Below are 114756 nucleotides of genomic sequence, written 5' to 3'. Positions count from 1 at the left end.
TACAGCTTTCCTTATGATGCTCATATGCATATCTCCAGTGGGAATCGGATCAAAACCGATACTTATGGATTAAAGACGCACGCTTTAGAATCCGCCAGACACGATTTACATACTTTTTAAGAATGATCGGCTCTAGGCCTTCACCCAGCCGCGCGTTAGTCTTTTCAGCACCGATCGAGGATTATCGATGACCGAGAGCATTTCTTCCCGCACGCCACAGCAAGCACTGGCCGCTCTGCTGGAGCGTTACGCGCCCAGCCGCCTGCTGTTGATAGGCGCCAGCGAACTGCCGGCGCTGGCCGCTTTTCAGGCCGCCCATCCCGATTGCCAGGTCGCACACGCCGCCGCAGGCGCCCTGCCCGCCGAGCTGGCTGCGCAACGATTCGACCTGGCGCTGGTCATCGACTGCCTTGAACATCTGCCCAAGCGCACGGGACTGGAACTGCTCGGCGGCATTCGCAACCTGAACGCCAGCCGCCTGGCGGTGCTGGTCGACCTGCAGGCCTGCGCCTGGCAGGACATCGACTTCTTTGCCCTGGCCCTGCAGGCCAGCGAACGCTTCCAGCGAGGTGAACAGAGCCTGAGCCTGTTCACCTACGACCTGCTTGACTACAAACAGGTACCCGACTGGCTGAATGCCAAGTTCTGGGCCAATCCGGAAAACTTTGGCAAATACTGGTGGTAAACCACATGACGACAGTCGACGCCGAGCCCCAGCCAAGCTGCCCTTGCGGCAGTGGCGACTCACTCGGCGAGTGCTGTGGCCGCTACCATGCCGGGCTGCCGGCGCCCAGCGCGGAAACGCTGATGCGTTCACGCTACAGCGCCTATGCACTGGGGCTGGTCGATTACCTGCTGAGGACCACCCTGGCGGCACAACAGCCTGGGCTGGATCGCGCCGCCATCAGCGCCTGGAGTCTGCAAAGCACCTGGCTTGGCCTGGAAGTCGAAAGTAGCGAAGTGCTGGGCGGCCAGCCGGAACATGCGTTCGTGACCTTTACCGCCCGCTGGCACGATGGCGGCGGCGAACACAGCCACCGCGAACGTTCCGCCTTCGTTCAGCACAAGGGTCATTGGTACTTTATCGACCCAACGGTCGCGCTGCAGGCCGGCCGCAATGACCCCTGCCCTTGCGGCAGCGGGCAGAAATTCAAGAAATGCTGCGCGGGATTTGTCTGAAACGCCATGCACAGGACCTGACGCAAACCCGACCTCGAGCTATTCCTGTAATTTCAGGTGGGAAATATCCGGCGGCGGCGCGGCAGGTGCAGCCTTGATCTCGCCCATGTCGCTGCCAGCGGGAGCCAGACTGAATTGCGATAGATCGAGAACCGGTGCTGGCGGTTCGGGCTTGTCATCCTGCAGGTCCTCCCCCAGCGGGGCGATCGCAAAGTCCGGCGCATCGACGTCCGCAAACGCCGCCATATACTCATCCCGCGGCAGCACGTGCAGGCGCTTGCCGGCCGGCGCCGGCGAGGTTGTCGCAGGCATAGCCTCAGGCACTTCAACGGCAGGCGGCGGTGCCAACTCGATCTCCTCGATTTCCTCCGCCATGTCCCGCACATCGACCAGAGCGCCGGCGCGCAGCAGGGTGCTGCGATATTTTTCCGCGCCGGCCGCATCCAGATTGTTCTTGATCACGATGCGCCGCCCGGAGAACAGCAAGGCAATACGCTGAGCATCCGCCTGGAACAACTTGGCCAGATTGGCCTTGACCGACTCCAGCTGCGCCCCTGGCACTAGCTGGCCGGCAAAGGCGATCTCATAACGAACCATGGTCACACTCCTGTCTTGATCGGCGCCCAGTATGGCGCAGGTTTTTACCCGCGGAGGTTATGAAACGAGCAATCACCGTCGCGGGCCCTCTCCAGGCATTCGCGGCAAGACTCGCCAGACAAACAAAGGGGGAGTTTAGTGACCCACTTTTGCCTGGCGCAATGCCAACAGCGGGCTCTGTAGGCCGGCGTTTTTTCACAATCGCTCACAACACGTTGCAGCCGGGCACGTGCTTGTTACACTGACGCGTCCTTTGGAGTATGAAATGTTTTCCCAGGCGCCAACTATAAGAATTCTCAGCCTATTGATGTTTTTCGGCCTGCTCTGCGGCCTCGGCGGCTGTTCCACCTGGACGACCGGGGAGTTCAAGGATCCGGATGTCCGCCTGGTCAAAGTCGACGTCATCAAGGCCAAGTTATTGGAGCAGCACTTCGTCCTGCGTTTTCGTATCGACAACCCCAATAGCATGAGCTTGCCGGTACGGGGCCTGGATTACCGGGTACACCTCAACGAGGTGAAATTGGCAGAAGGCCAAACCGACACCTGGTTCACGGTCCCAGCCCATGGCCACCATGTGTTCGATGTCCCGGTGCGCACCAATCTCTGGCGGCACCTGCGGCAAATCGTCAAATTGCTTGAGCAACCTGAAGAGCCTATCCGCTATCGCCTCGAAGGCCAGGTAAAAACCGGTTTATTGTTCGGCCGTAACGTGCACATGTCGCGTAATGGCGAGATAATCCCCGGCGATTTCATTCCCGAGTAAGCGCACATGAACCAACAACCCCACGTACACGGCCCCGACTGCAACCATGCCGAGCACGACCACCAGCATGATCATGACCACGGTCACGTGCATGGCCCGGACTGCAACCATGCTCACCAGGAGCCGGTGCGCAACGCCCTGAAAGACGTTGGCCGCAACGATCCCTGCCCATGCGGCAGTCAGAAGAAATTCAAGAAATGCCACGGTGCCTGATGTACCCATGAGCACCTTGAGTCTGCTGCTTCTGCTGGCCGGCGCCCTGGTGGTGACGGCCCTGGCACTGTACGCCCTGCTCCTGTGGCGCCGGGTCTGGGCGCAACGGCGCAACCTGGCGCAGGCAGCAAACCAGCGCCGTGAACGTCTGGCTGGCGACCTGCAGATACTCGCCGGCAGCCTGCTCGATGGCCAGCTGCCGCTGATCGAAGGCGCTATTCGGATCAAGGTGCTGCTGGACAACTACGACACCGCACTGAGCCAGGACACCCGCTGCCAAGTGTTTCACCTGCTGTTTGAAGCCACCGCCCAGGTGCCGACCCATGCAAACTGGAAGGCACTGGACCCGAGCGAGCGGCGCCAGCACGAAAAACACTTCAATGAACTGGAACTGCAGCACAAGGCTGCCGCTCGCACAGCCGCACGCTGGCTGCTCGACGAAGGCCTGAAGCAACCCAGCAACTGACCCTGGCGGCAGGTTGGGCAGCACTTTCATCCACCGATCTTTCCAGTCCTGCGTTCTGCAAGGAGCTCGCTGCATGCTATCGCGCGCATTCCGTCCCATGGCCCACCTGGGCCTCGCCGCCACCCTCACTGCCGGCTTGGCGGTAAGCGGCTGCCAGTCGTTTCTCGACAGCCGTTACCGCGATAGCCTGCACCCGGACCAGGGCAGCGTGCGCGTTCAGGGCCTGGCGCAAAGCGTTGTGGTTCGACGCAATGCCCTGGGCATGCCGCTGATCGAAACCAATACCTTCCACGACGCGCTGTTCGCCTTGGGCTATGTGCATGCCAGCGACCGCCTCAGCCAGATGGTCGGCCTGCGCCTGATGGCCGAAGGCCGATTGGCGGAGATGGCCGGCCCCGGCGTACTGGAAATCGACCGTCTGATGCGCGCGGTCAACCTGAAGAAAAGTGCCGAAGTGCTCTATGCCAACGCCTCACCACGGCTGAAGAAGTTCTTCGCAGTATACGCCCGCGGCGTCAATGCCTACCTGTTCCGCTATCGCGACAAGCTGCCGATGGACCTGGCCCAATCCGGCTATCGTCCGCCCTACTGGAAAGCCGAAGACTCGGTGCTGGTGTTCTGCCTGCTGAACTTCGGCCTGTCGGTCAATCTGCAGGAAGAAATCGCCGCCCTGGTGCTGGCGCAGCAAGTCGGCAGCGAACACCTCGCCTGGCTGCTGCCCACCTACCCGGATGAGCCGCTGCCGTTCGAGGAGGCCGAAAAACTCAAGGGCCTGACCCTGAGCGGACAACTCCCCGGCCTGGCTGCCATCAACAATGCGGCCAGCCAGCTCGCCAGCACCCACATGCTTGGCGTCGCCGCCTCCAACAACTGGGCCATCGCCCCCCAGAACAGCCGCAGCGGCAAGAGCCTGCTGGCCAACGACACCCACCTGCCGCTGTCGATGCCGTCGGCGTGGAACTTCGTGCAGATCCGTTCGCCGAAATTCCAGGCCGCCGGCGTGTCGATTGCCGGCGTACCGGCCATCGTCGCCGGGTTCAACGGCAAACTCGGCTGGGGCATGACCATGGTCATGGGCGACAACCAGGACCTGTTCCTGGAGAAAATCCAACGTCAAGGCAACCGCCTCTATTACCAGGCCGACGGCAAATGGCTGCCCACCCGGGAGCGCCAGGAAACCTTCTTCATCAAAGGCCAGCGGCCGATCCGCGAAACCATCTTCGAGACCCGCCACGGCCCGCTGCTCAACTCGGTGCTGGGCGAGCGCAAACACCCATTGCAGCCCCTGCGACTGAACAGCGGTTACGGCCTGGCCCTGCAAACCACTCAATTCGAGGCGGATCGCTCCCTCGATGCACTGTTCGATCTGTCCCGCGCACAATCGGTGGAGCAAGCCTTCGAGGCCACCCGCGAAGTGCGTGCCATGCCATTGAATATCGTCTTCGCCGACGCCCAGCACATCGGCTGGCAAGTCACCGGACGCTTTCCCAATCGCCGCGAAGGCCTCGGCCTGATGCCCTCGCCTGGCTGGGACGGTCGCTACGACTGGGATGGTTTCGCCGACCCGATGCTGCACCCCTATGACCAGGACCCGCAGCAAGGCTGGCTGGGCACCGCCAACCAGCGTACCGTGCCACGCGGCTACGGCATGCAGCTGTCCAACTCCTGGTACTACCCGGAGCGCTACGAGCGCCTGGCGCAACTGGCTGGCAGCGGCAAGCACGACACCCGCAGCATGATTGCCATGCAGTACGACCAGACCACGCCCTTTGTCGGCAAGCTGCAAAGCATGCTCGAGGCACCCGGCATGGCCGCGCCGCTGCAAAAAGCCATCGATGCCCTGCCCGCACTGGAACGTGCCAAAGCGCGCGAAGCCTACAGCCGGCTGCTGGCGTTCGACGGCAAACTCAGCGAGAGCTCGGCGGATGCCGCACTCTACGGCGCCTTCCTGCATGAAAGCGCACGGCAGATATTCCTCGACGAACTGGGCCCCGAAACCAGCCCGGCCTGGCTGGCCCTGGTGGAAACCGCCAACAAATCCTATTCGGCCCAGGCCGACCATCTGCTGGGCCGTGACGACAGTCCGTTCTGGAACGATATCGGTAGCGCCCAGCAAGAAGACAAGCCGGCCATTCTCGCCCGCAGCCTGGCCGCCGCCGTGACCTTCGCCGAAACCAAGCTCGGCAGTGAGCGCAGCACCTGGCAGTGGGGCAAGCTGCACAGCTACAACTGGGTCACCGAGACCAGCAAACTGGCGCCTTACATGAGCACCAGCCAGCGCGCCGGGATCAACGCACTGAAGGGTTATCTCGACCGCGGCCCCTACCCGGCCGGCGGCGACCACAGCACCCTCAATGTATCGGCCTACAACTGGGGGCAGGACTTCGACACCTGGCTGATTCCGGCCATGCGCATCGTCGTCGATTTCGGCCGCGCAGAACCGCTGATCGGCCTGAACAGCTCCGGCCAATCCGGCAACCCGGCGAGCGAGCATTACGCCGACGGCATCGAGGCCTGGCGCAAAGGCCAGTACATGAGCTTTCCGTTTCAGCCGCAGAACCTCGAGAAGGCCTATGGCACTAAACGGCTGATCCTGACACCCGGAAAATAATCACCGTTGGTCGGCGGTTACTGAACCAATGTGCCAGGCTCCAGCTCTGAATTAACGGACTTACTCCATAGATCATCACTTTAGGGCGCCTTTTGGCGCCCTTTCTTTTGCCCATGATTTACCCTCGCGATCGCCTGCCCGGCAGGCTCTGGGCGTACGACTGACACTGGTCAGTCGCGAGTAATCCCGGTGATGGTGATGCCGTAACGCTCGGCCAGACGCACGGCCGGGGTCTGGATTTCATTGGGAAGGTCTTTCGGCTCTTCACGCTCGTAGACTTTCTCGGCCATTTTGAGCAGCTGCAGTACGGCCTGTTCCATGCTCGGCTTGCTGCTGGACTGAAGCTCGAACACCTCGGTGCTCTCATCTTTGCTGTATGTGATCTTCCACGTCGTCATGACTGATTCCTCCCGCACTAAAATACTCGATCGTCCGTACACTGACGGACACGGTCCTGATGTGACCTACCCTACCAAAGCAATTCGCTCACCGCAGGCCATACCTCGCCGGACAGCCTTTCCAGATGTTTCAGCACCACTAACCCGCCAGACTGCAATGTGTTCATTTAAGCCAAGTGAGCAGATTTTTTGTAGCCGGATGAAATCCCGCGCCAACAAACCACCCCGGAGGTGAAACCACGGGACGGCCGACATCCTTGATGGGAACGGTACAGCGCCGGCTCTATGCGGACCCCAAGGCGCCTGTTGTTCGCTTGAGTTTCAGCCCCTTGCGCGACTTTGCCGATTAACTCGAGGCCAGAGTTGGCTTATGATCCTGCAGCGCCTGCGGCAAGCCATCCCGACTGGAGGCCATGCCACAACCAACAGGCCGTCACTGTCTAACCACCATCATCCGCGTACCGACTTGCCCTAAGGAACCACCATGAGCAGCCGCCAAGCCGAGATCGCCACCGCCCTGAACGTGGTGCCTCCCTTTGCAGACGAAACCGCCCTGCTGGCAGAGATCGAGCGGCGCAAAACCTTTATCAAGGATTGCCTGCGTAACGCGGGCCTGAAAGTCCTGGTGCTGGGCATCAGCGGTGGGGTCGACTCGCTGACCGCCGGGCGTCTCGCGCAACTGAGCGTGGAAGAACTGCGCAACGAGACCGACGACGCTACCTATCGCTTCATTGCCGTGCGCCTGCCTCACGGCACCCAGCACGACGAGCACGACGCCCAGGCGTCGCTGCAATTTATCCGCGCGGACGAAGAAGACACGGTCAATATCGCCGACAGCGTGTACGGACTCGGCGAGCAGGTCAGCCACCTACAGAAGCTCACCGTGGCACGCCGCGACTTTGTCGTCGGCAACATCAAGGCGCGCATGCGCATGGTCGCCCAGTTCGCCATCGCCAACGCCAATAATGGCCTGGTCATCGGCACCGACCATGCGGCCGAGGCGGTAATGGGCTTTTTTACCAAGTTTGGTGACGGCGCTTGCGACTTGGCCCCGCTCAGTGGCCTGGTCAAAGGTCAGGTGCGTGCCATCGCCAAGCAGCTTGGCGCACCGGAAAACCTGGTATTCAAGGTACCCACCGCCGACCTGGAGGAACTGCGCCCCGGCAAGCCGGACGAAGAAGCCCATGGCGTCAGTTACGCCGAGATCGACGCCTTCCTGCATGGCCAGCCGGTTCGCGACGAGGCGTACGCCATCATCACCCGCACCTACGACAACAGCCGGCACAAGCGCGAGCTGCCACTGGCGCCCTGACCGCGACAATGCAGGCAAGAAAAAGCCGGTTTCCACTCAATGCGGAAACCGGCTTTTTCGATCAGGCAGTTCGATCAGGCTTTCGGCAAGGTCACGCCCAGTTGCCCCTGGTATTTGCCGCCGCGATCCTTGTAGGACACCTCACACTCCTCGTCGGATTCGAGAAAGAGCATCTGCGCCACGCCTTCGTTGGCATAGATCTTCGCCGGCAAGGTCGTGGTGTTGGAAAATTCCAGGGTCACATGGCCTTCCCACTCGGGCTCCAGAGGGGTGACGTTGACGATGATGCCGCAACGCGCGTAGGTGCTCTTGCCCAGGCAGATGGTCAGTACATTGCGCGGGATCCGGAAGTACTCGACGGTGCGGGCCAAGGCGAAGGAGTTCGGCGGAATGATGCACACATCGCTCTTGACGTCGACGAAGCTCTTTGCATCGAAGTTCTTCGGATCGACGGTGGCCGAATTGATGTTGGTAAATACCTTGAATTCATCGGCACAACGCACATCGTAGCCATAGCTGGAAACACCGTAGGAGATCAGCGGCTGACTGCCTTCTGCGCGCACCTGACGCTCGACGAAAGGCTCGATCATGCCGTGCTCTTGAGCCATGCGGCGAATCCATTTATCCGATTTGATGCTCATGGCGAGTGTCCTGAATAAGCGGGTGATGAAAAAGTGAGCGCATCTTACCGGGGCCGGCGGCAGGGTTCAAAGACTGTCGACCAACGTCATCGCCCAAGCCTGGCGTTACTTCACCCATCGCTAAATAACAGAAAGCCGTACAGAGCGTTCGCGCTTAGCGTTAAAAGCGCGTACAGTAGCGCCACTGTGCTGCATGTGTCACCGCGAATCGCTACTTGATGCCTAGATTTCGATCCAAACATCGTCCGACTCCTAGTACTCGTTGCACTCAGTCCCGGCCTGGGCTTTTCCAGGGCTGTTATTAAAAATTGTTAGGAGACATAAAATGTCGAATCGTCAGAATGGTACCGTCAAGTGGTTTAACGATGAGAAAGGCTACGGCTTTATCACTCCGCAATCCGGTGACGACCTGTTCGTACACTTCAAAGCTATCCAGAGCGATGGCTTCAAGAGCCTGAAAGAAGGCCAGCAAGTGACTTTCGTGGCCACCCGTGGTCAGAAAGGCATGCAAGCTGAGGAAGTTCAGGTTGTATAACCTGATCTAACCCCGCTTGAGAAAAAGCCCCGCCCTGTGCGGGGCTTTTTTGTGGGCGCAGGCTTGGTGATTGTGCTGTTACAGCAACGGCGCGCAGAGCCTGCGCGCCACGGCTGAATCAGTCTTCGCTGATCACGATGCTCGGCATCGCCTGCTGCCGGTCACCCTGGGCGATACGTGCGCCGACGTTACGGGCGATTTCCTGATAGATCATGGCGATCTGGCTTTCCGGGTCGGCGATGGTGGTCGGCTTGCCGCCGTCGGACTGCATGCGAATGGCCATCGACAGGGGCAAGGACGCCAGCAGGTCGACACCGTACTGCGCCGCCAGCTTCTCGCCGCCACCCTCGCCGAACAGGTGCTCGGCATGGCCGCAGTTCGAGCAGATGTGCACCGCCATGTTTTCCACCACACCGAGCACCGGGATATTCACCTTGCGGAACATCTCCACGCCCTTCTTGGCATCCAGCAGCGCCAGATCCTGCGGCGTGGTGACGATCACCGCGCCGGAGACCGGCACCTTCTGCGCCAGGGTCAGCTGGATGTCACCGGTGCCCGGGGGCATGTCGACCACCAGATAATCCAGGTCGCCCCAGGCGGTCTGGGTGATCAACTGGATCAGCGCACCGGAGACCATGGGCCCGCGCCATACCACCGGGGTGTTTTCGTCGGTCAGAAAAGCCATCGACATGACCTCGACGCCATGGGCCAGGAGCGGCACGAACCATTTCTGCTCCCGGATCTCAGGCCGCGTGCCCTCGGCGATGCCGAACATGATGCCCTGGCTCGGCCCATAGATGTCCGCGTCGAGAATGCCGACCTTGGCGCCTTCGCGCATCAGCGCCAGCGCCAGGTTGGCGGCCGTGGTCGATTTGCCCACCCCGCCCTTGCCCGAGGCCACCGCGATCACGTTCTTCACGTTGGCCAGGGCCGGCACCTGGTCCTGCGCCTTGTGCGCCTCGATCACGCAATCGATCTGGACCTGCGCGCTGTCGACGCCGTCGAGGTTTTCCAGGGCCATTTGCAGCATCTGCGCCCAGCCGCTCTTGAACAGGCCGGCGGCGTAACCCAGTTGCAGGCGCACGCTGACCTTGCCGCCCTGAATATCCACCTCGCGCAGGCAGCCGGCGCTGACCGGGTCCTGATCGAGGTGTGGATCGGTGTATTGCGACAGTGCAGCTTCGATCGCTGCGCGGGTGACGGACATAGAGGACTCCCTGGGAAAGACCGAGCAGAACAGGCGGGCATATTACCCCGTAGGCTGCGCCGCGCGCACCGCCTCTCTGGCTCATCGGCGCCCTGGATCGACGCCGCGCCGCCTGTCCAGACGATCCAGCGGATGAAAAAAATCCGCGCCGCCTATATAGTTGCCGACTTCTTTCGTTATACCAGTGCAGCCGATTCCCATGAGCGAAGCCCGCAAGATTCTCGTTACCAGCGCCCTGCCCTATGCCAACGGTTCGATCCACCTTGGCCATATGCTCGAATACATCCAGACCGATATGTGGGTGCGCTTCCAGAAGCTGCGCGGCAACCAGGCCATCTACGTCTGTGCCGACGACGCTCATGGCTCGGCGATCATGCTGCGCGCCGAGAAAGAAGGCATCACCCCGGAACAGCTGATCGCCGACGTCAAGGCCGAGCACACAGCCGACTTCGCCGACTTTCTGGTGAACTTCGACAACTACCACTCGACCCACTCCGAGGAAAACCGCGAGCTGTCGGCGGCCATCTACCTGAAACTGCGCGACGCCGGGCATATCGCCACCCGCTCGGTGACCCAGTACTTCGACCCGGAAAAGGGCATGTTCCTCGCCGACCGCTTCATCAAGGGCAGCTGCCCGAAGTGCGGCGCCGAGGACCAGTACGGCGACAACTGCGAGAAATGCGGCGCCACCTACGAGCCCACCGAGCTGAAGAACCCGCGCTCGGCCATCTCCGGCGCGGTGCCTGAACTGCGCGACTCCAAGCACTTCTTCTTCAAGCTGCCGGACTTCGAGGCCATGCTGAAAAGCTGGACCCGTGGCGGCGCCCTGCAGGACGCGGTGGCCAACAAGATCGCCGAATGGCTGGATTCCGGCCTGCAGGAATGGGACATCAGCCGCGATGCGCCCTACTTCGGCTTCGAGATCCCCGACGAGCCCGGCAAGTACTTCTACGTCTGGCTGGACGCACCTGTCGGCTACATGGCCAGCTTCAAGAACCTTTGCGCGCGCAATCCCGAGCTGGACTTCGACGCCTTCTGGGGCAAGGACTCGACGGCCGAGCTGTACCACTTCATCGGCAAGGACATCGTCAACTTCCACGCCCTGTTCTGGCCGGCGATGCTCGAAGGCGCCGGCTTGCGCAAGCCGACCGCGGTCGCCGTGCATGGCTACCTGACCGTCAACGGCCAGAAGATGTCCAAGTCGCGCGGCACCTTCATCAAGGCGCGCACCTACCTGGATCACCTCAATCCGGAATACCTGCGCTACTACTACGCGGCCAAGCTCGGCCGCGGCATTGAAGACCTCGACCTCAACCTCGAAGACTTCGTGCAGAAGGTCAACTCGGATCTGGTCGGCAAGGTGGTCAACATCGCCAGCCGCTGCGCCGGCTTTATCCACAAGGGCAATGCCGGTGTACTGGTTGCCGGCAATGCCGCACCCGAACTGACCGACGCCTTCCAGGCCGCCGCGCCGAGCATCGCCGAGGCCTACGAGGCCCGCGACTTTGCCCGCGCCATGCGCGAAATCATGGGCCTGGCCGACCGCGCCAACGCCTGGATCGCCGACAAGGCGCCCTGGGCGCTGGCCAAACAGGACGGCAAGCAGGACGAGGTGCAGGCCATCTGCGCCCTGGGCATCAACCTGTTCCGCCAGTTACTGATCTTCCTCAAGCCGGTGCTGCCGAAACTGGCCGCCGATGCCGAGGCCTTCCTCAATGTCGCGCCGCTGAGCTGGGACGACCACCAGAGCCTGCTGGCCAACCACCAACTGAACCCGTTCAGCGCCCTGCTGACCCGCATCGAGCCTGCGAAAATCGACGCCATGATCGAAGCCTCCAAGGAAGACCTCGCCGCCAGCGAAACCGGCCACGCGCCCCAGGAGAGCGTTCCCCGAGGCAACGGCGAACTGGCAAAAGACCCACTGGCGGCCGAGATCGCCTTCGACGCCTTTGCCGCGGTCGACCTGCGTATCGCCCTGATCGAGAAATGCGAGTTCGTCGAGGGCGCCGACAAGCTGCTGCGCCTGACCCTGGACATCGGCGATGCCAAGCGCAACGTGTTCTCCGGAATCAAGAGCGCCTACCCCGACCCGAGCCAGCTGGAAGGTCGCCTGACCCTGTACGTGGCCAACCTGGCCGCACGCAAGATGAAGTTCGGTATCAGCGAAGGCATGGTCCTGGCCGCCGGCCCGGGTGGCGAGGAAATCTACCTGCTCAGCCCGGACAGCGGCGCCAAACCGGGCCAACGGGTCAAGTAAGCAACTGCGGCAGATTGGCGCAGCGTGCCCCAATACGCTGCGCCAGCCTTATGCCAGCCACTCAGGCACAGTGATCCGGCTTGTGTGGCCGGACCGGCTTCCCGATAATAGACAACCCTTTCCCCACGGCCTTGCCTGTCCACCAACGGAACCCGCAATGACCGAACTCGCCTTGATCATGGTCAGTGCCATCCTGGTCAACAACTTCGTGCTGGTGCAATTCCTCGGCCTGTGCCCGTTCATGGGTGTGTCGAAGAAGATCGAGACGGCCATCGGCCTGTCCCTGGCCACCACCTTCGTGCTGACCCTGGCGGCCATGTGCAGCTACCTGGTCCAGCAATACGTGCTCAAGCCGCTGGATATCGAGTTCCTGCGCACCATCAGCTTTATCCTGGTGATCGCCGTGGTGGTGCAGTTCACCGAAATGGTGGTGAACAAGACCAGCCCGCTGCTGTACCGCGTGCTCGGCATCTTCCTGCCGCTGATCACCACCAACTGCATCGTCCTCGGGGTGGCCCTGCTCAACGCCAACAAGGCCGAGTTCTCTTTCATCACGGCCACCGCCAACGGCTTTGCCGCCGGCCTCGGCTTCTCCCTGGTGCTGGTGCTGTTCGCCGCCATGCGGGAGCGCATCGCCATCGCCGATGTGCCGAAGACCTTCCAGGGCGCCGCCATCGGCATGGTTACGGCCGGCCTGATGTCGCTGGCGTTCATGGGCTTTACCGGGCTGATCAAGCTATGAGCCTGTTGCTCAGCGCGGTTCTCGCCCTGCTGGCGCTGTGCCTGGTGGCCGGCGCCATCCTCGGTTTCGCCGCGGTGCGTTTCAAGGTCGAGGGCAATCCGATCGCCGAGCAGATCAACGCCCTGCTGCCACAAACCCAGTGCGGCCAGTGCGGCTATCCCGGTTGTAAACCCTATGCCGAGGCGATTGCCGGCGGCGACAAGATCAACAAATGCCCACCGGGCGGCGAAGCGACCATCCAGGCACTGGCCGACCTGCTAGATGTCGAGGCCGAACCGCTGGACGCGGTGGAAGGCGAGAAACCGCAGATGGTCGCCTACATCCGCGAGGCCGAGTGCATCGGCTGCACCAAATGCATTCAGGCCTGCCCGGTGGACGCCATTGTCGGCGCGGCCAAGCAGATGCACACAGTGATCGTCGCCGAATGCACCGGCTGCGACCTCTGCGTCGAACCCTGCCCGGTGGACTGCATCGACATGATCCCGCTGGGCAGCAGCGTGCAAAGCTGGAAGTGGAGCAAGCCCCTGCCGCCCGGCCAGTTGATCGCCAGCGATCGGGAGCAGGCAGCATGACAGCGATGCAACCCCTGGTATGGGATATCCCCGGCGGCATTCATCCGCCGGAGCGCAAACACCTCTCCAACCGTACGTCGATCCAGCCGGCGCCGCTGCCCAAGCGCCTGGTGTTGCCACTCAACCAGCACATCGGCGCACCGGCCGAGCCGGTGGTTGCCCTGGGCCAGCGGGTGCTCAAGGGGCAACTGATCGCCGCGGCCAATGGTTTCGTCAGCGTGCCGCTGCATGCGCCGACCTCCGGCACCGTCAGCTTCATCGGCCCGCAGCCTTACCCGCATGTCTCCGGCATGCTCGCCCCGGCCATCGTCATCGACAGCGACGGCCTGGATCAATGGTGCGAACTGACGCCCTGCCCGGACTACCGTCATCTGGAAAACAGCAGCCTACTGGAGATGATCCGTCAGGCCGGGATCAGCGGCCTGGGTGGCGCCGGCTTCCCCACGGCGGTCAAGCTCAACGCCCGGCCGGCCCAGAAGATCCACACCCTGGTGATCAACGGCACCGAGTGCGAGCCCTACATCACCGCCGACGATCTGTTGATGCGTGAACGGACCGAACAACTGATTTCCGGCATCGATATACTCGCCCAACTGATCCAGCCCGATCGGGTACTGATCGGCGTCGAAGACAACAAGCCAGAAGCCATCGCCGCACTGCGCACGGCCTTGAGCGAGCGCAGTTATCAACTGCGGGTGTTCCCGACCAAATATCCCTCGGGCGGCGAGAAGCAGCTGATCCAGATCCTCACCGGCGTCGAAGTCCCCAGCGGCGGCCTGCCGGCGGATATCGGCATCCTCTGCCAGAACGTCGGCACCTGCAAAGCCATCCACGACGCGGTGGTTCTCGGCAAACCGCTGATCTCGCGCATCACCACCCTCACCGGCGAAGCCCTGGCGCGGCCGATGAACGTCGAGGTGCTGCTCGGCACCCCGGTGGGCGAACTGCTGGAGTTTGCCGGCCTCGACCGCAGCAAACTCAACCGCCTGATCATGGGCGGGCCGATGATGGGCTTCACCCTGCCCGACTTCGACGTGCCGCTGATCAAGACCACCAACTGCCTGCTCGCCGCGACCAGCGCCGAATTGCCGCCACCGCCCCCGGCCATGCCCTGCATCCGCTGCGGCGAGTGCGCCGAGGTCTGTCCGGCCAGCCTGCTGCCGCAGCAGCTGCACTTCTTCGCCATCGGCCAGGAGCATGAGCAGCTCAAGGCACACAACCTGTTCGACTGCATCGAATGCGGCGCCTGCGCCTATGTCTGCCCGTCGAGCATTCCCCTGGTGCAGTACTACCGTGCAGCCAAGGGCGAAATTCGTGACTTGGAACAGAAGCAGCTCAAGGCAGAACAGTCCAAGCAGCGCTTCGAGCTGCGCCAGGAACGCCTGCGCCGCGCCGAAGAGCAGAAAGAAGCCGAACGCAAGGCCCGCGCCGAGAAGGCCGCCCGCGCCAAGGCCGCCCAGGCCGAAGCGCCAGCGAACACTGACGACGGCGCAGCAGCCAAACCGGCTGGTCTCGGCGACGAACTGAAGAAACTCAAGATCGAAGCCAGCATGGCCCAGGTCGCGCTGAAGAAGGCCGAGAAGCAGCTGGCGGCCCACGCCACACCCGAGATGCAGGCCCAGGTCGACCAGCTGCAAAGTGCCGCAACAGCCGCCCAACAGGCCCTGGATGCCGCCATGGCGGCCAGCCCACCAGCCGCGGCAGCAACGCCTGCGGCGGATGACGGCGCCCTGAAGAAGGCCAAGATCGACGCCGCCATGCTTCGCGCCCAGTTGCGCAAGCTGGAGCAACTCGAGGCCCCGGACGACGATCAGCAGGCCGAACTGGCCCGCTTGCGCCAGCAGCTCGAAGAGGCGGAAAAGGCCCTGACCGACCTGCAGAGCCAGGCCGCGCTGCCGGCAACGCCGGTCGACGACGGCGCCCTGAAGAAGGCCAAGATCGACGCCGCCATGCTCCGCGCCCAGTTGCGCAAGCTGGAGCAACTCGAGGCCCCGGACGATGACCAGCAGGCCGAACTGGCCCGTTTGCGCCAACAGCTCGAAGCAGCGGAAAAGGCCCTGACCGACCTGCAGAGCCAGGCCACGCCAACGACAACGCAGCCCGCCGACGACAGCGCCCTGAAGAAGGCCAAGATCGACGCCGCCATGCTCCGCGCCCAGCTGCGCAAGCTGGAGAAACTCGAGGCCCCGGACGACGATCAGCAGGCCGAACTGGCCCGCGTGCGCCAGCAGCTCGAAGCAGCCGAAAAGGCCCTGGCCGACCTGCAAAACCAGGCCGCCCCGCCGGCAACGCCAGTCGACGACAGCGCCCTGAAGAAGGCCAAGATCGAACTGGCAATGAAGCGCGCCGAGTTGAAAAAAGCCGAGAAAGCCGGCAGCGATGACGCCGAACTGGGCAGTCTGCGCGATGCCCTGGCCCAGGCAGAACAGGCTCTGCACGCCGCCGAGGCGACGGCCAACAAGCCTGCGCCAACGCTGGTGCGCACGGACAAACAGCCGATTGACGACACCACCCGCACCCTGAAAACCGAGGTGGCCTTCGCCCGCGCCGACCTGCGCAAGCTGGAACGCGATGCGAGCAGTGCCACCGATGCCCTGGCCGCAGCCCGTCAACGCCTGGCGCACGCCGAACAGAAATTACAGGAACACGCAGACTGACCGACACCCCGGAGCCCGGCTGCAATCCGGGAGCGCTGCACCGAGCATGCCCGCTGGAAATGCCCCGGAGTGCAGCCGGGCTACGATTCTGAACAGCTGTTAAGGCCGCGCACCGCGCAGCCGACGCAAGACACCAACCGGAGAGCCAATGGCCCTGCCCCGTATCACATCGCCCCACGCCAAGGGCAGCAATCGCACCCAGCAGGTGATGCTGCAGGTACTGCTGGCCACCGTGCCGGGGATCCTGGCGCTGACCTGGCTGTTCGGCTTCGGCACCCTGATCAACCTGCTCTGGGCCAGCGCCTGCGCCCTGGGTTTCGAGGCGGCGATCCTGGCCCTACGCCAGCGCCCCCTGGGTTTCTTCCTCAAGGACTACAGCGCCCTGGTCACCGCGGTGCTGCTGGCCCTGGCCCTGCCGCCCTATTCGCCCTGGTGGCTGACCCTGATCGCCACCGGTTTCGCCATTGTCTTCGGCAAGCAACTGTACGGCGGCCTCGGGCAGAACCCGTTCAACCCGGCGATGCTCGGTTATGTGGTGGTGCTGATCTCCTTCCCGGTGGAAATGACCAGTTGGCCGGCGCCGCACACGGTCGGCCTGCTCGATGGCCTGCAGCACATTTTCGGCCTGGCCGCCCTGCCCGATGGCTGGACCCAGGCCACCGCACTGGATGCCATCAAGATCAATAAAAGCCTGACCATGGACGAACTCTGGGCACAAAACCCGGCATTTGGCCGCTTTGGCGGTAACGCGGTTGAGGCGGTCAATCTGGCCTTTCTCGCCGGCGGCCTCTATCTGCTCTACAAGCGCCTGTTCACCTGGCACGCACCCGCGGGCATGCTCGCCGCCCTGGCGCTCATGAGCCTGCTGTTCTGGAATGGTTCGGGTTCGGATTCCAACGGCTCGCCGCTGTTTCACCTGCTCACCGGCGCCACCATGCTCGGCGCCTTCTTCATCGTCACCGACCCGGTATCCGGCGCCACCAGCAACCTCGGCCGGCTGATTTTCGGCGCCGGCGTCGGCGTGCTGGTCTATGTGATCCGCGCCTGGGGCGGCTACCCGGATGCCGTGGCCTTCGCCGTGCTGCTGATGAACCTGGCCGCGCCGACCATCGATTACTACACGAGGCCGCGCACCTACGGTCATCGCAAGCCGACTCGCGGCTTCAGGTTGGGAGAATAGAGCATGCTCCCGGAAATCAGCCGTTCGATGCTGAAAAACAGTCTGGTGCTCGGCCTCTTCGCCATCGTCACGGTGGGCCTGGTGACACTGATCCAGCAAGCCACCGCCACGCGGATCGCATCGTCCCAGCACCAGGCGCAGATGCGCACCCTGGCGGAAATCCTCCCGGCGGACAGCTACGACAATCATCTGCTGGACAACCGCATCCAGGTGCACGATCCCCTGCTGCTCGGCAACAAGCTGCCGCAAACCGCCTATATCGGCCTGAAGGACGGCCAGCCTAGCGCGGTGATCCTCCAGGCCACCGCGCCGGACGGGTACAGCGGCGCGATCCGCTTGCTGGTCGGTATTCACGCCGATGGCCGCCTGGCCGGCGTGCGCGTGCTCAACCACCGTGAAACGCCCGGCCTGGGCGACAAGATCGAACTGAGCAAAAGCAACTGGATCCTGGGCTTCATCGGCAAATCACTGAGCGATCCAGGTGAGGCCGGCTGGGCAGTGAAGAAGGATCGCGGCGAATTCGATCAGTTCGCCGGCGCCACCATCACTCCGCGCGCGGTAGTCAAAGCGGTGCATAACGCGCTGTTGTATTTCGATCAGCATCGCGCTGAACTGCTGGTCGCCGGCACTACTGGCGCGGCCAGTCATGCGCCCGCCGACAGTGCCGCTAGCCGCGAGGGCGACAGCAGCGCCCCTGACGATCGAGGAACCGCGCCATGAGCAGCCCCAGCTATCGCGACATCACCCTTAACGGTCTGTGGAAGAACAACCCGGCGCTGGTTCAGCTGCTCGGCCTCTGCCCGCTGCTCGGCGTCAGCAACTCCACGGTCAACGCCCTGGGCCTGGCGCTGGCTAGTGCGGTGGTGCTGGTCTGTTCCAACACCGCAGTGTCACTGGTGCGCGGCGTGGTCAATACCGCCGTGCGTCTGCCGGCCTTCGTGATGATCATCGCCGCCCTGACCACCTGCATCGAGCTATTGATGCAGGCCTTCACCTACGAGCTGTACCAGATCCTCGGCATCTTCATCCCGCTGATCACCACCAACTGCGTGATCCTCGGCCGCGCCGACGGCTTTGCGGCGAAGAACGACCCCGGGCGGGCAGCCTATGACGGCCTGGTGATGGGTATCGGGTTCGGCGCGGTGCTGGTCATGATCGGCGCCGTCCGCGAACTGCTCGGCACCGGCGCGCTGTTCGCCAACATGCACCTGCTGTTCGGCCCGCTCGCAGCCGATTGGCAGCTGACCCTTTTCGCCGACTACAAAGGCTTTCTCCTGGCCATCCTGCCCCCGGGGGCCTTTATCGTGCTGGGCCTGCTGATCGCCGGCAAGAATCGCATCGATGAAGTGCTGGCCGAACGGGCCAAGGCACAACAGGTCGATATGCCAGTGCAAAGCCGTCGGGTGCGGGTCACCGGAGTCATCGAGTGAACGCCGCCAAACGCCGCGAAATCTTTCGTCGCCTGCAAGAAGACAATCCGGAACCCAAGACCGAACTGGCCTACGGCTCGCCCTTCGAACTGCTGATCGCGGTGATCCTCTCGGCCCAAGCCACCGACGTCGGGGTCAACAAGGCCACCGCCAAACTGTTTGCCGTCGCCAATACGCCGGAGGCTATCCATGCCCTGGGCGTCGAGGGCCTGTCCGCGTACATCAAGACCATCGGCCTGTACAACGGCAAGGCGCGGAACATCATCGAGACCTGCCGCATCCTGGTGGAAAAACATGGCAGCCAGGTGCCACAGAGCCGCGAGGAGCTCGAAGCCCTGCCCGGAGTCGGCCGCAAGACCGCCAACGTGGTGCTCAATACGGCCTTTCGCCAGCTGACCATGGCGGTGGACACGCATATTTTCCGGGTCAGCAACCGCACCGGGATTGCCCCCGGCAAGAATGTGCTCGAGGTGGAAAAGAAGCTGCTGAAGTTCGTGCCCAAGGAGTTTCTCCTCGATTCACACCACTGGCTGATCCTCCATGGCCGTTATGTGTGCCAGGCGCGCAAGCCGCGCTGCGGCAGTTGCCGCATCGAAGACCTGTGCGAATACAAGCACAAAACCTCGGACGATTGAGCTTTCAATGGTTTTACATCTGATCGATTGAAAAAATCTTTTTTACCCGCCCCGGTTTTGCCGCTATAAGGTGCGCAAATGGCCCTTGTAGCCGGGAGTGAAAAACATGAGCACTGGTAAAGAAGACCTCGAGCTCGACGAAGACTTTGTCGCAGAAGATGCCGACGATGGCGAAGCACCTGTGGAGGTTGCCAAAACCAACCTGACCAAACGGCGCGTCATCGACAACTTCCTCGAAGAGCGGCGCTTGCACAAACAACTGGCCGAATATGACTTCGACCTGTAAGCCTGAACCGGATAAGAAAAAGCCCTGCTGATCAGCAGGGCTTTTTCGTTCGTAGCCCGGATGAAATCCGGGGAAATACCCGTCCCGGATTACATCCGGGCTACGGGTTTCGGTTGTTTCTTCGTAGGAGCGGGCCATGCCCGCGATGCTTTTTGCAGGCATGCCCTATCGCGGCCATGGGCCTGGGCGTCCCCGCCATTCCTACAAGACAGGAGCCGTACCCTCAGTCCTTGCGCGATGGCGACAGCAACTCGATCTTGTAGCCATCCGGGTCTTCGACGAAGGCCAGGATGCTGCTGCCGTGCTTCATCGGCCCCGGCTCGCGGGTGATCTTGCCGCCACGGGCACGGATGTCGTCACAGGCCTTGTAGACATCCGCCACTTCCAGGGCGATGTGGCCGTAGCCGGTGCCCAGCTCGTAGCTGTCCACGCCCCAGTTATGGGTCAGCTCGATCACGCTGTTATGCGCCTCGTCGCCGTAGCCGACGAAGGCCAGGGTGAACTGGCCGTCCGGGTAATCCTTGCGGCGCAACAGGGTCATGCCCAGCACGTCGGTGTAGAAGGCGATGGATTTATCCAGATCGCCGACTCGCAGCATGGTGTGCAGCAGTCTCATCAGGTTTCTCCTCGTCGTATAAATTAAAACCCCGGCCTATGGCCGGGGTTGCCAAGCTCTTTGTCGGAGCGAGGGGGACGCCGAGTCCTTGCTCGCGATCACTCACGAGCAGAGGCAAGCGCTATCAGAGCAGCTTGCGGCCCTTGCCCGCCGCGATGCGCATGCGCAGCGCGTTGAGCTTGATAAAGCCACCGGCGTCGGCCTGATTGTAAGCGCCGCCGTCTTCTTCGAAGGTGGCGATATTGGCATCGAACAGCGAATCGTCGGACTTGCGCCCGGTGATGATCACGTTGCCCTTGTACAGCTTCATGCGCACCACGCCGTTCACGTTGGCCTGGGAAGCGTCGATCATCTGTTGCAGCATCAGGCGCTCAGGGCTCCACCAGAAGCCGTTGTAGATCAGGCTGGCGTACTTGGGCATCAGCTCGTCTTTCAGGTGCGCGACTTCGCGGTCCAGGGTGATCGACTCGATGGCGCGGTGGCCCTTGAGCATGATGGTGCCGCCCGGGGTTTCGTAGCAGCCGCGCGACTTCATGCCGACAAAGCGGTTTTCGACGATATCCAGACGACCGATGCCGTTCTCGCCGCCGATGCGGTTGAGCTCGGCCAGCACGGTGGCTGGGCTCATGTCCTTGCCGTCGATGGCGACGATGTCACCGGCGCGGTAGGTCAGTTCGATATAGGTCGGAGCGTCCGGAGCGGCCTCGGGGGAGACGGTCCACTTCCACATGTCTTCTTCGTGCTCGGTCCAGGTGTCTTCCAGCACGCCGCCTTCATAGGAGATGTGCAGCAGGTTGGCATCCATGGAGTACGGCGACTTCTTCTTGCCGTGACGCTCGATCGGAATCTCGTGCTTGGCGGCGTAGTCCATCAGCTTCTCGCGCGACAGCAGGTCCCACTCGCGCCACGGGGCGATGACTTTCACGCCGGGCTTGAGCGCGTAGGCACCCAGCTCGAAACGCACCTGGTCGTTGCCCTTGCCGGTGGCGCCGTGGGAGATGGCGTCGGCGCCGGTCTCGTTGGCGATCTCGATCAGGCGCTTGGCGATCAGCGGACGGGCGATGGACGTACCCAGCAGGTACTCGCCTTCGTAGACGGTGTTGGCGCGGAACATCGGGTAGACGAAGTCGCGGACGAACTCTTCGCGCAGGTCGTCGATGTAGATTTCCTTGACGCCCATGGCCTTGGCCTTGGCACGTGCCGGCTCGACTTCTTCGCCCTGGCCGAGGTCGGCGGTGAAGGTCACCACTTCGCAGTTATAGGTGTCTTGCAGCCACTTGAGGATCACGGAGGTGTCCAGGCCACCGGAATATGCCAGGACTACCTTGTTTACGTCGGCCATGCCAATCAACTCCACGGGGTTGTTCGGGAAAACCCGTGATTCTACTGGTCACGCAGGATGATTTACAGCGCTGCGACAGCCTGTGACGACGAAGCGGCAACGCCTGAGCGCCGCCCGCCCCACTCGCCTCGACTCAGGACGCCGCTGCAGGCAGCGCTACAGCGGGGTTTCAGGTGTTCCAGCGGCCTCGGCGACACGCGCCAACGCCACGGTTACCCGGCGGTTCTTGGCGCGATTGGCTTCACTGTTATTCGGCGCCAGCGGGTAACGCTCGCCATGAAAGCGCAGGGTAATCTGCTCGGCCGGCACACCATTGGCTTTCAGATACTCCATCACCGCCAGGGCGCGGCGCCGCGACAGGTCGCGATTGGTCAGGCGATTGCCACTGTTGTCGGCATGCCCGTCGAGTTCGATGCGATTGACGCTGGGGTCGGCCTTGAGATAACTCAGGATGATGTCCAGCTTGGCCTGGGCCAGCGGCGCCAGATCAACGCCACCGCCCGGAAAGCCGACATGGGACTGGCGGATCTGCTCGAAATTGACCGGCAGCAGCTTGGCCGTACACGCCAGATAATCGTTGTACGCCTTGCGGAATCTGACCGGCAGCAAGCGCACTTCGAGGCTGTCGCCAGCCTGCCGGGTGCGATGACGGATCAGCGGGCTACGGCCCTCGAGCAAGCCGACGAGCAGACGACTGGCCTGCTCCTGAGTGCTGCTGAACGGCACCTCGCCGTTGCCGACCCTGACCGCCCCCAGGTTGATATCGCCGCGCCCCGGTTGCCAGGGCGCAGCCGCCGCCAGCAGCGTTGCCGAACCGGCGCCCAGCCAGCGCTCAGGCGCCTGCAAATTGAAGGTCGCCTGCTCGCCGGCCCGCCGCACGAAGATGCCCGCGCCAAAATCGGTGACCGGCTGGCTCAGGCGGCACTCGAACTGGTCACCGGCAACCGCCCACTCGACCTTCTCCAGGCGGGTCTGGAAGGTGATGGCTAGCGCTGGCTGACTGGCCAACAGGCACAAGAGGACGAGTGAGGGCGGACGCACGGAAGACTCCAGAAAATACCACGTACCTTCTGACTATCGGTGCCGCCGGACAAAACTTGAGCCGCCGATGGAGTCGGCGTGCTCAGCGCAACCGGCTCGCCCACCTGGGTTTCCGTTTGAGCGGTTGCTCGGTCTGGCGTTTACCGCGACAGCTCATCGCCCAGGAACCGCTTTCGGCGTGCCCTGACAGGGCTTTTCCGGTAGCATTCCCGGCACGTAATGCCCGCCTGGAAACCTCCATGACCGACCGCCTCACTTTGCTGCGTCCCGACGACTGGCATATTCACCTGCGCGATGGCGCCGTGCTGACCCACACGGTCGCCGACGCCGCCCGGACCTTCGCCCGCGCCATCATCATGCCCAATCTGGTGCCGCCGGTACGCAATGCCAGCGAGGCCGATGCCTACCGCCAGCGGATTCTCGCCGCACGCCCGGCGGGCAGTCGTTTCGAGCCTTTGATGGTGCTCTATCTCACCGACCTGAGCAGCCCGGCCGATGTGCGCGCGGCCAAGGCCTCGGGCTTTGTGCATGCCGCCAAGCTCTACCCGGCCGGCGCCACCACCAATTCCGATTCCGGCGTGACCAGCATCGACAAGATCTTCCCGACCCTCGAGGCCATGGCCGACATCGGCCTGCCGCTGCTGGTGCACGGTGAAGTGACGCGCAGCGAGATCGATGTATTCGACCGCGAAAAATACTTTATCGACGAGCAACTGAGCCGGGTGGTCGAGCGCTTCCCGACCCTCAAGGTGGTGTTCGAGCACATCACCACCAGCGATGCGGTGGAGTTCGTCAACGCGGCCTCGGCCAACGTCGGCGCCACCATCACCGCCCACCACCTGCTGTACAACCGCAACCACATGCTGGTTGGCGGCATTCGCCCGCACTTCTACTGCCTGCCGATTCTCAAGCGCAACCTGCACCAGGAAGCCCTGCTCGACGCCGCCACCAGCGGCAGCACCAAGTTCTTCCTCGGCACCGACTCGGCACCGCATGCCCGACACGCCAAGGAAGCCGCCTGCGGTTGCGCCGGTTGCTACAGCGCCTATGCCGCCATCGAGCTGTATGCCGAGGCGTTCGAGCAGCGCAATGCCCTGGACAAGCTCGAAGCCTTCGCCAGCCAGCATGGCCCCGATTTCTACGGCCTGCCGCGCAACAGCGAGACCATCACCCTGGTTCGTCAAGACTGGGTCGTACCTGGCGAACTGCCGCTGGGCGATCAAACCGTAATCCCGCTGCGCGCTGGTGAAAAACTGCGCTGGCGCCTGCTGGAGAACAACGCGTGAGTGGCGAACATTTCGACACCGAGCTGGATCACCCGAATGCCGGCAGCGGCTCGCGCCATCCGATGGCGGAACGCTTTCGCGGCTACCTGCCGGTCGTCGTGGATGTGGAAACCGGCGGCTTCAATTGCGCCACCGATGCCCTGCTGGAAATCGCCGCCACCACCATCGGCATGGATGAAGGCGGCTTCCTCTACCCCGAGCACACCCTGTTCTTCCGCGTCGAGCCCTTCGCCGGCGCCAATATCGAACAGGCAGCCCTGGACTTCACCGGGATCAAGCTCGATCACCCGCTGCGCATGGCCGTCAGCGAAGAACACGCGCTGACCGAGATCTTCCGCAGCCTGCGCAAGTCGCTGAAAGCCAACGGCTGCAAGCGGGCGATCCTGGTCGGGCATAACAGCAGCTTCGACCTCGGCTTCCTCAATGCCGCCGTGATGCGCTGCGACATCAAGCGCAACCCCTTCCACCCTTTCTCCAGCTTCGACACCGCCACCCTCGCCGGCCTCGCCTACGGTCAGACCGTCCTGGCCAAAGCCTGCCAGACCGCCGGCATCGACTTCGACGGTCGCGAAGCCCATTCGGCGCGCTACGACACCGAAAAAACCGCCGAACTGTTCTGCGGCATCGTCAACCGCTGGAAGGAAATGGGCGGCTGGCAGGATTTCGACGACTGACGCCTGTATTCATTCGCAGGAGTGACGGGGCCGCCTAGGCATGCCCGCGAACGGCTGTACCAGGCAATAAAGCCTCGCGGCCATGGGCCGCTCCTACATCGATGAAGCCCGTCCACAAAAAAACCGGCATATAGCCGGTTTTTTTGTACGTCGCGTAAGCCTTACAGGCTGGCGGCGTACTCGGTCAGGTACTTGGCCACGCCTTCCGGCGAGGCGGTCATGCCTTTGTCGCCTTTCTTCCAGTTGGCCGGGCAGACATCGCCATGCTCCTCGGTGAATTGCAGGGCATCGACCAGACGCAACAGCTCGTCCATGTTGCGGCCCAGCGGCAGGTCATTGACGATCTGCGAACGCACCACACCATTCAAGTCGATCAGGAACGCGCCACGGAAGGCCACGCCGTCTTCGGACTCGACGTCGTAGGCCTTGCAGATGGCGTGATTGATGTCGGCCGCCAGGGTGTACCTGACCGGGCCAATGCCGCCCTGGTCTACCGGGGTGTTGCGCCAGGCATTGTGGGTGAAGTGCGAGTCGATCGACACGCCAATCACTTCGACGTTGCGTTCCTGGAACTCGGGAATGCGGCGATCCAGAGCGATCAGCTCGGACGGGCAAACGAAGGTGAAATCCAGCGGATAGAAGAACACCAGGCCGTATTTGCCCTTGATCGCCGAGGACAGGCTGAAGCTGTCGACGATTTCACCATTGCCGAGGACTGCAGCAACATCAAAATCAGGGGCTTTCTTACCGACGAGTACGCTCATTGAGTATCTCCTTGAGTCATGGGTCAGGTGCGCGCCGGTCTAACCTTGCAGCCGCCTGACGACAGCATGATGACAACGCCCGCACCACCGGGGCCGGCCATCATACACCGCGATTTTCGGTCTCGCCCCTCACCCATCGCTTTATCGACCGTCGAACCAGGTCGGTTAACCCACACCACCCCGACCGTTGGTCTGCTGCACTCGCCTGCAGACGTCAGTCGGAAATAGAGCTTTGACAAGCATTCTCATTAGCATTAGTATCGAGCGCAACCAACCACTGCCCTGCGACGAGTCTTAGTCCATGTACGTCTGCCTCTGCGAAGGTGTCACCGACAACCAGATCCGCGACGCAATCTTTGAAGGTTGCTGCAGCTACCGTGAGGTGCGCACCACCCTCGGTGTCGCCAGCCAATGTGGCAAATGTGCCTGCCTGGCCAAGCAAGTGGTTCGCGACACCCTCAGCGAAGTGCAGAGCAGTCAGGCCGCCCTGGCCTATCCAGCGAATTTCGTCGCGGCCTAGTCAGGCGATGTAAAAAAACCGGACCTCGCGTCCGGTTTTTTATACCCGAAATTCAAGGGTTTAGCTCTGGATACGGAGGCAAATCGTTCTTGCTAGTATTTATTTCCGTTGAAATTTCAACTACTTAGATTTGACAGACGGTATGACCCGACCCAAAATTCCCTGTCTACTTTCCCAGCAAGGCAGCTCAGACCATGAAAGGCGATAAGAAAGTCATCCAGCATCTGAACAAGATCCTCGGTAACGAGTTGGTCGCCATCAACCAGTACTTCCTGCACGCACGGATGTACCAAGACTGGGGCCTGAAGAAACTCGGCGAGCACGAGTACCACGAATCCATCGACGAGATGAAGCATGCGGACAAGCTGATCAAGCGCATCCTCTTTCTCGAAGGCCTGCCGAACGTGCAAGACCTCGGCAAACTGCTGATCGGTGAAAACACCAAGGAAATGCTCGAGTGCGACCTGAAGATCGAGCACAAGGCCCATATCGACCTGAAGGCGGCGATTGCCTACTGCGAGAGCATCGGCGACTACGCCAGCCGCGAACTGCTGGAAGAAATCCTCTGCTCGGAAGAAGACCATATCGACTGGCTGGAAACCCAGCTGAGCCTGCTCGAAGCCGTCGGTTTGCAGAACTACCTGCAGTCGCAGATGGACGACTGACGGCCTATCGCGCTGATTCAGCGGGAGCCGAGAGGCTCCCGTTTTTGTTGACTCGGCAGCAGTTGTCTGGTGTTGCGAGCGCCCCCTCAAGGCACCTGCTTGCCGTGGCCTGGCACCGCAGCGATGCTTGTTTGTTTGCCTCAGCCATAACCATGCGCTCGCGCAGAAAAAACCCCGCCGTAGCGGGGTTTTTCAACAAAAAGCCGACTCAGGCGTCGGTTTTCTGCATGGCGCTCTTGATCAGGGTCTGCAGCTCACCCTTCTCGAACATCTCGGCCACGATGTCGCTGCCGCCAACCAGTTCACCGCCAACCCAGAGCTGCGGGAAGGTCGGCCAGTTGGCGTACTTCGGCAGATTGGCGCGGATTTCCGGGTTCTGCAGGATGTCGACATAGGCGAATTTTTCACCACAGGCCATCACGGCTTGTGCGGCTTTGGAGGAAAAGCCGCACTGCGGGGCATTCGGCGAGCCTTTCATGTACAACAGAACGGTGTTGTTGGCGATCTGTTCTTTGATGGTTTCGATGATATCCATGGGGCACCTCAGGACTTAACTTCCCGACTCACGGGTCGGCACGGTGGCGGCATTGTAGCGAAAAGCCGAGCGTAATGCTCGGCCTTGGCGCGACTTGGTCGCCCCCTGGCCCGAATGCAATCCGGGCAACCGCTCTCAGGCCGCCGCCACCTGAACCGGCACGCCATTGAGCGCGGCATTGCCGGACAAGGCATCGAGCTGACGCTCGTCGGTCAGGTCGTTGGCGCTGGCGCCGGGCTGCGCGCTGGCAATGGTCAATTGTACGCCTGGGCGTGCATGGCCCCAACCGTGGGGCAGACTGACTACACCGGGCATCATCTCGTCGCTGGCGGCGACTTCCACTTCGATGGCGCCGATCCGCGAACGCACGCTGACCAATTGGCCGTCGGCCAAGCCGCGCTGGTCCAGATCAGCCGGATTCATCAGCAGTTGATGGCGCGGCTTGCCCTTCACCAGGCGATGGTAGTTGTGCATCCAGGAGTTGTTGCTGCGTACATGGCGACGACCGATCAGCAGCAGCTCGTCGGCCTTGGCCAGCGGCTGCGCGGCGAAGCGCGGCAGATCGCTCAAGAGCAAGGCCGGAGCGGCCTGGACTTGCTGGTCCGGGGTGCGTAAACGCGCAGCCAGGTTGGGCTTGAGCGCCCCCAGGTCGATGCCATGGGGATGTTCCAACAGTTTGGCCACGGACAACTTATGCTCGGACTTGTCGCCATAGCGACCCATGCGCAGGCCCATGTCGATTATCTCAGCCGGTGCCATGGTCGCTTTCAGCTCGACCCCGAGCTTGCCGGCGAAGGCCTTGGCCAGGCCGACGAAAATTTCCCAGTCGTGCAGGGTGCCGGCCGGCTTTTCCAGCACCGGCAGGTTGAAGCGGGCAACGTTGCGCACGGCGAAGCTGTTGAAGGTCATGTCGTAGTGATCATGCTCCAGCGGCCCGGTGGGCGGCAGGATCAGGTCGGCGTAGCGGGTGGTCTCGTTGATATAGGTATCGATGCTGAGCATGAACTCCAGCCCGTCCAGCGCCTGTTCCAGCTGGCGGCCGTTGGGGGTCGAGAGCACCGGGTTGCCGGCCACGGTAACCAGGGCGCGAATCTGCCCCTCGCCCGGCGTCAGCATCTCTTCGGCCAGGGCCGCGACCGGCAGTTCGCCGCCGTATTCCGGCAGGCCGGAAACGCGGCTGCGCCAGCGGTCGAAGTGAGTGCCGGAACTGCCGGTGGTCAAATCGATGGCCGCCTCGGTGCACAGTGCCCCGCCTTCGCGGTCGAGGTTGCCGGTGACCAGGTTGATCAGCTGGATCAGCCAATGGCAGAGCGTGCCGAAGGCCTGGGTGGACACCCCCATGCGGCCATAGCACACGGCCTTGTCGGCGGCGGCGAAATCGCGGGCCAGCTGGCGTATGGTTGCCGCCGGCACGCCACAGCGTTCGCTCATGGCCTCGGCGGTGAAGCCGGCGATGGCTCGGCGCGTTTCGTCCAGGCCGGCGACCGGCAGGTGGCTGGTGCGCGTCAGACCTTCTTCGAACAGGGTGTTGAGCAGGCCGAACAGCAGCGCGGCGTCCTCACCCGGGCGCACGAACAGGTGCTGATCGGCAATCGCCGCGGTTTCGCTGCGCCGCGGATCGACCACCACCACCTTGCCGTCGCGCGCCTTGATCGCCTTCAGGCGTTTCTCCACGTCCGGCACCGTCATGATGCTGCCATTGGAGGCCAGGGGATTGCCGCCGAGGATCAGCATGAAGTCGGTGTGGTCGATATCGCAGATCGGCAGCAGGAAGCCGTGGCCGTACATCTGCTGGCTGACCAGGTGATGGGGCAGTTGATCCACCGAGGTGGCGGAGAAGCGGCTGCGGGTCTTGAGCAGACCGAGGAAATAGTTGCTGTGGGTCAACAGCCCATAGTTGTGCACGCTGGGGTTGCCTTGGTAGCTGGCCACGGCATTGGCGCCATGCCGCGCCTGAATCTCGGCGAGACGGCTGGCAACCAGTTCGAACGCCTCCGCCCATTCAATTGCCTGCCACTCGCTGCCAACCCGGCGCATCGGCTGGCGCAAACGGTCGGGGTCGCTCTGGATGTCCTGCAAGGCCACCGCCTTGGGACAGATATGGCCACGACTGAAGCTGTCCTGGGCGTCGCCCTTGATCGAGCGGATCTGGGTCGAGCCGTCAGCCTGCAACTCGGTCTCGATGGTCAGGCCACAGATCGCTTCACAGAGGTGGCACGCACGGTGATGGAGGGTTTTGGTCATGGCCGGGCCTCGTTTTCTTGTTCGATTCGACCGCAAAGGGTCGTTAAAGCAAGACTATGGCGCCTGCTGGCAGGCTCCGCCAGTAGCGTTTGTCTCATGAATCGGCGGGCATCAGGCCAGCCGATTGAGCAGGACGGCGATGCCGTGCTGGCAAGCATGAGTGGTTGGACAATTTGCGCCTGCTCGGCATTTCCTTATAAGATCGCGCCTTCCCCGTTTCGTCGCACTGTGCGGCTCCCAGCCGTAGGTTCTGCCGTTTTCCCTGTTAAATCCGGCCCTTGAACCTGCGCCCTGTTGTCAAAAGGTAGTTAACGATGAGCGCAAGACACTTTCTCTCGCTGAAGGACTGCACACCACAAGAACTGGTGAGCCTGATCCGCCGCGGCATGGAGCTGAAGGACTTGCGCAACCGAGGCGTGCTGTTCGAGCCGCTGAAGAACCGCGTGCTGGGGATGATTTTCGAGAAAGCGTCGACCCGTACTCGCCTGTCGTTCGAGGCGGGCATGATCCAACTGGGTGGCCAGGCGATCTTCCTGTCGCCACGCGACACCCAACTCGGCCGCGGCGAACCGATCGGCGATGCCGCCATCGTCATGTCGCGCATGCTCGATGCGGTGATGATCCGCACCTTTGCCCACAGCACCCTGACCGAGTTCGCGGCGAATTCGCGGGTGCCGGTGATCAACGGCCTGTCCGACGACCTGCATCCCTGCCAGCTGTTGGCCGACATGCAGACCTTCCACGAGCAGCGCGGCAGCATCAAAGGCAAGACCGTGACCTGGATCGGCGATGGCAACAACATGTGCAACTCCTATATAGAAGCCGCCGAGCAATTCGACTTCCAACTGCGCATCGCCTGCCCCGAGGGCTACGAGCCGAACGCCGCATTCCTGGCCAATGCCGGTGATCGGGTGCAGATCCTGCGCGACCCGCGCGAGGCGGTGGCGGGCGCGCACCTGGTGAGCACCGATGTCTGGGCCTCGATGGGCCAGGAGGAAGAAATCGCCGAGCGCCTCAAGCTGTTCGCGCCCTATCAGGTCAACCGCGCCCTGCTCGATGCCGCCGCCACCGACGTGCTGTTCCTGCACTGCCTGCCGGCCCACCGTGGCGAGGAAATCAGCGAGGATCTGCTCGACGACCCGCGCTCGGCGGCCTGGGACCAAGCGGAAAACCGCCTGCATGTGCAAAAGGCCCTGCTCGAGTTTCTGGTCGAGCCGGCGTACCACCACGCATGAGCCAACCCCTGCTGCTGAACCTGCGCGACCTGAGCTGTGGTTACAACGAGCACAAGGTGGTGCAGGACCTCAACCTGCACCTGAACGCCGGCGACATCGGCTGCCTGCTCGGGCCGTCCGGCTGCGGCAAGACCACCACCCTGCGCGCCATCGCCGGTTTCGAACCGGTGGTGGCAGGCGAGATCCAGCTGACCGACGAGGTGATCTCCCGCGCCGGCTTTACCCTGGCGCCGGAGAAGCGCCGGATCGGCATGGTGTTCCAGGACTACGCGCTGTTTCCGCACCTGAGCGTGGCGGAAAACGTTGCCTTCGGCATTCGCCAGCAGGCCAACTGCGAACACATCACCGCCGAGTTGCTGGAGTTGGTCAAACTCGGCCACCTGAGCAAGCGCTATCCCCACGAACTGTCCGGCGGCCAGCAACAGCGTGTGGCCCTGGCCCGCGCATTGGCCCCGGAACCGCGCCTGCTGCTGCTTGATGAGCCCTTTTCCAACCTCGATGGCGAGTTGCGGCGACGCTTGAGTCATGAGGTTCGCGACATCCTCAAAGCCCGCGGCACCAGTGCGATTCTGGTGACCCATGACCAGGAAGAAGCCTTCGCCGTCAGCGATCATGTCGGCGTCTTTCATGAGGGTCGGCTGCAGCAATGGGACACCCCGTACAACCTCTACCACGAACCACTGACTCCCTTCGTCGCCAGCTTCATCGGTCAAGGCTACTTCATTCGCGGCCAGTTGCTCAGCCCGGACACGGTGCAGACCGAGCTGGGCCTGATTCGCGGTAATCGCGCCTATACCTGGGCGAGCGGCAGCGCGGTGGATGTGCTGCTGCGCCCGGACGACATCGTCTACGACCCGGACAGCGAGCTGAAAGCGCTGATTGCCGGCAAGACCTTCCTCGGCGCCGCCACCCTGTATCGCCTGCAACTGGCCACCGGCAGCCTGCTGGAATCGCTGTTCCCCAGCCATGTCGACCTCCAGCCCGGGACGAACGTCGGCATCCGCGTGGCGGCCGATCACCTGGTGGTGTTCCCCGCTCCCGGCAGCATCGCCGCCCAGATCAACCTCGGCGATTCCGGCGTGCGCCGCTACAGCAGCGCCAGCTAGCTAGCGCGCCGCTCGTAGGGTGTGCGGGGCCGCCTGGGCCGTGCGCACCAATGCCGCTGGCGTTTAGCCCAGCCCAACATCCTCGCTCAAGTACAACCGGCCGCTGGCCACCAATACCACCTGACCGGCGATCTTGACTCGCTCGCCTTCCAACCGGCAGTGCAACTCGCCGCCGCGGGCCGAGCACTGGTAGGCGCTCAGTTCGGTCTTGCCCAAACGCTCGGCCCAGTAGGGCGTGAGCATGCAATGGGTCGAGCCGGTGACCGGGTCTTCATTGATGCCGATTGCCGGGGCGAAGTAGCGCGAGACGAAATCGTGCCGTTCACCGGGCGCCGTAATCAACACCCCCAAACCCGGCAACTCGGCCAGGGCTGGCAGATTCGCTTGAAACGCACGCACCGCCGCTTCGCTCGGCAATACCGCCAACAGCTCCTGAATTCCCTCCTGACCATATAGCGCCCATACCTCCTGGGGCTGCATGCCCAAAGCACGCGCGACCGCGCCCTGCGAGTCCCAGCGCTCGATCGCACGTACGGGAAAATCCAACACCAGTCTGCCCGCCTCGCGACTCACCCGCAGCGCACCGGACTGGCAGACGAAGTCGATTGTCTCACCCGGCTCGGCATAGCACTCGAACAGCACATGGGCACTGGCCAGGGTGGCATGCCCGCACAACGGCACCTCGGCGAGCGGGGTAAACCAGCGGATATGCCAGGCGGCGCCTTCCTTCACCAGAAAAGCGCTTTCCGCCAGATTGTGCTCCGCGGCGATCTGCTGCATCAGCGCATCGCCGAGCCAGCGGTCCAGGCGATAGACCATGGCAGGGTTACCGGCGAAAGGGCGATTGGTGAAGGCATCGATCTGGTGAAAGTCGAGTTGCATGGGTGGCACTCCTGAGTCGCGATAAGCGCGAGCATGCCGCGTCCGTCCGCCTTGCGCCCGCTACAGTCGCCCGCAATAAAGGCATTACAGCTGCACTGTCTCAAGGCGCCGCGAGCGAGCACGGTGCACGGATCAATCGCGAAAGGTTCTAAAAAAACCACTAACTCTCAACAAATCAGATACTTGCAGATTCTGGCACGCCACCTGCTATGACCAGCCTCGGTCAGCACAACGGCGTGTCTGCCACACATCCGACAACGACGTCACGGCACCCCGCTCATCTTTGAGCCGCGGGCACTGTGACGTTTTTTTTTGCGATTTTGGCTCATATAGGAAGCATGCCATGCGCCCGATAACCCTCTCCCTCCTGTCCCTGGCCATCGCCAGCAGCACCTTCAGTCACGCCGCTTTCGCTAGCCAACCGCTGAGCACACTGATCACCGAAGGCAAGCCGATCCTCGACCTGCGCTACCGCTACGAACACGTCGACCAGGACAACGCGCTGAACAACGCCAACGCGCAGACCCTGCGCACCCGCGTCGGCTTCCAGAGCGGCAAGTGGTACGGCCTCTCCGCCCTGATCGAGGCCGACAACGTCAGCCGCATCGGCGACGCCAGCTACAACAGCACGCGCAACGGCCAGGGCGACTACTCGGTGGTCGCCGACCCGGACGGCAGCGAAGTCAACCAGGCCCTGCTGCGCTATGACCATGCGCTGGGCAACGCCGTGCTCGGCCGCCAGCGCATCAACCTGGACAACCAGCGCTTCATCGGCGGCGTCGCCTGGCGGCAGAACGAGCAGACCTATGACGGCGTGCTCGGCCAACTGAAACCGCTGGACGGCCTGACCCTCACCTACGCCTACATCGACAACATCAACAGCATCTTCGGCCCCGGCGACAATCGTTTCGATACCGCCGCCAACCCGGCCAATATCGAAGGCCACAGCCACCTGCTGAATGCCCAGTACGTGGTCATGCCCGAATTGACCGCCACCGCCTACCAGTACCGCCTGGGCCTGGATAACCTGGCGCTGGGCAGTCAATCGAGCCAGACCACTGGTGTACGCCTCAATGGCGCCATCGCGGGGCTCAGCTATGCCCTGGAATACGCCCAGCAGAAGGATTACGCCGACAACCCGCTGGAACTGGACAGCGATTACTACCTCGGCGAGCTGGGCTACACGCTCAAGGGCATCGCGCTGAAGGCCGGTTACGAAGTACTCGGCGGCGACGCAGGGCCGGGCAACCGCGCCTTCCAGACCCCATTGGCGACCAAGCACGCCTTCCAGGGCTGGGCCGACATTTTCCTGCTGACCCCGGCCGATGGCGTCGAGGACGCTTATGTCGGCTTTACTGCCCCCCTGCTCGGCGGCAGCCTGGCGGCCTGGTACCACGACTTCAGCGCCGAACAGGGCAGCAGCCAGTACGGCGATGAAATCGATGTGTCCTACGCCCATCCGATTCCCGGCGTGAAGGGTCTGGTCGGCCTGGTCAAATACGCCAGCTACGATGCCGACGAGTTCTCCGTGGATACCGACAAGTTCTGGGCGCAACTGCAATACAGCTACTGACGGCCCGGCCCCGCTGTGCGGGGCCTTTGCGCCCGCGACGCTCGCGTCGCGGGCCTCAAGGAGACTTCCCCATGCTCAAACCGATGATTGCCGGCCTGCTGTTCGGCCTCGCCCTGCTCAGCCCGCCGAGCTGGGCGACCATCAACGCCGCCGAAGCGATGAACCTGTCCGGCATGCAGCGCATGCTCAGTCAGCGTATCGCCAAGAGCTACCTGATGATCGGCGCCGAGATTCGCCCGGATCTGGCCGAACAGCAGCTCGACCAGAGCATCGCCAAATTCGAGAGCAATTACCTGGCCCTCGGCGAGTATGCCCCTACCGCACAGATTCGCACCGCCCTGACTGACGTGGGCCAAACCTGGCAACGCTACCGCGAACTGGCACTGTCACGCCCGGACAAGCAGCAGGCACTGACCCTGCTGGAACTCAGCGACCAGCTACTGGCGCAGAGCGAGCAGGTGGTGCAACTGCTCGAACGCCACAGCGGCGGGCAAAGCGCGCGCCTGGTCAACCGCAGCGGCCGCCAGCGCATGCTCAGCCAGCGCATCGCCAAACTCTACCTGGCCATGAGCTGGCACCTGCCGGTCGCCGGCCTGGAACAGTCGTTCAATCAGGCGGTGGAGGAATTCGACCAGGCCCTGCAGGAACTGCAGCAGGCCCGGCAGAATACCCCGGCCATCGCCAAGGGCCTGCAGCAGGCCGAAGCGCAATGGCGCTTCACCCGCGCCGGCTTCAACCTCTCCGCCGACTCGCGCTTCGTACCGACGGTAATCGCCACCACCAGCGAAACCCTGCTGTGGCAAATGAACGAGCTGACCAGCCAGTATGAAGGGGTGATGCTGGCGGGTTCCTGAGGCGTACCCGCTCAACCCGGTAGGGTGCGCCATGCGCACCACCTTCGACCAACGGAGCCTACCCATTGCTGCGCGCGGCGCACCCTACAGTGGCGCCCGGCGCTGACGTTTTATCGCTGGTTGGCGGCCGCAGTAGGCGAGAGTTTTTTCACAGCCTCTAACCCTCGCTGCGCACCCGCTGCACGGCATCCAGCCAGCCGTGGTAGAGCTTGCTGCGGTGTTCTGCGCTCATCCGCGGATCGAAGCGCTGCTGGCGCTGCCAATGCCCGGCGATCTCGTCGAGGTCGCGGTAGACGCCCGCCTTGAGCCCGGCCAGATAGGCCACGCCGAGGGCGGTGGTTTCGGTGACCTCGGGGCGCTCGACCGGCACCCCGAGAATGTCGGCGAGAAACTGCATGACCCAGTTGTTCTCCACCATGCCGCCATCCACCCGCAGCGCGCTGGGCTCGGCGGCGCCGTCCTGGCGCATGGCCTCGAGCAGGTCGCGGGTCTGGTAGCAGACCGATTGCAGGCCGGCGGTGACGATCTCCTTGATCCCGGTGTCGCGGGTCAGGCCGAAGATCGCGCCGCGCGCCTTCGGGTCCCAGTAAGGCGCGCCCAGGCCGGTAAACGCCGGCACCAGGTAGACCCCGCAGGCATCGCCGGTCTGTTCGGCCAGGGCCTCGCTGTCGCGCGCATGGCTGATCAACTTGATGCCGTCGCGCAGCCACTGCACCGCCGCGCCGGCGACAAAGATGCTGCCCTCCACCGCATAGGTGACCTGGCCGTCCAGGCGGTAACCGACGGTGGTGAGCAGGCGGTTTTTCGAGGTCACCGGAGTGGCGCCGGTGTTCTGGATCATGAAGCAGCCGGTGCCGTAGGTGCTCTTGACCATGCCCGGCTGGAAACAGGCCTGGCCGATCAGCGCGGCCTGCTGATCGCCGGCCATGCCCAGCACCGGAATCGGCGCGCCGAGCAGTTCGGCCTCGATAGTGCCGAAGTTGGCGGCGCAATCCAGCACCTCGGGCAGCAGACCAGGCGGGATGTCCAGCAACTCGAGCAGCTCCGCGTCCCACTGCTGGGTGTGGATATTGAACAGCAGGGTGCGCGAGGCGTTGGTCGCATCGGTCTTGTGCGACTTGCCGCCGGTCAGGCGCCACAACAGGAAGCTGTCCACCGTGCCGAAGCGCAGTTCGCCGCGCTCGGCCCGCGCCCGCGCGCCGGCGACGTTATTGAGGATCCAGCGCAACTTGGTGCCGGAGAAATAGGGGTCGATCAGCAGGCCGGTCTTGGCCGCCACCGTCGTCTCGTGGCCGGCGGCCTTGAGCTCGGCACAGTAATCGGCGGTGCGCCGGTCCTGCCAGACGATGGCCGGGTGAATCGGCACGCCGGTCGCGGCGTCCCACACCAGGGTGGTCTCGCGCTGGTTGGTGATGCCGATGGCGGTGATCTGGCTGGCGTCCAGGCCGCCCTGCTTGAGCGCCGCCCGGCAGACCTCGAGGGTGCTCTGCCAGATTTCCTCGCCGTCGTGCTCGACCCAGCCGTCCTGCGGAAAATACTGCTTGAACTCCTGCTGCGCCCGCGCCAGCGGCAGGCCCTGGGCAGTGAAGACGATGGCGCGGCTGCTGGTGGTGCCTTGGTCAATCGCGAGCAGGTAGTCGGACATGCGGATTTCCTTGTTGTTATGCGGATGGATCAAGCACCGCCATAGTGGGCCGGGCCGCGCGGCTCATTGCCGGCCGATGACGGCGAAACCGGCCTGGGTCAGTTGTGCCAGCACCTCAGCCGCCAACTCCACCTCCAGTCCGCGCCGCCCGGCGCTGACGAAGATGGTGGGATACTGTTGCGCCGATACGTCGATAAAGGTGCGCAGACGCTTCTTCTGCCCCAGCGGGCTGATGCCGCCGAGCAGATAGCCGGTGGCGCGTTGCGCCGCAGCAGGGTCGGCCATGTCGGCCTTCTTCACCCCGGCGGCCTGGGCCAGGGCCTTCAGGTCGAGGCTGCCGGCCACCGGCACAACCGCCACCAGCAACTCGCCTTTTTCGCTGGCCGCAAGCAGGGTCTTGAACACCCGGACCGGCTCGAGCTCGAGTTTTTCCGCTGCCTCCAGGCCATAGGAAGCGGCCTTGGGATCATGGCTGTAACTGTGCACCCGATGGGCAGCCCGGACTTTTTTCAGCAGGTCGATGGCAGGGGTCATGTTCGAATGTGAAAGCAATTGATGAAGTCTGCGTACCTTAGCAGGCCGTTGAAAATGTAGCGAGCGAGGGCTAGGCCGGGGCGCGCAGCCAGGCGAAATCAGCCGCAACGTCACGCAGCGGAGTAACAGCCGTAGGCTGGCCCGTAGGGCGAGCGAAGCGAGTAAAAAGCGCAGTGTACGAGTTGTACATGAGCATTTTGAGGCTGATTTCAACGCCGCATAGCCGAGCGCAGTAGTTTTTCAACGGCCTGTTAGCCGAAAATTTGCCAAGCGGCAGCCTATAATGCCGTGCACATCAAGGATCGCTCCCATGACCCTGGCACCGCGCCAACACGACATTCTCAACCTCGCCCGCGAGCGTGGCTACGTCAGCATCGACGAACTGGCCCAGGCCTTTGCCGTCACCCCGCAGACCATCCGCCGCGACATCAACCAGCTGGCCGGGCAGGGCCTGCTGCGGCGCACCCATGGCGGTGCGGCGAGCGAAGCCTCGAGTACCCAGAACACCGCCTACGCCATGCGTGCCGGGCAGATGCGCGAGGAGAAGCAGCGCATCGCCGAAGCCATCGCCGCGCACATTCCCGACCACGCCTCGCTGTTCATCAACATCGGCACCACCACCGAAGCGATTGCCCGCGAACTGCTCAAGCGCAAGGGCTTGAAGATCATCACCAACAACCTGCACGTCGCCGCCCAGCTCAGCGCCAAGGCGGATTTCGAGGTGCTGGTGGCCGGCGGCACGGTACGCAGCGACGGCGGCATCGTCGGCCAGTCGACGGTGGATTTCATCCAGCAGTTCAAGGTCGATTTCGCCCTGGTCGGCATCAGCGGCATCGACGAGGATGGCAGCCTGCTCGACTTCGACTACCAGGAAGTGCGGGTGTCCCAGGCGATCATCGACAATGCCCGCCAGGTTTTCCTCGCCGCCGACTCGAGCAAGTTCGGGCGCAATGCCGTGGTGCGCCTGGGCTCGATCACCCTGGTCGACCGCGTGTTCACCGACGCCCAGCCCTCGGTGGCGATCAGCCGCCTGCTGGCCGAAAACAAGGTGCAGCTGGATCTGGTCTGAGAGTCAACTAACCGGACACAACCACTCGGCGCGAAATCGCGCTTCGGGCTGGCGAAGCAGGGCATATTCGACTAGCATATTTTCGAAACTGAACATCATTAAGTTCACTTTCGACTTTACGGTGCCATCATGCCTACTCGCCCCAACCACACAGCCCCTGTCGCCGAAGTCTACGATCTGGCGGTCGTGGGCGGCGGTATCAATGGCGTCGGTATCGCCGCCGATGCGGCCGGCCGTGGCCTGTCGGTATTCCTTTGCGAAAAGGACGACCTGGCCCAACACACCTCCTCGGCCAGCAGCAAGCTGATCCACGGCGGCCTGCGCTACCTGGAACATTACGAGTTCCGCCTGGTGCGCGAAGCCCTGGCCGAACGCGAGGTGCTGCTGGCCAAGGCGCCGCATATCGTCAAGCCGCTGCGCTTCATCCTGCCGCACCGCCCGCACCTGCGCCCGGCCTGGATGATCCGCGCCGGCCTGTTCCTCTACGACCACCTCGGCAAGCGCGAGAAACTGCCCGCCTCGCGCAGCCTGCGCTTCGGCGCGGGCAGCCCGCTGAAGGCGGAGATCAGCCGCGGTTTCGAATACTCCGATTGCTGGGTCGACGACGCCCGCCTGGTGGTGCTCAACGCCATGGCCGCCCGCGAACAGGGCGCCCATGTGCACACTCGCACCCGTTGCATCAGCGCACGGCGCAGCAAGGGCTTGTGGCATATCCACATGGAGCGCGTCGATGGCAGCCTGTTCTCGATCCGCGCCCGCGCCCTGGTCAATGCCGCCGGCCCCTGGGTCGCGCGCTTTATCCGCGACGATCTGAAGCAGGCCTCGCCCTATGACATCCGCCTGATTCAGGGCAGCCACATCATTGTGCCGAAGCTGTTCGACGGTGAGCAGGCCTATATCCTGCAGAACGAAGACCGCCGTATCGTCTTCGCCATCCCCTACCTGGAACGCTTCACCCTGATCGGCACCACCGACCGCGAATACACCGGCGACCCGGCCAAGGTGGCGATCAGCGAGGAAGAAATCGACTACCTGCTGAGCGTGGTCAACGCCCACTTCAAGCAGCAACTGCAGCGCACGGACATCCTGCATACCTACGCCGGCGTGCGCCCGCTGTGCGACGACGAATCCGACCAGCCCTCCGCCGTCACCCGCGACTACACCCTGGCCCTGTCCGGCCAGCCGGGCGAGGCGCCGCTGCTCTCGGTGTTCGGCGGCAAGCTGACCACCTACCGCAAGCTGGCGGAAGCCGCGCTGGCGCACTTGGCGCCGTATTTCCCGAAGATGAAACCGCGCTGGACCGCCAGCGCCCTGCTCCCCGGCGCGGAACACCTGGACAGCCAAAGCGCCATGGTCGAAGCGCTGTGCGCCCGCTGCGGCTGGCTGCCGACCGCCCTCGCCCGGCGCTGGGCCAGCTGCTACGGCAGCCGCAGCTGGATCCTGCTCGAGGGCGTGCAGGAACTGAGCGACCTCGGCGAACACCTGGGCGGTGGCCTGTATGCACGGGAAGTGGACTACCTGTGCCAGCAGGAATGGGCCATGCAGGCGGCCGATATCCTCTGGCGGCGGACCAAGCTGGGGCTGTTCATGACGCCCTCCCAGCAGGTGCGGCTAGCCCGCTACTTGCGCGTGAACTCGCCTAACAGCCCGGAAGATGCCCACGCGGCCTGACCATCTCTTGCCGCCTGGATTGCAGATCCCTTCGCCCCGCCGATCGCCCGAGACGCGGGGCTTTTTTTTTCAAGACCGATGATTGACCAGAGCGGATAGGGACGCCCGCCGTGAACAGTCTGCCTTTTCCGCAGCGTGTTACCAGAAGCTGGCGTACCGTTTAGCGTCCTAGCTGTGCCCTGAACGGCGCTACAGCTGCGCCCAGTGCCCGTCCCGACGATGGGCCTGCAGATGCGGCAGCACCGCCGCCAGCAACGGCTCCTTGAACGCCTCCTGAAAACGATGGGCCAGGCCGGGAATCAGCTTCAGCGCGCTGCCCTGGATATGCGCGGCGACATGCACGCCGTGCATCGCCGGCAGCAGCGGATCGGCGGTGCCATGCACCACCAGGGTCGGTACGCGCAGGCGATTGAGCAGCTCGACCCGGCTGGGTTCGGCGAGGATGGCCAGCAACTGGCGCTCTATGCCCACGGGATTGAAGGCGCGGTCATAGGCGATCTCGGCCTGTTGCAGGAGCGCTTGGCGATCGTCGCTGACCAATGGACTGCCGAGGGCGGCGAGCAGATCGGCCTGCTGTTCGAGGGCCACCTCGCGGCTTGGCGCTTCGCGCTCGGCCAGCAAGGCCAGCAATGCCGGACTGGGCGCCGGCAGGCCCTGGGCGCCGGAGCTGGTCATGATCAGGGTCAGGCTCTGCACCCGTGCCGGCACCAGGTCGGCCAGGTGCTGGGCGATCATCCCGCCCATGCTGGCGCCGAGCACATGAAACTGGCGCACGCCGAGGGCGTCCATCAGGCCCAGGGCATCGCCGGCCATGTCGCGCAGCCGGTATGGCGCCGACACCGACAGCCCCAGGCGATAGCGCAGCGCCTCGAAGGCGAGGTTGGCCGGCGGCGCAGCCTGAACCCAGCTGCTCAGGCCGACATCGCGGTTATCGAAGCGGATCACCCGGAAGCCTTGCTCGCACAGGCGTGCGACCACCTCGTCCGGCCAGTGGATCAGTTGGCCACCGAGGCCCATGACCATCAACAACACCGGATCGCTGGTGCGGCCGATGCTCTGGTAGGCCAGCTGCACCTCGCCCAGCTCGACCTTGAAGGTCGGCGCCTGCACATCGCAGCGCTCGCTGGCCAAAACAGGCAAGCCGCACAGGAGCACGGCCAGAAAAATTAACGCACGCATGAAAACACCGGAACGCAGAACCCCATTGAGATGCGAGTTTGCTGACATTCGCTCGAGCGCGCTGCCACAGAACCATGACAATTTGATGAATCCTGCCAAGCGGCGGTTCCCGGCAACGTTCAGCGCGGCAGGCCGAAATCCGCTTTCGGCCTGCCCCTCAGGTTGCCTGACGCCTAGCGATCAGGTCTGCGCCAGGGCTTCGACGCAGGGCAGCGGCGCCCGCTGCTGCACGGCGCGATACAGCAGGCTGGACACCAGGAAGCCGATGACCGCCAGGATGCTCATCAAGGAGAACACGTAGTCGTAGCCCTGCTGCCCCGGGAAGTGATCGAGGATCGAGCCGTAGATGACATAGGCGAACATGCCGGGGGCATAACCGATCAGGCAGCCGATGCCGAAGGCCGATCCGGTGATACGCGGGGCAATCCCCACCTCGCTCATGGGCGCCCAGAACACGCCGCGCATGGTGAAGACAATCAGGGCGAAGGAGAGCGTGGCGGCCATGCCGGCGTAGATGAAGCTGTTGCCCTTGGGGATCAGCATGATCACCGCCATGATCGGCAGCAGCGCCAGGAACGCCCACTTCAGGTAACGACTGGAACTCTTCAGGCGCTTGTCCGCCATGTAGCCGCCCGCCGGCCCGCCCAGCACCTTGAGGAAATACTGGTTGATGATCCCGTATGCGCCGACCAGCGCCACCGGCAGCTCGTACATGTCCTTCAGGTAGGGAATGAAATAGGTCAGGCCGCAGTAGACGATGTAGACCATGAACACGTTGAAACTGACCAGCCAGATCCCCGGCACGCGGATCGCCTCGAGCAGGCCGCAGAGCCCGGCGCCCTGCTGCACGGCCGGCTGGGTCTTGCCGCCACTGAGGAGGAACCAGGTGAGCACGCCGGCGAAAATATCGATCAGCGAGTAGAACAGGATGGCCGACTTCAACCCCGTTTCACCGGAACCCATGACGACGAATACGCCCAGGGCGGAGAACGCGACCAGGGTGTCGACCACCCCGCGGCCGCCTTCGAGGAAGCCGAACATGCGCCCCTGCTCGTTGTCATCGCCGAGGTTGCGGATGGCCTTGAGCAGGGACGGCCAGTAGATGCAGTCGGCGCAGATGGCAAACAGGCTGAACACGATCAGGAGCATGTTGAAGCCGGGGAAGGTAGCCAGGTAGAGCCCCAGGCTGCCGGTGCCGATCAACCCCAGGGGGATCAGCTTGCGGGTGTCGAAACGGTCGGCGAGCATGCCGCCCACCACGAACAGGGCGGTGGCGATGATTGCGTTGGCACTGAGCAGGGTGCCGATCTCGGTATGGCTCAGACCCATGAACTCCTGCATGGGCACATAGAAGGCGTCCTTCAGGTTCGCCAGTTTGTAGATGGTCCCGCCACCGATGATGAGGACCAGGAAACGCAGCCATTTGGCTTTGGCCTGTGCTGTCATTGTTGTTCTCCACAGTAGAAATTGGGTTGTTGCCTAGCGCGGCTTGGCCTCAGGCCTGGGTGCGCGGCGCAGCGGCCAGAGCCAGTTCGGCCAGGACCTTCAGTTCGCCGAGCAGGCCGCGCACGTAGCGGATCTGGTTGTTCGCCCAACGCCGTTCGTCGGCTGCCATCCGCTGCGCCGTGTAGCCAGGCGGCAGGGCCGTCTCGCTCATCTCGCGAAAGGCAATGAAGGGATCCGGCGCCTCGTCCGCCTGGCGGAATGCCGGGGCGATGTAGTGATTTTCCTGCTCGAGGATGAAGGCGATGACCTGCGGCGCCCGCTCACCCAGCATCAGCAGTTCGTAGAGCATCCGCGGGCTGGGCAGGTCGTCGTCGGCGCTGCCCTGGAGCACGCCGTAGTGACCGAAACCGTTCTGCTCGGGGACGATGCGCACGCCCTTCAGGTGCACCTGGCGGATATGCGCGGCCAGGTTGTGCAGGGCCGCGAGGGGCTGTTCACAGGCGTTGATCATGTTGCCGAAGTCGAACAGCGCATGCAGACGTGGATGCTTCAGGCGCTCGAGCAACTGGGCGATCTCGCCGCTCTTGAGCTCCTCGTGCTGCTCGAAGTCGAAGAACAGATCGTGCTGCTCCGCCAGTTGGGCGAGGTAGTGCAGGTCGCTTTCGATCAGGTCCAGCACCCGCGAGAGATGCCCCTCGTAGCGCGAGTAGACGCGGATGTTGCGCACGCCGAGGGTCCTGGCGATGGCCACGACCTGATCCACGTCCTCCTTGCGCGTGCTGCTGATTTCCAGGTGCAAGTCGAGGCCCAGGCGCTCGGCCTGGGCGGCAAAGGCCAGGAGCTGCTCCCGGCTCATCCTGGCGAGGCTGTTTTCCTCGCCGTCGAGCAGGTGCAGGCTGACGCCCTGGAGCTCATGGGCGTAGGCGAAATCGAGCAGGTCGGCGGGCTTCAGGCAACCCTGGGTGAGGTTGCTCAGCAGCGGGTAGGCATGGGCGAACAGACGCAGCTGCTCCAGTCGTTCGAGCAGTTTTTCGGCTACTGGCGGAGTGAGTAACGGGGGTGGGCTGTCGCCGCTGGCCTTGTGGCTCAGCAGCGTGTGGAAGCGCGCTTGGATGACGTTCATTCGATTCATTCCTCGGGTAGGCACCGGGCTGGCCGGTGGTGCCTTTATCGCGCGGGAATGGAACGCTCCATATAGCCATTTTCAGCTAATTGTTAAGACCACTTTCTGCTGCGGGCGCCGACCGTGCGGCGGGCCAGTGGGGCCAGGCGTCACACCCGGTGCCCCAGGTTGCGCAGGGCCTGGACCAGCGCCGCGACCTTGTCTTCGGCCTGTTCCTCGGGTGTACCGGCAAACCCGATCAACAGCCCGGGCGGCAGGTAGCGCTGCATGCAGTAGTCGCTCAAGGCATAGGTATAGATCTGCTGGCTGGCCAGCCCGCTGGCGACGGCCGCGTCATCCAGCTCGGGCGGCAGCCAGCCGATCAGGTGCATCCCGGCGTCCACCGGCTTGACCTCGAGGAAGCCGCCCAGGCGCCGCTGCAGCGTCGCCAGCAGGCACTCCTGGCGGGCCTGGTAGAGGGCGCGCATCCGCCGGATGTGGCCGAGGAAATAGCCTTCACGGATGAAGTCGGCGGTGACCGCCTGCAACAGCGTCGGCGGACTGCGATCCATCACCGCGCGCATGGCGCAGAACGGCTCGACCAGCGCCTCCGGCAGAATCACATAGCCCAGGCGCAGCGACGGGAACAACACCTTGCTGAAGGTGCCGACGTGAATCACCCGCGCCCGCTGGTCCATGGCGTAGAGCGCCGGCTGCGCACGCCCCTGGTAGCGGTACTCGCTATCGCAATCGTCCTCGATGATCCAGCCCGACTCGCGCCCGGCCCACTCGATCAGCTCGAGCCGCCGCGCATAGCTCATGGTGATGCCGAGCGGGTGCTGGCGCGAAGGCGTGGTGAAGGCCAGGCGCGCCTTGGGGCACTCGCGCAGCCCTTGCTGCACGTCCATGCCCTCCTCGTCGATACGCAGGGGGACGATCCGGCAGCCCTGGGCCTGGAAGGCGATACGCGCAGCGATATGCCCGGGATCCTCCATCCACACGCTGTCCTGCGGGTCGAGCAAGAGCATGCCCAGCAGGTTGAAGGCCTGCTGGGCACCCGACACTATCACCACCTGCTCTGCGCTGCAGTCGATGCCGCGCGCGTCATACAGGTAGGCGGCAAGCGCCTCGCGCAGCGCCTGCTGGCCCTTCAATTCGCCATAGCTGAGCATGGCCTTGGTCGGCTGGCGCAGGTGGCGGCTCAGCAGGCGCTTCCACACCGGCAACGGAAAGGCGTCGTAGGCGGCGTGGCTGGGCAGGAACGAGGTCGGACAATCCGGGTTCCAGGCCGTGTAGGTGATCCCGCTGAAATGGTCGCTGCGCATGGACAGCAGCGACTGACTGAGACTGGACAGGCGCGGCGCCTGGCGTGGCTCGTCGGCAGCCGCGGCGCGGTCTTCCCACTCGGCGCCGACATAGGTGCCGGCACCGGTGCGCGACGCCAGGAAGCCTTCCGCGATCAACTGGTCGAAAGCATTGAGAATGGTGATCCGCGACAAGCCCAGCTCACTGCACAGGGTGCGCGTCGACGGCAGGCGCATGCCGCCATGCAGACGGCCGGTGAGGATCTGCTGGCGGATCTGCAGATACAACTGGCGATACAGCGGCACCGAACCGCTGCGACTCAGCTCGATACTGGCAAGCAGCATGCCGCCGGGAACCTTCATTGAGTGTGCGCCTCAAGCGGGCTGATGACCTGTGCTCGCCGTCACGGCTAGCCGCCTCAGCCGCATGGCCGGCACGAGTTCGCACAGGTTAGCAAAACGCAGAGTCCCCACCAATGGCGGGGCTCTGCGCAGATCGGCAAGACGACCAGAGGCTGCTAGACCCTGACATCCCGCACCGGCGCCCGGCTGCGCTGCGCCGTTTCCCAGTTGGGTGCCAGGCCGACCTCGGCGTCCGCTACGGGCAGCAGCGCGCAGCCACGCACCAGGTCGCTGGCGCGCTCGGCGAGCATGATGGTCGGCGCATTGAGGTTGCCGTTCGGCTCGGTCGGGAACACCGAGGAGTCGATCACCCGCAGCCCCTCGAGCCCGCGCACGCGCAACTCGGAGTCGACCACCGCCATCTCATCCTCGCCCATGCGGCAGGTGCCGCAGGGGTGATAGGTGCTCTCCAGGTTCGCGCGGACGAAGGCGTCGATCTCGGCATCGCTGTTGACCTGCGGGCCAGGGGCGATCTCGCCGTCACGGAAGCGATCCATCGCCGGCTGGCCGATGATCTCGCGGGTCAGGCGCACGCAGCGGCGAAAGCCCTCGCGGTCCTCCTCGCGTTGCAGGTAGTTGAAGAGAATCCGCGGGTGCTCATACGGGTCCGCCGAGCGGGCGCGCACATGGCCGCGGCTCTTGGGCTTGTTCGGCCCGGTCAGGACCATGAAGCCGTGGCCCTTGATCGGTTTCTTGCCGTCGTAGCGCATGGCCGCCGGCAGGAAGTGGAACTGGATGTCCGGCCAGCGCAGGCCCTCCTCGGAGCGGATGAAACCGCCGGCCTCGAAGTGGTTGGTCGCACCGAGGCCGTCCTTGAACAGCAGCCAGCGCAGGCCGATCAGCAGCTTGCTCAAGGGGTCCATCTTGTTGTTCAGGGTTACCGGCTCCTTGCAGCCGAACTGGATATAGATCTCCGCGTGATCCTGCAGGTTCTCCCCGACGCCCGGCAGCTCATGCTGCAGCTCGATGCCGGCCGCGCTGAGCACTTCGCGCGGGCCGATGCCGGAGCGCTGCAGCAGGTGCGGCGAGCCGATCGGCCCGGACGCCACCAGCACTTCGCGGTTGCAATAGACCCTATGCGTCGCGCCGCCCTGGTCATATTCCACCCCCACCGCGCGCTTGCCCTCGAGGAGGATGCGCCGGGTCATCGCCTCGGTCAGCACGGTCAGGTTCGGCCGCGTCATGGCCGGGCGCAGGTAGGCGTTGGCGGTGGAGCAGCGCACGCCATTTTTCACCGTCATGTGCATGGCGCCGAAGCCTTCCTGCATGAAGCCGTTGGTGTCGTCGGTCTTGATATAGCCGGCCTCGGCACCGGCATCGACCCAGGCACGGTACAGCGGGTTCTGCATGTGGTTGCCGTTGGTGGTGCTCAGCGGCCCGCTGTCGCCGCGGTAGACATCGCCGCCCTGCTCGTAGCTCTCGGCCCGCTTGAAGTACGGCAGGCAGTTGCGATAGCCCCAATCGCGGGCGCCGAGCTGCTCCCATTCGTCGAAGTCGTAGGCATGGCCACGGATGTAGACCAGGCCGTTGATCGACGACGAGCCGCCGAGCACCTTGCCCCGCGGGCAATGCACGCGGCGCCCGTCGAGACCCGGTTCCGGCTCGGTTTCGTAGCGCCAGTTGTACTTCTTGGTGTTCATCGGGATCGAGAAGGCGCTGGGCATCTGGATCACCACGCTGCGGTCGCTGCCGCCGAACTCCAGCACCAGCACCGAGGTGGCGGGATCCGCGCTGAGGCGATTGGCCAGGACGCAGCCGGCAGAGCCGGCACCGACGATGATGTAGTCATACCGCTTAGTCATTGCTGTAGCTCCGCGAGTCCAGGTCGAGAGTCCGGGTCGTGCCGGCGTGGCGACTCGGGTAGGCGCCCCAGCCCAGGCGTTGGGCCAGCACCCGGGTCAGCCCGTAGTGGACGATGCCGGCGAGCAGGCAAGACGGCAGCGAGGCAGTGACGAAGGTGAACAGCGTGGTGTTGGCCAGGGTCTGCGGGTTGAATACCAGCACGTAGGCGCCGAAGCCGATGACCAGGGCCGTCAGGGCGATGGGGTTGAAACCCTTCCAGTAGCGGTACGGCGACTGCGCTTCGGCGGCATACAGGTGGCGCAGGTTCATGCGCTGGCGGCGCAGGAAGAAGTAGTCGGCGATGCCGATCCCGGCCAGGGCGCTGTTCAACGCCGAGGTCCACACCAGGAAGATGAAGAAGCCGTCGTAGATGCCCGGGGCGAAGCAGACGATCAGCGCCGGCACCACGCAGAACAGCGCCACCAGCAGCGTCCAGCGCATGTCCCGCAGCTTCTTGCCGGCCAGCTGGCGCAGGCCGACGATCGAGGTGTAGAGGATGTTGATCATGCTGGTGACGTTGGCGAAGGCGACGAAGCCCAGGGCGATGACGCCGAAGACGATGCCGCCGATGTGGGTCATCCACACGGTCGGATCGCTGTTGCCGAGCGCGGCCGCGGCCAGCAGACCGACCACCTCGCCCAGCGCCGCGGCGGCGAAGATGCCGATGACATTCGGCCAGAACGCCGTGCGCTGGTTCTTCGACAGCCGTGCCAGGTTGCCGATGTAGGGCCACCAGGAGAAACCGGCGGCCATGTTCACTTCCACCGCGATCATGAAGTTGACGCGCTTGTCGTCGAACGGCGCGTCCAGGGCCGGCAAGGCCATCAGTTCGGCGAACGAGTGCTGGCTGAGGATCAGGTAGAGCATCACGCCCATGATGACCACCAGCGCCGGCGCGACTATGGTGTTGAACACCTTGATCGAGGTCGGCCCCTTGGCCACCACGATCGCCGTCAGGACGATGGCGAAGGTGCCGGAGGCCAGCACCAGCCAGCCGTTGGGGTCGGTCTGGTGCGCCGAGACCAGCCCGCTCAGGCCGTCGATCGAGCGCCCGAACATCAGCCCCAGCACCGCCAGCCAGCCCATGGTCAGGAACACCACCGCCAGCACATAGACCAGGCGGCTGCCGTTGCTGCCGAACATGCTGCGCAGGAAGGTGAACTGCTCGGTGCCGTACTTGCCGCACGGCACGCAGGTCGAGAAGGTCGCCAGCAGCACGCCGAGGATGTTGCCGATGACGATGGCGGCGATGCCTTCGCGGGGGCCGACGAACAGCGCGGTGGCGCCGCCGATCAGAAAGGCCCAGGTGGCGATGGCCAGGGCCGAGTTGGCGTAGGTGAACTCCCAGAAGCCCCACATGCGCTCCGTGGGCAGCAGCGGGGTATCGCCGCGTTCGGCCTCGAGGCCGTGGTCGATATCATGCGTGGCCATGACTCAGTACCCCCACAGGTAGAAGCCGACGACCAGTACCAGCGTCATCAGGGTGATGGCGATGTAGTCCGCGGCGCTCAACGCACCCGGCCATTGCTCGCCTTTCTCCATCTCCTCATAGACGCGAATGCGCCGTTCCAGGTCCTGCGCTCTTGCATGTTCGGCTTGGCTGTTCATCTGGGCATAACCTCGTCTGCTTGTTGTTATGGGCGACGCGATGCATCCGGCATACCGACGTTTGTTGGGGCTGATGGTCGTTGAACCGCCCCGTTGCTCAGGGCAGCGTTATCCACACCGCCTTGGTCTCCAGCAGGTAATCGAGTTGTTCGGCACCGAGGTCCTTGCCATAGCCGGACTGCTTGTAACCGCCGAAGGGCATGCACGGGTCGATGGTGCTGTGCGCATTGACGTACACCGAGCCGGCGCGCAGTCGCGGAATCAGGCTGTGCACGCGCCCCAGGTCGTTGGAGTAGAGCGCGGCGGCCAGGCCGAACGGCGAATCGTTGGCCAGCGCCAGCGCCTCCTCCTCGTCATCGAAGGGCGCGGTCACCAGCACCGGGCCGAAGATCTCCTCCTGGACGATGCGCATGTCGTTGCGGCAGTTGGCGAAGATGGTCGGCTGGACGAAGTAGCCAGGGCCGGCGACGGCCTCACCGCCATAATAGACCTCGGCACCCTCGGCCTTGCCGGCGGCGATGTAGCCAAGCACGCGCTCCTGCTGCTGACGCGACACCAGCGGGCTGATGAAGCAGTCAGGGTCGAGGCCCGGCGCCATTTTCAGGCTGGCGGTGTAGGCGGCCAGCTCGCCCAGGAACTCGGCGTAGATGCTGCGATGGATGTAGGCGCGGGTGCCGGCATCGCACACCTGCCCGGAGTTGAAGAACACCCCGTTGGCCACCGCCTGGGCGGCGGCCTTGAGGTCGGCATCGGCAAACACGATCACCGGCGACTTGCCGCCCAGTTCCAGGGTCAGGCGCTTCATCTGGTCCAGGGCCGCCTTGCCCACACTGCAACCGACCGGGGTCGAGCCGGTGAAGCTCAGCTTGTCGATGCCCGGATGGCTGGCCATGGCCGCGCCGACCACACTGCCGCGCCCGCTGACGATGTTGACCACGCCGTCGGGGATACCGGCCTGCTGCACCAGTTCGGCGAAGCGCAGGGCCGACAGCGAAGTCAGCTCGGCGGGCTTGACCACCACGGTGCAACCGACCGCCAGGGCCGCGCCGAGTTTCCAGGCCATGGTCTGCAGCGGGAAGTTCCACGGCACGATGACCCCGACTACGCCGACCGGCTCCTTGCGCGTATAGGCCAGGTAATTGCCCGGCAGCGACGGCTCGACGGTGCGGCCGTGGATCTTGCTGGCCCAGCCGGCGAAGTAGCGGAAGGTGTCGATGCTGCCCTGGATGTCCACGGCGCGCGCCTGGGCCACGGATTTACCCATGTCGATCGATTCGATCTCGGCCAGCTCGTCGGCATTGGCTTCGATCAGGTCGGCCAGGCGGTGCAACAGGCGCTCGCGCTCCAGCGGCTTGAGCAGGCGCCAGGCGCCGCCGTCGAACTGCGCGCGGGCAGCCTGCACGGCGCGATCCAGGTCGGCCACGGTGCCCATCGGGATGCGCCCGAGCACGCCCTCGGTGAACGGCTCGATCACCTCGGCGCTGCGGCCATCGGAGGCATCCAACCAGGCGCCGCCGATGAACAGCTTGTGGGGCTTGCTGAGGAAGCGCTGGGCGGCTTCGCAGACGCCGAATTGCTGCAGATACTGTTTGACCTTGCTGTCCACTGTCATGTCCTCGGGCGCCGCCCGTAGCCAGGCGCGCCACTGGTTGTTCGATGAGCCCCCGTGCCCGCGCCGGGCACGGGGATTGCTGTAATCGTCAGCGCGCGCGGGCGCGCTCGTGGAAGATGAAACCGATGCTGTTGAGCAGCAGTTGCGCGGCCAGAATCGAGGTGACCCCGGCCGGATCGTAGGCCGGCGCCACCTCGACCAGGTCCATGCCGACGATCTTGCCCTGGCTGCGCTTGGCCAGCGCCTGGATGATTTCCAGCACCTCGTAGTAGAGGAAACCGCCATGGCTGGGGGTGCCGGTGCCGGGGGCGATCGAGGGGTCGAAGCCATCGATGTCGATGGTGATGTAGTAATCGATACCCTGCGGGATCAGTTCCAGCACGCCCTCGCAGCCGAGGCGCCGTACATCGCGCACCGAGAGGATCCGCGAGCCGGCAGCGCGCGCGGCATCGTAGTCATCGCGGTTGGACGAGGACACGTTGCGGATGCCCAACTGGGTCATGCCGACGATGTGTTGCATTTCCGAGGCGCGGCGCAGCGGGTTGCCGTGGCCATAGCGCACCCCGTGGCGCTCATCGACGAAATCCAGGTGCGCGTCGAAGTGGATGATGTGGATCGGCCCATGCCCTTCGTAGGCCTTGATCACCGGCGCATGGATCGAATGGTCGCCACCCAGCACCACCGGCATCGCCCCGGCCTGGAGAATCTTGCGCACGGCGAACTCGATATTGGCGTTGCTCTGGTGCATGTCGGTGTGAACGATGTCGGCATCCCCCACATCGACCATCCGCACGTCCTGCGCGCCGAGGTAGAGCACGTCGTCCTCATGGTCGTAGGCACCGGCATGGCCGAAGGAAAACAGCGTCGATGCCTCGCGAATCCCGCGCGGGCCGAAGCGTGCGCCGGGCCGCCACTGGGTGCCCATGTCGTTCGGTGCGCCGAGAATCGCGACATCCGCGTCGACCGCATCCCAATCGGTGCACACCGGCGACTTGGCGAAGGTGCAATGGCCCACGAATGGCAGGTTCAGGCGACCGGATTCGTAACTGTTGTTCGACATGTTCAGGCGTCTCCAACTCTTGTTCTTGGCGAGGGGCGAAGCGGCTGGGCATTCGCCGTTGGAGTGACTATGGGCGCAGTTTTTTCTGGAAAAAATGCGCAACTTCAGATACTCATATCGGCGTTTCCGATGTATCGCGAACCGGAGGTCAGGGTGATCCAGCTGCACGATGTCGACCTGAAACTGCTCAGGGTCTTCGCCACCATCGTCAAGTGCGGGGGCTTTTCCGCGGCCCAGGCGGCGCTCAATGCCGGCCAGTCGACCATCAGCGAACAGATGTCCCATCTGGAAACCCGGCTCGGGGTCAAACTCTGCCAGCGCGGGCGCAGCGGCTTTCACCTGACTGAGCAAGGCGTGGCGGTCCACGAGGCGACCTTGCGCCTGCTCGCGGCGGTGGAGAACTTCTGCGTGGACGCCGACGTGCTCAAGCAGCACATCAGCGGCAAGCTCAACCTGGGCATCATCGACACCACCATTACCGACCCCGATTCGCCCATCCCGCGCACCACCCAGCGCTTCGTCTCCCGCGGCCATGACGTCCATCTCAACGTCTATATCGGTTCGCCGGCGGAACTGGAGGAGCGCGTGCTCGACGGTCGCCTGCACCTGGCCGTGGGGCACTTCCCCATCCATGTGCCCGGGCTGTCGTACTCGGTGCTCTATCAGGAGGCGCTGGGCCTGTATTGCGGTCGCCGCCATCCGCTGCATGCCAGCCAGGCCGAGGGCGCCAAGCTGCTCGAGGAAATCCGCGCGAGCCGCATCGTCGCCCGCGGCTACATGCAGCACTACGATCTGGAGCAACTGGGCGTGAGCAAGGCGGCGGCGACGGTGGACAACATCGAGGCCCTGGCCATCCTGATCATCTCCGGCGCTTACGTCGGCTTCCTGCCGGCGCACTTCGCCGCGCAATGGGTGAAGAGCGGCGACATGCGCCAACTGGCGGCGAAGCAGCTGCAGCTGATGTCGCCATTCGACGTGATCACCCGGCGCGGCCTGGCCCCGCCGCCGATCCTGCGCGCCTTCCTCGAGGACCTGGCGACCTGCTCGCGCACCGCCAATCACGGCTGAAGGCCGCGCCAGCCGTGGCATGACACAAAAAAGGCGACCCGTGGGTCGCCTTGTACATGCTGCGAGCCGCCAGGAGCCTGTCGGACTTGACCGTTCGTAGCGAGGGAAAGGCCGTGGTCCGACATTCCGGCTTGAGGCAGTTTTGGTGCTTTTCCGAGGCGAATAGCTGGCTATTTAACGAGGGAAAGCAGCAAAAATGACCAAGTCCGGCTTTTCCGCAGTAGAACAGTGTTAAGTCCGACAGGCTCCTAGGCCAGTTCGCCGCGCAACTGCCGCGCCGCCGCCACCATGTTGACCAGCGCCGCCTCGGTTTCCGGCCAGGCGCGGGTCTTCAGGCCGCAGTCCGGGTTGACCCACAGGCGCTCGGCGGGGATGCGTTGCGCCGCCTTGCGCAGCAATTTGACCATCTCGCTGGTGTCCGGCACCCGCGGTGAGTGGATGTCGTAGACCCCGGGGCCGATGTCGTTGGGGTAGTCGAAACGCTCGAAGGCCTCCAGCAGTTCCATGTCCGAGCGCGAGGTTTCGATGGTGATCACGTCGGCATCCATGGCGGCGATCGACTCGATCACGTCGTTGAACTCGCTGTAGCACATGTGGGTGTGGATCTGGGTTTCGTCGCGCACAGCCGAGGCGCACAGGCGGAAGGCCTCGGTGGCCCAGGCCAGGTAGTCCTGCCACCCGGACTGGCGCAGCGGCAAGCCTTCGCGGAAGGCCGCTTCGTCGATCTGGATGATCTTGATCCCGGCGGCCTCCAGGTCCAGCACTTCGTCACGAATCGCCAGGGCCAGTTGCCGCGCCTGCTGCTCGCGGGAAATGTCGTCGCGCGGGAAGGACCACATCAGCATGGTCACCGGGCCGGTCAGCATGCCCTTCATCACCTTGCTGGTGAGGGTCTGCGCGTAGCGGATCCACTCCACGGTCATCGGCTGCGGCCGGCTCAGGTCGCCGAAGATCAGCGCCGGCTTGACGCAGCGCGAACCATAGCTCTGCACCCAGCCGAAACGGCTGAAGGCATAGCCGTCGAGCTGCTCGGCGAAGTACTCGACCATGTCGTTGCGCTCGGCTTCGCCGTGCACCAGCACATCCAGGCCGAGGTTTTCCTGCACCTCGACAGCGTGACGAATCTCGCTGTGCATGGCCTCGGTGTAGGCGGCCGGCGACAGCTTGCCGGCCTTGAACGCCTGACGCGCCAGGCGGATGGCGGCGGTCTGCGGGAAGGAGCCGATGGTGGTGGTCGGCAATGCCGGCAGTTGCAGGCGTGCGCGCTGCTGGTCGATGCGCTGCACGAATGGTGACTGGCGCTGGCTGTCGGCCGCGGTAATCGCCGCCAGACGGGCCTGCACGGCCGGTTTGTGGATACGCGGCGACTGCGCGCGGCTGGCCTGTACGGCGCGACTCTGCGCCAACGCGGCCTGTACCTTGGCGTTCTGCGGGTCATTCAGGGCAGTCGTCAGCAGGGCGACTTCCTCGCACTTCTGCACGGCGAAGGCCAGCCAGCTTTTCAGCTCGCTATCCAGCTTGTCTTCACGGTTCAGGTCGACCGGGCTGTGCAGCAGCGAGCAGCTCGGCGCCACCCATAGGCGCTCCCCCAGACGCTCCTGCGCCTGTTGCAGGATGGCCAGGGTCTGCTGCAGATCGGTACGCCAGACGTTGCGCCCGTTGACCACGCCGAGCGACAGCACCTTGTACGCCGGCAGGCGGTCGAGAATGCTCGGGAACTGCTCGGGTGCGCGCACCAGGTCGATATGCAGACCATCCACCGGCAGGCTGGCGGCCAGACCGAGGTTATCCTCCAGGCCGGCAAAATAGGTGGCGATCAGCTTCTTGCCGGGTTCACGCTGCAGCAGGTTGTAGGCCCGCTCGAAGGCGTTCTTCCAGGCTTGCGGCAGGTCGAGCGCCAGAATCGGCTCGTCGATCTGCACCCACTCCACGCCCTGGGCCGCCAGGCGCTGGAGGATTTCACCGTACACCGGCAGCAGCCGTTCGAGCAGGTCGAGGCGGTCAAAGTTCTTAACTTCAGAGGCGCTGCCCTTGACCTTGCCCAGCCACAGGTAGGTCAGCGGACCGATCAGCACCGGCTTGACCTTGTGCCCCAACGCATGGGCTTCGGCCACTTCCTCGAACAACTGTTCCCAGCTCAGCTGGAACTGCTGGTCGGCACTGAACTCGGGGACCAGGTAGTGGTAGTTGGTGTCGAACCACTTGGTCAGCTCCTGGGCATGGACCCCGCCACAGCAGCTGTTGCTGGCGCCACGGGCCATGCCGAACAGGGTTTCCAGGCTCGGCTTGCCGCTGTGCGGACGGAAGCGCTCGGGGATCACGCCGAAGGTCAGCGAGTGGGCGAGTACCTGGTCGTACCAGGCGAAATCGCCGACCGGTAGCAGGTCGATACCGGCGTCCTGCTGCAACTGCCAGTGGCTGGCGCGCAACTGGCGACCAACCGCCTGCAAGCCGGCCTGATCCAGCTCACCTTTCCAGTGAGCCTCCAGGGCCTTCTTCAGTTCGCGGTTGGCACCGATACGCGGGAAACCCAGGGAATGGGACAGGGCCATGTCAAAACGCTCCATAGATAGACAAGATGATGGGTATTCTCGGCAACCCGCCATCGTGAGACAAACTCAACATATTCGTCTTGATCTATAGTTTCACTCATGTTCAGCTAACCTACACAACGCTGATCCGCGACATACCCTGGAGCCTCCATGCTCGAATTGCGCCACTTGAAAACCCTCCACGCCCTGCGCGAAAGCGAGAGCCTGGTCGACGCCGCCGAACGCCTGCACCTGACCCAGTCGGCGCTGTCGCACCAGTTCAAGGAGCTGGAGGAGCGCCTCGGCATGCAGCTGTTCGTGCGCAAGACCAAGCCGGTGCGCTTTACCAGCGCCGGCCTGCGCCTGCTGCAACTGACCGATGCGGTGCTGCCGCTGCTGCGCGGCGCCGAGCGCGACCTGGCGCGCCTGGCAGGCGGCACTGCCGGGCGCCTGCATATGGCCATCGAATGCCACAGCTGCTTCCAGTGGCTGATGCCGACCATCGACCAGTTCCGCGACGCCTGGCCGGAGGTGGAGCTGGACCTGGCCTCGGGCTTCTCCTTCGCCCCGCTGCCGGCCCTGGCCCGTGGCGACCTGGACCTGGTGGTGACCTCGGATCCGCTGGAGCTGGCCGGCATCACTTACGTACCCTTGTTCACCTACGAAGCCATGCTGGCGGTGGCCAACCAGCACCCGCTGGCCGGCAAGCCGTTTATCCAGCCCGAAGACCTGGCCACGGAAACCCTGATCACCTACCCGGTGGAGCGCGACCGCCTGGACATCTTCACCCGCTTCCTCGAGCCCGCCGATGTCGAACCCGCCCAGGTGCGCACCTCGGAGCTGACGGTGATGATGATGCAACTGGTGGCCAGCGGCCGCGGCGTCTGCGGCCTGCCCAACTGGGCGCTACATGAATACAGCTCGCGCGGTTACGTGACGGCCAAACGCCTGGGCGAAAAAGGTCTGTTCGCCACCCTGTATGCCGGCATCCGCAGCGATATGCTCGACTCGCCGTTCATGCGCGATTTTCTCCTCACCGCCAAGGACACCTCCTTCGCCAACCTGGAAGGGGTCAGCGTGGCGCGCTGAATGGCCGGCAGCCTGGCCACGCACAATTCCCGCGGCCGCAGACCCGTAGGGAGTGCGGGGCCGCCTAGGCCGCGCGCACCACTGGTTGCCCCACGCCTTAGCCTGAACCCACAGCAAAGAGCGCGACCATCTCACTGCGTCTGGCGCACCCTACGCCAGGCATCCCGACCATAGCCGACTGCCCGCGCACACCATCGGCGAAAAGCTCGGCGCCCCAGGGCTTTAACCACCCCACGCTCATGACCTGGATCAATAGCGCCTGGCCGTCCCTGAGCTTTAATCAAAACAATAGCGCGCAACAGATACGGAAGCCGACGTCATGATCCAAGCGATGCGCAGCCGCCATACAGGGTTCGCCAGAAATCTGCTGGCGCTCTGGTTCGTGTTGTTTTTCGCCTGCACTTTCACCCATGTGCAGGCCGCTGCCAGCAGCGTGCTGGACCAAGCCTCGGCCAACTCGAGCAGCCTCACGCTCCTCCCCCTGCACAGCAACCACGATCACACCCAGCATGACCAAGGCGCCGCGGGCACCTGCAGCGCCTTGCAGAACGCTACGCTCAACCAGCAGCTACTGACGCTCCTGGCATTGACCGCCCTGTTCGGTCTGGCCGGCAGCTTTGGCCTGCTCACGGATCTGCAGCGTCGCTTCAGCGCCTTCCAGCCCGCGCCGCTGTTCAGCCCCGGGCAGCCCACGCCCATTCGCAAGCAACTGCATCGCTATAACGAATAGCCCCACTCTTCCGCTGAAACCCGCAGCCTCACCGCGCCGGCCGCAAGCCGCGCAGGAAGGTTCGCCACCCCGGTTTTCTGGAGAGTTCTAGCATGCCCCATGACCCTCACCATGCCCCAGCGGCCAGCAATCCCTGGCGATTCTGGCCGGCCCTGTTGCTGTTCGCCGCCATCGCCCTGTTCTTCCTCTGGGCAGAACATCAGGCCCATCTGCTCGGCGCCCTACCCTACCTGATCCTGCTGCTCTGCCCGCTGCTGCATCTGTTCATGCACCACGGGCATGGCAAGAACGACGACCACCACTGAGTCAGGAGGCAACCGCATATGGAACACACAGTGTCGGCCTACGGCCTCTGGGGTTTGGTGATCGTCAACTCGCTGGTGTTCATCATTTTCGCCTTCAGCTTCTTCAAGCCGAACAACCCGCGGGACTGGCGCACCTTCGGCACCTTCGCCGCCTTCATCGTCGCCCTGTTCGTCGAGATGTATGGCGTTCCGCTGACCCTCTACCTGCTGGCCGGCTGGCTACAGAGCCGCTATCCGCAACTCGACCCGCTGTCCCACGATGCCGGCCATCTGTGGAACAGCCTGCTGGGCCTGGAGGGCGATCCGCATTTCGGCGTGCTGCACATTCTCAGCAACCTGCTGATCTTCGGCGGCTTCTGGCTCCTGGCCAGTGCCTGGCGCGTGCTCTACCGCGCCCAGCAGGCCGGGGAACTGGCCACCGGCGGCCCCTATGGCCATATCCGCCACCCGCAGTACGCGGCGTTCATCCTGATCATGCTGGGCTTCCTGTTGCAGTGGCCGACCCTGCTGACCCTGCTGATGTTCCCGGTGCTGGTGCTGATGTACGTGCACCTGGCCAAGCACGAGGAGCAAGAAATGCTCGTGCATTTCGGCGAGGCCTATCGCATCTACCACGATGTCACGCCGGCGTTCCTGCCCTGGCCAACTACCCGCTCGAACGCCGCCGCTGGCGGCCCTCCACCCTCGAGAAAACAACCATGAACGCTCCCTGGAAATCCGGTCTCGCCCTGGCCTTGAGCATGGCGATTTCCTACACGGCCTGTGCACTGCTCTACGCACTGTGGCCCGCGCAGGGCATCGCCTTCCTCAACGCCCTGTTCCATGGGCTCGACTTCAGCCGTTTGCAGACGCCAGCAGCGTACAGCGCCGCAGACTTCTTCGGCCCACTACTGGTTCTGAGCGGTTGGGGCGCGCTGGTCGGCACCCTGTTCGCCTGGCTGTACGGCAAGCTCCACGGCAAGTCGTACTAAGCCGCTCTGCATGATAGGAGGCAACAATGAACGATTTGCCCATGCCGCCCCCCGACCAACTGCCCACGGCAGCGCCCGCAACGACGGCGGAGGAAGGACGCGTGCTCGATCCCGTGTGCGGGATGGCTATCGCTCCGGCCACGGCTGGCGCCAGCATCGAATTCGCAGGCAATCACTACTGGTTCTGCTCGGCGCGTTGTCGCGAGGAGTTCTTGCGCGACGCGCCGCGTTACGCCAAGGGCGCGGCGGCCCAGCCGTGCCAGCACAGCCATCAGCCTGCGCCGGTTGCAACCAAGCCCGCAGCCGCGACGGCAGGCCGGCAACTGGCGAAAGACCCGATCTGCGGGATGATGGTGGACAAGGCCACGGCGCTGTCGCGTGAGCGCGGCGGGCGCACCTATTACTTCTGCAGCGACAGCTGTGTGCGCACCTTCGAGTCGCCGGAAACCGAGCTGAAAGCGATGCAGACCCGCGTGGCCATCGCCCTGACCGGGGTGCTGGCCCTGGCGCTGCTGCGTGCCGGTGCGTTCATCGGGTTGGCCACCGGCGCCATGATGATGTCCTGGGTGCCGTTCGACGCGCTGCCGTTTTTCACCTGGGGCATGTGGCTGTTCCTGCTGGTGACGCCGGTACAGTTCATCGGCGGCTGGAGTTTCTACAAGGGCGCGTGGAATGCCATTCGCACCCGCAACATCAACATGGATTTCCTGATCGCCTTGGGCACCTCGGTCGCCTACTTCTACAGCGTTGCGGTGCTGTTCTTTCCCGAGGTCTTGCCGGTCAAGGTGGGTGAGCGCGACGTCTATTTCGAGGTGTCGGCGGTGATCATCGCCTTCGTCCTGCTGGGCAAGTACATGGAGGAGATCATCAAGAAGAAATCCTCGGCGGCAGTGCGCCGCCTGCTCGATCTCAAGCCGGCGATCGCCCATGTGATCCGGGACGGCGAGGAGGTCGAGCTGCCGGCGGAAAGTGTCATGGTCGGCGAGCTGCTGGTGGTCAAACCCGGTGAAAAGATCCCCACCGACGGCGAGGTCAGCGAAGGCCAGACGACCATCGACGAGTCGATGCTGACCGGCGAGTCGATGCCGGTCGACAAGCGCCCGGGCAGCCCGGTGATCGGCGGCACCCTCAATCGCAGCGGGGTGTTCCGCTTCAAGGCCAGCCGGATCGGCGCCGACACGGCGCTGGCACAGATCATCAAGATGGTCGAAGAGGCACAGGCCAGTACCGCACAGATCCAGCGCCTGGCCGATCAGGTCACCGCGTACTTTGTCCCGGTGGTGGTTGCGGTGGCGCTGCTGGCCCTGGTCGGCTGGTGGCTCGCCGGAAGTTTTCCCCAGGGGCTGATGGCCTTCATCGCGGTGCTGATCATCTCCTGCCCCTGCGCGCTCGGCGTGGCAACGCCCGCCGCGCTGATGGTCGGGGTCGGCAAGGGCGCCGATCACGGCATCCTGATCCGCGGTGGCGAAGTGCTGGAGCGGGCGGAGAAGCTCTCCACCGTGGTGTTCGACAAGACCGGCACCATCACCCGCGGCGAGCCCGAGCTAACCGATCTGCTGGCCTTCGGCACTACCTCGGAGGACGAGGTATTGCAACTAGCCGCCGCCGTGGAATCCGGTTCAGAACACCCCCTGGGCGAAGCCATAGTGCGTGCCGCCCATCAGCGTGGCATGGGCCTGCCGAAAGCCAGCGGGATCGAGGGCATCGCCGGCCATGGCATCGCCGGCAAGGTCGACGGCCGCACGGTCTGGCTGGGCAACCGGCGCCTGTTCGCCCGCCAGGGTATTGCTACCGAAGCGGCCGAGGCGACCCTGGTCGCCCTGGAGGCCGATGGCAAGACCGCCATGCTGGTCGGCGTCGACAACCGCTTGCTCGGGGTGATCGCCGTGGCCGATACGGTCAAGCCGGAAGCGGCCGAGGCCGTCGCAGCACTGCTGGCGAATGGCATCCAGGTGGTGCTGCTGAGCGGCGACAATCGGCGCACCGCCGAGGCCGTCGCACGGCTGGTCGGTATCGGGAGGGTGATTGCCGAGGTTCTGCCGGACGACAAGGTCGCGGTGATTCGCCAGCTGCAGAGCGAGGGGCAGGTGGTGGCCATGGTCGGCGACGGGGTCAACGATGCCCCGGCCCTGGCTGCCGCCGACATCGGTATCGCCATCGGTTCGGGCTCCGACGTGGCCAAGGAGACCGGCAGCATCATCCTGATCCGCGACGACGTGCGCGATGTGGTGGCCTCGATCCAGTTGTCGCGCGCGACCATGCGCAAGATCAAGCAGAACCTGTTCTGGGCCTTCATCTACAACAGCATCGGCATTCCGGTCGCGGCATTCGGCTTGCTCAACCCGATCCTGGCGGCGGCCGCCATGGCGCTGTCGTCGCTGTCGGTGATCGTCAATTCCGCGCTGCTCAAGCGCGTACAACTCGCTGCAGAGATGCCCAAGGAGGTCGCATGAGGCGCTGGGGTTGCTGGCTGTGCGCGTTGCTGGCCACGCTGGTGGCGGGTTGGCTGCCTTACCGTTACGGCATCTCGCCACTGTCACTTATCCTGGCGCTGTTGCTGCTGTCCTGTCCGCTTATCGTCGTCTGGCTGAGCCTGAGTCAGGCGCGGAAAACCGAGCGCGACATCGCGCTGGCAACTCGCCAGGAACTGGCCCGACGCACGCAATCCGAGCCTGGGAGCAAGCCATGTGGTGCCGCGCAGGTTCCGCCCGCGGCTGTTCGATGCGTTACGCCGGCGCCATATACGGCGGAAAGTTCAAACCTCCTAGTCGAGAACCTGATCTGGGCCTCGGCCTACAACGTCGCCGCCATCCCCATCGCCGCCGTCGGCCTGCTCCATCCGATGATCGGCGTGATCGCCATGACCGCCAGTTCGCTGTCGGTGATCGCCAATTCCCTACTGCTCAAGAGAGTCCCCTTGAGCGCCATCCGCAAAACCCATTGAAACCAAGCAGGAGAAACACCATGAGCACTTTCACCTACAAGACTCTGACTGCCATCGCCCTCACCGGCGCATTGCTGGCCGGCCCGGCCTTTGCCGAGGACGCGCACCATCCCGAGAAGCTGGCGCAGAACGAGCAAAAAGCTCCCATGGGCCAGGGCATGGGACAAGGCATGGGCATGATGGGCGGCATGGACATGACCCAGATGCAGGAAATGATGCAACAGATGCACGCCGCCAAGACTCCGGAGGAACGCCAGAAGATTCGCAGTGAACATCGCCAGGCCATGCAGTCGCAAATGGGCATGATGCGTAAGCGCATGCAACAGAGCCAGTGCCCCATGGCCAAGGACGCCACCACCCAGCAACAGTGCATGAAGGACATGCACGAGAATATGCAGGGCATGATGCAGATGATGGAACAGATGCTGGAAAGCCAGTCGGTGCCGAACGGCCAATAAGTCGGGTATTGCGCCCAGGGCCGCGATGCGCTCGCGGCCCTGGGCGTTGCGCTGCTCGTAGGAGCTGCGGGGACGCCCAGCCCCATGGCCGCAATAGAGCGCTCCCGCAAAATGCATCGCGGGCATGGCCCGCTCCTACGCTCGGCGCGGCTTGCACATGAATCCAGGATCTACGCAACTCACCCGCTGCCACAGCCCCCCGTAGGGTGCGCCGCGCGCACCTTTTGTCGCCGCCGCGCATGGGGGTAAGCCCGCGGCAATGCTCGCGAGTACATCGGTGCGCATGGCGCCCCCCTACGACAAGCATGCCGGCTATAGGCGCAGGATTTTCTTCAGGCGATTTCTCCCAGAGGAATTTTGGCCGCAGCGGGAAGGCGTCGGCGACGCATCAACCGGTAGGCCGCCGGCAACACGAACAGCGACAGCAGCGGCGCGCTGAGCATGCCGCCGACCATGGGCGCGGCGATGCGGCTCATCACTTCGCTGCCGCTGCCGCCACCGAGCAGAATCGGCAACAGGCCGGCGATGATCACCGCCACGGTCATGGCCTTGGGCCGCACCCGCTGCACCGCGCCCTCGCGGATCGCCTCGAGCAGCGCCTGTTCGCTGCTGTCGCCGGCTTCCTCGCGTTCGGCCCAGGCGTTCTTCAGGTAGAGCAGCATGATCACGCCGAACTCCGCCGCCACCCCGGCCAGGGCGATGAAACCGACCCCGGTGGCCACCGACAGGTGATAGCCGAGCAGGTAGAGGAACCAGACCCCGCCGGTCAGGGCGAACGGCAGCGTGGCCATGATCAGCAGCGCCTCGCTGAAGCGGCCGAAGCACAGGTAGAGCAGGACGAAGATGATCAGCAGGGTGGCCGGCACCACCAGCTTGAGCCGCGCGTTGGCCCGTTCGAGAAACTCGAATTGCCCCGAATAGCTCAGGCTGATGCCCGGTTGCAGGGTGACCTGCGCGTCGATGGCGGCGCGCAGATCGGCCACCACCGAGGCCAGGTCGCGGCCACGCACATCCACATAGACCCAGCCCGAGGGCCGCGCATTCTCGCTCTTGAGCATCGGCGGGCCGTCGCTGACCCTGATTCGTGCCACCGTGCCCAGGGTGATCTGGCTGCCCTGGGGGGTGTAGATCGGCAACTGTTCGAGCCCGCCCAGCGAGTCGCGCCATTCGCGCGGGTAACGCACGCTGATGGGGAAGCGCGCCAGGCCTTCGATGGTCTCGCCGACATTCTCGCCGCCGATGGCGCTGGAGACGATCGACTGCACGTCGGCGATGTTCAGGCCGTAACGCGCCGCCGCCGCCCGGTCGATATCGACATCGATATAGCGCCCGCCGGTCAGTCGCTCGGCCAACGCCGAACTCACCCCGGGAATACCTTTGGCGACCTTCTCGATGGCCTGGGTGGCGGCATCGATCTGCGCCAGGTCGCTGCCGGCGACCTTGACCCCGATCGGGCTCTTGATCCCGGTGGCGAGCATGTCGATGCGGTTGCGGATCGGCGGAATCCAGATATTGGTCAGCCCGGGCACCTGCACCACCCGGTCCAGTTCCTCCACCAATTTTTCAGCGGTCATGCCGGCGCGCCACTGCTCGCGCGGCTTGAACTGGATGGTGGTCTCGAACATCTCCAGCGGCGCCGGGTCGGTGGCGGTTTCGGCGCGGCCGGCCTTGCCGAATACATGGGCGACTTCCGGCACGGTCTTGATCATGCGGTCGGTCTGCTGCAGCAACTGCGCGGCCTTCTGCGCCGACAATCCGGGCAGGGCCGAGGGCATATAGAGCAGATCGCCCTCGTCCAGCGGCGGCAGGAACTCGCCGCCCAGTTGCGACAACGGCCACAGGGTGCTGAGAAACACCAGCAGCGCCAGCGCCAGGGTGGTCTTCGGTCGACGCAGCACGGCGTCGAGTGCCGGCTGGTAGACACTGATCAGCCAGCGGTTCAGCGGGTTGCGCGCCTCATCGGGAATCCGCCCGCGAATCCAGTAGCCCATCAGCACCGGCACCAGGGTCACCGACAGCCCCGCGGCCGCGGCCATGGCATAGGTCTTGGTGAAGGCCAGCGGGCCGAACAGCCGGCCTTCCTGGGCCTGCAGGGTGAACACCGGAATGAACGACAGGGTGATGATCAGCAGGCAGAAGAACAGCGCCGGGCCGACTTCCACCGCCGCGTCGGTAATCACCCGCCAGTGGTGGTCGCCCTTGAGCTCTTCGCCGGGATGCGCCTCGCGCCAGGCCTCGATCTTCTTGTGCGCGTTCTCGATCATCACCACCGCGGCGTCGACCATGGCGCCGATGGCGATGGCGATGCCGCCGAGGGACATGATGTTGGCGTTGATGCCCTGCTGCTGCATGACGATAAAGGCGATCAGCACCCCGACCGGCAAGGACACGATGGCCACCAGCGAGGAGCGCAGGTGCCAGAGAAAGGCCGCGCAGACCAGCGCGACGACGATGAATTCCTCCACCAGCTTCTCGCCCAGATTGCGTACCGCGCGGTCGATCAACTGGCTGCGGTCGTAGGTGGTGACGATCTCCACCCCCTCGGGCAGGCTGCTTTTCAGCGTCTCGAGCTTGGCCTTGACCGCGTCTATGGTGCTGCGCGCGTTCTTGCCGCTGCGCAGGATCACCACGCCGCCGACCACTTCGCCCTCGCCGTCCAGTTCGGCGATGCCGCGGCGCATCTCCGGCCCCAGCTGGATATGCGCGACCTCGCCGAGGGTCACCGGCACGCCGCCGGCATCCAGGCGCAGCGGGATGGCGCGAAAGTCGTTGAGGGTCTGCAGATAGCCCGAGGCGCGCACCATGAACTCGGTTTCCGCCAGTTCCAGCACCGCGCCGCCGGTTTCCTGGTTGGCCCGGCCGATGGCGTCCGTCACCTCGGCCTGGGTGATGCCCAGGCTGGCCAGCTTGATCGGGTCGAGCTGCACCTGGTACTGCTTGACCATGCCGCCGATGGTCGCCACCTCGGCGACGTTGGCCAGGGTCTTCAGCTCGAATTTGAGAAACCAGTCCTGCAGCGCGCGCAGCTGCGCCAGGTCATGCGTGCCCGTGCGGTCGACCAGGGCGTACTGGTAGATCCAGCCGACCCCGGTGGCGTCCGGCCCCAGCGACGGTTTGGCACTGGCCGGCAAGCGGCTCTGGATCTGGCTGAGGTATTCCAGTACCCGCGAACGCGCCCAGTAGAGGTCGGTGTCGTCCTCGAACAGCACATAGACGAAGCTGTCGCCGAAGAACGAGTAGCCGCGCACCGTCTTCGCCCCCGGCACCGAGAGCATGGTGGTGGCCAGCGGATAGGTCACCTGGTTCTCGACGATCTGCGGCGCCTGGCCCGGATAGGGCGTGCGGATGATCACCTGCACGTCGGACAGGTCCGGCAGCGCATCGATCGGCGTGTTCTGCAGCGACCAGACGCCCCAGGCGGTGGCGAACAGGGTCGCCAGCACCACCAGGAAACGGTTGGCCACCGACCAGCGGATCAGCGCGGCGATCATGGCTGCGCCTCCTGATGGCCGTCATGGCTGCTACTTTCCTGGGGCACGGGCGCCAGGCGCTCGATGCGCTCGATCTGCATACCGTCGTCGTCGGCGCGCACCCCGACCCGCACCCGGTCGCCGGGTTTCAAACCCTCCAGCAGCGCCAGATCGGCGACCGGGAAGAGCATGCTCATGCCCGGCATGCCCAGGGTCTTGAACGGGCCGTGGGTGAGCATCACGCCGTCTGCTTCGATGGCGTCGATCTGTCCCTCGGCCTCATGCAGTGCCGGCTGCAGCTTGACCTCCGCCGCTGGCGCGCCGAGACCCTGGGCCATGATGCCGCGCAGGCTGGCCTCGGAATCGAGCAGGAACTGGCCGGAGGCGACCACCTGCTGGCCCTCCTCCAGCCCCTCGAGAATCTGGGTATTGCCCGCCGCCTCCTGGCCCAGGCGGACTTCCACCGGGCGGTAGCGCCCCTCGCCCTCGGCGAGCATCACCAGGGCGCGGCGACCGCTGCGGATCACCGCCTCGCTCGGTACGAACAACGCATCGCGTTCGGCCGGACGAACCAGCCGCACCTGAGCGGTCAGGCCCGGACGCAGGCGGCCATCGGGATTGTCCAGCGCGACCCGCACGCGCAGGGTGCGGCTGTCGAGGTTGGCCTGGGGCAGAATCGCCTCGATGCTGCCGCTGAGCACTTCGCCGGGAAACGCCGGCAACCGTGCCTCGACCACCTGGCCTTGATGCAGGCCCAGGGCTTCGGCCTCGGGTACCGCCACATCCAGCCAGACGCTGCGCAAGCCGTTGATGGTGGCCAGGGTGTCACCCGCCATCAGGTTCATGCCTTCGCGTACATCGAGTTGCTGCAGCACGCCGGCAATCGGGCTGGTCACCGTCCACAGCGCCTGGACCTTGCCGCTGCGCTCGAACCGGGCGATCAGCGCCGCCGGCATCCCGGCCAGGCGCAGGCGTTGGCGCGCCGCCGCCAGCAGCGCGGGGTCGCCGGCCTCGCGCAGGGCCAGATAGTCCTCCTGGGCGCTGACCCATTCGGGCACCAGCAGGTCGGCCAGAGGCGCGCCGGCCTCGAGTAGATCCTCGGGGGCGCGGGCATAGACCCGCTCGACGAAACCGCCCGTACGCGCCTGCACCACGGCGATATCGCGGCTGTTGAAGGTCAGGTTGCCGACCGCTTCCAGGCTGTTGGCCAGCGCCCCGCGGGTCACCGGGGCCAGGCGCATGCCGAGGTTCTGGGTGATGCTCGCATCGATGCTGACGGCGGCGCTGTCGCCAGCCTCGTCGGCATAGCGCGGCACCAGCTGCATGTCCATAAACGGCGACTTGCCCGGCTGGTCGAACTTCTGCTGCGGCGCCATGGGGTCGTACCAATACAGCACCTTGCGCTCATCTGCCGTGCTGGCCGGCGTTTGCCCGTGAGCGGCCTCAGGCCCGAGGCTCAGCGATTGCTGCGCGAACCAGTAGCCGCCCGCCGCGCCAATACCCAGCACCAGCGTGGCCAACAGCGTATTTTTTACTAGTCGAGCACTCATTGGCTCACCTCTTCATAAGCGAAATGCAGGCGGGCGCTGGTCAGCGCGCGCGCTTGTTCGAAGTCGATGTGTTTCAGGCGCGCCTCGACCAGCTCGCGCCGGGCGACGATCACGCTGGCCAACTCGCCAACACCAGCGCGATAGCCGGCCAGGGTCAGCGCGACCTTTTCCTCGGCCAGCGGCAGCAGGCTGTCCTGGCTGCGGCGCAGCGCGCGGTCGAGGCGCTGGTACTCGGCCAGGTCATCGGCCAACTGCTGCGCATGCTCGCGCTCGGCGGCTTCGCGTTCGGCCTCCAGCTGGCTCAACGTGGCCTGCTTGGCGGCGATTCTGGGGTTCTGCCGCGAACCCGGGAACAGCGGCAGATCGAAGCTGAATTGCACGCTCATCATGTCGCCGAACTCTTCACCGCGCTTCTGGTAGGCGAGTTCCCAGCTCCAGTCGGATTTCTTCTCCGCCACGGCCTGGCGAATCTCGGCTTGCGCTTCATCGGTCATGGGGTCGAATAGCGCCAGTTCGGGATGGCGTTGCAGGTTGTGCCGATAATGCTCGGCATCCACCGGCCAGTTCGGCAGGCGACCGGCCAGGGGCTCATCGGCGCGCGGGCCGATCCAGCGACGCAGGGCCGCGCGTTGTTGCGTCCTGCTTTGCTGCAATTGGTCTTCCTGCTCGGCCAGCAGCGCCGCTTCCTGCCTGGGCCCGACGCTGTCGGCTGGCTGGCCGCGGCCACCGGCCAGACGCGCGCGCACCGCTTTGACCAGCAGATCGTTTTCGGCGTAGAGGGTCTGGAACAGCGCCAGTTTCTCCTCGACGGCGCGGGCCGAGATCCAGGCCAGCGCGGTTTGCCGTCGAACCTTGAGCAGTTCGACTCGCTGTTCCAGCGTCGCCCGCTCGACCCCGGCCTGGGCCACGTCGATCCGGGCACGGCGCTTGGCGCGGTTGGGTACTTCCTGCATGAGCCCAACCATCTGCATGGTCATCGGCTCGCGATCCAGGCGCCCACGGTCTGCGCCCTCGATAGGCACGTTCTGCAGGCCCAGCAGCAACTTGGGATCGGGCAGTGCGCCGGCGGGAATGGCCGAACTGCGCAGCGCCTCGACTTGCGCGGCTTGCGCCGCCAGCGAGGGCGCCTCGCGTTCGGCCTGGCGCAAGGCTTCGTCGAGGGTCAGCGCCGCGACCGGCAGGCTGAGCAAGGCAGCGGCCAGCACGCCGGCAGCCAGACGTGCGCAACGGCAGAGAAATTTGGACATGCAGGTGATTCCTGTCGATATCGCGCGCTATGGGCGCGCAACGGCCACCGCGCCGCCAGGGCTACACGATGGGGTTCGCAACGGGACAGGAATCAGGCGCGGGGTGGGCGCCAGGGGGCAAGCGAGGGTCGGGACAGGGGTTCGGCTTGGCTATACAGGGAGGCGTTGGCGGCGGCCGGCAGCAGCTTGAGTTTCAATCGATAGCCATCGGCCAAGGGCAGGCCGGCGCTGGGGCATTTGCTCATATCCGGGCACAACTGACTGCCGGCGGGCATCACCCCCTCGTCACAGCAGTCGCTCGGTTGGGCAGCCTCCTGGCTCATCGGACAGGGTTCGCCGACCAGCAGCGAACCCGCCAGGCTCTGCAAGGGCAGGACCAGGGCCAGGAGCAACACCAGACAGAGACGACGGAAAGCGTTCATGCCGGGAGTCTAGTCCGGCACCGGGCAAGGGACAATTGATAAGGATCAATTAGCCGGACTGTTGAGCCGGATCAGGTTGCCAATAGTCGCCACCGCACCGCCCTAGCGAACCGCCGATGGCCGGCGCATGGCTAGATTGTGCCGCGGGCCTATACTTTCTGATCCGACAACCCAGGGGGCGGGCGAATCGCAGTACTGAGCATTTTTTCACTACCTCTGAGCCGCCTCCACTACCGCAAGAGGAGCAGACCATGACCATCCGCATTGGCGACGAAGCCCCCGACTTCAGCGCCGAAACCACCGAAGGCCCCCTGCACTTCCATGAGTGGATAGGCGACAGCTGGGCCATCCTGTTCTCCCATCCCAAGGACTTCACCCCGGTGTGCACCACCGAACTGGGCTACATGGCCAGGCTCAAACCCGAATTCGACAAACGCAACACCAAGATCGTCGGTCTCAGCATCGACCCGGTCAGCGACCACCAGGCCTGGCTCGGCGACATCGAGGAAACCCAGGGCCATGCGGTCAACTATCCGATGATCGGCGACCCCGATCTCAAGGTGGCCAAGCTCTACGACATGATCCACCCCAATGCCAGCGGCGGCCCGCGCACCGCGGTGGACAATGCCACGGTGCGCTCGGTGTTCATCGTCGGCCCGGACAAGAAGGTCAAGGCCATGCTGATCTACCCCATGAGCGCCGGACGCAACTTCGACGAGGTGCTGCGCCTGCTCGATTCGCTGCAGCTCAACGCCAAGCACACCGTGGCCACCCCGGTGAACTGGCAACCGGGCGACGACGTGATCATTCCCACCTCGGTGTCTGACGAAGAGGCCAAACGCAAGTACCCGCAGGGCTTCAAGACCCTCAAGCCCTACCTGCGCGTGGTGGCGCAACCCAAGTAACGGTGACTGGCATGGTGGAACACCCGTTGGAGTTTTCCACTCCTGGCAGACGCAGCCAGGCACAAAACGTAGGAGCCAGTAACCGTAGGATGGTGCGGGCCGCGTAGGATGAGCGCAGCGATACCCATGCTGTGGCGTTGAGCGCAGCGATACCCATCGGGCGGTTTATGCCTGTACCCGCTAGCAGGGCGAATATCGATGATGGGTTATGGCGCCTTTGTTCTGCTGACAGCAGGTCAATTTGCGGGCGCCTAACCTACGCGGCCCGACCTAGGCGGCCCCACCTACGCGGCCCGACCCATCCTACGGTCTTGATCCTTGAGTGCCCCAGTTTGCTGCGCGACAGCGCTCCGACGCAGACGGCGAGCGAACGCCTACCGGCACCGGCACACCCCGCAGATAAACCCAGCCGTCGCCAAGCGCTGTTACAACTGTCCACTTGCTCGCCGTGACCGGCAGTCATAGCATGACCGCCAGTCACAACCAGGCAGTTCACGCCCATGCGCCTTCAAGATCGACTCTTCCTGCAGCGCGAAAGCGCCCTTCTCGACGCCGCGCGCCTGCTGTTTCGCCAGCAGCCCTGGGACCGGGTGACCATTGCCGAGGTGGCGACCCAGGCTGGCATCGGCAAGGGCACGGTGTACAAGCACTTCCCCAGCAAGGAGGCGCTGTTTGCCCGCCTGACGCTGGACATGAGCCGGGCGAATCTCGACGAACTGCGCGCCCTGCATACCGCGCAGCCGCCGCACCTGGCGATGCGCCAGGTGATCCGCCGCGCCTTCGAGCAGATGCTCGCCGACCCGATCCTGACGCAACTGTGCCAGCACTGCGACCGCCCGGCCTTTCAGGAGCGCCTGGAGGCGCCCTACCGCGAGCAGTTCCTGCAGCTGGAACGCGACTACGTCGCCTTCTTCGGCCAGCTGCTGCACGACACCCTCGGCGAGCCGGCCCTCTGCCCCGCCGACTGCCAGTACCTGCTGTGGGGCGTGGAGGCCTGCGTCAACGGGGTGATGGCGCGCATCGCCGCCGGCGGCTTCGAGCACTGGGCCGAACCCATCGCCCTGAGCGACTACTTCGACCGCGTCACCGATTTCATCATCGCCGGCCTGCGTGGCCAGGCCGCCAGCCTTTGCGCCCCTCCCGCCAGCCACGAGTAACCACTCATGTTCAGTCAAGTGTCCAAACGTCCGTGGTTGATCGCCGTCGCCATCAGCGTCCTGCTGCTGCTCTGGTTGCTCAGTGGCTCGCTGTTCAAGGCGCAGAACGTCGCCAGCGCCGATCAACCCGCCACGCAGCAGGGGCTGGCGAAAGTCGAGATCCAGTGGCTGGAGGCCCAGCCGATGCAGCGCCAGCACGTGGTCCAGGGCCAGGTCGAGGCCTGGCGCCGGGTCGAGTTGCGCGCGCAGATCAGCGCCAGCGTGCTGCGCCTGGACCGGGACAAGGGCCAGCCGGTCGAACAGGGCGAGTTGCTCCTCAGCCTGTCGCCGGACGACCGCACCGCCCAGGTGGCGCGCAGCGAAGCCGAGGTGCGCCAGCGCGAGACCGACGTCAGCTCGGCCAAACGCCTGCGCGAACGCAATCTGTTTTCCGCCAACGAACTGCTGCGCCTGGACAGCGAGCTGGCCAAGGCCCGCGCCGAACTGGCAACCGCCCGCCTGCAACTGCGCAATACCCGCATCGAGGCGCCCTTCGCCGGGGTCTACGACGCACGCCAGGTCGAGTTGGGCGACTTCGTCCAGGCTGGGCAGAGCCTGCTGACCCTGGTCGACATCCGCCAGCTCAAGGTCAGTGCGCAGATCGCCCAGCAGGAAGTGATCCAGCTGACCCTTGGCCAGCCGGTCCGCGTGCAGTTGCTCGACGGCCGCGAGCTTGCCGGTGAGCTGCACTTCATCGCCGCCGCCGCCGACCCCGACTCGCGCAGCTTCCGCATCGAGGTGCGGGTCGACAACCCCGAGCTGCTGCGCCTGGCCGGTGCCAGCGCCACCCTGCACATCCAGACCGGCGAGGCCATGGCCCATCACCTCTCGCCGGCGCTGCTCAGCCTCGATGCAGCCGGTCGCCACGGGGTGAAGTGGGTCAATGAGCAGCAACGGGTCGAGTTCACCCCGGTGGCGCTGATCAGCGTCGACAATCAGGGCGCCTGGGTCAGTGGCCTGCCGCCGCGGGTCGCGCTGATCACCCTCGGCCAGGGTTTTGTCGAGCCTGGCCAGCAGGTGCTCAGCCAACTCGCCAAAGAGGGCAGCTGAAATGCACGCCCTGATCGCCGCGGCGCTGGACCGCAGCCGCACTAGCCTGCTGCTGCTGGCCTTTCTGCTGATCGGCGGCCTGGCCGCCTATATGGCCATCCCCAAGGAAGCCAACCCGGACGTCAGCATCCCGATCATCTATGTCTCGGTGGCCCTGGAAGGCATCAGCCCGGAAGATGCCGAACGCCTGCTGGTGCGCCCGCTGGAACAGGAACTGCGCAGCCTCGAAGCGGTCAAGGAAATGCGCTCGATGGCCAACGAAGGCCAGGCCTCGGTGACCCTGGAGTTCGATGCCGGCTTCGACGCCAAGGCGGCCCTGGTCGACGTGCGCGAAAAGGTCGATACCGCCCGCAGCAAACTGCCGGAGGAAGCCGATGAACCGACGGTCACCGAAGTCAACGTGGCGCTGTTTCCGGTGCTGTCGATCGGCCTGTCCGGGCCGATCGCCGAAGCGCAGCTGGTGTATGTCGCCCGTCAGCTGAAGGAAAACATCGAAGGCATCGCCGAGGTGCTCTCGGTGGAGATCGGCGGCGACCGCGAAGACCTGCTGGAAATCGTCGTCGACCCCCAGGTACTCGACAGCTATGGCATCGACTACACCGAGCTGTTCAACCTGGTCAGCCGCAACAACCGCCTGGTTGCCGCCGGCAGCCTGGACACCGGCGCCGGGCGCATGAGCCTGAAGGTGCCCGGGGTCATCGAGAACCTGGAAGACGTGCTGGCCATGCCGATCAAGGTGGTCGGCGGCAGCGTGGTGACCTTCGGCGACGTCGCCAGCATCCAGCGCACCTTCAAGGACCCGACCGGTTTCGCCCGGATCAACGGTCAGCCAGCCATTGTCCTGGAAGTGGCCAAGCGCAGTGGCGCCAACATCATCGCCACCATCGAGCAGGTCAAGGCACTGATGGTCCAGGCCCAGCCGTTGCTGCCCGAAGGCCTGCAGGTCAGCTACATCATGGATCAGTCGCAGGAAGTCGAGAGCCTGCTCGGCGACCTGCTCAACAACGTGATGACCGCCATCGTCCTGGTGCTGATCCTGGTGGTGGCGAGCATGGGCCTGCGCTCGGCGCTGCTGGTCGGCCTGACCATTCCCGGCGCCTTCCTGACCGGCATCCTGCTGATCTGGATGCTCGGCTTCACCCTCAACATAGTCGTGCTGTTCAGCCTGATCCTGGTCGCCGGCATGCTGGTGGATGGCGCCATCGTGGTCTCCGAGCTGGCCGACCGTTACCTGCACCAGGGCCAGAACCCGCGCCAGGCCTGGGCCAATGCGGCAACGCGCATGGCCTGGCCGGTGATCGCCTCCACCGCCACCACCCTGGTGGTATTCCTGCCGCTGCTGTTCTGGCCCGGGGTGGTCGGCCAGTTCATGAAATACCTGCCGGCCACGGTGATCGTCTGCCTGCTCGCCTCCCTGGCCATGGCCCTGGTGTTCCTACCGGTACTGGGCGCAGTCACCGGCGGCCGCCCGCAGCCGCTGCCGAGCACGCCCAGCCGTGGCGCCCAGGCCTACCGCAAACTGCTCGACCAACTGCTGCGCCGGCCGGGCCTGACCCTGCTCGGCATACTCGCGCTGGTTGCCCTGATCTATGTCGGTTACGGCCGCTACAACCATGGGGTGGAGTTCTTTCCCGAGGTCGAACCGGAAAATGCGCAGATCTGGCTGCGCGCCCGCGGCGACCTGTCGGTGCAGGAAAAGGATGCCCTGCTGCAACAGGTCGAACGCCGTCTGCTCGGCATGTCCGAAGTCAAGGCGCTGTACGCCCGCTCCCTGGCCCAGCCGGACGGCCAGCTCGGAGTCGACGTGATCGGCACCCTGCAGTTCCAGTTCGTCGATTGGCATGAGCGGCGTCCAGCCCGACAGATTCTTGCCGACATGCGCGAGCGCAGTGCCGACATTCCCGGCGTGGTCCTCGAGTTCCGCGAGCAGGACCAAGGCCCCAGCGGTGGCAAGCCGGTCAAGCTGCAGATCAGTGCCCTCGACCCGCTCAAGGCCGATCGATTCGTCGAGCAGCTGCGCGCCAGCATGCTCAGCATCGGCGGCTTCAAGGACGTCGAGGATGACCGCGCCCTGCCCGGCATCGAGTGGCGGATCCAGGTCGACCGCGAGGCCGCCGCGCGCTTCGGCGCCGACGTGCTGAGCGTCGGCAACGCCGTGCAGATGGTCACCAATGGCCTGAAACTGGCGACCTACCGGCCGGAAGACGCCACCGACGAGGTCGATATCCGCGTGCGCCTGCCCGGCAACTGGCGCTCGCTCGACCAGCTCGGCCGCCTGACCCTGAACACGCCCAGCGGCCAGGTGCCGCTGGGCAACTTCGTCAAGCTGGTACCGGCGCCCAAGGTCGGCACCCTGCACCGGGTCGACGGCAGCCGCACCATCACCCTGCAGGCCGATCTGGCCGAGGGCGCGCGCCTGGACGAGCGCCTGCAAGCGCTGCGCGCAACCATCGGCGAGCTGCCGGCGGACATCCAGCTGACCTTCGCCGGCGAGGATGCCGACCAGCGCGAGGCCGCAGTCTTCCTGGCCACCGCCTTCGGCGTGGCGATCTTCCTCATGGCCCTGATCCTGGTGACCCAGTTCAACAGCATCTACCAGGCCCTGCTGGTGCTCTCGGCCATCGTCCTGTCCACCGCCGGGGTGCTGATGGGCCTGCTGGTCAACGGCCAGTCGTTCGGCATCGTCATGGTCGGCATGGGCCTGATCGCCCTGGCCGGCATCGTGGTGAACAACAACATCATCCTCATCGACACCTACAACCAGCTGCGCCGCCAGGGCCTGGAGCCACGCGCGGCGGCGCTGGAAACCGGCAGCCTGCGGCTGCGCCCGGTGCTGCTGACCGCGGTGACCACGGTGCTCGGCCTGGTGCCCATGGTGCTGAGCGTCAACGTCGACCTGCTGGCCCCGAGCCTGGGCGTGGGCGCGCCCTCGACCCAGTGGTGGACCCAGTTGTCCAGCGCGATCGCCGGCGGCCTGAGCTTCGCCACCGTACTGACCCTGTTGCTGACCCCCTGCCTGCTGGTGCTAGGCTCGCGTTTCGAACGCCGCCCGCCGCCGCTGGAAAGCTTCGACGACGACCTGCTCGACCTGCCGGAACATCTGCTCGCGCCGCTGCCCGGCAACGCCCGCGCCAGCAGCACACAGGACATTTGAGGAGCCACTGATGGACATCCGCGACATCCCCTTCGGCACCACTGACTGGAGTCAGATCGAGCGCAGCGAACATGCCGGCGCCAGCGGCACGGCCTACTGGCGCACCCAGCTGTTCGGCACGCTGCGCGTGCGCATGGTCGACTACACCCCGGGCTACCTGGCCGACCACTGGTGCCACAAGGGCCATATCCTGCTGTGCCTGGAAGGCGAGCTGCACACCGAACTGGCAGACGGCCGGCGCTTCGTCATGACCCCGGGCATGAGCTACCAGGTCGCCGACCAGGCCGAAGCGCACCGTTCATCGACGACCACCGGTGCACGGCTGTTCATCGTCGACTGAAGGCGCGCCCAGCTATGCCTCCGTAGGGTGCGCCGGGCGCACCGCAGGCAAGGGCGCTTGGTGCGCACGGCGCACCCTACCCGGCCCGACGGGCGTTTAGGGAAATTTTAGGGATTGCGTAGGGTCTATTTCGCAATGCGCCGCTGCGCCGCGCCCTAGCATGGAGCTCCTCAACACCACCCAGAGGAGCACCCCGATGAGTCCCGTTTCGCGTCGCTGGATCTATGTCGCCATCGTCTATTTCTGCCTGGCCGTCAGCCTGGGGGTGTTCATGGGCACCAGCGGCGATCACCGCCTGATGAGCGTGCATGCCCATCTGAACCTGCTCGGCTGGGTCACCCTGACCCTGGTCGGGATCATCTACCACTACTTTCCCAAGGCCGCCGCCAGCCGCTTGGCCAGCCTGCAGTTCTGGCTGCACAATCTGTGCCTGCCGGTAATGATGGTGGCACTGACCCTGGTGATCACCGGCACGCCGCAGGCCGGCCCGGTGCTCGGCGGCGCCGCGATGGTGATGCTGCTGGCGGTGCTGCTGTTCGCCGGCAACGTGCTCTGGCGCCGCGCCTGATCAGCGCGCGGCGATCTGCTGCAGCAGCACCGGGCGCTTGAGCAGCAGGCGCAGGCGTCCGCGTCCGCACTTCTGCAGAACGATGTCGCGGCTGCGCTCGGCCAGCCGGCGCTGCAGGAGAATCAGCCGCGCTTCGAGGTTGTCGTCGAGCTCCGGCAGCTTCAGCGCCGGGTCGATGCGCAGTTCACGGTTGCTGAATTCGCTGCGCTGCTCCTCGACGTGCAGGCTCAGCAGGCGCCAGAAGATCGCGCCAGCCACGCCCTTGATCAGGTAGTCCTCGCCGAGGAACACACTGCTGTTGGCCGGGTAGTAGCGCACCGTCAGCGGCGCTCCCGGCAAGGGTGCCGCGAGCGGCAGCGCGGCACCCTCCTCGGCCGGGCCATCGACCACCTGCTGCAGCGCCAGGATCGAGGCGCCGAGCAGGCTGGCCAGGCTCATCAGACCGTCTTCCTGGTCATAGCCGAAACGGTGCGGCTCGGCGCTTTCCACATGCAGCACGCCGAGCAGGCGTCCGGCCGCGAGGATCGGCACCGACAGCTGGCTATGCGGTTCGGCCAAACCGGGAAAGGCGATCTCGGTCTCCAGCCGGTTGCCTAGCCCGGCCTCGGCCAGGTGCTCGTGAATGACCCGGCTGTAGGCGTATTCCGAGGCCATGTGGGCGATGCGAATCGGCGTGCGGAACTGCGCCGCCACGCCGATGATGCCGCGTCCCAGGGGAAACTCCGAGCCGACCCCCGACAGCGGGTAGCCGTGGCTGGCCACGGTGTAGAGCTTCTGACCCTGGCTGTCGAGTAGCAGGATCATGGCCTGCGGCATCTCGAGCTGGCTGGCCAAGCCTTCCAGGCACTGCTCCAGCAGGCTGGCCAGATCGCTGCAGCCGGCCAGACGCTGGCTCAACTGGCGCAAGCGGGCGATGTGGCAGGGCGGGCACTGCGCTGGCGGCACCTCGACACCAGGCACATGCTCGACATCCAGTACCTGATAGACATCCGCGCCTCGCAGGCGGAACACCTCGCTCATCCCCGCATTCGAGGCGATTCCGGCGAGCTTGGCCTTCATGCTCTCGAACAGCGGCCCGGCGGTTTCCGTGCGCCGGTAGAGCAGCGCCAGGCGGTAGCGCGCGCTGGTCTGCGGATGCAGGAGGAACACCGTGACCTGCGGATTGGCCAGGATGTTCTCGCGAGTCTTGTTGAAGAACTGGAAGGACAGCGCGACATGGCTGGCGTCCACGTAGTGCACCTGGGAGACCAGGGTGACGTTGGGTGTGCCGTCCGCCCCGCAGGTGGCGATCGCCGCCGGCACCGCGCCCTCCAGGCAGGGGCGGATGGCGTCCAGACTCCGGCCGGCGGTCATCATCCCTGCTCCAGGCGCGAGCCGGCATTGGGTCCGGGGGTCTGCTCGAATAGGTCGCTGAGGGTGAAACACAGCGCCCGCAACTGCTCCTGCTGGAACTCGTGGGTGGCGCGCGCGAAGGGCAAGGCGTAGCCCAGGGGCAGCAAATCCTCGGCAAACGCATCACGATGACGCGCCGCCAGTTCGGCATCGCCCGGCGCCAGCGCTACCTGGTGGGCGTCGCGGCCCTTGAGCTGCAGGGTGCGGTGACTGCTGGGCAGGCAAAAGACCACGGCCAGTGCCTTGCTCACCTCAACGTCCCGCAATAGCTGGCCAGCCTGCGCGGCGTCGACCAGCAGCGTAATCTGACGCCGATCCGTCGCCACCCGGCAACCCACCACCTTGCTCACCGAGGGCACCCGGCGCACGTCGCGCGAGGCCGCACTGATGGATACGCCGCTCTCGATAAAGCGGACCTGCTCGTCGTTCAGGGTGGTGGCGGTCATGTTGTTCAACCCACGCTGACAAGAAAATAATCCTGGCGCCTCGTTGCCTGCCTGAAAAGCCGCAGTCCACAGGCCGCCGGGGCAGATCGTCGATAGCACGTCCCGGCTTGCATCCGTATATGGACTGAGGATTGCCGCAACGGCGGATTACGGCAAGCCGGTTATTACACCATCTGCAGAGACTGTTTGCCCGGCGGCGCCGGGTAGGCGGCATCGATCAGCGCCAGGTCTGCGGCGCTCAATTGCAAGCCCGCCGCGGCGGCATTCAGGCGCAGATGCGCGGAGTCGACCGCCTTGGGAATGGCGATCACCCCAGGCTGGCGCAACAGCCAGGCCAGGGCGACCTGCGCCGGGGTTACGGCGTGTCGTTCGGCCACCTCGCGCAGCGCCGGGTTGCGCAACAATTGCCCGCCCTGGCCGAGCGGGCAGTAGGCCATCAGCGGCATGCCCCGGCCCTGCTGCCAGGGCAGCAGGGCAAACTCGACACCCCGCGCCTCGGGGTTGTACAGCACCTGATTGATGGCGCAGCCCGCGGCGCCCAGGTCGTGCAATTCCTGCAAGTCGGCCAGATCGAAGTTGGACACACCCCAGCGGCCGATCTTGCCCTGTTCGCGCAGACGCTCGAAGGCCTCGACGGTTTCCGCCAGCGGGTACTGGCCGCGCCAGTGCAACAGATAGAGGTCGATCCGCTCGGTTCTCAGCCTTTTCAGGCTGCGCGCGCAGGCCGCCGCCACACCCTGGCGGCTGGCATTGTGCGGATAGACCTTGCTGACCAGGAATACCTGCTCGCGCAGGCCCGCCATCGCCTCGCCCACCACCAGTTCGGCGCCGCCTTCGCCGTACATCTCGGCCGTGTCGATCAGGCCCAGGCCCAGCTCGATGCCCTGGCGCAGCGCCGCCACTTCCGCGCGCCGCTGGCTGGCCACCTCGCCCATGCGCCAGGTGCCCTGGCCGATCAGCGGCACCGACACACCGGCCAGTTCAAGCGTACCCATCGTCTCGCTCCTCGTTCAATCCGCTCGCCAGGGATCATAGCTGCCGAACGTCCACAGATGCCCTTCCAGATCGCGACAGCTGAAGCCGCGGCCACCGTAGTCCTCGTCCTTGAGCTCGATGAGGATCTCGGCGCCCGCGGCCTTGGCCCTGGCGTACAGCCCATCGGCATCCTCGACCACCAGATAGAGGCTCTGGGTGCAGCCACCGACTTGGTCCGGCTGACGCATCAGCCGGCCATAGGCCGACTCGCTCAGCGAGCCGAGCATCAGCATACCAGTGCCGCAGCTGAGCTGGGCGTGGGCGATGCCGCCCTGCTCGTCGGGCACCAGCAAGTGCCGCTCGAAACCGAAGGTCTCGCACAACCAGTCGATGGCCGCTGGCGCATCGCGATAGCGCAGGCAAGGAATCAGGTTGCTACGCGACCTGCTGCTCACAGCGGACATGACCACCTCCTCAATCGGCGACCTGTTCGTAGCCGCCTCCGCGCCATTGCATCAGGCAGAAACCATGGCCGAACGGATCGCTCATGCGGGCCAGACGGCCCCATATATAGTCGTCGACCTCGCCTTCGCGGCGCGCCCCGGCCGCCTGCGCCCGTGCCACGGCGGCCTCCAGGTCCTCGACCAGCAGATCCAGGTGCAGTGGCGTCCAGTGCCGCTGGTAACTGCGCACCTGTTCGCCGTCGGCAAAGGCGACACTGCCGGCTGGTTTGGCCAATAAGTAAACAGCCAGCGGCGGGCCCTCCAGCTCGACCACAGTGCCGCCGAACAGGTACCGGCTCACCCGCCAGTCGAAGGCCCGGGTATAGAAGTCCACGCCAGCCGGCAGATCCGGCACATCGATATTCAGCAGCAGTTGCATGTCCACCTCCCGCCGAAGACCGAAAGCTATGCCGCGCCGTTGCGCGCAGAACTCAACAGCAGCAACAGCGACACCGGCTGTTCGCTCTCCGGGTGCAGCGGCTCCTGCAGCCATTGCAGGCGCCAGTCGGTTTGCTTGAGCAGGCTCAGCCAGGACTCCAGGGTGCGAAAGAACCAGGGCATCGGCCGCGCAAAGCCCGCGCCGAAGCCGGCGAAGGTTTCCACCCGCCAACCATCGCGGTAGCCCGCATCGTTGCAAGCGCGCCAGGGGTGCAGGGTCTGGATCAACAAACGACCGTCCGCCGCCAACACCTCATGCAGCGCATTCAGGGTCGGCGCCAGCGGCTCTTCGAGCAGGGCGAAGTTGCACACCAGCACATCGAAGCGACCCAATGCGCCGGCCTCACGTGCCAGCTCGGCATAGCCGCAGACCCGGTAGCGGGCGCGCGGCTCGTCAGCGGCCCGTGCCACCTCGATCAACGGCGCCGAGGCGTCCACCCCCACTGCCTCGATGCCCCGCGCGGCCAGACCACGACACAGCCAGCCCTCGCCGCAACCGACATCCAGCACTCGCGCAGGCGCCAGCGCCAGCACCGCCTGCAGGATCGCCGCATCGGTGACCAGCCGCCGGCTTTCGATGCGCTGCTCGCGCACCGCGGCGGTCCAGGCATCGGCATTGGCCTGCCAACTGAGAGCAAGCTGCTCGCGATGATCGTGCTGCATAAGTCACCCGCTGCAAGTTCGACGACAGAACCGATTGTAGTGCCTGCACACCGCCCTGGCCGGCCCATGGGACCGCGCCGCGCGGCGAGTAGTCGTCGGCTCAGCCGCACAAGCGGCTCGCCGTTGGGGGAATAAGGCACTATTGGAATATTTTTTGACTTTGCAAATAGCAACAGCGTCTAACTCAACAAGCAGTGACTAAGCTGTTGTGAAAGGGCTACTTGAGGTCGGACCAAGCAATTATGGGCGTACTATGGAAATCCGACGCGCCAGAGAAGGCGCTTCCGACGAACGACAAACCGGCCTTCTACCTGAAGCCGGTAAAACACGCGAGCAAGCTGCGCATCGCCGTCTGGCTGCTGCTGGCATTGCTGGTAGTGGCGGCGGCGCTGCTGGTCGTTTTCGAGATACGTACCGCGCATTTCCAGGCCCACTACCTCAGCCGCTACAGCAATAGCCTGAGCTACCGCGTGCAGCCCGGCCCCAGCCCGGCGATCGTCTACCCACAGGACGGCCCCTTCGATAAACGCCTGGGGTACGTCTACCTGCCGCTGATGCTGGAGCGCCTGCAGCAGCGCGACTTCCAGATTACCCAACAGGCACAGTTCTCCCCGGCGTTGCTCGACTACACGCAGCGCGGCTTTTTTACCCCCTATCCGGAAAAAATCCAGACCGGCCTGAGCATCAGCGACTGCCGCGGTACGCCCTTCTACGAGTTTCGCTACCCGCAGCAGCGCTACCCGAGCTTCAGCGCCATCCCGCCGCTGGTGGTCGGCAGCCTGCTGTTCATCGAGAACCGCCACCTGCTCGACCCCGAACAGCCCCTGGCCAACCCAGCGGTGGACTGGCCGCGCTTCGCCATGGCGGCCATCTCGCAGGTCGGCAAGGTGCTCGACGTGCAGGATCAATCCGCAGGCGGCAGCACCCTGGCCACCCAATTGGAGAAATACCGCCACTCGCCGGACGGCCTGACCCACTCGGCCAAGGAAAAACTGCGGCAGATGGTCTCGGCCAGTGTGCGCGCCTACCAAAGCGGCGCACAAACCCAGGCGGTGCGGGAAAACGTCGTGCGCGACTACCTCAACAGCGTGCCGCTCTCCGCCGCGCCCGGCCACGGCGAAGTGCATGGCCTGGCCGACGGCTTGCGCATCTGGTTCGGTGCCGACTTCGCCAAGGTCAATCGCCTGCTCGACCCCGAACGCTCGCCCGAGGCGAGCAATGCCGAACGCGGCCTGGCCCTGCGCCAGGTGCTGGCCATGATGATCGCCCAGCGCCGGCCCTCGTATTACCTGGCCCAGGGCCGGAATGAACTGGCCGCACTGGTCGACAGCCATATCCGTTTGCTGGCGGGTGGCGGCCTGATCGATCCGGCATTACGCGATGCGGCCCTGGCCCAGCCGTTGCGCTACCGCGACTGGGTGCTGGAACCGAACCTGCAAACGGTGGACGGCAACAAGGGCATCAGCGTGGCCCGCACGCGCCTCTCCAACCTGCTCAACATGCCGCTGTATGACCTCGACCGTCTGGATCTCTCCGCCAGCACCACCCTCAACAACGAACTACAACAGGCGGTCAGCGGCTACCTGGAGCAACTCGCCGACCCTGCCTTTGCCGAGCAGATCGGCCTGTTCGGTGAGCGCTTGCTGTCTGCCGAAAAAACCGCCGAAGTGCGCTACAGCTTCACCCTGTTCGAACGCACGGCCAATGGCAGCCGGGTGCGCGTGCAGACCGACAACACCGACCAGCCCTTCGACATCAACGAAGGCAGCAAGCTGGAACTCGGCTCCACCGCCAAACTGCGGGTGCTGGCCACCTACCTGGAAGTCATCGCCGAATTGCACCAGCGCCATGCCGGACAAAGCGCTACCGAGCTGCGCGCCGTGGAGGTTGCCGAGCAGGACTATCTGACCCGCTGGGCCATCGACTACCTGAGCCGCGACCCCGGCGCCAGCTTGCCGGCCATGCTCGAGGCCGCGCTGGAACGCAAGTATTCCGCCAGCCCGTACGAACGCTTCTTCACCGGTGGCGGCCTGCACACCTTCGCCAACTTCCGCCGCGAAGACAACGGCCGCATCCCGACCCTGCGCGATGCCCTGCGCGAATCGATCAACCTGCCGTTCATCCGCCTGATGCGCGACCTGGTGCGCTACAGCACCTACCAGGCGCCGGGCAACAGCGCCGAATTGATGAAGGACGACAAGGATCCGCGGCGCCAGGCCTACCTCAGCCGCTTCGCCGACCGCGAAGGCACGACCTTCCTCCTGCGTTTCTGGCGCAAATACCAGGGCCAGCCAGCGCAACAACGCCTCGACACTTTCCTCGGCGGTCTGCGCCACACCTCGGTACGCCTCGCCGCCGTGCACCGCTACCTGATGCCGGAAGTCGACGAGGCGACCTTCGCCGCCTTCCTGCACGCCCATGTACCGGGCGAGAAACTCAGCGACAAGCGTATCCGTGAGCTGTACCTGAACTACGGCCCTGGTGCCTACAGCCTGCCCGACCAGGGCTATATCGCCCGCGTCCACCCGCTGGAACTGTGGCTGCTCGGTTACCTGCTGGAAAAACCCGAGGCCAGCTTCAGCGACGCCGTGGCCGCCAGCCGCGACCAGCGCCAGGAAGTCTACGGCTGGCTGTTCCGCAGCCGGCACAAGAGCGCCCGCGACAGCCGTATCCGCATCATGCTGGAGGTCGAAGCCTTCCTCGACATCCACCGCCGCTGGCAGAAACACGGTTACCCCTTCGAGTACCTGGTGCCGTCGCTGGCCACCGCCATCGGCAGTTCCGGCGACCGCCCGGCGGCGCTGGCGGAACTGATGGGCATCATCCAGAACGACGGCATCCGCCAACCCACGGTGCGCATCGACAACCTGCACTTCGCCGCCGACACGCCCTATGACACCCAGGTCGCGCGCAACACCCTGGACGGCAAGCGGGTGATGCCCAGCGAAGTGGCCGCCGCCCTGCGTGGCGCGCTCTCGCAAGTGGTCGAAGGTGGCACCGCACGGCGCCTGCAGGGCAGCTTCAGCCTGCCCGACGGCCGCCTGCTGACCCTCGGCGGCAAGACCGGCACCGGCGACAACCGGGTCGAAACCGTTGGCCGGGGCGGCCAGGTGCTCAGTTCACGGGCGATGAACCGCACCGCCACCTTCGTCTTCTTCATCGGCCCGCGCCATTACGGCACCCTCACCGCCTTCGTGCCCGGGCGCGCCGCGGAGAAATTCACCTTCACCTCGGCCTTGCCGGTGCAGGTGCTCAAAGGCATGGCGCCGATCCTCGCGCCCTACCTGGAGCCGGGCAGCTACAGCCAATGCGCCCCCCCGCTGGCACCTGTGCAGGCCAGCTGGAAGTAGGTAGCGGGCGTAGATGCGCTGTTCATCTGCAAGGGCTGCAAAACCCACCCCCGGATTGCATCCGGGTTTGCAAAAAGCATCGCGGGCATGGCCCGCTCCTACGATTTCTACGTCCTGCGGGGCTTGCGCATCAACACAGGATCTACGGATCCGATCCACGCTCCGCATGGGAGTCGATAATCGCGGCCATGGAACTGGGCGTCCCCGCCGCTCCTACAGGAGGCGTGCGTCCTGTCGCGCTGGTCAGGCCTTCTTCTGCAGGCGGACATACAGCGCCTCGACCTTCTCCCGCGCCCAGGGAGTCTTGCGCAGGAAAGTCAGGCTGGACTTGATGCTCGGATCGCTCTTGAAGCAGCGGATATCGATGCGCGCCGCCAGGCCATCCCAGCCCAGCTTGGCCACCAGGTCGTTGAGGATGGCTTCCAGGGTGACGCCATGCAGCGGGTCTTTCGGCGATTGAGTCATGCGGAACCTGTGTCGACAGCGGGGCGAGGCGCACCGGCGGACAGGCTCGAGGCACGCGAAGGGACATATTCTGACCTGACTCCCCGGCCAGCTCCAGCGCAAAAGCGCCGCTTGGCTCGCTGGGTCTCGGCCAACCTCAGCGCGCGTCGATGATGAACGGCAGCTCGCGGTGGTGTTCAAGGTCGAACTGACGGCGGGCGGTATGGTTGAGACGGCGGCCATAGACGTGAAACGACAGGCTGGTGCGCGGCGTTTCATTGATCACGCTATGGATGCTGCCGCTGGGCATGGCCAGCGGCCGGAGCAATCACCGATTGTCTGGTACGTAACCAGGAAGGCCTGCCGCCCCAGGGAGGGCGGCAGGCCTTCTCGTTACTCAAGCGGCGTGGTTCAGTTGACCGAAGGCTGCAACGCCTCGGCGCTGCTGCGCAAGCTGGCAGCGGGGTCGCCAAGCAGCGTGCGATGCAGGGCAATCCCCATCAACACCAGGATCACGCCGATCGGCAAGGCCGCGCAGATAGTCGCCGTCTGCACACTCTTCAACCCGCCGGTCCACAACAGGGCGGCAGCGATGGCACCGACCATCAGGCCCCAGGCCACTCGACTGGCGGTCGGCGGATGGAGGCTGCCACGGGCGGCCAAGGTGCTGATCACCAGGGTGCCGGAGTCCGCCGAGGTCACGAAATACGTCACGATCAGCAACGAGGCCAGCGCGCTGAGCAGGTTGCCGATGGCGAGCCCCGAGGACTGCTCGATCTTGTCGAACAGGGTGAACAGCGAGTTGGTGGCATCGGCCTTGGTCGCCAGCAGGATGGCGCCGCCGGTGAACTCGGCCGCCTCGCCTTGCAAGCCCTGGCTCTGCACCTGTTCCTGATGGCTGACCCGGTCGGCCTTCTCATAGTTCAGCGCGGCGCCACCGAAGGTGCCGATCCAGACGAAGCTGAACAACACCGGGATGATCAGCGAGCCCATCACCAACTGGCGAATGGTGCGGCCACGGGAAATACGCGCGATGAAGGTGCCGACGAAGGGCGACCAGGTCAGCCACCAGGCCCAGTAGAAGGCGGTCCACCAGTTCTGCCAGCCGGCGTCCTGCTGAGTGTCGCTCCACAGGCTCATGCCGATCACGCTTTGCGCATAGCCGGAGGTACCTTCGAGGATGGTGTTGAGGATGTAACGGGTCGGGCCGAACGCCATGACCGCGGCCAGGATTAGCAGCGACAACGCCATGTTCCACAACGACAGCAGCTTGATCCCGCGATCCACCCCGGATACCACCGACATGATGGCGATCAGGGAAATGCCCAGAATCAGCAGCATCTTCAAGCCGATACCCAGTTCGAAACCGGTCAGCATCTTGATCCCGGTACTCATCTGCTCGACACCCAGACCGAAGGAGGTGGCGATGCCGAAGGCGGTCACCACCACGATCAGGATGTCGAAAAAGGCGCCCAGCCAGCCCTGCATGCGCGCCTCGCCGAACAGCGGGGTCAGGGTCGAACGGATGCTCAGCGGCTTGCCCTTGCGAAAGGAGAAATAGGCCAGGCACAGGGCGGGCATCAGGTACAACGCCCAAGCGTGCATGCCCCAGTGGAAGAAGGTCACGCGCATCGCCGTCTCGGCCGACTCGGCGCTCAGCGTGGTGGCGCTGAACGGGTTGCCGGCGTAGTGCCACATCGGCTCGGCCACCGACCAGAACAGCAGGCCGATACCCATGCCGGCACTGAACAACATGGACAGCCAGGAGATAGTGCTGAACTCGGGCTGCTCGCCATCGCGGCCGAGGGTGATATTGCCGAAGCGGCTGACCATCAAATACAGCAGATAGACCAGCACACCCGAGGCCATGACCAGATAGAACCATTTGAAGTTCAGCAGTATGGCGGTGGAAAGTTCAGAAAAGACCACACCCGCCTGGTCGCCCAATAGCGCACAAAAGGCCACGAACGAGGCGATCAATACAGTCGATACGATGGTTATCCGCGCATCGACGCCGCGCCATAACCCAGCCGAATTACTCATGTCATGTTCTCCACTGTTATTGTTATGTCTGTATGCACGCAGGGCTCAGCGATGAGCCGTTCAACGGTGTCGTTTTTCCTCCCACAGCGATTTTCACGCTGCAATGATTGGCTGGATGGGCACTTTTGACACATCATTTTTACCGCGCTGATTGGTGAGTTTTTATCATCAATAGAAACGACTGGACGTCAGCAATCCCGGGGCTTTGCCCGCATTCATAAACCGCAAAAACACGGCCGAATCGACAGCGCCACGGTCGAACTGCGCAGACGCGGGCAACTCGTTTGAAAGGCCTGACCAGGCCACTATTTCTTCGCGGCCGACTATAGAGTCACGCAATAACCGCCAACCATCCTCAGGGCGTCATGCGCAGGCTCATCTGCGCCATAGCGTCAGTCCAACCAATCGCGTTGTCGGGGAAACGTCGATAACGCCTGACAGCCATCGGCAGTGATCAATGCATGCTGCTCCAGCTTGATGCAGGTGCTCGCCATTGTGGAACTCGTAGAGGATCACTGGCCCGCCGGCGAACACCAGGGCGTAACGGGCGAAGTTGTGCAGGGTCCACACCTGCATGTTCGAGGTATCGGTGGCATAGCGGATTAGGGGTCGCCGGGTATTGGTTTTTATTGTCGAACATGAGCGGGCTTCCTGTTGATGATGACGGGTCAGAGCCGCGTGGCGCTTGTGCTTCCCAGCGAGACTGGTTCGGGCATCGCGGATGCCGTGCCCGGTTGCGCTTGCGCCACGGGTTCGATCACTGCCGCCAGAGTCGAACTGGCCAGGCCGTTGGGCGTGGCCTGGTGATGCAGTGGTGCATCCACCTGCAAGTGCTCGCCGGTGACCTTGCCCTGACCGACAGCCAGGGCCAACACTGCGGCGCAGACGGCGAAAAAGCCGTACAGGCTCGAGGCGCCGAACTGCTCCATCAGCGCACCGGCCAGCAGCGGGCCGATGCAGGCGCCGATGCCGAATGCCACCAGCAACAGGCCGGCCAGCGACACCCGCAGCTCGGCCTCGATATTGTCGTTGGCCAGAGCCACGCCCAGCGGATACAGGCAGAACTGCAGGAAGCCGATGCCGGCGCCGAACAGCAGCAAGGGGCCGAACGACAAGTCCTGGTAGAACGCCAACGGCAGGCAGGCGAGGACCAACAGCACGGCCACGCCGCGGATCAGGCTGGCTCGTGGCAGACGGTCGGACAGCCAGCCCAGCGGCAACTGGGCGAGCAGGCCGGCGGCGATGGCCAACGCCATGAACTGGCCGATCTCGACCGTACCCAGGCCCTGCTGACTGGCGTAGATCGAGGCCAGCCCATAGAAGCCGCCGTTGATCATGCCCGAGATCAGAATGGTCACCAGCGACTGCGGCACCCGCCGCAGGAACAGGCGGATATCGATAGGTGCCGGGCGCAGCGCGGCCGGGTGCATGCTGCCGGTCAGCGCCACCGGCACCAGGCACAGGGCGAAGGCCATGGCCACACCGAGCAAGGCGTGGATACCCAGGTCGCCGTTGAGGCTCAGGGCCAGCTGGCCGAGCATCATGCCGACATAGACCGCGACCATGTAGATGCCCAGCACCTTGCCCCGTTGGTCGCTCTGGGCGCGGTCGTTGAGCCAGCTTTCCAGCACCATCAACTGGCACATCATGGCCACACCGACCAGCGCACGCAGCAGCAGCCAGAGCGGCAAGGCACTGCTGAATTCGTGGGCCAGTACCGCGGCGGAAATCACCCCGGCGCAGGCGACATAGGTGCGGATATGGCCGACCCGGTCGATCAGCACATGGCCGACCTTGCCGCCGGCCACCATGCCCAGGGCGTTGGCCGCCATCAGCGCGCCGCCCCAGAACTCGGCGACGCCGTCCGCCGTCAGGCGCAACGCCAGGTAGGTCATCAGCAGGGTCGAGCCGAGCTGCATCAGCAGGCTGGCCAGGTACAGGGCGCCGAAGGTCCGGGTCAGTCCCAACATGCTTGGCTCCTTGGCCAGAATGAACAAAGCCGCCGCTCCCGAACAGGGAATGCGGCGGCAGAACGATCAGGCCAAGCCGTGACGTTGCTTCCAGTCGCCCGGATGAACCACGTAGCCGAACAGCGCATGACCGCCGTAGACCAGCTCGGTACCCTCGGGAAGCCACAGCAGCTGGCCCGGTTCGACCCGGTACAGCTCGCCGTTGGCTCGTAGTTCGAAGCAGCCTTCGATGACGAAGATCACCTCGTCATACAGCAGGGTCCAGGCCACCTCGGCGCCCTCCCAGCGGGCGAAACCGATGCCGATATTCGGCGACACCTCGTTGCTGATGGCGCGGGCCACATAGGCGGCGCCGGGTGGGCCGCCGCGCGCAACGAACTCCAGGTCATGGTGATCGACCAGCAGCACCGGGCCTTTCCCGGAAACGACCTGGCTCATAGCTCGCTCCGACTGTTCCAGGCCGCCAGGCGAATGCGCGAGCGCACGCCGAGGCCGAGCAAGGGTTCCGGCGGGTTCAACGAGGGCATGCCGGTGACCGCCTGGATGTCGCGCAACTGCGGCGAATCGGCGCCCACCGCCAGGTCGGCCAGCAGGGTGCCGGAAATGGTGCCCCAGGCCGCGCCGACGCCGTTGTCGCAGGCCGAGGCATAGACGCCCTGCTCCAGCTCGCCGAAGAAGTTGGTGAAGTTGCGCGAGATGGCGTACACCCCGCCCCAGGTATGGCTGAACGGGACGTTGGCCAGCTGTGGGAAGCGCGCCAGGAAGGCCTTGCGGTGATCCTCGCGGACACTGGCACGCATGGCCTCGCTGCTGCTCTTGCCGTACTTGGGCACGTGCTTGTAGGTGTTGCGGATGATCAGCCGGCGGTCCTGGGTCATGCGCACCGTGGTGCCGGCATGGTCGGCCGGGGTCAGGCCCCAATCCAGCTCGCCGCCATAAGCCGCCAACTCGGCATCGCTCAAGGGCCGGGTCCAGCTGGCGAAGGTCATCACCGGCAGCAGGCGGTTGCGCAGGTAGCCGAACTCCTGGGTGAAGATGCTGGTGCCGAGCAGCAGCTGCGGCGTGCGGATACGGCCGTTATTGCCGTGCAAGATCCAGCCACCCTGACCGTCGCGCTCCAGGCGCTGGATCGGCGACTCCTCGAGCAACTCGACGTTGCCCGGCAGCGAACAACCCAGACCGGTGACCAGTGCCGCCGGCTGCATCAGGTAGCAGCCCGGGGTGTAGATCGCCCGACTGTAGTGCTGGCTGCCAACTACCCGCGCCAGCTCGTCGCGCTCGACCCAGTGGAAGGGCTCGCCGAGGCCCTTGAGCAGATGTTCGAAATGCTCCAGATAGGCCAGCCCGCGCGGGCCAACGGCACCCTGGTACTTGCCGGCGTGGGACCACTGGCAATCGATGCCGTGGCGCTGGATCAGCCCCTGCAACTGATCGATGGCGGCGCGATTGAGGCCGAGCAGGCGCTGCTTGTGCGCCGGGTCCGGGTGTTCCAGGGCAAACTTGTGCGGCAGGTCGATGACGAAGCCGGAGTTGCGCCCCGACGCGCCGTAACCGACGCGCTGGGCGTCGACCAGCAGGATGCGCGCCTGTGGATGATGCTCGGCCAGCCGGCGGGCGGCGGCCAGCCCGGCGAAACCGGCACCGATCACCGCGTAATCGGCGCGCTGTTCGCCCTGCAAGCGGGTGCAGACCGGTTGTTCGGGCAGGGCGGCGTACCAGCCGCAGCTGGCGTCGTCATAGGGCAGGTTTATTTTCTTGCTCATGTTTTTTTGCCCTCAGAGGCTGTGAAAAAACCGAAGGCCGTCGCGAGGACGCCGTCGGGTGAGCGAAACAAGGCGCGCTACGTGAAAACGAGGGAGTTTGGCGAGCCAAATGACCGACGTTTTTGCGTAGCGCAACGCAGTTGCAGCCGCCCGGCGACGGCCGCAGTAGGCAAGCGATTTTTCACAGCCTCTCAGGCCACGGCCCGTTGCGCGTTCTGACAGGATTGCAGCCAGGCATTGCGCTGCTGTTGGGCGTGGCGACCGAGCAGGACGAAGCCATGCAGCGCCCCCTCGGCATCGTAGAAACCGGCGCTCAGACCATCGTCGGTAGCCGTGCAGCGCCATCCCCCGGTTACACCGACGGCCGGCGGCAGCAGGCACAGCGGCGCCGCCGGGGTCTTTACCGTCACCGGCATCAGCGGATAGCTGACCGCCGTCGGCTGGCCGAGCAGGGTCTTGCACAGGGCCTGGATGCCCCGGTTGATCGGCGCCAGGTAGGGCAACAGCTGGCCGTCGATCTCGATGCAATCGCCCAGGGCGTAGATCCCCGGCTGCGAGCACTGCAACTGGGCGTCCACCTGGATGCCCCGTCCCACGGAGGCGCCGGCCGTCTCGGCCAGGCTCAGGTTGGGACGCAGGCCAACGGCGGAGAGCACCAGGTCGGCCTCCAGGCACTGACCGTCGGCGAGGATCAGGCGATAGCCCTGCTCGACCGACTCGATACGCTGCAGGGTGTTCTGCAAATGCCAGCTAACACCCAGCTCGCCTAGGGCCGCCTGCACCTGCCGGCCGGCCTCGACCGGCAGCAGGCGTTCCATCGGCCACTGGCCGAGGCCGATAACGCTGACGGAAAAACCGCTGCCGGCCAGGTCGTTGGCGAACTCGCAGCCGATCAGGCCATCACCGAGGATCGCCACCCGACGCACGCCGATCAGGCGCTCACGAAAGCTGCGGTAATCGTGCAGGTTGTTGACGCTGAGCAGCGCCGCCGTATCGCCCTCGATCGGCAGACGAATCGGCGCGGCACCGCTGGCCAGCACCAACTGGCCGTAGTCCATCTCACCGATGTTGGTGTAGAGGCGCCGGGCGCCGCTGTCGATACGTTCGACCGTGCAATACGGGTAGACGCGAATATTCAGGCGCTGCTCGATCGCCAGGGCCGACTCGCCCGACAGCAGCGCGGCGCTCTTGCCCTGCGCCAAGCCGATGGACAGCGCCGGTTTGGAATACAGGTGACCGGATTCGCGGGTCAGCACGCGGATCTCGACCTGCGGGTCGGCCCGGCGCAAGGCCTGGGCCAGGCCGTAACCGGCGTAACCGCTGCCGATGATCACGATTGGCTGGCGCACCTGCGCCGCCTGCACAGGCGCAGCCACCGACGGCAGCGGTAGCGGTTCACTGGCCACTGCCGCAACCACCGGGCTGATATCGAGCATCTCGAAATCGTCCTTGCCGACCCCGCACTCGGGGCACTTCCAGTCCTCGGGCACATCGTCCCAGCGGGTGCCGGCGACGATGCCGTCGGCCGGCCAACCGAGGGCCTCGTCGTAGATCAAACCGCACACCACACAGAGCCAGGTCTTGAACATGTCGCTTACTCCCCTGCTACGCGGATCGCCACGTTCTTGGTACGCACGTAGCTGTACAAGGCTTCCTGGCCCTTCTCGCGACCGAAGCCGGACAGGCCGACGCCGCCGAACGGGGTTTCGATGCCGCCGGCATACCACTCGTTGACGAACACCTGGCCAGCCTTGAGGCGCCGGGCGCAGCGCATGGCGCGGCTGATGTCCTGGGTGAAGACCCCGGCCACCAGACCGAAGTCGGTGCCGTTGGCGATGGCGATGGCCTCCTCCTCGCTATCGAAGGGAATCACCGCCAGCACCGGGCCGAATACCTCGACTTGGGCGATGCACATCTCGGGGCTGACATCGCGAAACACGGTCGGGCGCATGAAGTGCCCGGCACGGTCGCTGAAGGCCTCACCACCGGTGGCCGCTACCGCACCTTCATCGATTGCGCGCCGACACAAGGTTTCGATGCCGGCCAGTTGCCCGGCGCTGACCACCGGAGTGAGGTCTGGGTTGTCCTGGCCAAGGCCGACGCTGAGCCCTTCGGCCAACGCGACCACGGACTGGACGATTTCTTCGTAGATTTCACGCTGCACCAGCAACCGCGACATGGCCGAGCACACCTGGCCCGCATTGAAGAAGATGCCGCCCTTGACGCTGGCCAGCAGCTGCTCGCGGTCGACATCGGCGAAAGCGATCGCCGCCGACTTGCCACCCAGTTCCATCACGCTGGGGATGGCATGTTCGGCGGCATCACGGAGGATCGACTGGCCAGTCGGCACCGAACCGGTGAAGACGATCTGATCGACCTTGGCGCTGCTCACCAGATGCGCACCGACCTCACGGCCACGGCCGCAGATCAGGTTGACCGCGCCTCGCGGCAAACCGGCCCGGGCGACGGCGCGGATCAACACGCACATGCCCAGCGGCGACAGTTCCGGCGACTTGATCACCACCGCATTGCCGGCAGCCAGGGCCGGCGCCAGCGAACGGGCACAGATCGACACCGGGAAGTTCCACGGCACGATTTGCGCGGAAACGCCCATCGGGTCGTAGACGGTGAAGTCCATGTAACCGTCGCCCAGCGGGATCGAGGTGCCTTCGATCTTGTCGGCCATGCCGGCGTAGTACTCGAAGTAGCGCGCCGCCTCGGTGAACTCGTCCTTGGCATCGGCCAGGCTCTTGCCGTTTTCCTGGCACAAGACCCAGGCACCTTCATCGGCCAGCGCACGAATCTCTGCGGCGATGCGCAGCAGCCAGCTGACCCGTTGCGCCGGGCGCACCCGGCTCAGCTCGCCGCCATCGGCACAGCGGCGCGCCGCCTGCAGGGCGCGCTCGGCATCGGCGATGCTGGCCTGGGCAATACTCGCCAACGGCTCGGCGGTGCCGGGGTTGTTCACCGTCAGGTGCTGGGTGCTGTCGCACCACTCACCGTCGATGTAATTCAGCCAGTGGGGGGCAATCGGATACATGGCAACCTCCTCAGGCGGACGGCGTGGTGTCGAGCAGCTGACGGGCCGCCCACTGATGGAAGAAGTGGGTCGGGATGTCCATTTCCGGAGAGAACGCACCGCCGCTGTAACCCGGCGAATGGCGGCCTTTCTGCATGCCTTCCACCGAACTGATGTCCTCGGCGAACACCACTTTCCAGGACTCCAGAATGGCGTTGCGGCAGGCGGCGTACTCGTCGCCCAGGGCCTCGTCGCCGACGTAGAACAGGCGCAGGTGCTCGATGGTCCGGCCCGGTGCGACCGGCTCCAGCTGCATGGCGAAGGCGTGATCGGCCTGGATGCCGAGCAGCACGTTGGGGAAGAAGGCCACGTATTCGGCGTTGCGCAGACGATCCTGCGGCCAACTGGGGAACTTCGGCAGGTGGGTGCCGGCCACGTCGGACAGGTTGTAGGCGTAGCTGCCCTGGCCGGCGAAGCGCTCGTCGAAGAGGATGTTGTAGTGGTCTTCCAGGCGCGAATAGGTATTCAGGCTCGGGTGCACCCACGGCAGGTGGTAGGCCTCGCAGTAGTTCTCCACTGCCAGTTTCCAGTTGCAGTTGATATCCAGGGTGGTGGCATCGTGGCCCGGGCGGCGGCGCAGCAGGCCCATGCCGTCGGCGCCGAGGAACTGCGACCAGCGCGCAGTCAACGGCGCCAGCATGTCTTCCAGAGGCTGGGCGTCGCCGGACAGGTTGACGAACACCATGTCCATCCAGATCGCACTGCGCAGGGCTTTCAGGCCGTGCTTCTCGCAGGCGAAACGCTCGTCCTTGTGCTTGTCGATACCGCCGACGTGCGGGGTGCCGCGCAGGCCGCCATTGAGGTCATAGGTCCAGGAATGGTAGGGGCAGCGAATCACGCCCTGCACTTCACCCTCTTCCTGGACCAGCTTCATGCCGCGGTGACTGCAGACGTTATGGAACACCTGTACCAGGCCTTCGCGGTTGCGCATCAGCAGTAATGGCAGGCCCATGAAGTCGACCGGCTTGACCGAGCCATTCTTGACCAGGTCGCTGGCGAAACCGACGCAAGCCCAGGTCTTGCCCATGACCTGATCGCGCTCCAGCTCGAAGTAACCCTGCTCGGTGTAGAACTCGTTGCCAAGCCCGGTGGCCTGGTCGATCGGATTGAGTACGCGTTCCAGTTGTTGCACAGGAATACGCTGAGAGATGGAATTGTTCATTGTTGTTCTCCCCTGCAAGGCACGGTGATTGATGATCGGCAGGCGCGCTGGCCAAAGTCCGTTGGCAGGGAGTTTCGAGAACCGGGGGATTGTTCGACAAACGATTTTTACAGACCAATTAATGACTTTTTCTCATAAGCAAAGATCCGCCATCCACGCTGATCAAAAGCTCTCCATTGGCCCAGCCATTCAGCTGGCTAATGCTAAAAACTCATCAATCCATGAAGATAAATGGTTTGTTGGACAGTCGCCCGAACCGTCACTTTGTTCCCGGAAACAGGGCAACCGAGCCTGACGGTTCCACCTGCTGACCTGCGCATTGAGCGACTGCCTTTGGCCGGATTGGCCGAGTCTGCAGCTGGCCCCCCACGCCCCGGCTTGCACCACAAAAACCCTTACCGACAATAAAAGGGGACATTGCAATGCGTGCACAGTCAGGCCTGTTCAGGGGCCTGGCATGCCGTTGAAAAACGTAGGCGAGGCCGCCGAGACAAGGACTCGGAGTCCTGTCGGAAAATAGCCGTCGACTGCAAATTGTTGATCGTTCCCACGTCGAGGCGTCGAACCGTCCGCGTGGGCATGCAGCCAGAGACGCTCCGCGTCTCGGTACGGCGGACGCAGAGCGTCCCAAGCCGGGTTACCACGCAGAGCGTGGGAACCATCGATTTTATGGGCTATGACGCTCCTACGGACAGGGGACCCCGCGCACCCGATTTGCTGCACGACAGCGCGGCGGCGAAGACGGGGCGGCCCTCAACCCTCGCCTTGCCCCTCGGCAAGTGACGCCGGCAACTGTTCGAGCAACCAGCTGCGAAAGCGCTGGACGCTCTGCCGGCCGATGCCGCGGCTGTGCGGTTCGAGCAGGCAGAACTTCGCCTCGGTTTTCAGCACGGTCTCGACCGGCCGCACCAGTGCCCCGCTCTGCAGGTGGTTGTCGACCAGATTCGACCAGCCCAGGGCAATGCCCTGGCCACTCAGCGCCGACTGGATCAGCATCGAATAGCTGTTGATATTGATCCGCCGCTTGGGCTCCGGCGCCTTCTGTCCAAGCTGCTGAAACCACTCTGGCCAGCCGATCCAGTCGCGCTGCGGATCCTCCAGCCACAACCAGGTACAGGCCGCCAGTTGCTGCGGTTCATACAGCTCTGGGTACTTGGCCAGGTAGTCGGGGCTGCACACCGGAAACACCTCCTCGGAAAACAGCGGTGTGACCTGAATATCCTTGGGCGGCGTGCGGCAGTAGTACAGCGCCAGATCACAATCCAGGCGGGCGAACTCCTTGACGTGGTCATAGGCGATGATACGCAGGTCGATCTCTTCGTTATCGCGCTGGAACTCGGCCACCTTGGGCAGCAGCCACAACGAGGCCATCGCCGTGCTGGTGGCCACCGTCACCTGCTGCGCACCTCGCCAGTGACGAATCTCGCCGGTGGCCTGAGCCACCTGCATGAGCGCATCGCGCACGGTGTCGTAGTACTGGCTGCCGGTTGGGCTCAGGTTGATCGCCCGGGTGGTGCGCTCGAACAGGGTCTTGCCCAGATAATCCTCGAGCAAACGCACCTGGCGGCTGATCGCTCCCTGGGTGACGTTCAGTTCCTGGGCGGCCAGGGTAAAACTCAAGTGTCGCGCAGCGGCTTCGAATGCCACCAGGCTGTTGAGCGGAGGCAGTGGATGGATTTTCATGCAGGCAAGGTCACGCAATGTTGTAGTTATGTCCGAGCAGTTTAGAACCATGCTTGTGGCAAACACAGCGCCAAGTTGTCATGCTCCCCGATAAAACCGGGGCTCTGCTCAGTCAATGCCAGCCGACAGCGGCGAGCAAGCCTGGCACCTGCTGCAGATGGCCACACCTGCGGGCAGCGGTGCAGTCAGCAATCAAACCTTGTTCGGTTGAACATACCCAGACCTGGCTCATTGGGCGCAGAGAGATCCGGCTGGTTTGCCCGGGTCGCGGCCTGACGCATCCCCCTCCAAAGCGCCGCTATGCAGGAGCGAAGTGCAGCCATGCTGCGGCAAACTCGACGAGCAACAACTCCCCGACAGAGAAACGGCCCATCACCAGGGGGATGGGCCGCTCCAACACCAGCGAATCGACTGCAACTGCGGCAAAACCTGCAGGCAGGGACTGGCCTAAGGCATGTTGCCGATGATCTTGCGCATCTCTTGCTCCGAGAAGCCGCGCAGGGTCTGCGTGCGCGTATTGCCGAGCGAGCCTACTTTCAACAGCAGGGAGGTTGCGGCCTGCTCGTCGCCCTCGACGATCAGCACCAGGTCGTAACTGCCGACAGTCCAGTAGACGGCCTTGACCTCTATGCCCAGCTTTTCCCCCAATGCCTTGAATGCCTGAAAGCGATCCGGTGAGTCTTTGACCGCCCGGATGCCCTGATCGGTGAAGTTAACCAGCGAGATGAAGGTTGCCATGATTACACCCCTTGTCAGGGTTGCTGAATGGCGGTCACAGAGCCGGCCGCGATTACCTGGAAGAGGGCCGCCAATCTTCCAAATCCGCGAATCCGACCATCGATTACCCGAGAGCTTGCGCAGCACTGCACGCACCGAAGCGACTGCTCCGCTCCGGCAGTGGGTCTTGTCAGGAATAGCAGGCCACTGCAGCACCCGCATGACCACTGATCCACTCAGGCAAAAAAAACCGGCCCAACACAACGAGGTGTGGGCCGGCAAAGCACTATCGGGTCGTCGTGGGGCCCGAGTCGGGCATCAGCAGTGAAATCCTGACTCGGGCGCCCCGCCTGCAGACGACCGGCTGCAGGCGGGGATGAATTTAATAGGACAGCGCTGGCTGACCGTTGTGGGCCTCTTGGTACTCCTGCTCGGCCGCAGCGAAGCGCTTGAGCATGGTGGCCGATGGCGCCTTGTCCAGCAGGCTGAACACCAGGATGCCGACGGTGGCGAAGATGAAGCCCGGAATGATTTCGTACAGCCCCAGGTGGCCCAGGAAGTTCTTCCACAGGATCACGGTGAAGGCACCGATCAGCATGCCGGCCAGGGCGCCGTTACGGGTCATGCGCTTCCATACCAGCGAGAGGATCACCACCGGACCGAAGGCGGCACCGAAGCCGGCCCAGGCGTAAGACACCAGGCCCAGCACGCGGTTTTCCGGGTTGGCCGCCAGCATGATGGCGATCATCGCCACCAGCAGCACCATGCCGCGACCGACCCAGACCAGTTCGGTCTGCGAGGCATCCTTGCGCAGGAAGGCCTTGTAGAAATCTTCGGTCAACGCGCTGGAGCACACCAGCAACTGGCAGCTCAGAGTGCTCATCACCGCCGCGAGGATGGCGGACAACAGGATGCCGGCGATCCATGGGTTGAACAGCAGCTTGGACAGCTCGATGAACACCCGCTCCGGGTTTTCCGTTACCGGGCCGGCAACGTCCGGGTACGCCGCGAAGTAGGCGATACCGAAGAAGCCGACCGCCACGGCGCCACCCAGGCAAAGAATCATCCAGGTCATGGAGATGCGCCGGGCAGCCGGGATCGACTTGACCGAATCTACCGCCATGAAGCGCGCCAGGATGTGCGGCTGGCCGAAGTAGCCCAAGCCCCAGGCCATCAGCGAGATCACGCCGACGAAGGTGGCGCCCTTGAGCATGTCGAAGTTGGTGGCGTTCTGCATTTCGATGGCGGCGAACGTCGTGTCGGCACCGCCGGTGGCGATCATCACCGCAATAGGGGTGAAGATCAGGGCGAAGATCATCAGCGAGGCCTGTACGGTGTCGGTCCAGCTCACCGCCAGAAACCCCCCGATAAAGGTGTAGATGATGGTCGCCGCAGCGCCGGCCCATAGCGCGGTGCCGTAGGACATGCCGAAGGTGCTTTCGAACAGGCGCGCACCGGCTACCACGCCCGAGGCGCAATAGATGGTGAAGAACACCAGGATCACCAGGGCGGAGAAGATCCGCAGCACGCGGCTGTTGTCTTCGAAGCGGTTGGTGAAGTAGTCCGGCAGGGTCAGGGCGTTTCCATTGTGCTCGGTCTGCACACGCAGGCGACCGGCAACGAACAGCCAGTTGAGGTAGGCACCGACGATCAGGCCGACGGCGATCCAGCCTTCGGACAGGCCGGACATGTAAACGGCACCAGGCAGGCCCATCAGCAGCCAACCGCTCATATCGGAAGCGCCAGCGGACAGTGCCGTGACGAAACTGCCAAGACTGCGACCGCCGAGGATGTAATCGGAAAGATTCTTGGTGCGCATGTAGGCAATAAGGCCGATCAGCACCATGGCTGCGATGTACACCACGAAGGTGACAAGCATTGGAGTACTAGCTGTCATTGGGGGACTCCCCTCTCATTTGTTGTTATTCAGGCTACGGGGAATGGACCCGCACCCTCGGTTGGCGGAAGACGCACGCTTGTGGTGGACATCCGATAGCGGGGTTGTCGCCCCGCCAATGCGATGACGAACGAGTGCTGTTACAACACTCGCCCGTCTTCGATTCAGTCCTCGTCGACCAGCGACAGCAGCGAAGCGTTGCCGCCCACTGCCGTGGTGTTGACCGACGTGGTGCGTTCGTTGACGAAGCGCAACAGGTAGCTCGGGCCGCCGGCTTTTGGCCCGGTGCCGGACAGGCCGCAACCGCCGAACGGCTGCACACCCACCACGGCACCGATCTGGTTGCGATTGACGTAGAGGTTGCCGACCCGTGCCAGGGCCTCGATGCGCTCGGCGGTTTCCTCGTTGCGGGTATGCACGCCGAGGGTCAGGCCGTAACCGGTGCCGTTAATCGCGGCGACCACTTGCTCCAGTTCGCTGGCCTGGTAACGCACGATGTGCAGGATGGGGCCGAAATTTTCCTTCTTCAGCTCGGCGATGCCGCCGATCTCGAAGGCTACCGGGGCGACGAAGTGACCGTTCAGGCCAGCCGGCAGCGGCGTTTCGGCAATCAGCTTGCCCTCGCCCTTGAGCTGGGCGATGTGCGCCAGCAAGCCTTCGCGCGCCTCGCCATCGATCACCGGGCCGACGTCGCTTTCGCGCTGGTGGGTCGGGCCGACTTTCAGTTCGGCCATGGCGCCCTTGAGCAGGTCGAGCACGCGCTCGGCGATGTCGGCCTGCACGTAGAGCACGCGCAGGGCCGAGCAACGCTGGCCGGCGCTGGTGAAGGCCGACTGCACGGCATCTTTCACCACCTGTTCCGGCAGCGCGGTGGAGTCGACGATCATCGCGTTCTGTCCGCCGGTCTCGGCGATCAGAGCGGCGATCGGGCCGGCTTTCTCGGCCAGCTGGCGGTTGATGATCCGCGCCGTGTCGGTGGAACCGGTGAAGCACACGCCGGCAACCCGGGCATCACGGCAGAACACGCCACCGAGGGTGGCGCCGTCGCCCGGCAGGAAGGCGATCACATCCGCCGGCAGGCCGGCCTCGAACATCAGCTCCAGGGCACGGGCGGCGATCAGGCTGGTCTGCTCGGCCGGCTTGGCCAGCACGCAATTGCCGGACACCAGGGCGGCGGCGATCTGGCCAAGGTAGATGGCCAGCGGGAAGTTCCACGGGCTGACGCAGACGAAGATGCCGCGGCCTTCATGGAACAGTTCGTTGCGCTCGCCGGTCGGGCCTTTCAGCTCTTCGCGGCCCAGACGCAGGCGCGCCTGCTGGGCATAGTAACGGCAGAAATCCACGGCCTCGCGCACTTCATCGATGCCGTCCTGCATGGACTTGCCGGCTTCCAGGGTGCACAGCGCCATCAACTCGCCGCGGTTGCTCTCGAGCAGATCGGCCAGGCGCTCGAGGATGCTCGCGCGGCTGTCGATGGCGGTGGCGTTCCAGCGCGGCCAGGCGGCGCTCAACCCGTCCAGCGCCTGAGCAGCCTGGGCGGAGCTGGCGAACTGGGCGGTGCCGACCAGCTTGCTCAGCTCATAGGGGCAGTGCACTTCCTGCACGGCGCCAGGCAGCGTCTGCCCGTTGATCACCGGTGTGGCGTGCCATTGACGGTTGAGGTGCGGTTGGTAGGCGAGCTCAAGCTCAGCGAGAGAGTGCTGGATGTTCATGTTGAGGCCTTGGGAGTTTTTCCGCGCGGCACCGAACAGAGCAGGCGGAAGGGGGATTTTGTCATTACCGAGGGTTTTGAACTTGCGCAGTTGCGTCACCGGGTGATCGAGAAGTGACTCGATCGGCGTGCTCGGGTCGACCAACTGGTGGACGAACGAGGAATTCGCGCCGTTTTCCAGCAGGCGGCGGACCAGGTACGGCAGCAGATCCTTGTGCGCGCCGACTGGCGCATAGATGCGCACGGTCTTGCCATGCTTTTCCAGGACGGTGTCGTACAGCGCGTCACCCATGCCGTGCAGGCGCTGGAACTCGAACTCGCGCGCTTCGCTGTGCTCGGCAGCCATCGCCAGGATGCAGCTGACGGTGTGGGCGTTGTGGCTGGCGAACTGCGGGTAGATCACCCCGCGGGTGAACTCCGACAGCAGGAACCGGGCGCACGCCAGGTAGGAGGTATCGGTGCCTTCCTTGCGGGTGAACACCGGGTAGCCGTCCAGGCCCTGGACCTGGCACTGCTTGATCTCGGTGTCCCAGTAGGCACCCTTGACCAGACGCAGCGGCATCTTCGCGCCCAGTTCCTTGCCCAGCAGGGTCAGCCACACCAGCACCGGCAGGCAGCGCTTGGAGTAGGCCTGCACCACCAGGCCGAATTCGCCCCAGCCGGCAATGGCCGGGTCGCGCATCAACTTCTCGTAGAGTTCCAGCGACAGCTCGAGGCGGTCGGCTTCCTCGGCATCCACCGAGATGCCGACGCCCAGCTTGCGCGCCCGCACCGCCAGCTCCAGCACATTGGCGAACAGTTCGGTCAGCACGCGCTCGCGCTGGGCCACTTCGTAACGCGGATGCAGGGCCGACAACTTGATCGAGATCGACGGTTTGGGCCCCGGACCGACCTGCGCCTCGGCGCCAACCGTGTCGATGGCCTTGCGGTAATCGGCCATGTACTTCTCGGCGTCGGCGGCGGTCAAGGCCGCCTCGCCGAGCATGTCGAAGGAATAGGTGTAGCCTTTTTCGCGCTCCGAACGACCGTTCTTCAGCGCCTCGGCGATGTTGCGACCCAGCACGAACTGCTTGCCCATCAGCTTCATCGCCTGGTTCATCGCCGCACGGATCACTGGCTCGCCGGAGCGCTTGATCAGCTTGCCGAGGACGTTTTTCGGGCGGCCATCGGTGCCTTGCGGGTCGACCACCTTGCCGGTCATGACCAGGCCCCAGGCGGCGAAGTTGACCAGCACATTGTCGCTCTGGCCGAGGTGGCGTTCCCACTCGGCGGCGCTCAGCTTGTCGCGGATCAGCGCGTCCGCGGTGGCGGCGTCCGGCACACGCAGCAGAGCCTCGGCCAGGCACATGAGCATCAGCCCTTCCTGGGTATCGAGGCTGTACTGGCGCAGCAGTGCGTCGAGGGTATCGACGGCATTGTCCCGGCTGCGTACGTCCTGAATCAGGCTACGGGCACCCTGGCGGATAGCCTCGATGCCGGCCTCACCGGGGTCGGCGAGCTCAAGGAGCTCAGTGAGATAGGCTGCCTCGTCAACGCTGTAGTTGGCGCTGATGACAGGGAAAAAATCGGCGGCCTTGGCGGCAGAGATCCGGTTAAGGAACTCGTCCTGCAAGACGTGACTGGCTTTAAACATCACGCCCATCCTCTTATGGAGACTGTTGTTGTAGGAACTGCTGCTATGGGTCTAGTTCAGATGCATCGGTATGACTACCCACGCACGGCGAACCCACACGATTAACAGTGGATGGTGGAATTTAGTGGCATAGCCATGACAACTTCTTGCAGAAAGCTCTGGAGTTTTTGCGAAAACCTATTAGCGGAGGAACTAACGGCGAACGGTCGTTTGAGGCCGGCTCCCGTAGGAGCGGCCCATGGCCGCGACAGCAGTTTCGCGGGCATGGAACTGGGCGCCCCCCGCTCCTACCATGCACCGGCACGATCACCTGGTCTTCGCAGCTGTAGTCCGGCAGTAACCGCTATGCTCCATGGCGTAGAGCCATCAATAACCTGACTACGGGCGCTCGGGTTGTGCGCTATCCGGACGGAGGGAGGACTGCCATGAAAGCTGCTGCCGTGCTGCGTCTGCTGGTTGCCGGCCTGCTCGGCCTGCTGATTATTGCCAGCCATGCCGACTGGACCGGCCCCAAGGAGGGGCCGGTGGCGCTGTCGGGCAAGCGGGTGATGTTCCTCGCCTCCGACTTTCGCAACGGCGGAGTGGTCGCGGTGTATCGCAGCGTCGAGCGGGCGGCCCGGCTGATCGGTTGGCAGGTGCAGGCGCTGGATGGGCATGGCGATGCCGCCGAGTGGCGGCGTATGGCCGAGCAGGCTCTGCAGCAGGCGCCGGACGGCGTGGTACTGGGCGGTTTCGGCGTGGAGTCGCTGGGGCAACTGCCCGCGCAGTTCCAGCAGCGCAAGATAACCCTGGTCGGCTGGCACGCCGGGGATACGCCGGGGCCGAGCGAGTGGCTGTTCAGCAACGTCACCACCGACCCGCTGGTGGTTGCGGACCTGGCCGCGGATCAGATCATCGGCGAGGACGCGGTCGGCGTAGTGATCTTCACCGACAGCCAGTTCGCCATTGCCACGGCCAAGGCCGAGCGCATGGCCCAGCGCATCCGCGAGTGCCCGAACTGTCGCCTGCTGAGTGTCGAGGACCTGCCGATTGCCAGGGCGTCGGAGGAGATCGCCGGCCGGGTCAGGCAACTGCAGCAGCGCTTTGGTTCGGCCTGGACCCACAGCCTGGCGATCAATGACGTGTATTTCGACCATATCCATGTACCCCTGGCGCGGCTCGGGCGCCAGGACATCCGCCATGTGTCGGCCGGCGACGGCTCGGCCAGGGCGCTGGCGCGGATCCACTCCGGACTGTCCCAGCAGATCGCCACCATTGCCGAACCGCTCGGAGCCCATGGCTGGCAAGTGGTCGACGAATTGAACCGCGCCTTCTCCGGCGAGCCGCCCAGCGGCTATGTTGCCCGGCCGCTGCTGGTCACTACCGAGATAATGCGCGAGAGCGAGACCATCAGCATCGAACTGGACACCAGCCATGAGGCCAGCTACCTGCAACTGTGGCGGCCGGACTGATGCGCTCAGGCGATAAATCCGTTAACGCCTGAACAGGTTGATCAGCAGGCTCAGGACGATGCTGAGCAGCAGCATCGAAGTCAGCGGAATGAATACCCGCCCGCGTGGCGATTCGATGCGGATGTCGCCCGGCAAACGACCGAACCAGTGCAGCAGCCAGGGCGCGAAATGCAGCAGCGCACCGAGCAGCAACAGCGCCAGGCCGGCAATCATCAACCAACGCGCCATGCGTGTTTTACCCCTCCAGCAATGCGCTTCGGCGTCTGCCCCGCGTTCAGCCGAACCGCTGGTCATAGACCGCCGGGGTCATGCCGGCGCTGGTCAGGCATTCGCGCAGGTGCTTGATTTCCTGCCGGCTGCACACATTGCTGTGGTGCGGGTGGTGCAGGAAGAACTCGTGCTGGTTCAGCAGCACACGAAAACGCGCACCGAGAATCGGCTCGACCGTCGCGCCGAGGTGATGCAGCAATGACTCGACTTCCCGCCAGTGGACGTTGCTCGGCAACGGCCCCTGGAAAATCGAGTGCAGGAGAACCTGGTACTTGTGGCTCATGGCTCGACCTCCTGGCAACAGCCCACTGCTCGTAGGATAGCGGAGAGTGCCGAACGGCACCTTGAACAACAGCGCTAGCCACTGGCACCACTCTTGCTATCTAACCAATCACATCAGCAGGATTCGCTCCTGCAAGGCAAAGGCGCCTGAACCCGCTGCGGCTATTTCGCAGAGGCTTCAGGCGTTTTTTTGGCTCCCACACTGGAGATTCAGACACATGAAGTGGCTAACCTACCCTGCGTTTTTGCTGCTGCGCGAACTGGGCATCGTCGGCATGCTGCGCACGCTGCTGGGGCTTAGCCTGGCAGGCGGCGCCACCGCGCTGGCTGCGCCGACGCTGCCAACCGGGCCGCTGTGGACAGTACTGGCCTACCTGGCCATTGCCAGCCTGTGGCTGCTGCTGGAGGAAATCGGGCAGTTGCAACGCTACTGTGAAGAAGCCGCCCAGCACGGCGCCCAGGAGCCAGTCAGCGCGGGCCAGTGGCTGCTGCTGCAGCCGGTCAGCCGCGGGTTTCAGCAGTGGCTGAACCGCGAGCAACGTCAACAACAGTTGTTGCAGCAGCGCCTGGATGAAATATCCCACTCCTCACACGAACTCGAGCAGAGCGCCGCGCTGGTGACCCGCAACGCCGAGGGGCAAAGCGAATCGGCCACTGTCGCGGCGGCGGCGGTGGAACAACTGAATGTGAGCATTGTGCAGGTGGCGGCGCTGGCCGATGAGTCGCGGCAGACCAGCGTCATGGCCAGCGAACAGCTGGCCGACGGCATCGAGCAGCTCACCAATCTGGTGCAGCAGGTGTCCGAAATGGCGCAGCAAGCCATCACCACCAACGAACTGATCCTGCAACTGAACAGCAACTCGCGCACCATCAACGAAATGTCCGGCACCATCCGCGGGATTGCCACGCAAACCAACCTGCTCGCCCTGAATGCCGCCATCGAGGCGGCGCGCGCGGGCGAGAGCGGTCGGGGCTTCGCCGTGGTGGCCGATGAAGTGCGCCGCCTGGCCCTGCACAGCCAGGAGTCGGCGGCCGAAATCAGCCGCAACATCGAATCGGTGCAACAGCACATCAAGGACGCCACGGTGCAGGTGTCCGACCTGACCGATCTGGCCCATCGCAGCGCCGACAGCTCCACAGCGGTGCGCACCCTGCTCGATCAGGTGCAACAGCGCACCCTGCTATTGACCGAGCAGGTGGACCAGGTGGCGGTCAGTACCGAACAACAGGGCAAGGCCGTGGCGGAAATCGCCGAACTGGCCGACCGCGTCCGTCAGGGCAATGCCGACAACCTGCTGGCCGCCGACCAGGCGCGCACCATCGCCCACCATCTGGCTCATCTGACAGGATAATCAGCATGAATGGATTCCCCCTCCTCCTCGCCGGCGCCACCGCCCTGCTCATCACGACCCTGCTGTTCTACGCCCTGCACCGCCGCCTGCAGCGGCAAAGGCGCCAGCATATCCAGCTGAACATTCAGCAACTGACCTTGTTACGCGCGCTGATCTCCGGCTTTCAGCGCCATCGCGGCCTGAGCAATGGTGTGCTCTGCGGCGATGCCAGCCTGAGTCAGGATCTGGCCGTCGCACGCCAGGGGCTGGACCAGCATATCCGCGCGGCCCAGGCGCTCGACAGCACGCACCGGGACGCCTGGAACAGCCTGATCGATCACTGGTCACGGATGCGCGAAGGACGCAGCGACCAGGCGAACAATCTGGCGCAACATCACCTGATCATTCGCAACAGCATCTTTCTGATGGAGGATGTGGCGAGCGAAATCGACCTGAGCGAGGGCCGTGCCGAGTTGAGCTACCTGCCCTGCATCTGGCGCGAGGTGGTTCAGGCGGCAGAATGGGCCGGCCAGGCGCGCGCCCTGGGCACCGGCATCGCGGCGGCCGGCCAGAGCAGCGCCGAGCAGCGCGTGCGCATGCGTTTTCTCTACCAGAAGATCGAGCTGCTCGCCGGCACGGCCTTCGCCACCCTGCAGCGCCATGCCAGCGAGCACCCGCAGGCTAACGGGTTCCGCCTGCAGCATCGCGAACAGGTGGTGGCGGATTTTCTGCGCTGCATAAAACAGGAACTGCTCGGCCAGGAACGCCCCGTGATAGCCGCCAAGAGCTACTTCCAACGCGCCACCCAAGCCATCGACGAACTGCTGGCCCTGGTCGATGCGGCGCTGGCTCAGCTACAACACCGCTGAGGGATTCAAGATGTTCAATACCGTCCAGCCACTGCGCTACGACGATAAAGCAGCAGCCCGCCCGCCAGTCCACGGCCTGCCGAGCGACCCGCTGATTGCCAGCCGTTATCGCGGCCTGTCACTGACCAGTCATTTCCAACCAATTTTCAGCATCGCCCACGGCCGGGCAGTGGGCTACGAGGGGCTGATTCGCGCCCGGCATGCCGATGGCACAGCCGAGCCGCCGGCAACCCTGCTGGCGATGCCGAGCAATGGCCGGGAAAGCCTGGAGCTGGATCGCACCTGCCGGACCCTGCATGTGCACAACTTTGCGCGCCAGGCCACGGGGCAGGCCTGGCTGTTCCTCAACTTGAACTCGCAGTACCTGGTCAGCGAACAACCGGACATCGGTTTTACCCGCAACCTGCTGCAGGCCAGCGGCATTGCCGCGCATCGCCTGGTGATCGAGATCATTGAAAGCGAAGTCAGCGATCATGCCCAGCTGAAGCGGTTCATCAGGCATTTCCGCCAGCTGGGTTGCCTGATCGCCATCGATGACTTCGGCGCGGGGCATTCCAACTTCGACCGCATCTGGGACCTGGAACCCGACATCGTCAAGATCGACCGCCGCCTGATCCAGGACGCCGGCAATTCCCGCCGGGTGGAGCGCATTCTCACCGGCATCGTCAGCCTGCTGCACGAGGCCGGCAGCCTGGTGGTGGTGGAAGGCGTGGAAAGCGAACACGAGGCCCTGGTGGCCATTGCCGCCAATGCCGACATGCTCCAGGGCTTCCATTTCGCCAGACCCCAGGCGCGCATCGACGCCGAGCAGGGCTTTGCCACGACCTTCGATAACCTGCTGCGCGGCCAGCAGTGGAAAAGCGTCAAACGCAGCGCCGACTTGCAGCACTATGCGCGCGCCATAGAAGGCCTGTTTCACCAGGCCGTGGCGCATTTTGCCGCCCACCAGCAGTTTGACCACAGCTGCGGCGTGCTCTTCAGCGACCCGCGCACGGTGCGCGGCTATCTGCTCAACGAGGCGGGTTATCAGGTCTCGCGCAATGTCTATGCCCCGCACTACCAGCAGCAGCTGAATGTGCGCTTCGCGCCCCTGTTGTGTGGCGACAACGCCAACTGGTCGCACAAGCACTACCACTACCGGGCGCTGAAGCAACCGGGGGTCATTCAGATCAGCCGGCCCTACCTGTCGGTCGCCGATTCGCGCATGTGCATCACGCTCTCGCAGACCGTCAAGGTTGGCGGCACGCTCTATGTCTTCTGCTGCGACCTGGACTGGCAGGAACAGTGATGCGGTTCGCCCCGAGCGCGCAGCGGCCGACGGCTCGACAGGCAAGCCCCCCGCTCGCCCGCCGCCTCAGCGGCTGAGCTGGCTGAACTGGCTGAACTGGCTGCCCGGGCGCGCGGGCATGTAGTGCAGCAGACGATCGGTTTCTTTCTTGACCACGGCATAACACTCGCAGCTCAGCTGCTCGAGCCTGGGCCGATCCAGCACCTTGATATGCCCACGGCTGTATTCGATCACGCCGAGTTTCTGCAACTTGCCGGCGGCATCGGTAACGCCTTCGCGGCGCACGCCAAGCATGTTGGCGATCAGTTCCTGGGTCATGGTCAACTGGTCGCCTGGCAGGCGGTCCAGCGACAACAGCAGCCAGCGACACAACTGCTGATCAATCGAATGGTGCCGGTTGCACACAGCCGTCTGCGCCATCTGCGTCAGCAGCGCCTGGGTATAGCGCAGCATCAGGTGCAACATCTCGCCATGCCGATTGACCTCGGCCTTGAACTGCTTGCCCAGCAAGCGGTAGGCGTAGCCGGCGCTCTGCACGACCGCCCGGCTCGGGGTGCTTTCGCCGCCCATGAACACGGCGACGCCAATCAGGCCTTCATTGCCCACCACGGAGATCTCCGCCGACGCGCCGTTTTCCATCACATAGAGCAACGACACTATGGCGTCGGTCGGGAAATAGACGTGGCGCAAGGCGTCCCCGGATTCATACAAGATCTTGCCGAGCGGCAGGGGTATCAGCTCGAGATTGAGGAACAGACGCTGCTGCACTTCGACCGGCAAGGCAGCCAGGAGGTGGTTCTGCTGCGGTGTGGGCATCGCGGACATAGCTGCCACCGTTGGGGATGAAGGTCAGGAGGCAATGACGTGCCCCCACAGCAAAGGATAGTCGCAGGTTGCCATGACTGCGTGCGTTAGCGCACGGATAGAAGCCAGGGTTGGCTGGCGAATGGCCGCGCCGGGGTTTGGCTGCTGGCAGGAGAAGACCTGGAGACGGTCTCGCTACGGCGCTCGATATTTGCACAACCGCTGATGGATGACAGGCGACCACGATTTATCCGCGCCGTATGGCCGCGAAGATAGTGGCCGCCCATCCCGGTACTGTCAGCCGACGGTGAATGGCCCCACCCAGTTCAAACCACGCCCTGCGCCAGCATGGCATCGGCGACCTTGACGAAGCCGGCGATGTTGGCGCCTTTGACGTAATTGACGAAACCGCCCGGCTCGGTGCCGTAGCCGATGCAGGCATGGTGGATCGACTGCATGATGGCGTGCAGGCGCTCGTCCACCTCGCCGGCCGTCCAGTGCAGGCGCATGGCGTTCTGGCTCATTTCCAGGCCACTGACCGCTACACCGCCAGCGTTGGACGCCTTGCCCGGGGCATAGAGGATCTTGGCCTCGATGAACAGGTCCACGGCGTCCAGGGTCGAGGGCATGTTGGCTCCCTCGGCCACGCAGAAGCAGCCGTTCTTCAGCAGGCTGCGGGCGTCTTCCGCGTTCAGTTCGTTCTGCGTGGCGCATGGCAGCGCGACATCGCACGCCAAGTGCCACGGGCGCTGGCCAGCGATGAACTGCAGACCGAACTGCACGGCCATCTCGCTGAGCCGCCCGCGGCGCGCGTTCTTCAGTTCCATCAGGTGCTGCCACTGCTCCTCGCTGAGGCCGGCCTCTGCGTACAGGGTGCCTTCGGAGTCGGACAGCGAGATCACCTTGCCGCCCAGATCCATCACCTTGCGCGCGGCGTACTGCGCCACGTTGCCGGAACCGGAAATGGCCACACGCAGGTCATCGATGGTCTGGCCACGGCCCTTGAGCATTTCCTCGGCGAAATACACGCAGCCGAAACCGGTGGCTTCAGGACGGATCAGGCTGCCGCCGTAGGCGATGCCCTTGCCGGTCAAGACCGAGCTGAACTGGTTGGCCAGGCGCTTGTATTGGCCGTACATATAGCCAATCTCGCGGGCGCCCACACCGATGTCACCGGCCGGCACGTCGAGGTCGGCACCGATATGCCGGTACAGCTCGCTCATGAACGACTGACAGAAGCGCATCACTTCGTTGTCGCTCTTGCCCTTGGGGTCGAAGTCCGAACCGCCCTTGCCGCCGCCCATCGGCAGCGAGGTCAGGGAGTTCTTGAACACCTGTTCGAAGGCGAGAAACTTGAGCACGCCCAGGTTCACCGAAGGATGGAAGCGCAGGCCGCCCTTGTATGGGCCGATGGCGCTGCTCATCTGCACCCGGTAGCCACGATTGACCTGCACTCGGCCCTGATCATCGACCCACGGCACGCGGAACAGGATGGCGCGCTCGGGTTCGACCATGCGCTCGACGATACCGCTCTGTAGATAGCGCGGGTTGGCCTCGAGAAACGCCCAGAGACTGCGCAGCACTTCCTCGACGGCCTGGTGGAACTCAGGCTGATCGGGATCGCGCTGCTTGAGGCGGGCCAGAAAATGGTCTACGGATTCGCTCATGGTACTGCCCTCGATTGACCGTGCTCATACGGTCGCTCACTGAAATTTGGCAGCACTCTAGCAGCAGCCAACGCACCGCAATAGAGCGATATGTCGCCTTTATGAATCTTTTTGGTGCAATGACATAAATTATGCTTTCAGCCATGAGCACGACTCGTGGTTTGGCTGGGCCCCGTGTTCTGAGTGTTCTACAGGGGCGCGCTTTGGCCTTTTTTTGCTGTGGTGCCACGCATCAACCTGGCAGCATAGCTACTGGGCCATCTGCGACGATGCACGCTTTACCGCTCGTCCTATGGGCAATGGACTGGCAGAGCGGCTGCAACAGTTTCGTCGGCGCCAGGGCACACCTCAACCCGGTTGCGACCATTATCCTTGCAGCGGTAAAGCGCCCTGTCGGCACGATTGATGGCGCTTTTCAGCCCATCGTCCTCCTGGAATTCGCTGACCCCCACACTGATGGTGACCGCGACGGACTGGCCGTCGAAACACCAGCGCTGCTGCATCAGCGCCTGCCGGACCCGCTCGGCACTCGCCCGCGCCTGCTCCAGGCCGGTATCCGGAAGAATCGCCAGAAACTCCTCGCCACCCCAGCGCGCGATCAGATCCTGGCTTCGCAGCTCTCCCTTGATCGCGTTCGCCACCTCCACCAACACCTTGTCGCCGACCTCGTGGCCGTGGCTGTCGTTGATGAACTTGAAGTGATCGATATCCAGCAACAGCAGCCCGATGGGATGCCGGCTGCGCTGGAAGCGAGCCAGCTCCTTCTCGGCCAAATCGAGCATATGCCGGCGGTTGAACAGCCCCGTCAACGGATCGGTGGCCGCCATATGCCGCAGCTTGCGCTGTGCCGAACTGACGATCTTCAGATAGAAGAACGACAAGTAACTGAACATGGCGAAGACCACGCTCAGATTGAACAGATGCACGGCCAGCAAGGCATCGCGGGAAATCGGCTGCAGCGGTTCGACAGTCCACATGACGACATCCAGCGTCACGTAAAACGCCCACAGCGAAACCAGCGCCACAAGGGCGCCGCGCAACGGCATGCTGAGAAACAGCGCCGGGATGAACATCAACAGATAGTAGTGAAAGCCACTGCCCCAGCCGATCAACAGCGTACCCAACGTGGCGTGGACGATGACCTCCGTCCAGATCAGCGCAATGGCCAACCGATTGCGCCGCCTGGCCAGCGCCTGGTACGCCAGGATGTACATGGAAACACTGATGACATTGACCCAGGCCAGCAAGGGAGAACCGAGGACATAAAAAAGGAAGAAAAACGCCACATCCACCGTGCCGGCGATCTGGCAACAGCGCTTGGCCACCTGCCAGAACTGCGGACGCCGCACAGATGCGGATGCGGGTGTCGTAGACCTGTCGCTGCTGTTCATAGGCGAAATCCAAGTGCAATCCCCCAAGCCTAGGCGGCTATGGGCGGACGTGCGCGCTGATGGTGCCCAGGATTCTTCTCCTGCGGCGAAATTAGATTGGGGTTTCGGGGTGCCGATTGGCTGATGGCGCGCATTGCCTGGCGGTTAAGGAAAGTCTGAAGAAGACTTCCTGATTTTGGCAAAATACCCGGATTCCACCCGCCGAGTTTTCCGATGAAGCAGATGACCTTCGCCGACGCCGAGTACGCAGGCAAGCGCAAGCAGACCCGCAAAGAGTTGTTCCTGATCGAGATGGATCGGGTGGTGCCGTGGAAGGGTTTGATCGCCCTGATCGAGCCGCATTATCCGAAGGGTGAAGGTGGTCGTCCGGCGTATCCGTTGATGGCGATGCTGCGAGTGCACCTGATGCAGAACTGGTTCGGTTACAGCGATCCGGCGATGGAAGAGGCGCTGTATGAAACCACCATCCTGCGCCAATTTGCTGGGCTGAGCCTGGAGCGCATCCCTGATGAAACGACCATCCTCAACTTCCGTCGTTTGCTGGAGAAACACGAGCTGGCCGCGGGCATCCTGGCCGTGATCAATGGCTACCTGGGCGACCGAGGGCTGTCGCTGCGCCAAGGCACGATTGTCGATGCCACGCTGATCAATGCGCCGAGTTCGACCAAGAACAAGGACGGTAAGCGCGACCCGGAAATGCACCAGACCAAGAAGGGCCAGCAGTACTACTTCGGTATGAAGGCCCATATCGGCGTGGACGTCGAGTCCGGTCTGGTGCACAGCGTGGTGGGCACGGCGGCCAACGTGGCGGACGTCACCCAAGTGGATAAGCTGCTGCATGGCGATGAAAATATGGTCGGCGCTGACGCGGGTTACACCGGCGTCGAGAAACGCCCTGAGCATGAAGGCCGTGAGGTCATTTGGCAGATCGCAGCCCGCCGCAGCACCTACAAGAAACTGGGCAAGCGTAGCGCTCTATACAAAGCCAAGCGCAAGATCGAGAAGGCCAAGGCGCAGGTTCGGGCCAAGGTCGAACACCCATTCAGAGTGATCAAGCGCCAGTTCGGTTATGTGAAGACGCGGTTCCGTGGTCTGGCGAAGAACACGGCGCAACTGGTGACACTGTTCGCGCTGTCGAACCTGTGGATGGCGCGCAGATATTTACTGACGAATGCAGGAGAGGTGCGCCTGTAATGCGGGGAATGGCTGCCGCGAGGTGCTCGCGGCGGCTAAAAACACAGAAATAAGCGGGTGATCTGATCGCTTTTGATCGATTTGCCGCTTTCAAAATCGGCGGGGGCTGAAGTCAGCCAGAAATACATGGCTACTTCAGACCTTCCTTAACTTGAGCAAATCAAGAGCGCCACCACGGCCAATGGCCGCATCGTATCGCAGGGGGCGAAATAGACATTCACGGTGAATGATGCCGTCATTAATTTGGAACGACTTGAACCGTTCGTTATGGTTCAGCTGCGCGGGATTGCGCTGCAAAGCCTCTGACCACAAGATAAAGCAGCGGGCCAATTGAGACGAAAATAGCGGTAATGAGTAGATATGGAACTACCGCGGCGAATGACTTGCCGCGTGATTTGTTGTCGTGGTACATCCAGACACAGGCAAGTGCAGCCAGAATGTAGAGATCGATTACGACTTGTGCGGTATCCGTACTGGACATGAGTTGAAGGCCAAACTGAATAAGCGACTGCTCTGCCTGTGACATTGAAAATACTGTGTACGCCGTAAATGCAATCAACACTGCTAATGGCAATGCAATCTTTTTCATGGGGCCTTCCGTGGGTTGGGGTAGAACATAATGCTGTGCTCGCCCGTGAGCAAAGCGAACGGCTTGAGCACATTGTTATATATTGAATTGGCCTAGCACTGCCATTAAAGACATGGCAAATACTGAAATTCCTACGCAGCAGACATATGCCTCCTCTTTCGAGCCGCTTAGCCACTCTTTCTGGGGATATTTCCCACGCGTGGCAATCTTCACAAAAGGCCAGTCGATAGCATAGAAAAATGTCCCCAGTAAGACTTCTGTTACGAAGTAGCCCAAGATCCGAATTGTGAAGCCGAAAAGCTCATCCATGCGTCACCAGCATATAACGTTTGGTTAAGGGCGAGCTTTAACCCGTCCCGAGTGAGCGAAGCGAACGGATTGAACCGCTTGTTATGCGCCGCACTCCTCAGAGCCCCGCTTCAACCATGCTCTTAATTTTACTAGCCTTTTCGAAATGGTCTAGCTTGTGGGTTTGTATCCACCATGTCGCTGCCTCCATTAGAAGCTCTGGGTCATCATTCTTGTTTGCGAAGAACGCATAAAATGAAACACCTACCGATTCACCCTTGGTCAGTATTTTCTTCGTACATACCCCGACAATTTTTTCTCTCAGGTCATGTCTCATTAATTTGATTCATCCCCATAATTTTTGCTGCGCATAACGCCTGGTTAAGGAGCGGACTTTAGCCCGTACCAGTGAGCGACGCGAACGATTTGAAGAACTTGCTAGGCATCGAACACGGGCCTAAAGAACGTTCGCTCATAGCTGATGATGCATTTTGTTTCTTCGGCGTATTTGAAGGCAGCTATGCAGGCCGTGTCTTGAAGTGACTTTTCCCGATACTGTTCATACTCAGCCAAGCTTGGGAAGGTGAACATGGCGAGCGCAACGTTATTGGCACCCTCTGATGGCAAGAAATAACCATGGTGTTTGCCGCCGAATTTCTCAACCAGTGGAATCCATAGTTTGCCGTAGCACTCAAACTCTTTGAGCTTGTATGGGTCAACTATGTATCGGAGATAGCAGGTAATCACTGTATTTTCCTATATGCCTGACGTTGCGATAAACAGCCCGCCGCAGCGGAGTATTTTTTGGCAAAATAGCGAAGCGGCCCAAATTTGTGGAGCCTAGAAGGGTCCAGCGAAGCGAGTGAAGCGAATTTCATCGCCTTGTTAGCCGCTTTAGAGCCCCCCGAAACCGCTAAACCAGGGAAGCGTAGCCCTGCCTCTATGTCCTTCATACTCCGATTCCCTTCTAAGCTGCTTTCGACAATAAAACAAACTGATCATTGCCGGAATAAATAATAAGTTGAACAACCATTGAAACGCATCTGTTGATTTCAAGGTGATCGCCGCAAACAAATTAATTATAACCAAGCCAATGATTAAAAGGTTATATCTGATATGTCGGCGCTTGATTAAAGCAAAGCTTTCCCAATCATAAATCAGCCAATCGTGGGAAAATTTTGCGCATTTAGGACACTTATGGCTTGGCGGAAGATTGTCTGCGATATAACCACAGTCAGGACATCGAACTTTCATGGTGCTATCCTAATTCTCTCTCTGTAGGCTAACGGTTGAGCTGAGCGCCGCGGCTGCGCGGTTTGGGCCTGGCCCTTTATCTTCCACGCGTGCGCTCCAGCGATTTGTTAGGCGTCTCGTTGCATTCCGACGTCAGCGACAAGCGCATGGGCACCATGCTGGAGAGCTCAAACCCCTGCTTCGCGTAGAAACGCTGAGCCGATTCGTTTGTCTTGTCCGTGAGCAGCGTGATCCGCTTGCATCCCTCGGCGCGCGCAACCGAGATGGCTCGCTCCAGGAGCTGAGATCCAACGCCGGCGCCACGGAGCTTCGAGGCAATCACCATGTCTTCAAGCAGCGCGACCCTCTCCCCGAGCGCAGTGGATATCGTGAACAGAAGAGTCACCATCCCTACAACCACACCATCGGATTTGGCGACAAGGACAACACCGGTATCCGGACTGTCGATGATCCGCGCAAGGCCGCGTGCCTGTGCCTCTTGATCTGGCGTGAACTCGGCCTCTTGGGAAAATAGCACCAACAGGAGTGCGCTAAGCGCTGAGATATCTTCGGCAGTAGCTTTACTGATACGCATGCTGGATCGTTCTCCGAGATGTCTAAGGATCCTCTGAAGTAGCCATGCATTTCTGGCTGACTTCAGCTGCTGCTGATTTTAAAAGCGGCAAATCGACCAAAAACGCTCAGATCACCCGCTCATTTCTGTGTTTTTAGCCGCCGCG

At 64.0% G+C, this 114756-nt stretch carries 103 protein-coding genes and 1 pseudogene; 48 read left to right on the top strand and 56 right to left on the bottom strand.

Annotated elements, in window-relative coordinates; all coding sequences use genetic code 11:
• Positions 1 to 187: 187 nt before the first annotated feature.
• Positions 188 to 685, top strand: a complete 498-nt coding sequence (locus G9C89_RS04405) for a DUF6231 family protein (protein WP_172145232.1) — start codon at positions 188 to 190, stop codon at positions 683 to 685.
• Positions 686 to 690: 5 nt separating this feature from the next.
• Positions 691 to 1179 carry a YchJ family protein gene (locus G9C89_RS04400; RefSeq protein ID WP_172145229.1) on the top strand — a complete coding sequence of 163 codons (489 nt, stop codon included), beginning with the start codon at positions 691 to 693 and terminating at the stop codon, positions 1177 to 1179.
• A 39-nt stretch (positions 1180 to 1218) separates the two neighbouring features.
• Here G9C89_RS04400 and G9C89_RS04395 read toward each other — a convergent pair whose 3' ends face one another.
• On the bottom strand, positions 1219 to 1776 hold the full coding sequence (locus G9C89_RS04395) for a hypothetical protein (RefSeq protein ID WP_172145226.1): 558 nt from the start codon (positions 1774 to 1776) through the stop codon (positions 1219 to 1221).
• Positions 1777 to 2041: 265 nt separating this feature from the next.
• On the opposite strand from G9C89_RS04395, the gene G9C89_RS04390 reads away from it, so the two are divergent.
• From G9C89_RS04390 to G9C89_RS04375, 4 genes are all read left to right on the top strand, one after another.
• Positions 2042 to 2539, top strand: coding sequence for an LEA type 2 family protein (locus G9C89_RS04390; RefSeq protein WP_172145223.1), 498 nt, complete (start codon positions 2042 to 2044; stop codon positions 2537 to 2539).
• Positions 2540 to 2545: 6 nt separating this feature from the next.
• On the top strand, positions 2546 to 2752 hold the full coding sequence (locus tag G9C89_RS04385; protein WP_172145220.1) for an SEC-C metal-binding domain-containing protein: 207 nt from the start codon (positions 2546 to 2548) through the stop codon (positions 2750 to 2752).
• Between the two features lie 7 nt (positions 2753 to 2759).
• Positions 2760 to 3218 (top strand): DUF2489 domain-containing protein, encoded by a 459-nt coding sequence (locus G9C89_RS04380; protein WP_172145217.1) that lies wholly within the window; start codon positions 2760 to 2762, stop codon positions 3216 to 3218.
• 73 nt (positions 3219 to 3291) lie between these two features.
• Positions 3292 to 5829, top strand: a complete 2538-nt coding sequence (locus G9C89_RS04375) for a penicillin acylase family protein (protein ID WP_172145214.1) — start codon at positions 3292 to 3294, stop codon at positions 5827 to 5829.
• A gap of 170 nt (positions 5830 to 5999) precedes the next feature.
• Here the strand turns inward: G9C89_RS04375 and G9C89_RS04370 are convergent, their stop codons facing one another.
• Complete coding sequence (locus G9C89_RS04370) at positions 6000 to 6227, bottom strand: hypothetical protein (protein WP_172145211.1); 228 nt, start codon at positions 6225 to 6227, stop codon at positions 6000 to 6002.
• Positions 6228 to 6711: 484 nt separating this feature from the next.
• On the opposite strand from G9C89_RS04370, the gene nadE reads away from it, so the two are divergent.
• Positions 6712 to 7539: an ammonia-dependent NAD(+) synthetase gene (nadE, locus tag G9C89_RS04365; RefSeq protein WP_172145208.1), complete on the top strand. Its 828-nt coding sequence runs from the start codon at positions 6712 to 6714 to the stop codon at positions 7537 to 7539.
• Between the two features lie 74 nt (positions 7540 to 7613).
• On the opposite strand, the gene dcd is transcribed toward nadE, so the two are convergent.
• A complete protein-coding gene (gene dcd / locus G9C89_RS04360) occupies positions 7614 to 8180 on the bottom strand; it encodes a dCTP deaminase (RefSeq protein ID WP_172145190.1) in 567 nt (188 codons plus the stop codon).
• Positions 8181 to 8505: 325 nt separating this feature from the next.
• On the opposite strand from dcd, the gene G9C89_RS04355 reads away from it, so the two are divergent.
• Positions 8506 to 8715: a cold-shock protein gene (locus G9C89_RS04355; protein WP_090498617.1), complete on the top strand. Its 210-nt coding sequence runs from the start codon at positions 8506 to 8508 to the stop codon at positions 8713 to 8715.
• A gap of 118 nt (positions 8716 to 8833) precedes the next feature.
• On the opposite strand, the gene apbC is transcribed toward G9C89_RS04355, so the two are convergent.
• Entirely contained in the window at positions 8834 to 9922 is a 1089-nt protein-coding gene (apbC, locus tag G9C89_RS04350; RefSeq protein WP_172145187.1) for an iron-sulfur cluster carrier protein ApbC, read from the bottom strand.
• A gap of 199 nt (positions 9923 to 10121) precedes the next feature.
• Between apbC and metG the strand changes: the two genes are divergently transcribed.
• The 9 genes from metG (at position 10122) to G9C89_RS04305 (ending at position 19681) form a co-directional block, all read left to right on the top strand.
• Entirely contained in the window at positions 10122 to 12179 is a 2058-nt protein-coding gene (gene metG / locus G9C89_RS04345) for a methionine--tRNA ligase (protein WP_172145184.1), read from the top strand.
• A gap of 157 nt (positions 12180 to 12336) precedes the next feature.
• A complete protein-coding gene (rsxA, locus tag G9C89_RS04340) occupies positions 12337 to 12921 on the top strand; it encodes an electron transport complex subunit RsxA (RefSeq protein ID WP_172145165.1) in 585 nt (194 codons plus the stop codon).
• Positions 12918 to 13493, top strand: coding sequence for an electron transport complex subunit RsxB (gene rsxB, locus G9C89_RS04335; RefSeq protein ID WP_172145162.1), 576 nt, complete (start codon positions 12918 to 12920; stop codon positions 13491 to 13493). Before rsxA ends, rsxB begins: the two co-directional genes overlap by 4 nt.
• Positions 13490 to 16150: an electron transport complex subunit RsxC gene (rsxC, locus tag G9C89_RS04330; protein WP_172145159.1), complete on the top strand. Its 2661-nt coding sequence runs from the start codon at positions 13490 to 13492 to the stop codon at positions 16148 to 16150. Before rsxB ends, rsxC begins: the two co-directional genes overlap by 4 nt.
• 148 nt (positions 16151 to 16298) lie before the next feature.
• Entirely contained in the window at positions 16299 to 17330 is a 1032-nt protein-coding gene (gene rsxD, locus G9C89_RS04325) for an electron transport complex subunit RsxD (protein WP_172145156.1), read from the top strand.
• Positions 17331 to 17333: 3 nt separating this feature from the next.
• A complete protein-coding gene (rsxG, locus tag G9C89_RS04320; protein WP_172145153.1) occupies positions 17334 to 18050 on the top strand; it encodes an electron transport complex subunit RsxG in 717 nt (238 codons plus the stop codon).
• Positions 18047 to 18760, top strand: a complete 714-nt coding sequence (locus tag G9C89_RS04315; RefSeq protein ID WP_172145150.1) for an electron transport complex subunit E — start codon at positions 18047 to 18049, stop codon at positions 18758 to 18760. The genes rsxG and G9C89_RS04315 overlap by 4 nt, the downstream gene beginning before the upstream one ends.
• On the top strand, positions 18757 to 19395 hold the full coding sequence (nth, locus tag G9C89_RS04310; protein ID WP_172145147.1) for an endonuclease III: 639 nt from the start codon (positions 18757 to 18759) through the stop codon (positions 19393 to 19395). The genes G9C89_RS04315 and nth overlap by 4 nt, the downstream gene beginning before the upstream one ends.
• A 106-nt stretch (positions 19396 to 19501) precedes the next feature.
• Positions 19502 to 19681, top strand: a complete 180-nt coding sequence (locus G9C89_RS04305) for a PA3496 family putative envelope integrity protein (protein WP_090498755.1) — start codon at positions 19502 to 19504, stop codon at positions 19679 to 19681.
• Between the two features lie 223 nt (positions 19682 to 19904).
• Here G9C89_RS04305 and gloA read toward each other — a convergent pair whose 3' ends face one another.
• The 3 genes from gloA to G9C89_RS04290 all read right to left on the bottom strand — a co-directional run bounded on the left by gloA (position 19905) and on the right by G9C89_RS04290 (position 22680).
• Positions 19905 to 20297 (bottom strand): lactoylglutathione lyase, encoded by a 393-nt coding sequence (gloA, locus tag G9C89_RS04300; RefSeq protein WP_090498599.1) that lies wholly within the window; start codon positions 20295 to 20297, stop codon positions 19905 to 19907.
• A 124-nt stretch (positions 20298 to 20421) separates the two neighbouring features.
• Positions 20422 to 21639 carry an argininosuccinate synthase gene (locus G9C89_RS04295; protein WP_172145144.1) on the bottom strand — a complete coding sequence of 406 codons (1218 nt, stop codon included), beginning with the start codon at positions 21637 to 21639 and terminating at the stop codon, positions 20422 to 20424.
• A 156-nt stretch (positions 21640 to 21795) separates the two neighbouring features.
• Positions 21796 to 22680: a flagellar protein MotY gene (locus G9C89_RS04290; protein ID WP_172145141.1), complete on the bottom strand. Its 885-nt coding sequence runs from the start codon at positions 22678 to 22680 to the stop codon at positions 21796 to 21798.
• Positions 22681 to 22919: 239 nt separating this feature from the next.
• Here G9C89_RS04290 and pyrC point away from each other — a divergent pair, with 239 nt between their 5' ends.
• Positions 22920 to 23966 carry a dihydroorotase gene (pyrC, locus tag G9C89_RS04285; protein WP_172145138.1) on the top strand — a complete coding sequence of 349 codons (1047 nt, stop codon included), beginning with the start codon at positions 22920 to 22922 and terminating at the stop codon, positions 23964 to 23966.
• Entirely contained in the window at positions 23963 to 24640 is a 678-nt protein-coding gene (rnt, locus tag G9C89_RS04280; protein ID WP_172145135.1) for a ribonuclease T, read from the top strand. The genes pyrC and rnt overlap by 4 nt, the downstream gene beginning before the upstream one ends.
• 161 nt (positions 24641 to 24801) lie before the next feature.
• On the opposite strand, the gene G9C89_RS04275 is transcribed toward rnt, so the two are convergent.
• The gene (locus G9C89_RS04275; protein WP_172145132.1) at positions 24802 to 25404 is read right to left on the bottom strand and encodes a peroxiredoxin; all 603 of its coding nucleotides are present in this window, start codon (positions 25402 to 25404) and stop codon (positions 24802 to 24804) included.
• Positions 25405 to 25705: 301 nt separating this feature from the next.
• Here G9C89_RS04275 and G9C89_RS04270 point away from each other — a divergent pair, with 301 nt between their 5' ends.
• Both G9C89_RS04270 and bfr read left to right on the top strand, forming a co-directional pair.
• Entirely contained in the window at positions 25706 to 25924 is a 219-nt protein-coding gene (locus G9C89_RS04270) for a bacterioferritin-associated ferredoxin (protein ID WP_172145129.1), read from the top strand.
• Between the two features lie 194 nt (positions 25925 to 26118).
• On the top strand, positions 26119 to 26589 hold the full coding sequence (bfr, locus tag G9C89_RS04265) for a bacterioferritin (RefSeq protein ID WP_172145124.1): 471 nt from the start codon (positions 26119 to 26121) through the stop codon (positions 26587 to 26589).
• A 208-nt stretch (positions 26590 to 26797) separates the two neighbouring features.
• Here the strand turns inward: bfr and grxD are convergent, their stop codons facing one another.
• Complete coding sequence (gene grxD / locus G9C89_RS04260) at positions 26798 to 27124, bottom strand: Grx4 family monothiol glutaredoxin (protein ID WP_172145121.1); 327 nt, start codon at positions 27122 to 27124, stop codon at positions 26798 to 26800.
• 135 nt (positions 27125 to 27259) lie between these two features.
• A complete protein-coding gene (locus tag G9C89_RS04255) occupies positions 27260 to 29368 on the bottom strand; it encodes a molybdopterin oxidoreductase family protein (RefSeq protein ID WP_172145118.1) in 2109 nt (702 codons plus the stop codon).
• Positions 29369 to 29682: 314 nt separating this feature from the next.
• Here G9C89_RS04255 and argF point away from each other — a divergent pair, with 314 nt between their 5' ends.
• Together argF and G9C89_RS04245 are read left to right on the top strand one after the other, a co-directional pair.
• Positions 29683 to 30603, top strand: coding sequence for an ornithine carbamoyltransferase (gene argF / locus G9C89_RS04250; protein WP_172145115.1), 921 nt, complete (start codon positions 29683 to 29685; stop codon positions 30601 to 30603).
• The gene (locus tag G9C89_RS04245; protein WP_172145112.1) at positions 30600 to 31709 is read left to right on the top strand and encodes an ABC transporter ATP-binding protein; all 1110 of its coding nucleotides are present in this window, start codon (positions 30600 to 30602) and stop codon (positions 31707 to 31709) included. The genes argF and G9C89_RS04245 overlap by 4 nt, the downstream gene beginning before the upstream one ends.
• Positions 31710 to 31772: 63 nt before the next feature.
• On the opposite strand, the gene G9C89_RS04240 is transcribed toward G9C89_RS04245, so the two are convergent.
• A complete protein-coding gene (locus tag G9C89_RS04240; RefSeq protein WP_172145109.1) occupies positions 31773 to 32591 on the bottom strand; it encodes a PhzF family phenazine biosynthesis protein in 819 nt (272 codons plus the stop codon).
• Positions 32592 to 32934: 343 nt separating this feature from the next.
• Here G9C89_RS04240 and G9C89_RS04235 point away from each other — a divergent pair, with 343 nt between their 5' ends.
• Both G9C89_RS04235 and G9C89_RS04230 read left to right on the top strand, forming a co-directional pair.
• Positions 32935 to 34164, top strand: a complete 1230-nt coding sequence (locus tag G9C89_RS04235; protein WP_172145106.1) for an alginate export family protein — start codon at positions 32935 to 32937, stop codon at positions 34162 to 34164.
• A gap of 71 nt (positions 34165 to 34235) precedes the next feature.
• Positions 34236 to 35018: a type IV pili methyl-accepting chemotaxis transducer N-terminal domain-containing protein gene (locus tag G9C89_RS04230; protein ID WP_172145103.1), complete on the top strand. Its 783-nt coding sequence runs from the start codon at positions 34236 to 34238 to the stop codon at positions 35016 to 35018.
• 157 nt (positions 35019 to 35175) lie between these two features.
• On the opposite strand, the gene glpK is transcribed toward G9C89_RS04230, so the two are convergent.
• Positions 35176 to 36663 (bottom strand): glycerol kinase GlpK, encoded by a 1488-nt coding sequence (glpK, locus tag G9C89_RS04225; RefSeq protein WP_172145100.1) that lies wholly within the window; start codon positions 36661 to 36663, stop codon positions 35176 to 35178.
• A 63-nt stretch (positions 36664 to 36726) separates the two neighbouring features.
• A complete protein-coding gene (gene ybaK, locus G9C89_RS04220; RefSeq protein WP_172145097.1) occupies positions 36727 to 37197 on the bottom strand; it encodes a Cys-tRNA(Pro) deacylase in 471 nt (156 codons plus the stop codon).
• Positions 37198 to 37507: 310 nt separating this feature from the next.
• Here ybaK and G9C89_RS04215 point away from each other — a divergent pair, with 310 nt between their 5' ends.
• Both G9C89_RS04215 and glpD read left to right on the top strand, forming a co-directional pair.
• Positions 37508 to 38266, top strand: coding sequence for a DeoR/GlpR family DNA-binding transcription regulator (locus G9C89_RS04215; RefSeq protein ID WP_172145094.1), 759 nt, complete (start codon positions 37508 to 37510; stop codon positions 38264 to 38266).
• Between the two features lie 129 nt (positions 38267 to 38395).
• Positions 38396 to 39937: a glycerol-3-phosphate dehydrogenase gene (glpD, locus tag G9C89_RS04210; RefSeq protein WP_172145091.1), complete on the top strand. Its 1542-nt coding sequence runs from the start codon at positions 38396 to 38398 to the stop codon at positions 39935 to 39937.
• 189 nt (positions 39938 to 40126) lie between these two features.
• Here glpD and G9C89_RS04205 read toward each other — a convergent pair whose 3' ends face one another.
• The 9 genes from G9C89_RS04205 to speB form a co-directional block, all read right to left on the bottom strand.
• Positions 40127 to 41116, bottom strand: coding sequence for an alpha/beta fold hydrolase (locus G9C89_RS04205; RefSeq protein WP_172145088.1), 990 nt, complete (start codon positions 41114 to 41116; stop codon positions 40127 to 40129).
• Positions 41117 to 41296: 180 nt separating this feature from the next.
• Positions 41297 to 42562: an MFS transporter gene (locus tag G9C89_RS04200; protein WP_172145086.1), complete on the bottom strand. Its 1266-nt coding sequence runs from the start codon at positions 42560 to 42562 to the stop codon at positions 41297 to 41299.
• 49 nt (positions 42563 to 42611) lie between these two features.
• Positions 42612 to 43685, bottom strand: coding sequence for a sugar phosphate isomerase/epimerase family protein (locus G9C89_RS04195; protein WP_390623761.1), 1074 nt, complete (start codon positions 43683 to 43685; stop codon positions 42612 to 42614).
• Positions 43686 to 43834: 149 nt separating this feature from the next.
• Positions 43835 to 45331, bottom strand: a complete 1497-nt coding sequence (gene pdxR, locus G9C89_RS04190) for a MocR-like pyridoxine biosynthesis transcription factor PdxR (protein WP_172145080.1) — start codon at positions 45329 to 45331, stop codon at positions 43835 to 43837.
• A gap of 155 nt (positions 45332 to 45486) precedes the next feature.
• Complete coding sequence (betA, locus tag G9C89_RS04185; RefSeq protein ID WP_172145077.1) at positions 45487 to 47172, bottom strand: choline dehydrogenase; 1686 nt, start codon at positions 47170 to 47172, stop codon at positions 45487 to 45489.
• Positions 47165 to 48643 (bottom strand): purine-cytosine permease family protein, encoded by a 1479-nt coding sequence (locus G9C89_RS04180; RefSeq protein ID WP_172145074.1) that lies wholly within the window; start codon positions 48641 to 48643, stop codon positions 47165 to 47167. The genes betA and G9C89_RS04180 overlap by 8 nt, the downstream gene beginning before the upstream one ends.
• A 3-nt stretch (positions 48644 to 48646) precedes the next feature.
• Complete coding sequence (locus G9C89_RS04175; RefSeq protein ID WP_172145071.1) at positions 48647 to 48820, bottom strand: hypothetical protein; 174 nt, start codon at positions 48818 to 48820, stop codon at positions 48647 to 48649.
• A 97-nt stretch (positions 48821 to 48917) separates the two neighbouring features.
• Complete coding sequence (locus G9C89_RS04170) at positions 48918 to 50426, bottom strand: aldehyde dehydrogenase family protein (protein WP_172145068.1); 1509 nt, start codon at positions 50424 to 50426, stop codon at positions 48918 to 48920.
• Positions 50427 to 50520: 94 nt separating this feature from the next.
• Positions 50521 to 51492, bottom strand: coding sequence for an agmatinase (speB, locus tag G9C89_RS04165; RefSeq protein ID WP_172145065.1), 972 nt, complete (start codon positions 51490 to 51492; stop codon positions 50521 to 50523).
• Positions 51493 to 51645: 153 nt separating this feature from the next.
• Here speB and G9C89_RS04160 point away from each other — a divergent pair, with 153 nt between their 5' ends.
• Positions 51646 to 52560 carry a LysR family transcriptional regulator gene (locus tag G9C89_RS04160; RefSeq protein WP_172146373.1) on the top strand — a complete coding sequence of 305 codons (915 nt, stop codon included), beginning with the start codon at positions 51646 to 51648 and terminating at the stop codon, positions 52558 to 52560.
• A 248-nt stretch (positions 52561 to 52808) separates the two neighbouring features.
• On the opposite strand, the gene metE is transcribed toward G9C89_RS04160, so the two are convergent.
• Entirely contained in the window at positions 52809 to 55112 is a 2304-nt protein-coding gene (gene metE / locus G9C89_RS04155) for a 5-methyltetrahydropteroyltriglutamate--homocysteine S-methyltransferase (protein WP_172145062.1), read from the bottom strand.
• 150 nt (positions 55113 to 55262) lie between these two features.
• Between metE and metR the strand changes: the two genes are divergently transcribed.
• From metR to G9C89_RS04115, 8 genes are all read left to right on the top strand, one after another.
• Entirely contained in the window at positions 55263 to 56180 is a 918-nt protein-coding gene (metR, locus tag G9C89_RS04150) for a transcriptional regulator MetR (RefSeq protein ID WP_172145059.1), read from the top strand.
• 319 nt (positions 56181 to 56499) lie between these two features.
• Positions 56500 to 56910, top strand: a complete 411-nt coding sequence (locus G9C89_RS04145) for a hypothetical protein (RefSeq protein WP_172145056.1) — start codon at positions 56500 to 56502, stop codon at positions 56908 to 56910.
• A 92-nt stretch (positions 56911 to 57002) separates the two neighbouring features.
• On the top strand, positions 57003 to 57215 hold the full coding sequence (locus G9C89_RS04140) for a DUF2933 domain-containing protein (RefSeq protein WP_172145053.1): 213 nt from the start codon (positions 57003 to 57005) through the stop codon (positions 57213 to 57215).
• A gap of 18 nt (positions 57216 to 57233) precedes the next feature.
• Complete coding sequence (locus tag G9C89_RS04135) at positions 57234 to 57917, top strand: methyltransferase family protein (protein WP_172145050.1); 684 nt, start codon at positions 57234 to 57236, stop codon at positions 57915 to 57917.
• On the top strand, positions 57914 to 58186 hold the full coding sequence (locus G9C89_RS04130; RefSeq protein WP_172145047.1) for a DUF5676 family membrane protein: 273 nt from the start codon (positions 57914 to 57916) through the stop codon (positions 58184 to 58186). Before G9C89_RS04135 ends, G9C89_RS04130 begins: the two co-directional genes overlap by 4 nt.
• A 26-nt stretch (positions 58187 to 58212) precedes the next feature.
• A complete protein-coding gene (locus G9C89_RS04125; protein WP_172145044.1) occupies positions 58213 to 60639 on the top strand; it encodes a heavy metal translocating P-type ATPase in 2427 nt (808 codons plus the stop codon).
• The gene (locus tag G9C89_RS24970; protein ID WP_178115452.1) at positions 60636 to 61130 is read left to right on the top strand and encodes a hypothetical protein; all 495 of its coding nucleotides are present in this window, start codon (positions 60636 to 60638) and stop codon (positions 61128 to 61130) included. Before G9C89_RS04125 ends, G9C89_RS24970 begins: the two co-directional genes overlap by 4 nt.
• 146 nt (positions 61131 to 61276) lie before the next feature.
• On the top strand, positions 61277 to 61588 hold the full coding sequence (locus G9C89_RS04115; protein WP_449301109.1) for a hypothetical protein: 312 nt from the start codon (positions 61277 to 61279) through the stop codon (positions 61586 to 61588).
• Positions 61589 to 61920: 332 nt separating this feature from the next.
• Here G9C89_RS04115 and G9C89_RS04110 read toward each other — a convergent pair whose 3' ends face one another.
• From G9C89_RS04110 to G9C89_RS04095, 4 genes are all read right to left on the bottom strand, one after another.
• Positions 61921 to 65079 (bottom strand): efflux RND transporter permease subunit, encoded by a 3159-nt coding sequence (locus G9C89_RS04110; protein WP_172145038.1) that lies wholly within the window; start codon positions 65077 to 65079, stop codon positions 61921 to 61923.
• Positions 65076 to 66608, bottom strand: coding sequence for an efflux RND transporter periplasmic adaptor subunit (locus G9C89_RS04105; RefSeq protein ID WP_172145035.1), 1533 nt, complete (start codon positions 66606 to 66608; stop codon positions 65076 to 65078). Before G9C89_RS04105 ends, G9C89_RS04110 begins: the two co-directional genes overlap by 4 nt.
• Positions 66605 to 67855 (bottom strand): TolC family protein, encoded by a 1251-nt coding sequence (locus G9C89_RS04100; RefSeq protein WP_172145032.1) that lies wholly within the window; start codon positions 67853 to 67855, stop codon positions 66605 to 66607. Before G9C89_RS04100 ends, G9C89_RS04105 begins: the two co-directional genes overlap by 4 nt.
• A gap of 92 nt (positions 67856 to 67947) precedes the next feature.
• Positions 67948 to 68277, bottom strand: coding sequence for a hypothetical protein (locus G9C89_RS04095; protein ID WP_172145029.1), 330 nt, complete (start codon positions 68275 to 68277; stop codon positions 67948 to 67950).
• 251 nt (positions 68278 to 68528) lie between these two features.
• On the opposite strand from G9C89_RS04095, the gene G9C89_RS04090 reads away from it, so the two are divergent.
• The 6 genes from G9C89_RS04090 to G9C89_RS04065 all read left to right on the top strand — a co-directional run bounded on the left by G9C89_RS04090 (position 68529) and on the right by G9C89_RS04065 (position 75490).
• Positions 68529 to 69182 carry a peroxiredoxin gene (locus tag G9C89_RS04090; protein WP_172145026.1) on the top strand — a complete coding sequence of 218 codons (654 nt, stop codon included), beginning with the start codon at positions 68529 to 68531 and terminating at the stop codon, positions 69180 to 69182.
• A gap of 500 nt (positions 69183 to 69682) precedes the next feature.
• The gene (locus G9C89_RS04085) at positions 69683 to 70339 is read left to right on the top strand and encodes a TetR/AcrR family transcriptional regulator (RefSeq protein ID WP_172145023.1); all 657 of its coding nucleotides are present in this window, start codon (positions 69683 to 69685) and stop codon (positions 70337 to 70339) included.
• 6 nt (positions 70340 to 70345) lie between these two features.
• Entirely contained in the window at positions 70346 to 71428 is a 1083-nt protein-coding gene (locus G9C89_RS04080; protein WP_172145020.1) for an efflux RND transporter periplasmic adaptor subunit, read from the top strand.
• Position 71429: 1 nt separating this feature from the next.
• Entirely contained in the window at positions 71430 to 74582 is a 3153-nt protein-coding gene (locus G9C89_RS04075; protein ID WP_172145017.1) for an efflux RND transporter permease subunit, read from the top strand.
• 10 nt (positions 74583 to 74592) lie between these two features.
• The gene (locus G9C89_RS04070) at positions 74593 to 74922 is read left to right on the top strand and encodes a DHCW motif cupin fold protein (RefSeq protein ID WP_172145014.1); all 330 of its coding nucleotides are present in this window, start codon (positions 74593 to 74595) and stop codon (positions 74920 to 74922) included.
• A 196-nt stretch (positions 74923 to 75118) separates the two neighbouring features.
• Positions 75119 to 75490 (top strand): hypothetical protein, encoded by a 372-nt coding sequence (locus tag G9C89_RS04065; protein WP_172145011.1) that lies wholly within the window; start codon positions 75119 to 75121, stop codon positions 75488 to 75490.
• Here the strand turns inward: G9C89_RS04065 and G9C89_RS04060 are convergent, their stop codons facing one another.
• The 6 genes from G9C89_RS04060 to G9C89_RS04035 form a co-directional block, all read right to left on the bottom strand.
• A complete protein-coding gene (locus tag G9C89_RS04060; protein ID WP_172145008.1) occupies positions 75491 to 76843 on the bottom strand; it encodes a GAF domain-containing protein in 1353 nt (450 codons plus the stop codon).
• Complete coding sequence (locus G9C89_RS04055; RefSeq protein WP_172145005.1) at positions 76843 to 77328, bottom strand: hypothetical protein; 486 nt, start codon at positions 77326 to 77328, stop codon at positions 76843 to 76845. Before G9C89_RS04055 ends, G9C89_RS04060 begins: the two co-directional genes overlap by 1 nt.
• A 164-nt stretch (positions 77329 to 77492) precedes the next feature.
• Entirely contained in the window at positions 77493 to 78323 is an 831-nt protein-coding gene (locus G9C89_RS04050; protein WP_172145002.1) for an aldo/keto reductase, read from the bottom strand.
• 15 nt (positions 78324 to 78338) lie between these two features.
• A complete protein-coding gene (locus tag G9C89_RS04045) occupies positions 78339 to 78767 on the bottom strand; it encodes a VOC family protein (protein WP_172144999.1) in 429 nt (142 codons plus the stop codon).
• Positions 78768 to 78777: 10 nt separating this feature from the next.
• Positions 78778 to 79185 (bottom strand): VOC family protein, encoded by a 408-nt coding sequence (locus G9C89_RS04040; RefSeq protein ID WP_172144996.1) that lies wholly within the window; start codon positions 79183 to 79185, stop codon positions 78778 to 78780.
• A gap of 26 nt (positions 79186 to 79211) precedes the next feature.
• Positions 79212 to 79907 carry a class I SAM-dependent methyltransferase gene (locus G9C89_RS04035; RefSeq protein WP_172144993.1) on the bottom strand — a complete coding sequence of 232 codons (696 nt, stop codon included), beginning with the start codon at positions 79905 to 79907 and terminating at the stop codon, positions 79212 to 79214.
• A 242-nt stretch (positions 79908 to 80149) separates the two neighbouring features.
• Between G9C89_RS04035 and G9C89_RS04030 the strand changes: the two genes are divergently transcribed.
• Positions 80150 to 83257, top strand: coding sequence for a transglycosylase domain-containing protein (locus G9C89_RS04030; RefSeq protein ID WP_172144990.1), 3108 nt, complete (start codon positions 80150 to 80152; stop codon positions 83255 to 83257).
• 243 nt (positions 83258 to 83500) lie between these two features.
• Here the strand turns inward: G9C89_RS04030 and G9C89_RS04025 are convergent, their stop codons facing one another.
• From G9C89_RS04025 to putA, 14 genes and pseudogenes are all read right to left on the bottom strand, one after another.
• Entirely contained in the window at positions 83501 to 83722 is a 222-nt protein-coding gene (locus tag G9C89_RS04025) for a VF530 family protein (RefSeq protein ID WP_172144987.1), read from the bottom strand.
• 136 nt (positions 83723 to 83858) lie between these two features.
• Positions 83859 to 84011 (bottom strand): hypothetical protein, encoded by a 153-nt coding sequence (locus G9C89_RS04020; protein ID WP_172144984.1) that lies wholly within the window; start codon positions 84009 to 84011, stop codon positions 83859 to 83861.
• Positions 84012 to 84112: 101 nt separating this feature from the next.
• Positions 84113 to 85744, bottom strand: coding sequence for a BCCT family transporter (locus G9C89_RS04015; protein WP_172144981.1), 1632 nt, complete (start codon positions 85742 to 85744; stop codon positions 84113 to 84115).
• Positions 85745 to 86412: 668 nt separating this feature from the next.
• Positions 86413 to 87714 (bottom strand): MFS transporter, encoded by a 1302-nt coding sequence (locus G9C89_RS04010; RefSeq protein ID WP_172144978.1) that lies wholly within the window; start codon positions 87712 to 87714, stop codon positions 86413 to 86415.
• Positions 87715 to 87780: 66 nt separating this feature from the next.
• Complete coding sequence (locus tag G9C89_RS04005; RefSeq protein ID WP_172144975.1) at positions 87781 to 88152, bottom strand: ethanolamine utilization protein EutQ; 372 nt, start codon at positions 88150 to 88152, stop codon at positions 87781 to 87783.
• Positions 88149 to 89477 (bottom strand): NAD(P)/FAD-dependent oxidoreductase, encoded by a 1329-nt coding sequence (locus G9C89_RS04000; RefSeq protein WP_172144972.1) that lies wholly within the window; start codon positions 89475 to 89477, stop codon positions 88149 to 88151. Before G9C89_RS04000 ends, G9C89_RS04005 begins: the two co-directional genes overlap by 4 nt.
• A 191-nt stretch (positions 89478 to 89668) precedes the next feature.
• Positions 89669 to 90913, bottom strand: a complete 1245-nt coding sequence (locus G9C89_RS03995; RefSeq protein WP_256674118.1) for an FAD-dependent oxidoreductase — start codon at positions 90911 to 90913, stop codon at positions 89669 to 89671.
• Positions 90902 to 91066: pseudogene (locus tag G9C89_RS25095) on the bottom strand (rubredoxin); the annotation flags it as partial. The pseudogene G9C89_RS25095 and the gene G9C89_RS03995, both read right to left, overlap by 12 nt.
• A gap of 5 nt (positions 91067 to 91071) precedes the next feature.
• Positions 91072 to 92517: an aldehyde dehydrogenase family protein gene (locus G9C89_RS03990; RefSeq protein ID WP_172144966.1), complete on the bottom strand. Its 1446-nt coding sequence runs from the start codon at positions 92515 to 92517 to the stop codon at positions 91072 to 91074.
• 10 nt (positions 92518 to 92527) lie between these two features.
• Positions 92528 to 93718, bottom strand: a complete 1191-nt coding sequence (locus tag G9C89_RS03985; protein WP_172144963.1) for an aromatic ring-hydroxylating oxygenase subunit alpha — start codon at positions 93716 to 93718, stop codon at positions 92528 to 92530.
• Positions 93719 to 94471: 753 nt separating this feature from the next.
• Positions 94472 to 95401, bottom strand: a complete 930-nt coding sequence (locus tag G9C89_RS03980; protein WP_172144960.1) for a LysR substrate-binding domain-containing protein — start codon at positions 95399 to 95401, stop codon at positions 94472 to 94474.
• A gap of 447 nt (positions 95402 to 95848) precedes the next feature.
• Positions 95849 to 96139, bottom strand: a complete 291-nt coding sequence (locus G9C89_RS03975) for a GYD domain-containing protein (protein WP_172144957.1) — start codon at positions 96137 to 96139, stop codon at positions 95849 to 95851.
• A 361-nt stretch (positions 96140 to 96500) separates the two neighbouring features.
• Positions 96501 to 98015 (bottom strand): sodium/proline symporter PutP, encoded by a 1515-nt coding sequence (putP, locus tag G9C89_RS03970; protein ID WP_172144954.1) that lies wholly within the window; start codon positions 98013 to 98015, stop codon positions 96501 to 96503.
• A gap of 164 nt (positions 98016 to 98179) precedes the next feature.
• Complete coding sequence (putA, locus tag G9C89_RS03965; RefSeq protein ID WP_172144951.1) at positions 98180 to 101359, bottom strand: bifunctional proline dehydrogenase/L-glutamate gamma-semialdehyde dehydrogenase PutA; 3180 nt, start codon at positions 101357 to 101359, stop codon at positions 98180 to 98182.
• A gap of 425 nt (positions 101360 to 101784) precedes the next feature.
• On the opposite strand from putA, the gene G9C89_RS03960 reads away from it, so the two are divergent.
• Entirely contained in the window at positions 101785 to 102810 is a 1026-nt protein-coding gene (locus tag G9C89_RS03960) for a substrate-binding domain-containing protein (protein WP_256674107.1), read from the top strand.
• A gap of 21 nt (positions 102811 to 102831) precedes the next feature.
• Here the strand turns inward: G9C89_RS03960 and G9C89_RS03955 are convergent, their stop codons facing one another.
• Positions 102832 to 103038, bottom strand: coding sequence for a DUF2905 family protein (locus G9C89_RS03955; protein WP_172144948.1), 207 nt, complete (start codon positions 103036 to 103038; stop codon positions 102832 to 102834).
• Between the two features lie 46 nt (positions 103039 to 103084).
• Positions 103085 to 103363 (bottom strand): type II toxin-antitoxin system HicA family toxin, encoded by a 279-nt coding sequence (locus G9C89_RS03950; protein WP_172144945.1) that lies wholly within the window; start codon positions 103361 to 103363, stop codon positions 103085 to 103087.
• 217 nt (positions 103364 to 103580) lie between these two features.
• Between G9C89_RS03950 and G9C89_RS03945 the strand changes: the two genes are divergently transcribed.
• From G9C89_RS03945 to G9C89_RS03935, 3 genes are read left to right on the top strand one after another with little or no spacing between them, the layout of a single operon-like run.
• Positions 103581 to 104714, top strand: a complete 1134-nt coding sequence (locus G9C89_RS03945) for a methyl-accepting chemotaxis protein (protein ID WP_172144941.1) — start codon at positions 103581 to 103583, stop codon at positions 104712 to 104714.
• A 5-nt stretch (positions 104715 to 104719) separates the two neighbouring features.
• Positions 104720 to 105562 carry a nitrate- and nitrite sensing domain-containing protein gene (locus G9C89_RS03940; RefSeq protein WP_172144938.1) on the top strand — a complete coding sequence of 281 codons (843 nt, stop codon included), beginning with the start codon at positions 104720 to 104722 and terminating at the stop codon, positions 105560 to 105562.
• Positions 105563 to 105572: 10 nt separating this feature from the next.
• A complete protein-coding gene (locus tag G9C89_RS03935) occupies positions 105573 to 106850 on the top strand; it encodes an EAL domain-containing protein (protein ID WP_172144935.1) in 1278 nt (425 codons plus the stop codon).
• Between the two features lie 66 nt (positions 106851 to 106916).
• Here the strand turns inward: G9C89_RS03935 and G9C89_RS03930 are convergent, their stop codons facing one another.
• The 3 genes from G9C89_RS03930 to G9C89_RS03920 form a co-directional block, all read right to left on the bottom strand.
• The gene (locus G9C89_RS03930; protein ID WP_172144932.1) at positions 106917 to 107675 is read right to left on the bottom strand and encodes a Crp/Fnr family transcriptional regulator; all 759 of its coding nucleotides are present in this window, start codon (positions 107673 to 107675) and stop codon (positions 106917 to 106919) included.
• A gap of 305 nt (positions 107676 to 107980) precedes the next feature.
• The gene (gdhA, locus tag G9C89_RS03925) at positions 107981 to 109321 is read right to left on the bottom strand and encodes an NADP-specific glutamate dehydrogenase (protein ID WP_172144929.1); all 1341 of its coding nucleotides are present in this window, start codon (positions 109319 to 109321) and stop codon (positions 107981 to 107983) included.
• Positions 109322 to 109611: 290 nt separating this feature from the next.
• On the bottom strand, positions 109612 to 110712 hold the full coding sequence (locus G9C89_RS03920) for a GGDEF domain-containing protein (protein ID WP_172144926.1): 1101 nt from the start codon (positions 110710 to 110712) through the stop codon (positions 109612 to 109614).
• Positions 110713 to 110925: 213 nt separating this feature from the next.
• Between G9C89_RS03920 and G9C89_RS03915 the strand changes: the two genes are divergently transcribed.
• A complete protein-coding gene (locus tag G9C89_RS03915; protein WP_172144909.1) occupies positions 110926 to 111906 on the top strand; it encodes an IS5 family transposase in 981 nt (326 codons plus the stop codon).
• A gap of 265 nt (positions 111907 to 112171) precedes the next feature.
• Here G9C89_RS03915 and G9C89_RS03910 read toward each other — a convergent pair whose 3' ends face one another.
• The 4 genes from G9C89_RS03910 to G9C89_RS03895 all read right to left on the bottom strand — a co-directional run bounded on the left by G9C89_RS03910 (position 112172) and on the right by G9C89_RS03895 (position 114641).
• Complete coding sequence (locus G9C89_RS03910; RefSeq protein WP_172144906.1) at positions 112172 to 112495, bottom strand: DUF2834 domain-containing protein; 324 nt, start codon at positions 112493 to 112495, stop codon at positions 112172 to 112174.
• 406 nt (positions 112496 to 112901) lie between these two features.
• The gene (locus tag G9C89_RS03905) at positions 112902 to 113120 is read right to left on the bottom strand and encodes a DUF6500 family protein (protein WP_172144903.1); all 219 of its coding nucleotides are present in this window, start codon (positions 113118 to 113120) and stop codon (positions 112902 to 112904) included.
• A 101-nt stretch (positions 113121 to 113221) separates the two neighbouring features.
• Complete coding sequence (locus tag G9C89_RS03900) at positions 113222 to 113530, bottom strand: NIPSNAP family protein (protein WP_172144900.1); 309 nt, start codon at positions 113528 to 113530, stop codon at positions 113222 to 113224.
• 583 nt (positions 113531 to 114113) lie between these two features.
• Entirely contained in the window at positions 114114 to 114641 is a 528-nt protein-coding gene (locus tag G9C89_RS03895; RefSeq protein ID WP_315852793.1) for a GNAT family N-acetyltransferase, read from the bottom strand.
• Between the last annotated feature and the right edge of the window lie 115 nt (positions 114642 to 114756).

Source organism: Pseudomonas tumuqii, from assembly GCF_013184545.1.
GTDB classification, from domain to species: Bacteria; Pseudomonadota; Gammaproteobacteria; order Pseudomonadales; family Pseudomonadaceae; genus Aquipseudomonas; species Aquipseudomonas tumuqii.
The sequence above is the reverse complement of the archived record's forward strand: the minus strand, read 5'-3'. Positions and strand labels throughout refer to the sequence as shown.

Bases quoted from the DNA above. Each gene is read 5' to 3' on its own strand.
- G9C89_RS04370 (WP_172145211.1), bottom strand. From the start codon at position 6,227: ATGACGACGTGGAAGATCACATACAGCAAAGATGAGAGCACCGAGGTG.
- dcd (WP_172145190.1), bottom strand. From the start codon at position 8,180: ATGAGCATCAAATCGGATAAATGGATTCGCCGCATGGCTCAAGAGCAC.
- G9C89_RS04385 (WP_172145220.1), top strand. From the start codon at position 2,546: ATGAACCAACAACCCCACGTACACGGCCCCGACTGCAACCATGCCGAG.
- G9C89_RS04080 (WP_172145020.1), top strand. From the start codon at position 70,346: ATGTTCAGTCAAGTGTCCAAACGTCCGTGGTTGATCGCCGTCGCCATC.
- G9C89_RS04030 (WP_172144990.1), top strand. From the start codon at position 80,150: ATGGGCGTACTATGGAAATCCGACGCGCCAGAGAAGGCGCTTCCGACG.
- G9C89_RS03980 (WP_172144960.1), bottom strand. From the start codon at position 95,401: ATGAAAATCCATCCACTGCCTCCGCTCAACAGCCTGGTGGCATTCGAA.
- G9C89_RS04395 (WP_172145226.1), bottom strand. From the start codon at position 1,776: ATGGTTCGTTATGAGATCGCCTTTGCCGGCCAGCTAGTGCCAGGGGCG.
- rsxB (WP_172145162.1), top strand. From the start codon at position 12,918: ATGAGCCTGTTGCTCAGCGCGGTTCTCGCCCTGCTGGCGCTGTGCCTG.
- gdhA (WP_172144929.1), bottom strand. From the start codon at position 109,321: ATGAGCGAATCCGTAGACCATTTTCTGGCCCGCCTCAAGCAGCGCGAT.
- G9C89_RS04305 (WP_090498755.1), top strand. From the start codon at position 19,502: ATGAGCACTGGTAAAGAAGACCTCGAGCTCGACGAAGACTTTGTCGCA.
- G9C89_RS03920 (WP_172144926.1), bottom strand. From the start codon at position 110,712: ATGAACAGCAGCGACAGGTCTACGACACCCGCATCCGCATCTGTGCGG.
- G9C89_RS03940 (WP_172144938.1), top strand. From the start codon at position 104,720: ATGAATGGATTCCCCCTCCTCCTCGCCGGCGCCACCGCCCTGCTCATC.
- bfr (WP_172145124.1), top strand. From the start codon at position 26,119: ATGAAAGGCGATAAGAAAGTCATCCAGCATCTGAACAAGATCCTCGGT.
- pdxR (WP_172145080.1), bottom strand. From the start codon at position 45,331: ATGAAGGTTCCCGGCGGCATGCTGCTTGCCAGTATCGAGCTGAGTCGC.
- putP (WP_172144954.1), bottom strand. From the start codon at position 98,015: ATGACAGCTAGTACTCCAATGCTTGTCACCTTCGTGGTGTACATCGCA.
- G9C89_RS04000 (WP_172144972.1), bottom strand. From the start codon at position 89,477: ATGAGCAAGAAAATAAACCTGCCCTATGACGACGCCAGCTGCGGCTGG.
- rsxD (WP_172145156.1), top strand. From the start codon at position 16,299: ATGGCCCTGCCCCGTATCACATCGCCCCACGCCAAGGGCAGCAATCGC.
- G9C89_RS03955 (WP_172144948.1), bottom strand. From the start codon at position 103,038: ATGGCGCGTTGGTTGATGATTGCCGGCCTGGCGCTGTTGCTGCTCGGT.
- metE (WP_172145062.1), bottom strand. From the start codon at position 55,112: ATGGCCCTGTCCCATTCCCTGGGTTTCCCGCGTATCGGTGCCAACCGC.
- G9C89_RS04245 (WP_172145112.1), top strand. From the start codon at position 30,600: ATGAGCCAACCCCTGCTGCTGAACCTGCGCGACCTGAGCTGTGGTTAC.
- rsxG (WP_172145153.1), top strand. From the start codon at position 17,334: ATGCTCCCGGAAATCAGCCGTTCGATGCTGAAAAACAGTCTGGTGCTC.
- G9C89_RS03990 (WP_172144966.1), bottom strand. From the start codon at position 92,517: ATGTATCCGATTGCCCCCCACTGGCTGAATTACATCGACGGTGAGTGG.
- G9C89_RS04175 (WP_172145071.1), bottom strand. From the start codon at position 48,820: ATGAACAGCCAAGCCGAACATGCAAGAGCGCAGGACCTGGAACGGCGC.
- G9C89_RS03995 (WP_256674118.1), bottom strand. From the start codon at position 90,913: ATGCTCGATATCAGCCCGGTGGTTGCGGCAGTGGCCAGTGAACCGCTA.
- rsxA (WP_172145165.1), top strand. From the start codon at position 12,337: ATGACCGAACTCGCCTTGATCATGGTCAGTGCCATCCTGGTCAACAAC.
- G9C89_RS04035 (WP_172144993.1), bottom strand. From the start codon at position 79,907: ATGCAGCACGATCATCGCGAGCAGCTTGCTCTCAGTTGGCAGGCCAAT.
- speB (WP_172145065.1), bottom strand. From the start codon at position 51,492: ATGTCGAACAACAGTTACGAATCCGGTCGCCTGAACCTGCCATTCGTG.
- G9C89_RS04355 (WP_090498617.1), top strand. From the start codon at position 8,506: ATGTCGAATCGTCAGAATGGTACCGTCAAGTGGTTTAACGATGAGAAA.
- G9C89_RS04235 (WP_172145106.1), top strand. From the start codon at position 32,935: ATGCGCCCGATAACCCTCTCCCTCCTGTCCCTGGCCATCGCCAGCAGC.
- G9C89_RS04115 (WP_449301109.1), top strand. From the start codon at position 61,277: ATGGGCCAGGGCATGGGACAAGGCATGGGCATGATGGGCGGCATGGAC.
- G9C89_RS03960 (WP_256674107.1), top strand. From the start codon at position 101,785: ATGAAAGCTGCTGCCGTGCTGCGTCTGCTGGTTGCCGGCCTGCTCGGC.
- G9C89_RS03945 (WP_172144941.1), top strand. From the start codon at position 103,581: ATGAAGTGGCTAACCTACCCTGCGTTTTTGCTGCTGCGCGAACTGGGC.
- G9C89_RS04015 (WP_172144981.1), bottom strand. From the start codon at position 85,744: ATGAGTAATTCGGCTGGGTTATGGCGCGGCGTCGATGCGCGGATAACC.
- G9C89_RS03985 (WP_172144963.1), bottom strand. From the start codon at position 93,718: ATGAACAATTCCATCTCTCAGCGTATTCCTGTGCAACAACTGGAACGC.
- G9C89_RS04045 (WP_172144999.1), bottom strand. From the start codon at position 78,767: ATGTCCGCTGTGAGCAGCAGGTCGCGTAGCAACCTGATTCCTTGCCTG.
- G9C89_RS04195 (WP_390623761.1), bottom strand. From the start codon at position 43,685: ATGAACGTCATCCAAGCGCGCTTCCACACGCTGCTGAGCCACAAGGCC.
- G9C89_RS04060 (WP_172145008.1), bottom strand. From the start codon at position 76,843: ATGACCGCCGGCCGGAGTCTGGACGCCATCCGCCCCTGCCTGGAGGGC.
- argF (WP_172145115.1), top strand. From the start codon at position 29,683: ATGAGCGCAAGACACTTTCTCTCGCTGAAGGACTGCACACCACAAGAA.
- G9C89_RS04050 (WP_172145002.1), bottom strand. From the start codon at position 78,323: ATGGGTACGCTTGAACTGGCCGGTGTGTCGGTGCCGCTGATCGGCCAG.
- G9C89_RS04145 (WP_172145056.1), top strand. From the start codon at position 56,500: ATGATCCAAGCGATGCGCAGCCGCCATACAGGGTTCGCCAGAAATCTG.
- G9C89_RS04040 (WP_172144996.1), bottom strand. From the start codon at position 79,185: ATGCAACTGCTGCTGAATATCGATGTGCCGGATCTGCCGGCTGGCGTG.
- glpD (WP_172145091.1), top strand. From the start codon at position 38,396: ATGCCTACTCGCCCCAACCACACAGCCCCTGTCGCCGAAGTCTACGAT.
- pyrC (WP_172145138.1), top strand. From the start codon at position 22,920: ATGACCGACCGCCTCACTTTGCTGCGTCCCGACGACTGGCATATTCAC.
- ybaK (WP_172145097.1), bottom strand. From the start codon at position 37,197: ATGACCCCTGCCATCGACCTGCTGAAAAAAGTCCGGGCTGCCCATCGG.
- metR (WP_172145059.1), top strand. From the start codon at position 55,263: ATGCTCGAATTGCGCCACTTGAAAACCCTCCACGCCCTGCGCGAAAGC.
- G9C89_RS03935 (WP_172144935.1), top strand. From the start codon at position 105,573: ATGTTCAATACCGTCCAGCCACTGCGCTACGACGATAAAGCAGCAGCC.
- G9C89_RS04025 (WP_172144987.1), bottom strand. From the start codon at position 83,722: ATGACTCAATCGCCGAAAGACCCGCTGCATGGCGTCACCCTGGAAGCC.
- G9C89_RS04065 (WP_172145011.1), top strand. From the start codon at position 75,119: ATGAGTCCCGTTTCGCGTCGCTGGATCTATGTCGCCATCGTCTATTTC.
- G9C89_RS04295 (WP_172145144.1), bottom strand. From the start codon at position 21,639: ATGGCCGACGTAAACAAGGTAGTCCTGGCATATTCCGGTGGCCTGGAC.
- betA (WP_172145077.1), bottom strand. From the start codon at position 47,172: ATGACTAAGCGGTATGACTACATCATCGTCGGTGCCGGCTCTGCCGGC.
- G9C89_RS04390 (WP_172145223.1), top strand. From the start codon at position 2,042: ATGTTTTCCCAGGCGCCAACTATAAGAATTCTCAGCCTATTGATGTTT.
- G9C89_RS04400 (WP_172145229.1), top strand. From the start codon at position 691: ATGACGACAGTCGACGCCGAGCCCCAGCCAAGCTGCCCTTGCGGCAGT.
- G9C89_RS04010 (WP_172144978.1), bottom strand. From the start codon at position 87,714: ATGTTGGGACTGACCCGGACCTTCGGCGCCCTGTACCTGGCCAGCCTG.
- G9C89_RS04005 (WP_172144975.1), bottom strand. From the start codon at position 88,152: ATGAGCCAGGTCGTTTCCGGGAAAGGCCCGGTGCTGCTGGTCGATCAC.
- G9C89_RS03910 (WP_172144906.1), bottom strand. From the start codon at position 112,495: ATGAAAAAGATTGCATTGCCATTAGCAGTGTTGATTGCATTTACGGCG.
- apbC (WP_172145187.1), bottom strand. From the start codon at position 9,922: ATGTCCGTCACCCGCGCAGCGATCGAAGCTGCACTGTCGCAATACACC.
- grxD (WP_172145121.1), bottom strand. From the start codon at position 27,124: ATGGATATCATCGAAACCATCAAAGAACAGATCGCCAACAACACCGTT.
- gloA (WP_090498599.1), bottom strand. From the start codon at position 20,297: ATGAGACTGCTGCACACCATGCTGCGAGTCGGCGATCTGGATAAATCC.
- G9C89_RS04375 (WP_172145214.1), top strand. From the start codon at position 3,292: ATGCTATCGCGCGCATTCCGTCCCATGGCCCACCTGGGCCTCGCCGCC.
- G9C89_RS04055 (WP_172145005.1), bottom strand. From the start codon at position 77,328: ATGACCGCCACCACCCTGAACGACGAGCAGGTCCGCTTTATCGAGAGC.
- G9C89_RS03915 (WP_172144909.1), top strand. From the start codon at position 110,926: ATGAAGCAGATGACCTTCGCCGACGCCGAGTACGCAGGCAAGCGCAAG.
- G9C89_RS03930 (WP_172144932.1), bottom strand. From the start codon at position 107,675: ATGTCCGCGATGCCCACACCGCAGCAGAACCACCTCCTGGCTGCCTTG.
- G9C89_RS04230 (WP_172145103.1), top strand. From the start codon at position 34,236: ATGCTCAAACCGATGATTGCCGGCCTGCTGTTCGGCCTCGCCCTGCTC.
- G9C89_RS04180 (WP_172145074.1), bottom strand. From the start codon at position 48,643: ATGGCCACGCATGATATCGACCACGGCCTCGAGGCCGAACGCGGCGAT.
- putA (WP_172144951.1), bottom strand. From the start codon at position 101,359: ATGTTTAAAGCCAGTCACGTCTTGCAGGACGAGTTCCTTAACCGGATC.
- G9C89_RS04405 (WP_172145232.1), top strand. From the start codon at position 188: ATGACCGAGAGCATTTCTTCCCGCACGCCACAGCAAGCACTGGCCGCT.
- G9C89_RS04270 (WP_172145129.1), top strand. From the start codon at position 25,706: ATGTACGTCTGCCTCTGCGAAGGTGTCACCGACAACCAGATCCGCGAC.
- glpK (WP_172145100.1), bottom strand. From the start codon at position 36,663: ATGTCCGACTACCTGCTCGCGATTGACCAAGGCACCACCAGCAGCCGC.
- G9C89_RS04020 (WP_172144984.1), bottom strand. From the start codon at position 84,011: ATGCCCAGCGGCAGCATCCATAGCGTGATCAATGAAACGCCGCGCACC.
- G9C89_RS04110 (WP_172145038.1), bottom strand. From the start codon at position 65,079: ATGATCGCCGCGCTGATCCGCTGGTCGGTGGCCAACCGTTTCCTGGTG.
- G9C89_RS04095 (WP_172145029.1), bottom strand. From the start codon at position 68,277: ATGAACGCTTTCCGTCGTCTCTGTCTGGTGTTGCTCCTGGCCCTGGTC.
- G9C89_RS04200 (WP_172145086.1), bottom strand. From the start codon at position 42,562: ATGACAGCACAGGCCAAAGCCAAATGGCTGCGTTTCCTGGTCCTCATC.
- G9C89_RS04070 (WP_172145014.1), top strand. From the start codon at position 74,593: ATGGACATCCGCGACATCCCCTTCGGCACCACTGACTGGAGTCAGATC.
- metG (WP_172145184.1), top strand. From the start codon at position 10,122: ATGAGCGAAGCCCGCAAGATTCTCGTTACCAGCGCCCTGCCCTATGCC.
- G9C89_RS04255 (WP_172145118.1), bottom strand. From the start codon at position 29,368: ATGACCAAAACCCTCCATCACCGTGCGTGCCACCTCTGTGAAGCGATC.
- G9C89_RS04135 (WP_172145050.1), top strand. From the start codon at position 57,234: ATGGAACACACAGTGTCGGCCTACGGCCTCTGGGGTTTGGTGATCGTC.
- G9C89_RS03905 (WP_172144903.1), bottom strand. From the start codon at position 113,120: ATGAGACATGACCTGAGAGAAAAAATTGTCGGGGTATGTACGAAGAAA.
- G9C89_RS04240 (WP_172145109.1), bottom strand. From the start codon at position 32,591: ATGCAACTCGACTTTCACCAGATCGATGCCTTCACCAATCGCCCTTTC.
- G9C89_RS03975 (WP_172144957.1), bottom strand. From the start codon at position 96,139: ATGGCAACCTTCATCTCGCTGGTTAACTTCACCGATCAGGGCATCCGG.
- G9C89_RS04125 (WP_172145044.1), top strand. From the start codon at position 58,213: ATGAACGATTTGCCCATGCCGCCCCCCGACCAACTGCCCACGGCAGCG.
- G9C89_RS04380 (WP_172145217.1), top strand. From the start codon at position 2,760: ATGAGCACCTTGAGTCTGCTGCTTCTGCTGGCCGGCGCCCTGGTGGTG.
- G9C89_RS04075 (WP_172145017.1), top strand. From the start codon at position 71,430: ATGCACGCCCTGATCGCCGCGGCGCTGGACCGCAGCCGCACTAGCCTG.
- G9C89_RS24970 (WP_178115452.1), top strand. From the start codon at position 60,636: ATGAGGCGCTGGGGTTGCTGGCTGTGCGCGTTGCTGGCCACGCTGGTG.
- nadE (WP_172145208.1), top strand. From the start codon at position 6,712: ATGAGCAGCCGCCAAGCCGAGATCGCCACCGCCCTGAACGTGGTGCCT.
- G9C89_RS04140 (WP_172145053.1), top strand. From the start codon at position 57,003: ATGCCCCATGACCCTCACCATGCCCCAGCGGCCAGCAATCCCTGGCGA.
- G9C89_RS04105 (WP_172145035.1), bottom strand. From the start codon at position 66,608: ATGAGTGCTCGACTAGTAAAAAATACGCTGTTGGCCACGCTGGTGCTG.
- G9C89_RS03950 (WP_172144945.1), bottom strand. From the start codon at position 103,363: ATGAGCCACAAGTACCAGGTTCTCCTGCACTCGATTTTCCAGGGGCCG.
- G9C89_RS04085 (WP_172145023.1), top strand. From the start codon at position 69,683: ATGCGCCTTCAAGATCGACTCTTCCTGCAGCGCGAAAGCGCCCTTCTC.
- G9C89_RS04090 (WP_172145026.1), top strand. From the start codon at position 68,529: ATGACCATCCGCATTGGCGACGAAGCCCCCGACTTCAGCGCCGAAACC.
- G9C89_RS04215 (WP_172145094.1), top strand. From the start codon at position 37,508: ATGACCCTGGCACCGCGCCAACACGACATTCTCAACCTCGCCCGCGAG.
- G9C89_RS04205 (WP_172145088.1), bottom strand. From the start codon at position 41,116: ATGCGTGCGTTAATTTTTCTGGCCGTGCTCCTGTGCGGCTTGCCTGTT.
- rsxC (WP_172145159.1), top strand. From the start codon at position 13,490: ATGACAGCGATGCAACCCCTGGTATGGGATATCCCCGGCGGCATTCAT.
- G9C89_RS04130 (WP_172145047.1), top strand. From the start codon at position 57,914: ATGAACGCTCCCTGGAAATCCGGTCTCGCCCTGGCCTTGAGCATGGCG.
- G9C89_RS04275 (WP_172145132.1), bottom strand. From the start codon at position 25,404: ATGAGCGTACTCGTCGGTAAGAAAGCCCCTGATTTTGATGTTGCTGCA.
- G9C89_RS04315 (WP_172145150.1), top strand. From the start codon at position 18,047: ATGAGCAGCCCCAGCTATCGCGACATCACCCTTAACGGTCTGTGGAAG.
- G9C89_RS04100 (WP_172145032.1), bottom strand. From the start codon at position 67,855: ATGTCCAAATTTCTCTGCCGTTGCGCACGTCTGGCTGCCGGCGTGCTG.